This window comes from Fusibacter fontis, assembly GCF_055378735.1.
The window spans coordinates 115,343-230,685 of sequence record NZ_AP042445.1 but is presented as its reverse complement, the minus strand read 5'-3'; the positions used below and the strand labels follow the sequence as shown (position 1 = coordinate 230,685).

Sequence of the window (115,343 nt, the reverse complement as noted above, 5' to 3'; positions counted from 1 at the left end):
GTCTGCCGTTAAGGTTTTTGCTGCATTTTGTGGAATCGTAAAGGTTGAACTATCCACTGTTACTGCACCAATTGTAAAGGTCATGACACCATTTCCTGGTGCTGTCAATGTGCAGGTTAAATCTGTAAAGATTGCAGTTCCAGATGATGCCTCTTTGGTAGTTATTCCGCCAATTGTCCATGAACCCGTTCCAGCTTTTGCTGTTGCAACGACGTTTGCTGATGATGAAACGCCTGTTGTACAGTAGTTGCCGTATTGATCTTTAAGTTTTACTACAGGCTGTGGTAAAAAGGCTTCTCCGCTCGCTGCACCGGCTACGGGTTGCGTCGTTAATTCTAAAGTTGCGACAGCACCTGCTTGTATCGTTTGAGAAACAGTTGAGCTTCCATATCCTGTTGCTGTGATGACGATATTGCCTGTTCCAGGGGTTCTTAGGTATGCATTTCCATTCACACTTGGGTGTAAAGTCACTATGCCACTTCCCACGGTGTATTGATTTGCTGCCAATGTGTTTCCGTTATATGAAACGCCTGTAATGGCACTTTCAAAGGCACTATCTGCACCAAATACGATGTCTAAATTGTTATCCACGCTGTTTGATGAAGTGTCAGCAATTAAGGCTTTGCCTGAGTTAAGCGGAATCGTAAAGGTTGCGCTATCCACTGTTACTGCACCCGTTGTAAAAGTCATGGCTCCATTTCCAGGCGCTGTCAATGTACAGGTTAAATTCGTAAAGGTTGCAGTTCCGGAAACGGCTGCTCGAGTAGCTGTACCACCAATTGACCATGAGCCAGTTCCAGCTTTTGCTGTTGCAACGACGTTTGCTGATGATGAAACACCTGTTGTACAGTAGTTGCCGTATTGATCTTTAAGTTTTACTACAGGCTGTGGTGCAAATGCATTACCACTTACTGCTCCGGCTACGGGTTGCGTCGTTACTTCTAAAGTTGCGACAGCACCTGCGTTAATCGTTTGAGAAACGGCTGAATTACTGTAGCCTGTTGCTGTGATAATGATATTGCCCGTTCCAGGGGTTCTTAGGTAAGCGTTTCCATTCACACTTGGATGTAAGGTCACTTTGCCACTTCCCACGGTGTATTGATTTGCTGCCAATGTGTTTCCATTATAAGAAACACCTGTAATGGCACTTTCAAAGGCACCATCTGCATCAAATGTGATGTCTAAATCATTATCTACACTGTTTGATGTGGTGTCTGCTGTTAAGGTTTTGCCGCTCAATAAAGTAGAAATGATAGGCAAATTATTATTAACCCCATCTACATTTTTCCAGCTAAGACCACCACTATTCACAGCAAGCAACTCGCCAAATGATGCACTTTGCATTTGTAGTAGAGTTTTAGAAGACACAGTTCCTAATCCATCACCTATCCCGTTATTTGATGTTACGGACGCATCACTATTCCAATAACAATTAATAAATGGATTAGTAGATGCATCATCACCGTTTATTCCTATGAATCCACCAGAATTCGCACCTTCTGTACCAGTGACGTTACCAGTCGCATAGCAATTATCTATTTTATACGTATTTGCTCCATCACCAATAAAATATCCCGCTAAACCGCCAACGTTGCATAGCATCCCTTTTCCACTCACATTTCCAGTTGCAAAAGAATTTTCAACATTTGAATAGTTCAAAGCTCCAACCACTCCTCCTGCTGTACCGGTTTGAGTACCCGCACTTAGTTGAACGCTGACGTTGCAGTTTGAGTAACTTTTCTTAATTACACTCGGGACATAATAACAATTTGCAGCACCTACAAGTCCGCCTGCCGACGAATCAGTTCCACCATTTACTTGACCAGTGGAATAACAGTTTTCCACCGTTGTTTCTAAAATATATCCAGCCAATGCGCCGTTGTATCCAACAACAAATGATGAATTTATCGTTACGTTCAGTAATCCGACATTTTTAATGATTGCATTATCAGCATATCCAAATAATCCTGCATATTGAATATTACCCACTGATAAATTCGAAATCGTCTTATTATTGCCATCAAAATTACCTCTAAAACTGTTAGTTTCAGTTCCAATGGGTGTCCAAGGAAAATTTCCTAAATCAATATTTTCAGTTAAAATGTAGTATTGACTTTTATAATCGCCCTCACCTGCGTTCACTTTTTGAGCAAGAAATGCAAGTTGCTCTCCGGTTGCAATTTGGTAGGGTGACCCCGAACTTCCATCTCCGCCTGCGAATGCTGCAGCGGGTGCTCCAGACCATACAGCAGCGAATACTGGTTCAATAAATGGATTAACTTGAACCAACAGTGAAATAATTAATAAAAAAATAGCTACTTTCTTTAAAGGTTTATACCTCATTTGCTTTCATCCTCCAATAACTAATGTATTTTGTAATTGTATTAACAGTGCTAATATTTAACGCTTTTTAGAAGTCAATATTTTCGGTTGATCTGAATATGGCAGTTTAGAAACACTGATGCATCCGAATTTGCCGTCAGCTACTACGAAGGTTACTTTATAATCTAAGGTATCCTTAACGAGCGCGTTAGGACAAAGTGGCTTTCCATCAAAGCTTACCACTTGAGAATCTTTGCAATCAAAATCACCGGTTTTAACAGTCAAATCCATACTGATCATGCCATATTCTGGCGAATTGATTCTTTCATACTCATCTGTCAATGCATTGCCTGCAAAGTCAGTCAGTTTATATTTGCTTACATCGTCGAGAGTAATGGGGCTTGTACTGCATTTGAGCATGAGAACGTTATTCCCAAAATAGGTATTAGGAGAATCGATCATATTGGGTACAAGAATCTTTCCTGTTGCAGTCTCAAGTCTTCCAGGACTTTCATCTAAACTATTTGAAAAACTACAAGTCATATCCGATTCATAAGAAATGGATTCATATTGACAAGGTACAATTTGCTTACCGTTTTTATCAACTATCCCGTATTTCTCATCCTTTTTGACAATCGATGTTTGGTCTTCACCAACACCAAAATGTGTAGACCCGTCTACATCATTATAATCGAACTCATACACAAACGGAGTTAATTGCTTGCCATCACTCGCGCGAACAAGTCCGTATTTTCCTTCATTATTTCCAGCCCAAAATGTCCCAGCTGAACTCATCATTTCTGCAATAAAAGAAAATTTATAATTACTTTTTTTGCCCGAAGGAATTGACACAAGATACGCACTGATCTCAGGATCGTTCGGTGCAAATCGATTGTCTACTGCAATGTAACCTTTCATACTCGACTTAGCCATTGGGTCTACATATGCGCAATTCGGATACGTTTTCATGGTTCCATTTTTATAAAACACATACGTAACATTTTTCATAAAATCACTCGCAATGACGATATCATTTACAGCGTCATAACGGGCATTCAAGATATTCTTCATCACAGTACCATCAAACTTTACGATGCTATGAAGTCTCCCATAAGTTTCAAAATTCTGGCTATCATCTTTAGGGGCGTCATAAGTAACGACCATAGAAAACGCAGGGAATACCGTCATCCGTGAATAATTGACAAATTTATAGTCATTTGGATCACCCTTTGGATTAGGAACTTTATCAGAAAACGTCCCTAAAGAAGACAAATTTTCTGGAGTTGGTATACAACCGTGGTACTTTGCAGGTATGATTTCACCTTTTGAACCCACCAACCCACTGTTTAAATGTGCCGGTACGGCAACTTTGTAATGCTGATCCGAAATGATTGTTAAGCGTTCTGTCGAATACTTTTGAAAAACCAAGTAGGGTCCATTTTGTGGATAAGATTGTATATGCATACCTTCATCGATTCCTGATAAAGGTTCTACAAAGAATGGATATGGCTTAGGGAGTATTTCTTTCCCCGTTTTATCGATAATTTGACCATTGATACCAAGTTTCCCTGCATCACTTATTGGAACTAAGGCGTATCCGCCATTAAAGTCAAACCAAGCTGGATGAGTTTCAATTTTATTGCCATTTGCGCCAATTCGAACAATGGTTTGATACGTACGTGGAGATGACTCATCAAGCCACTCATATGAACTTATATTATATTTTGGCGCAACGATTTCTTTATTAGATTCAACGTTATAGTATCCTAATTTATTATCTTTGATGACACGACAAACGCCCTCAACAGGAAGCCATACCTCATCATATTTACAAGGAACAACTTCTTCTCCAAGTGTATTCATTAGTCCCATCTTATAATCACGTATCACTTGAACGTAGCCATCAACGAAAATGGATTCAGTTTGAGGAATTTCATAATAGTCATCTTTTGTGAATCTCACTTGAATTTCATCATAGATCGGTGGGGCGACAAATGTTCCTGATGTATCAACAAGTCCCCACTGATCTCCAACCATCACCCTTCTCAAGCCTTTGTCAAAAACAGATTCAAGCGTTTTTGAATAATCCGCACTCTTTCCCATCCAGGTGACATCTTCAGCTTTATAATTAGCGGTAGATACAGCAGTGGACGTAGCAAATGAAAGGTGTGGTGTAGTAAGCATCAATTGAGATACCAATAATAATGCAATGACCAAACTAAAAACTTTTTTCATCGAAACTCTCCTTCGTGTTTAAGAATATTTATATCGTATTTCATATACAATAAATATAGGTTTAAAATAAACATTGATACTCAATGATAATACTTTTTATTTTGATAAGCAAGTGAATAAATGACATGTTGATTCAAATGCAGTAAGAGCGCCTTATTTAAAAGAATTAGACGCTCTTATACTTGCATTTTATCTTATTTTTCTTACTTTTATCTTATGTCTATCAAGCTTGCTTTTTGTAGGAGTCGTAGTATGACAGCTGCGCTTTCAGCGCGGGATATGTGATCGTTTGGATGCAAGTTGCCACCGGATCCAACGATTAAACCACTGCCAACGCTCCACTTAACTGCCTCTTCTGCCCATGAACTAACGCGTTTGGCATCTGCAAAGCCGTTTAAATTCCCAGTTGTTCCAGTATAATTTGCCAATTTAGCTGCTTTTTGAAGCATCATCATCGCTTCTTGTCGTGTGATGAACGCATTGGGATCAAATCTATTTCCACCTTTTCCTGACACCAACCCATACTGAGCAGCGGTCGATACAGCACCTGAATACCAAGCAGTTATGGAAACATCACTAAAAGTACTTGCTTCATCACTCGATAACCCCAGTGCAAGTATGAGCATCGATGCAAATTCCGCTCTCGTTACACTTCGCTCTCCTCCAAAAATGTTTTTGCTTATGCCACTAATAATTTTACGACTTCCCATCTCTTCAGCAAAGTCTTCATACCATTTTCCAGTCGTGTCTGTAAAAATGGTTTGATTTTGAATCAGTGCATAAGTCGAATTTGTCATAGAATTAATTTTCACATATGTCTTTCCATTTTTTGAAAACACATCTGTTGGGACATGACGCTGTGAGCCATCCTTTTCCATTACAACAGCAGTGGTAATTGTTTTGGAACCTATTTCATTTGGAATCTCAATCACTCGTTGAACGAATTGTTCAAATTTATCCACAACAATATTTTTGCCATTGTAGTTGGCAGTAATGGTAAATTCAATAGGCGCCATCAACAGTGACCCATCCTTAATGTTGATTGCATTTTTAGAAAGTTTACTAATAGTAACATTTAGTGGCACCTTTGAAGAATCTGATGTGCCCAAATATTTAAGAATTGCACTCGTATCAATCGCACCAGTGGGGATTTCATAGCTGACACCATCAGTCTTAATTGTAAGTGTTATGCTGCGTTCAGCCATTTTCTCAATATTTTGTACAACAAGCTGAGCTGAAGCTGTATCAGTCTGCGATGTGATCGGGATTACCACACTATCTTTTGCATTTCTAAGCTGTTCACTCATCATATTTTGATCGACTTTAACCGTTGTTACACTGTCTTTAACCTCAACTGTCCCCATATCAACTATTTTGCCATCCACAATAACTGGCGCAGAAGATTTATTCGCACCACTAGAAGGATAGTAAATCGTCAAGGTTGCGATTTCACTGGTTGCTGACAGATAGTTTCCATTTTCAGCAATCGTCGCTTTTACATAATACGTCCCCGCATTTATAGGTGCACCTCCGGCAATTTTAGCACCTGATTGATGTGGAGTGGTCTTGTTTATCTCTTTGCACGTTTCTTCTGTGTAGTAGACATAGGTGATTGCACCGTTTGGTGTTGAGCCCCCTGTTACGCCGATTACAGTAGCTGGATCCATCTCAATTTTTTCTCGGGTATAAACTTCGTTCTTACTTTTAATGATGATTTTTGGCGTGGCTGCTGTAATTGTTGCCGTACTGATTACGGTATTATTTGGTACCAAGTAATATTGGCTGTCCTTTCCGTCTATCGCATACGTAAGAGTCAACAGCTTATTCGCAGAACCAACATTTGAGTTATCATAAGTTGCACTTTGTACCGAAAGATTGACCACATCAGAAGCCAATTTATTTGAGAGATTACCCATTGTTATCAAAGATTGATTGAAGTCGATTTTTCCATCATATCGTTTCGTCCATCCTCCTTTTGCAGAAGGAAGATCCACTGAAAGCAATCGCTTTTCTGGAATAAACGTATATGAATCTGTCACTGCACTTGTGTAATTTCCATCCGATGCTTTTGTGGCAGTAATCGTCGTTTCGCCAATACCCGTAATTGTGACTTCTCCGGTGTTTTCATTTACAATTGCCGAAGAACCTTTTGTTACAGCCCATGTAACAGCACCTGTACCACTGCCACCATGAGTTCCAAGCGTGAAAATGTCACCATACGTAACACGAGACGGTTTATTCGTAATCGCAAGTTGAGATTGAACCACCTTTGCAATGGTAAAATGCCAACTGCTATCTGTTACACCACTTATAGCTTCAAAATTATTTCCTTGTTCTACATCTATTTTTACAGTGTATGTCCCTGCATTGATTGGAACCGTTTTCTCACCATTCATAAAATAACTTACAGTAGCCGCACCCATCCCCGGAATACCGGCTTTCACATTGACCACTGCACTTTTGGCAGTTCCGTCAAATTCAAGCTTTTCTGGAGCTAGAAAAGAAAAATCTAATGCCGTAGGATTTGCGCGATTGACAGTGAGACTGATATTACGAGTAATGGTCACCTTCCCATCACTATCGATACTATAACCCTCAACACCTGAATAATCCACTACGTCTGCATCTGTTGGCGTATAGACGATGCCATATCCGCTATTTGTCACCGTTGGCACAATCTCAGGTGTCATCCATTTCCACCCATTGGGAAGCACGATATCTTTTAGCATGGCGCTCGGATTATAGGTTGGAAGAATGGTAATCGTCGGCAAGTCAAAACTTGAGTTTCCATCTGATTTTGTCTGAATTGTGGTCAAATAGTATTCCGATGCAAATGAAGAACTTCCGCAACTCACGGCTTTCACTCTAGCATATACTGCATAATCCGTACCGGCAGATAAATTGGTAAAATTGCCGCTATCTTGCCATGCACCGTTTCCAATTTTATATTCTTGACCAGGAACTGGCGTAATCGTAATCTTATTTTTCGTTTGACTGGAAGTAATGCCTGTAGGCGCTAAAGGCCGTTCAGGAACGAGTATGCTCACACTTTCACTTGCTGGAACTGCACCACTTACAGCTTTTCGAACGAAGTAAGTCGTTCCCGGCGTAATTGCGTCCCCACTTGTGATAAGGGGCGTTGTAAAGTCGGCACTGGTGCTGACCTCATAGAGATTTGTAAAGTTTATCGTTTCATTGACATAATGAATCGTGATGACACTTGGAAGTGGTGTTTCAGGTAGCGTATACTGTGCAACGCTACTAGAAGCCGATGGCATAGAAGTCTCTGTTTCAGCCACGCGGACATGGACATAATATTTTGTCGCTGGTGTTAGATCATCAAAATTGTGGATGCCATTTTCGGTTGCTTTAAAATAGCCATCTGGCGTTCCACTCCAATTAGCAGTAGGGCTCGTGGAAATATAGTACTCATTTCCTGCTACTTGATTTATTGTGATCCTGCTACTTGTCGGTTTATTTACACCATTCCCCACAGTTGGTGTTGTAGGAGCAACCGCTGGAGCTGTCTTTGTTTTAACTATTAAGGCTTTACTAGGTGCACTTGCAAATGTATTTGAACTTGCCTTTACACGTGTTATAACCTCATATTCGGTCCCTGCAGATAATCCCGTAACCTCAACTTTTCCGTCAACTGGAGAATACCAATTGCCATTAACCTGATACTCCTGACCAGCTACAGTATTTGTAATGATCATTGAAGATTGAGACTTAATAATATTTTCAGCGCTTACGACATTTGGCTTCTCAGGTCTTGAGGCAATCTTCAAACTCACACTTTCACTTGCTGGAACTGCACCACTTACAGCTTTTCGAACGAAGTAAGTCGTTCCCGGCGTAATTGCATCTCCGCTTGTGATAAGGGGCGTTGTAAAGTCGGCACTGGTGCTGACCTCATAGAGATTGGCGAAGTTTATCGTTTCATTGACATAATGAATCGTGATGACACTTGGAAGTGGTGTTTCAGGTAGCGTATACTGTTCAACGCTACTGGAAGCCGATGGCATAGAAGTCTCTGTTTCAGCCACGCGGACATGGACATAATATTTTGTCGCTGGTTTTAGATCATCAAAATTGTGGATGCCATTTTCGGTTGCTTTAAAATAGCCATCTGGAGTTCCACTCCAATTAGCAGTAGGGCTCGTGGAAATATAGTACTCATTTCCTGCTACTTGATTTATTGTGATCCTGCTACTTGTCGGTTTATTTACACCACTATCAATAGTTGGTACGACTGGCGCTGTCTGTTGCACTGTCTTAGTCGTCACAGTGAGTGGTGCAGATGCATCACTTGCTATCGCAACACTACCGGGCGCTTCAATTGGTGCATTTCGATAGATAAGAGAATAAGAGGTATTGGGTTTCAAACCTGTGAACGTATAACTGCCGGTTATACTACTGTACCAAGTTACACCGTTATCTAAACTATATTCATATCCAGTTTGTGTTGCTATGGTCATACTCACATCGGATTTTGCAGTTACAACAGATGCATGAAGTGCAGAATCCGGTTGATTTGCTTTCCAGTTGGCAATATAGGATTTATTGCCAGTACTACCTGTTGGAATGCTGACGTTTTTCTGAGCTGACATGCCATTACTGCCTGTCCAACCTAAGAATGTGTAGCCCGATCGAGTTGGCATTGTCAACGTTACATTCGCTGTTTCAATGGTGTAACTAACTGGATTTATCGGAGATACCACACCACTGTTCAGAGTATATTCGATGGTATATGAAATCGGCGTCGCAGTCGCAGTAAACGTGATCGCATCTGCTGGCACCACAATATTGGCAGACTTTGACATTTGATCTGGTAAAATTGCTGTATTGCTACTCGTCCATTTATTCCATGCATATCCCGCATTGACAGTTGTATCAATCGCCATAGTTTTACCTTTTAGGTAAATGCCACTACCTTTCGAAGCGCTTGTTCCTACACCATTTGCCACCGCCAATGTATAATAATTGACCGTTGCAGTTTGGGAATCGATTGTTACAGATTCACCTAAATAACTAGTTGTCGCACTTTGTTCCCAAACGTAGTACGTTGTCCCATCTTCAAGACCGGAAAAAGAATATTCTCCATTTAGAAGCGATCCATTGATTTCGTTTGTTAGTGAAGATGGAGAAGATGACAACTTAATGATCGGCGTATCCGTCGCCCAAGCATGATTGTCCTTTTTAACAATGACATTTGCACCAAAGGTTGAATTTGTTACATCGGAATAAATGTTAAGTCCTTGGGAAACAGAAAATACAGAACTCGTTGTGCCACTTATCGTTCCTATCTGTTTTTTATCATTTGCATATAGGACGTAACTCGCCATCGGCATGGTAAATGCAATGGATTTATATTCACCTTGAGGTTTATATGAAGTCACAGAAGAAAGACTCGCATCTTTCACATCTGTAGTTGTTGCATTTGTGACATTTGACTGATAGTTAATGACTAAAACATTCGCGACTGTGCCACTATCTGGTTGTATCACACCATCATTGTCATCTATGGATGGCTTTGTTCCTCTGGCAACTGCCACAACTTTTGCCGTATTCGAAATTTTAATCGTCCCAGCTGCGCCAGCGTATTGTGCGCCACCGTCAACATTCGCACCACCACCTATACCAGCTGCATTGCCACCACCTATAGCAGTTACATCTCCACCTGTAATAAAAGTGAATCCACCGGCGCCTCCTTTAGTAGAACCGCCACCACCAATGCCTGCACCACGCCAACTACCACCTTTTGCGATTACAGTACCACCTGTGATAATCACAGTTCCACCATTACCGCCAGATTTATAGGACTTATAGGAACCACCACCCCCTATGCCTGCACCATTACGGCTTCCATTTGCATAGACAGTTCCACTGATAATTGTGACTTTTCCGCAGCTCACACCATCGGTATTAATTCCATGCTCATAATCCATACTGAATAACCCACCGCTACCACCTATACCTGCAGCATCTTCATCTCCGCCTGTCGCATCAAGTGACCCACTTCCGCCTATTGTGACTTCTGCAATGCCAGAAGCAGTATTTTGAACTTGTAATCCAGCTGAGAGCAATCCGCTTTTTAAAATATTTGTCCCAATTAACGTTAATTCCACTACTGAAACATTCTGTATATCAAAAGCACAAGCATTTGAGAGTTGAATAACCACGTTTGTCAACGTGATTTTCACGATTATGTTGCTTGAAGTGTTGACGATTACTTTGTTACTTGAAGTCGTCCCTATAATGGAAATGGTTTGAGCATTTATATTGTCTTTGATTTGCGACGCACCATAGGATACTTTTACAGTTCCATTTGTCGTTCCATTTGTAATGGTGATGTCACCCTCTGAAATATCAAACGTGTTCGTACTTGGATTACTGGCTGCCAATGCTATCGGCTGAATCAACGGCAATATCATGCATACCGTCAGTAAAATCGTTAATAATCTCTTAATCATTTTGGTCTTCCTCCTGATTGATACTTATCGCAGCATATCTGCATACACCCTCTTGAGTAGGATGCTCCGTTAAGATTCCGAAATCTCCGTATTTGCAGTACCAGCACTCTCGTGCAGAAAATAATCGATCAGCATCTTGTTCAAAAGCTTCACAAAAGTCGCTTCTACCGATTATAATGTCGCAGTGTTTTCTCATAAAAATCACTTCCTCAAAATTCATTTTTCAATAAGGATTATATAAAAAAACCACGGTCAAAAATTGACCGTGGCGTAATTGTATCGTATTTGTCGTAAATGTCGTGATTGGAGTGAAACTTTATGCATGATGCACTAGATGGAGTAATACACGCGTCCTAAAAATGCCGTCTTGTGCAGCGAAGTCTGCCATGCCATTGTACTTTTCAGCAGCAAAAAAGATACTTTGTGTTCCGGTTCCGCCACCTGTTTTCTCAGATTTTGGGAACCCATTTTCAAAATGAATAGAATCCGAACATGAATTTTCAACAACGATGTGGAGTTTACCTGCACCGTTGTAAACAGTATATGCAATCTTTATGGTGATAAATTTTTCTCGATCGCTTGGGCATTTCAAACAGCCTTCCACCGCATTTTCAAATGAATTCGCGAGGATACAAACTAACGAGATGTCGTCCATCGGAAGATTGGCAGGAATATTCGCATCCATTTCTATTTTAATATCGTGTTCTTTTGCTCGAGCTTCCCATCTTGATAAAATCGCATTTGCAGCTGAATGTTCACAAATGCCTGCTAAAACATCATTTTCAGTTCTTTGCGTCTGAGCATTTAGATAAGCGATTGCGTCCTTTTCTTTACCACTTTCCAACATAGACAGTAATGTATCGTAGTGATGACGCAGATCATGTCGATCCCTACGAGCTGCATGGATTGCATGTTTCTGTGCATCAATCTGCTCTTCCCACATTTTATTTTGAATCGATAAAATATGTTCTCGATCCTGACTTTCATATTTTTTAACAATCGCGCTAATGGACTGATAGATTAACCAATAGACCCCTAAAAATACCAGATAAGAGGTTGCGACGAGATACCACCGCCTGTCTGCTTCATACCAATAAATCCGCGGAATATATAAAATCGCAAGTTCTAAAACACAAAAGAAAAAAGAGGCTAGCGTGATTAAATACCATTCAACTTTTAACATATTCACGAGTCTGCGAAAGCGAGGCCTTAAATATTTGAAATTGAAGAACAAGAGTGCACCAAAAAAAATCGTTCTGAATATCAAGTACTGAATCTGGTGAATTAGACCTGACGCTTCTGTGGTACAAACATACGCGAGATAACAAATCCCCATGTGCAAGTTAAATTGAGTAAACAAAATAAACAATGAAACAGTCCATTTATCTGCCGAACAGATGAGAATCAATATGAGACACAATCCAATTTCGATCGGAAGAATCAAACGTTCTGCCATTTCTTGACCATATTGGAATAGAAAACCGAAATATGTCACTGTAATCATCAAATATAATGCAATCGTTATCGTAATCCGTTTGGCTTTTGGCTTCTTAAATTTTATCAGTGAAAATAAATACAGAGCTATAAAAGCTGCTGTTTGTAAAAATCTCAAAAATACCAATCCACCTAGTACCAATCCCATTTAAGACCCCTTTCAGCAGCTACAGCTGTAATCCATGTATTTTTTTTTCAGTTCCATGTATTTTCTACTGAGAGTGGGAATGCTGGTACCTGTTGAAAAAGCAATATTTTTTGATGTTAGCTCAACAATATAGTCCATATTTAAAATATAGGTACTCCCGCATTTGTAAAAACGCGATTCTTTTTCAATCAATTCAAATAGTTCTGTTGAAGACTTTCGAACACTGATGATTCTACCATCTAATAAATGTATCTTTTGGTCATGATTAACCGTTTCTGCATAAACAAAGTGATTTAAGTCAATTCGGCAAAATCCATCCTTTGATTTGACCGTTATATTGGCAACTTCTTTATGTTTCATAGTATTCATCACCTTATCCATGGCTGAAAAAAATGACGTCTCTGAATACGGCTTCACCAGATAATGTGCCGCGTTTAATGAAAATGCATCCACCGCATGGTCACGTGATGTTGTCAGAAAAATAATCTGACACGCATCGCCTTCCGCTCTCAATTCACGCGCCACATCCGTTCCAAGTATACCATCCATATAAATATCGAGAAGCAACACATCAAATCTACCGTGTCTATTCACGTACGTCAGGAGTTCGATCGGCGCTGAAAAGCAATGTATCTCCATTTGATATTGTGGGTGTTCAAATATATATTGTTTCAGCAAATCATTCGCTCGTTCAATCTGCTGTTTTTCGTCGTCGCATATTGCTATACGAATCATTGGTACGCTCCTTCATCTTTTCGTTCTTTAATCATATACATTTGAGGAGCGTTTGTAAATAATTAAGACACTATGATGAGATAAAAAATGAAACTATGACTGTTCGTTTTTCAGTGCGAGTTTGTTTGCAACTAAATGCACCATAATCAATCCCAATCCTGATAATAAAAATATAAATTTCATCACTAATTTAGCATCTGTAAACAACACGTTTGATAATAACTGAAAGTTCCAAATTTCCATTTCTGAATCGCTCACATTGACCAATCGAAGTACCGCTTGAATCAATGTAAGCCACCTTCCACAATATAAGATAATGGTCGTGGAATGAATCGCGACTATTTTTCTCAATTCAAATTTGGGTTTTCTATGTAGGGATACTAAGCAGATGACACTTCCTAAAATTGCAGATCCTATAAATGCAACATCCCAAATACTAGAATAGATCATCGTTTTGACATTAAACGCTCTATTTCCTTTCATGTATTCAAAGATCGTGAGCATATTTCCACCCTTATCATAATAAATTCGATAAAGTCCAAGCAATATCACTAAAACAAAATAAACTCTTAATAAACTCGATGTAACTTTTCTTAGATTTCCAACACTTTGCTGTTTCTCTAACATGATGTCTCCTCTCAAAATAGAAGTGTCAAAGCGGCATATCAGAGACGCTTTGACAATGCATTTATCAGTATAACAGATAGGTTCAAGTGAAACATTAAAAATCTATGAAAAATAGTGTTTTATCAAACAATAATCACACCTCAAATGGATTACTAACCATTTGAGTAAAAAACAAAAGCCCTGACAAAAAAATCAAGGCTTTCGTTTAACATCGTTAAAACTTATTTAGATATACTTATTTCATATAATGCCTTTAAAACTAAAGATAAAAAAAGTAATATCAAAAATATCTTGCTTTTACCCTTTGCAGATTTTACATCATTAAAAAATTCAATGGCAAACTTAGTTCCAACGCAAAAAGTAATAAGTAAAAAACATACACCACCAAAAAATGGCAATAGTATCGTATAATCCGTTATTGTTTCATAAAACATTCCAACTAAAGCTAGTGAGATTGTCGCTAACGTAGCTAAAATTAATGGAACGAATAGCACCCAATTATCTTTCTTCATCTTTCCTCCAAAATTAATATTAAAACCACTTTTTTAATCAAATATTTTACTTGCAAATTCTATAATAGCATCCTTTGCACTATAATAACAACCTACAGCATCTTTGGTAATACTTATAACAAGTTCTTTATTAGTGTGATAATTGTTCATTTGTTCCATTGCATATATTGTATCTGTTGGTCCAAAGAAACCTCGCGTCCACTGCGGTTTCATAAGTTCTGGTACAGCTTTAGCAATTGCCTTAGCACTTGAATAAATATCAGCCACATAAAAAGCTGCAGCACCAGCTATTTCACCAATTTTTTCCCCTTTGGAACCATCACCAGGTAATCCTAGATCTACAACTTGACCAATTGCTTTACCCACTGGTTTATAAACATTATCTTTTAAATAATTTTCTTGGCCAACTTCTTCCCATTCACCATTAAATACATGACCAAAATCACTTATACCATTTCCAACAGAATTTACACCATGTGCAACACCCACTGTTCCACCTATAGCAGCGCCAAGGCCTCCAGTTTTAATCACATATAAAGCTGACACTATCGTAGTAGCAGCTCCAACAGCAACTTCGGACGTTGAATAAGCTACTTTACCTACTTTACCGAGTATACTCGTTTCTTTGACTTCATTTGAGTTTTTTACATTTTGCATCTGTTCTTTTGTTTTAATTAACTGCGTATTTTTATCCTGAGTAGCTTTCTTATTGGCTTCAATTTTCGCCCCGCCACTCTTATTTTTTGCTTTCGATACCTCAATATCTTTTATATCTTTTTTGATCTGTTCTTGTTTCGCTTTATCTTTCTTGTTTTGTGTACTGTCATTTGTGATGGTTACATTCTTGTTACTTTTGCTTGTGACTGATTTTGACTTCGCCGTTGTTGTGGTTTTGTCATTTCGACCACCATCTGCCATGTAACTCATGGTTGCGACATTCCCTGTTGGGTCTGTATACGCGATCGGATTGTTATGACAATACGAGTATCGGTTCAGCGACAATGGATCTTTGCGATCGCCGGTTACTGAGTCTTCGGTTAAGAATCTCGCGATTTTGGCGTCGTAGTAACGTGCATTGAGGTAGTACAGGTCGGTTTCTTCGTCGTATTGGTAGCCTGCGTAGCGGTATGGGTTGGTGATGGCTTCGCTTTCGTGTTTTTCTAAGGTGTTGCCCCATACGTCGTAGTAATAGCTGCCGACAATGTCGCCTGTTTCGCTGAGTAAAGCAGTTACGTCACCATGACCATTGTACATGTAGTATACCTTAGTTTCTGCCATTTCTCTAGAGAGAAGGTTGGTGCCAAAGGTATTTTTTGCTACTTGGTTGCCTGCTCCATCGAGTTCGAGGATGATTTTGTCGCCTTCGTAGAGGTATTTCGTCACTGTGGCTTCATCCTTGCCGCGCGTTTTGACGGATTTATCTGTACGCAGACCAAATCCATTGTAGCCATAAGTGGTCTTGTTGACTCCGTCGTCACTTGATTTTAGCTGGTTAAAGTTATTATAGGTGTAGATTGTGACGAGGTTTTCGCTCGCTTTTCCCTTTTCCAGTACAAATGTCGGCTTATTTCCGGCAGTTGCTGCTTTGATGGCCGTTTTTGATTGACTGGTCATATTGCCTACGGCGTCGTAGTTATAGACTGTTTTTACGGTATCATCTGTTGCAGCTGTGCGCGTTTCGGTTTGGGTGAGGCGATTATTGGCATCGTAGGTGTAGTGTGTGTCTTGTACGAATGCTTCGCCTGAGTATTTTTGTTCTCTGATGCGGTTGCCTGCTTTGTCGTACGTGTAGACTGTTTTGACGCCAGTTGGTTCTTGAACTTCTGATAGGCGGTTCAGCTTGTCGTAGACAAAGTTCGTGGTGCCTTTTGCATCGGTTTTAGATGTTTGATTGCCCGCTGCATCGTAGGTGTAGCTGTACTGGTCGATGAGGGTGCCATCGGCTCTAAGGTTGATGAGCGCCGTATTTTGACCAATTTTGTTATACGTGTAAAGTTCTTTTGAACCATCCGGATAGGTCACGCTTTTTCGGTTGCCATTGTCATAGTAATCAAAAGAAGTGGTTTGACCTGAGTCGATTACCCGAACAAGGCGATTCGCTTTGTCGTAGACTTTTTCTGTGACGCCACCTTTTGGATCGGTTGTTCTCTCTGCAAAATAACCAAGGGGACAAGGGTGGGTAAGTAATATTGGCTCTAGGTGAACCAGTCTCCGTAGCAAGAGTATACTCTATCAGAAACAGGTAACTTATGGAAAAAGGCTTAACTATCTCGAAGTCGTGTGTGTGATATTAACTCTGACTCAACTCGATTACAAGTCTAACTTTAAGGAAAATGTTAAAACATTATGATTCAAAAAATAATAACAGCAGAGAAAGAAAAGTATTAAAACCTTTTTCTTCTCTGCTGTTGATTGATAATTATGGTTTTAGTTCTGGTCAGTCCATCTAGGATTTTCGAGAAACCGTTGCCCCACCTTTAACCCCCCTGTCGCGTCCCAGTTTACCAGAAGCCAAAAAAAGCTATCAAGTAGGGGTTCACCATGAACCGAGAGGGTAGTTGAGAAAGACGATGTTTTTTTCCATAACTCATTGGAACTAATGGGATAAGAGATCATCTTGCCTTTGTGTGCCACGTGTTCGCCTGTGTCGCCTTTACTAGTCCTCAGTCGAGCAAGGATGCCACTAGGGATAATCAACGCCGATTTCAGAGCTAAGTGACCGATTGTTTCGCGAGTAGCCATTCAGCCATGTGACGGCTAAAGCATTGCCGTTAGTGGCGTCTGAGTTTATTCGCCCGCCTGTCTCACACGTTCGCACTGTGTGCCGTTTTCTCATCCCGAGTGGAGCAAAGATACCACTGACGATATGAAACGCCTGTTTGGAGCGAATTGGGCTAGCATTCCACTTCTCCTTTTAGGTCAAGACCACTTCCTGATCAAATATTATTTTGGTGTAGGATAAAGGAAGGTGGTCGCACGCTACCACCTTCCAGTGACTTTCGCCGGCAGTTACGACGATTCAAAGATTCTTGATACGGGGTCGAAATGACCCTTTGTGTGTCAAGTGGATGGTCAGCAAAACCGAGACCCTGCCAAATTCCGACCTTTGCTAGTTCACATAGAGGTAAACCCAGTTGATTCTCTAGATAATAAGCAGTACAGCACCATTAGATCCAATTGTTATAGCTAAAATCGATTAGGCTCATGTATATCCGTCACTATTTTAAATGATTCTACATCAGAAAGTAAGTACGACTCACCTACGAATATTTCTTCCCAAATCCAAACGAAAAAGTCTCTGGCATTTTCAGGTGCATCAAAAGGTGGAAGACATGACTCAAATATTCTTAGAAAATCAATTTCAGATTTCGTGAGATAATAGCTAAGAGCAATCTTTGATTTTTTCTTTTTAACTTCTCCTAGATTTTTAAACGGTTCTACCAAAGTTTCTCTAATTAAAAGTTTATATTGATTCTCATTGATCAACTCAACATTCTGATAATGCAAGACAGCTTCATCATCATCCCCAAGACCTGCTATTGGAATGAGAAACACATCTATAAAATATGGATTTACTGTTTTCATTGAACCTCCCTATTTGCTTTATTGTTATTTTATTGGCGTTAATTTAGGATACAGCGTGAGCAGCTCACCATTCTTAAACACTGCTTGGACATTTGTTGTTTGAATTAAGTCTCCTCCACCTTTAGCATAGCCTTCACCAATGACATTTCCTAAATTGAACGAAAAACTTGTTTGACCAGTTTGACGATAAATCGTCTCTGCACGCTGTACAGCATTAAATTCTACTTGATTACTCAAAAAACGTGAAGAATCAACAGCTCTACCTGCAAAGCCGTCAGGAGTTAAACCAGTTGTAGCACGAATATATTGTTCTTCAAGCGTTGTACCTGCGCCATGCCTTGAGAAATAGTGTGCACCTGGTGTTCCATTTTCCATTTTAGCCAGCTGCCTTGCTGCATTCTCTTCAATTTTTGCAGCGAGGTTCCCCCCACATTCAATGGTATTATCAACATTATTCGTAACTGATTTAAATACATCATCTCCAATGTCATCATAAACATTAGTAATGATAGTTTCATTATACATTGTAGTTAAACCGATTACAGTTGATGCACCAATTGTCATTACAGCGGCTTGAAGTTGATACTTTTGCATATCTCTTTCTCTTGTAAGATTTGCTTCATTAACAATACTTGGAATCATATCCACAGTATTTTGTATTGCATCCTTATAAACCATCTCAATAGAATCAGACATTGCATTGAAGTATGCTGTCTTTGATTCAGGACTTAAATTCGCAAATCCTAACTCCAAATTCTTCTGTAACTCTGCATCATCTACTATATTACCAAGTTGTATCATACCACTATTTGTTGATTTATTAGTTGAATTGTTTGGTTTAGTTTTACTCACATTATTAGAATTTTTCTCATCTTGCATTGATGTCTTTAAGGCATTTAAACCATTATTTTGAGCTTTAACAGCGTTCTTATTGGCTTCAATTCTCGCCCCACCACTCTTATTTTTTGCTTTCGATACCTCAATATCTTTTATATCTTTTTTGATCTGTTCTTTTTTCGCTTTATCTTTCTTGTTTTGCGTACTGTCATTTGTGATGGTTACATTTTTGTTACTTTTGCTTGTGACTGATTTTGACTTCGCTGTTGTTGTGGTTTTGTCATTTCGACCACCATCTGCCATGTAACTCATGGTTGCGACGTGTCCTGTCGGATCTGTATACGCAATCGGATTGTTATGACAATACGAGTATCGATTCAATGACAATGGGTCTTTGCGATCGCCGGTTACTGAGTCTTCGGTTAAGAATCTTGCGATTTTGGCGTCGTAGTAACGTGCGTTGAGGTAGTACAGGTCGGTTTCTTCGTCGTATTGGTAGCCTGCGTAGCGGTATGGGTTGGTGATGGCTTCGCTTTCGTGTTTTTCTAAGGTGTTGCCCCATACGTCGTAGTAATAGCTGCCGACAATGTCGCCTGTTTCACTGAGTAAAGCAGTTACGTCACCATGACCATTGTACATGTAGTATACCTTAGTTTCTGCCATTTCTCTAGAGAGAAGGTTGGTGCCAAAGGTATTTTTTGCTACTTGGTTGCCTGCTCCATCGAGTTCGAGGATGATTTTGTCGCCTTCGTAGAGGTATTTCGTCACTGTGGCTGCATCCTTGCCGCGCGTTTTGACGGATTTATCTGTACGGAGACCAAATCCATTGTAGCCATAAGTGGTCTTGTTGACACCGTCGTCACTTGATTTTAGTTGATTGAAGCTATTGTAAGTGTAGACTGTGACGAGGTTTTCGCTCGCTTTTCCCTTTTCCAGTACAAATGTCGGCTTATTTCCAGCAGTTGCTGCTTTGATCGCCGTTTTTGATTGACTGGTCATATTGCCTACGGCGTCGTAGTTATAGACTGTTTTTACAGTATCATCTGTTGCGGCTGTGCGCGTTTCTGTTTGGGTGAGGCGATTATTGGCATCGTAAGTGTAGTGGGTGTCTTGTACGAATGCTTCGCCTGCGTATTTTTGTTCTCTGATGCGGTTGCCTGCTTTGTCGTACGTGTAGACTGTTTTGACGCCAGTTGGTTCCTGAACTTCTGATAGGCGGTTCAGCTTGTCGTAGATAAAGTTTGTGGTGCCTTTTGCATCAGTTTTAGATGTTTGATTGCCCGCTGCATCGTAGGTGTAGCTGTACTGATCGATGAGGGTGCCATCGGCTCTAAGGTTGATGAGCATTGTGTTTTGACCAATTTTGTTATACGTGTAAAGTTCTTTTGAACCATCCGGATAGGTTACACTTTTTCGGTTACCATTGTCATAGTAATCAAAAGAAGTGGTTTTACCTGAGTCGATTACCCGAACAAGGCGATTCGCTTTATCGTAGACTTTTTCTGTGACGCCACCTTTTGGATCGGTTGTTCTCTCTGCAAAATAACCCGTTTCAAGTCCAGTGGTGAGGTCATATGCGTAGTTTGAAACGCCGATGTCTGGTACGGATTTGCTAAGTGCTCTACCTGCTTCGTCGTATGTCCACGTGGTCAGACCGGCTGCATCTTGCATGGTGATGAGATTGCCAATGGTGTCATAGGTGTTCTCGATTGCGTCGTTTGCATTGGTTAGCACGGATAGCGGTGTGCTACTGTTTGTTACGACTTCTTTTTTGATGACGCGACCAAGTGTGTCGTATTGTGTGTTTGTTAAGCGATTTAATTGGTCTTTTACTGCGATTAAGTTGCCATCGTAATCGTAGCTATAGGCGATTGTGTTCGATTCAGCTGACGATACGCTCGGCTGGATGGTGCGTTTTACTTTATTTCTTGCATTGTATTCATAGACAGTTGTGCGTCCATTGCCATCGGTTTGGGATAGGATGTTGCCATTTCCATCGTACGTGTAAAGTGTGCCCTCGCCAAGTGCATTTAAGACGGATTTCAATCGATTGGATGCGTCGTAATCGTATCTTGTTTTATTTCCAAGACCATCGATTTTTGCAGTGATGTTTCCTAGTACATCGTATTCTAGTTTTTCACTGTTTCCTTCTTCGTTGATGGTTTCGATTTTTCGTCCATTTGAATCATATTTGAATACCTTCACTTGATTCATGGCGTCGATGGACATGATTTGTGCATCGTTTAAGTTGTATTCGAGTTTTTCTGTACTTACGCCGTTTGCGTCGATTCTTTCCACCAATCGGTTCAGTGCGTCATATACGTTGGTTTGACGATTTCCGAGCCAGTTTGTGGCAGTGAGTTGATTGCTATTTAGGTCATAAGTGAAGGTAGATGTTCTTTGTGCGCCTCCGATTTCTGTGGTGGATGCGATGAGTCGGTCTAGTTTGTCGTAAGTGTTTACGGTTATATGACCGGATGGATCTTTTGTGGTTAAGACGTTGCCGTTAAAGTCATAGGTTTTTTCAGTGACTTGGACAGTTGCGCCTTTGCCGTCTTTTACAGTTGTTTTAATTGGATTGCTTTGATCATTATACTCTGTTAACACGGTTTTGTCATACTGACAATCGATTTCTAAGTTTGTGAAATCATATAAGTTACCGGTTACTTCTTTTGTGAGATTGCCAAGTTTATCGTATTGGTACGACGATATTTTGGATGCGATTGAGCTGTCCCCTAAATAGAATACATGACTGACTTGATTCATGTTATTGTATCTAAACTCAGTTGCATTGCCATTGGCATCTTGTGTTTTTATGACTCTACCCATTTGATCGTATGTGCTTTTTGATTGAACTGTACCGTTGAGTTTTGTACAAATCAGGTTGTTTGCATCGTCGTATTCATAGGATAGTTTATTCTTTTTGGCATTTGTTTCAAGAATTTTTCTGCCGAGTCCGTCGTAGGTATAGGTTACGGTTGCGTTGATAGCTGCTTTTTTTGTTTCTGCATCGCGAATGCTCGTCACCAAACCTGCGAGGTTATACGTCGTTTCAGTTCCATATCCAGATGTGATTTTATCTTGTATTGAGCTTCCTGTTCCTGATAAAAAGCCTTCTCCAGTTAACTCTTTAATAACTCTTGATGCATTGTCGTATTTATAGGCTTTTGCGACATATTCTGTCCACTGATGTTCCCACGTGCTATTTGACGTGTTGTAATGCATTTTTTCATATTTATGCGTCACTGCAATGACTTGATTCATCACGTCATAGGTATAGGAAGTATGTGCCATTTGGCTAATTTCTAGCCCTTCTTTATAGCTTTCAGGCAAGACGGCAATCGTTCTTCTGCCAGCTCTGTCGTAACTATAAAGATTAACTCCACCCATTGCGTCGGTTTGTTTGATGAGATTATTTTGTGCATCATAAACAAATGTCGTTTGATGACCTTCTGTATCCACTTCAGAGACAACATTTCCAGATAAGTCATATGATTTTGTTGCTGTTACTTTTTTTATGACGCCATTATGATCTTTTTGATCTTGAGTTACTTTTGTTGTTTGATCCATCACGTCATAGCTGTACTGAATGATACTGCCATCTGGTTTGATGGTTTGAATCATGTTGCCATTTAAGTCATAGACATATTGCGTTTTGATGACGCCATCGGTATATCCTTCCGATTTGAAAAGATCTTCCATTGAAACGGTATATGATTCTTCGGTTTTTCTGCCTGCATAGTCATATTTGAATGAAGTCGTTTGGCTGAGTGTATCGTTCACCTTTTGTGTTTGTGAACCAACGTTTCCATTTTCATCATATGCAAATGTTGTGACTTGATTTCCCTTACTTTGTTTTTTTACTTTTCCGTCAAGGTAGTATTCGTAAGTTTCTGTTACAAATGTGCTCGGAACGATACCTAAAGCAACTAATCCTTTACCAATACTTTTTTCAGTAACTCTTCCTGCTTTGTCATAAACATATTTTGTGCAGCTATAGAGTGTTCCGTTGTATTCTACAACCATCGGTTCATAGGTTTCTTTTAATCGACCGAATCCGTCATAGAAATACTTTGTTGTTGCGCCATTTTTTGCAGTTGAGTTTGATACAGTCCCATCTGGATTGTATTCAATTTTCTCTCTGGCTCCGTTGGGATATTGAACTTCTACTACACGTCCTTTAAAATCATAAACGGTTGTTGTTGTAGCAGTATCCGTGTCATTAAGGTATACAGTTTCAGAGTGTTGCCAATCTCCTGTATCTTTCTTCCCATAATAATGACTGTTCAATTTGACTTCTGGTGCGTTTGCATTTGCTTTATAATAAGTTTCTTTAACTCGATCAAGTGAGTCGTATACATATCTGTAAACAGACCCGTTTGTTTTGATTTCTTTTGTTATATTTCCATAAATATCATATTCAAATGCTGTAAATCCACCATTTGGGTACGTGATTTTTTCGAGATTACCGCTTGGATAATACGACAATTTTCTGCCTTCACTGCCCGTATAATTATCAGCTGAAAGATCCGATGCTACTTTGTATTCATTTGGTGAAATCTCTTTGATCTTTTGACCTACTTTGTCATAAACGATTCTGGTTATGCCACCATCTGCATTTTTCGTTTTGATAAGTAGACCATTTGAGTCATAGGTATACTCAGTTCGGTTCTTATTTGGTGCAATTTCTGCTGTTTTCCATCCAATTGTATTGTATTCATAAGCTGTTTTTCTGCCTTCTTCATCTGTTATGGATGCGATATTTCCATATTTATCATATGTGTATGTTACCGTGCTGTCCATTGGATTTTTGGTGCTTTTCAGCAGTCCAGCGACATTACAACCAAATAGCGATAATGCTTCTGCTTTTGTATAGTACGTCTTAGTCGAACGGATATAATCTGAACTTGGTGTGGTTGTAACATTATAATTCACACCCTTTTTAACGGTTGTTTCACTTAAAAGATTGACTTTATTTGCATCATAAGCATAATACGTGGTTATATTGTTGCCATTTGTTTTTTTGATGAGATTATTTTTATCATCATATGCGAATGTCTCAATGGTCGAATCAGGATAGATGATTTTCACGACATTTCCAGAACTATCTACGTCATAAAGAGTTACATTGCCGTACTTGTCTTTTCGCATACGAACATCACCATAAACATTTTGTCCGTTTGTCGACAGGTACTCTGTATATTCATTTAAACCTTCTGGATCTTGGACACGCACTGTGTACATCGACGTATCAAAAAAATACGTCCATTTTCTTCCGCCATTATCTGTAACAGTCGTCTTACGTTCTGTCATGTTATACGTGTATGTCCATGTTGCGCCATTTGCATCTTTTCCACTGATGACTTTATGTTGTGTATCACCCGCTGCATGGCTATACGTTAATTCTTGTATCGTGTTGAGGTAATGATCTTTTACCGAATTCAAATAACCGCTTGAATCATAACCGTAATTCATAACGGATCCGGCTGGATCTACTACTTTAATTAATCGTTTGTTTGAATCGTACTCGTATCGTATGATTCTATTTTGTGGATCTTTGATATTGTCAATTAGACCAGATGCATTGTACTGAACCGTGTATGTTCTTCCAACTGTATCTGTCACACTCAGTACTTTTCCATTTGAATCAACGGATATACTTAATGTGTTGCCATCTTTATCTTTCATGGCAGTCATATGGCCTGATGCATTAAATATATAACTGTATTGATCTTGCGTTTTAAGTACTGAAGTTCCATCTGCATTTTTTACAAAACTTGCACGAGTATCTTCAGGTTTGTAATAGCTGCCATCTTTTGTAAATCGATGTGTACTTCCGGTTGGAAGTTTGATTTCGATTAGATTGGTTCCCGTTAAACTTCCTTCAAAGCCAAAGGTCCAGCCCCGTCCAAGAAGTGATGTTTTCTCATCTCTTGAGTTATAAGTACGGCTAATGTTCACCTTAAAGCCCGGAGAAGAAATACTCATATCTGTAGCAGTAAATGAGAAGTTACCAGATGCTGGATTAATGCCACCTTCTCCATAGTGAAGTTTCTCTTTAAACCTTACAAGCTGATCTTGAGTATACCAAGTATCACCTTCACCTTCACCGTTATTTAACAGTGTATCATCTCCTGCATTTGGACCGTTGTAATCATCTTTAGCACTCACGGTTTGAGATAATGCCCCGAATGCATCCAGTCTACCGCCACTGGTCACTTTACTCGTTAAGGCATCACACGGTCTTGCAAAATTGATGATTCGATTTTTAATTTCACTTATGGTTATGTCTTTATTTTGATCCATCAAAAGAGCAGCTACACCCGAAACAAACGCCGCAGATACAGACGTTCCATTAAAATAATTATACCCTTTATCTGGAGTTGTACTTAATACGTTTGTTCCTGGAGCTGCAATATCTACAGAACTACCATAATTTGAGAAGTTTGATAAAACCCCCATCGTATCATGTGAGGTGACTGATATAATATTGGCTAAGTCAAATGCTGCTGGATATACGGGTAATTCTTTGACATCACCGCCTCTATTTCCTGCTGCTGAAATAAATAAAATCCCGCTATTTTCCATAGCGTCTTTTAACGCTTGGTTATTATCCGTTCCACCAAAGCTACAATTGATGACTGTTACGCCATTTGCCATGGCATATTCAATCGCTTCAATGGCATCGCAAGTATAACCCGTGCTACCACTTATAAATTTGAGTGGCATGATTTTTACTTTTGGCGCGACACCAACAACACCTAAATTATTTTCTGCTGCCGCAATGATACCAGCGACATACGTACCGTGAATATCCGCTTCTGCTGAGTCATAGACTTTCGCATTATCACCTGCAAAGTCCCATCCACTCACGTCATCGATATAACCATTTTGGTCATCATCGATGCCATTACCAGCGATTTCATCTGAATTTACATAGATATTGTTGACTAAATCAGGATGTGTAATGTCGATGCCTGTATCTAGTACTCCAATGACGATTTCTTCTGATCCTTTTGTAATATTCCAAGCGTTAAGAATATTAATATCTACGCCAGATCTTGGATTTTTACCTTGTACTTCTTGACCTTCATTTAATAGTCCCCATTGTTGAGTAAATTTCTCATCCGAGTATTCTGTGAGTACCTCTAACGGGTAATTAGGTTGTGCATAAGCAACATTTGGGTCTTTTTTGAGTTCAGCTAATACTTTGTTTACATCTGTTCCCTCTTTGACTTCGACTACGCTGATGTTATCTTCTGTTAACACGCGATTTGTTTCGTATTCCAAAGGTTTCTGTTTTGATTTTGTATTTGTCTTTGTGTTTGTCTTAGTGCTTGACTTTGTGCTTGATTTTGTGCTTGCACTTGCAGTTAACATCACGTTATCTGCTTTTAATTTCGTACTTGATGGCTTTATCTTCGTTTCGTCTTTGTACTTAACGATGATTTCATTATTGCCTCGAAGTTCATAATCCGAATTTTTCTTTCCTTGTTTCAGTTCGGTGTCTTTTTCTTCTGTACTGTTTACTTCAGAAGTCTTTGTTCCACTTCCAGTCTTGGTCTCGCCAAATGATATATGTTGAACAGCACCTAGTGATTGCGTCATGATTAACGACACTATCAGCACCACTGCCAATATCTTTTTGGTTATATTCATCTATTTATCCCCCTATTGGACACTGTATTTAATTTGAGTCTGACCACCTTTTAAGGCTTTAAATTTAAGTGCATTTATTAAACCTGACCATTCTTTTCCATATTGAATGGTTGTTTTCAGTTTGAAAACAATTTTCCCCGGTTCAATACTTAATACGATTAGATCCGTTCCTTTAATATTTCCAACACTTAACTCCATTCCTTCACTTAAACTATAACAATCCATTAATTCAAGAGATTCCTTGTCATATTCAATTGTGAATGTGTAATTTGTGAAGTCTGTTACGGCACTTCCTTTTAAAGAAATATCAAATATTTCATTTTCATCTGTTTGTACCGCTAATTCCAATGGTGCTGATTGTACTCTTAAGGATTCTGTCCAATCACTTTTGGCTTTTGAATCATTTTTCGCTCTGATTCTGACATTCGCTGCCATTCCTGGATCGATTTTATCAAGTACATACGTCAATTCTTTTGTCGTTCCAACAATAAAGCCATCAACTTCAATTTCATATTGTGTTGCTAAATTGACTGCGTTCCATTTTAGAACGACAGCTCCATTTTCTACACTATAAGTGACATCAGTAGGTTTCTCAATGCCTGTTGAGCATGAAATAACACCACTGTATGGACTTTCAATGTCATTTTTTACTGCACATACACTCATTGATATCAAGGTTGCTTCTGCAAGGTCATTGATGGTTATTTCTGGGATATCTACTGAAATCGGTACTTCTGAGTCACCAATTTTCACCAAATATGAGCTTGCTCCGTCTATTGGATCCCATTTGAAATTAACACTGGAATTTGTTGATGTTCCCACGATATTGAGCGGTACCCCCGGTACTCCTTCTTGAGTAAAGACTGTCTTCGCCTGTGACCATACACCTTTTATTCCATTACAAATAACGCGTATTTGGTAGGTATGTTCTGATAATGGTGCAAGACCGCCATCGATATAGCGCGTCTCCATGCCAACAGGTACAATTGAATTGTCAATCATGAGTTCATATCCTGTTACGCCATCCACTTTATTCCAAGCAAGATAGATTGCGTCATTTGATGCTGAAAATGCAATATTGACAAGTGTTTGAGGTTGTTTTGGTTCAGTACTAAAGTTGATTGCGTCGCTCCAATCGCTTACAATCGTTCTTCCTTCGTCATAGATGGTTCTAACTTCAATTGTGTATGAAGTGTTTTCTACAAGATTTTCAATTGTCACTAGTGGTTTATTCGTAAATTTTGGCTCTTGTCCATTTAATTTGTATTCGTATCCAAAAACATTTTTGCCGTCTGTGTTCAGGATATTTTCCCACGAAACAAGTGCACTCGTGCTATTCGCATCGACTCTGATATCACTTACTGTCGCGATTACTTGGTTAAACGGTTTTATTTCAAGATTAGAAGACCATTCACTATAGCCACCTTGATTATAAGCTCTTATTCTAAAAGTATTTGTTTCGTCGAGTTTTGATTGTTCATAGAAAAATTGATTTGTGTTTCCTATGTCATTTATCTCGCCATTGATTTCAATTTCATATCCGCTCGCACCTTCAACATCTTTCCAGTTTACAAATGTGCCGATTCTTTTTGCTTGCGATGAAAGCTCTTTTACAGATGAAGGCAAAGTTGTGACGAGTGTTGGGTTATTGTAAATGACCTTGTTATCTGCATAAATCGTCCCAATTTTAACGCTGTATGAATGTCCTGATATTAGATTTTCAAGCTTCACACTTGTTGTCGTGAGGTTATCAAAAATAAGTGTGTCATCAAGTTTCACCGTATAGCCTATTGCCTCTGGTATAGCTTGCCATTCTAAGTTAACTGATGTTTCCTCAGAACTTGTGCTGTTTATTTTTGTACTTCCTGATACTTCACTTAAAGTTAAAACGGTTGATTTGATACTCCAATCGCTTTGTTCGAAATTATTGGTTGCTTTAACTCGGATTTCATATATGGATGAAGAGGTTAAGTTTGCAATTTCATAAGAAGTTTCAACCGTTGTGCCTACTTCAGTACCATTGAGTTCAACTATATAGGAAGTAGCACTTGTTGAAGGATCCCATTTAGTTTCAATTTTATTTTCATATGGAATCAGAACTAAATTGGTTGGAACTGATGGAATTCCCATTTTAGTTTGTATCGTTTTTAGTTCGCTCCATTCACTTTTACCGCCTTCGTTTCTAGCACGAACCCTATACGAGTAATACGAACCCGGTTCAAGTCCATTCATGGTAAATTGATTGCTTAAACTTGCATTACTAATCTTTCCGTCAAACTCAACTTCGTATCCAGTGACGTTGTTAAGTTCGTCCCAAGTTAGACTAACTGAAGTTTTAGTCGCACTTGGCAGGATGTTCGTCGGTTTATCTGGCGCTTTTGGCAATGTTCTTTTCTTCATAACAAGGCTAGGCGCTCCTTCACCAGATTCATTGATTGCATATATTTGATAAGCGTACTCAGTATTCGCTTTCAGTGGAGATTCTGGCAAAATACCTTGATCTGCATAGGTCGTCTTATCTAGCGTTGCAATCGTTACTCCATCTCGCGTTATTCGATAAGATGTGGCATTTCGAACCGGATCCCATTTGAGCGTTATACTTGAATCTTTTGATGTTGAGATTAAGTTTATTGGGCTTTCGGGTTTTGGAATGAGTGTTTTGGCTATTTTATCTTGAGTAGCGTTAGAATTTGCTTCCACACTCTGACTATTTTTAGCCTTTACTCTAAATGCATATTCTGTATTTTCTTTTAAACCTGTAATTCTTGCAGATTTAGAATAGCTCCAATCCGTTGTTTTAAATGGAACAGTGCTTTTCACTTGATTGACAATCTCATATGCTTCCACTTTATACTGTACGGTGCTAGGGTTTGGATTTGTATTCCAGATTAAATCTAGCGAGTTGACGGTTATATTAGTGGCTTGAATTTCTGAAGAACTCACAGGTGATGGTAGTGAGTATATAGAAAAGCTTTTACCATAGCCCGTACTACGACCATTGACAATAGCACTCACTTTAATTTGATAATTCCTGTTATAATTGGCATTACAATTATAATTATAATGAAACATTCGCTTACCCGTTAATGAATCAATCTCAATAATTGAGCTTGCACTAACTGGATAATAGATGTCTGTTCCGTTAACATTAATATAATAGTAAGTTGCACCTGGAACTTCATCCCATACAATATCTAATTGCTTATCAATTGCACGGGCACGCACATTGGTTAAATCTGTCGATACCGCAGTTACAACGCTAGAATAATCATTGGTACCATAAGCATTTTTAGCTTTAACTTTTATAGAGTAGTTACTATTTGGAGTTGTTTTTAACGTATACTGATATCCAATATAGTTGGAATCAATATCAACTCCATTCACATTTATAATATATGCCGTCGCATAAGAAACCTGAGACCATGAAAAAGTAATTTTATCAGGTTCTACTTGATTTAAACTTACACTCGCGTATCCAACCGGTGGTGTATTGAGTGTAGTTACTTGAATTTCATCAGAGAATGGCGAAAAACCCTCTTCTTCTGCAGCATCTTGCTTAGCTCTCGCTTTAAGTGTATATGTTGTTGACGGCGAAAGAGTCCATAGTTTAATATTACTTTCATCAAATCGATTACTAGAAATTGTCGCAGAGGTCGACCCATCTAATTGTACATAATCATCATCCACTTTAATTTCATGCCAAAGAGTAGGATTTAAACCATTAATTGTAAATCCAAAAGGTTCAATGTTGGTCACATATAATTGTGGCGTATCCGGTAGAATATAACCACTTGTAATAATCTTTGTAACATTGCCGGCAACATCTCTAACCATTATTGTTATTCCTACTACTTCATTCGAAATAGGTAAGTAATTTGTTCGATATGAACTATCCGCATACCAAATCGATTGATATTCAATCCCTCGACAATTAATTGAGGATGCATATGGAGTGGTATTTAACCCTGATTCATCATCATATGCTTCTACCTCTAATAGACAACATTCAGTTCCAGGTATCACACTATAACCTTCGATTTTAGGTGGTGTATTATCTACATTTAAGTCCATAGTTACCATACTCATAAGCGACTTGCCATCAGAGACTTCAACTCTAAATCTATGCTTACCATCAGATAATCCTACGGTATTAAACCCTTTGTCGAATTTTAATTTTACAAAGGTACTTGTTCCAGTTATTTCTTTTGTTTCAACCGGTGTACGATTATAATCTATATAATACGAACATGTTAATTTGTCATTTTCATTATCTTGTACGTATATTTCAGGATAAATCCAACTCCTAACGTATTTTCCTTCCTTAGGAGAATCAATTCTGACAACCGGTGATGTAGATATTTCTTGAGCTCTCATTAACCCAGAACCCAGAATACCATTTTGAATTTGGGAATTCGGTAAAAATTCCTCGTTATCTATCATGCCAAACTGTCGTGCATTAAGTTTGTCAAAAGAGAGACGGGCGTTTAATATTAAAGTTTTCGAAAGTTCTTTACCTTCAGATTGTCTCCCATATAGCAATGATTTCAACTGATTTGCGCTTAACCTTGGGTCAGCACTTTTTAATAAAGCAGCGACTCCAGCCACTTCTTGAGCAGCGATTGATGTCCCTTCTGTCACAAAGCAATTTCCTTGTAAATCATAGGATGCAATATTCACACCTGGTGCAAGGATATCTAATCCATCTCCATAATTTGAAAATGTTGCAAGCTTATTATTTTCATCGCATGCTCCTACAGCTACAACTGACGGAATAGCTGCTGGATAATAAACGGATGATTTTCCTGCGTTCCCAGCAGATGCCACCACTAATATTCCATTTTGCTCAGCTTTTTTCACTGCAGCATGGATACTTTCAGAATATTCATCACTACCAAAACTCATGGTGATAATATCCATTTTATTATCAATCGCCCATTCAATCCCATTAATAACAGCACTGTAATTACCTACTCCGTCTTTGTCCAGTACCTTGACAGAATACAGTTCAACATCAGGGGCAAACCCCACTAGTCCGGTGTTATTGAGATTGGATGCCAATACACTTGCCATTTTAGTTCCGTGTCCATTGTCATCGGAATAATCAGAGCATCCATCCACAAATGAAACACCGCCAGCTAGGTCGATATCATGACTATTTGTATTGATACCCGTATCAAAAACGGCAACTTTTATGCCTTTTCCTGTAATGCCCATTTCATGTAGTTCATTCACTCCTGTACTGAGTAAATTCCAACCACTTTGCTCTTGATTTGAGTTACTTAAAGTGCAATCAAAATTGTTAATATTGCCATCATTTTCAAGCATGCTAAACTCATTGTCAATTTCAATTGATTTGATCTTAGGATTCTTTTGCAAAGCATTATATTCAGTTTGAGTAACTTCCATTAAGTATGTATTGTTACTTTCCAACTGTTTATAACTAATTACATTCTTTTTACGAACCTCCTTTCTTATCATGTCATCGATGTCTTTGAATTCATCATTAAACTGAATAATGACTTTTAACAAATCATCTTGTTGATCATTTTTGTAAGATTGACTTAAATTCGAAGTAAAACCCACACCTGGAAAAGATGAGAGTAAGACTAGAAAAACAAGAATCATACTAAACTGCTTTTTGAATCGTCGTTTCATAAATTTCCTCCATAATTATTTTTTTAAAAATTAAAATTAATTATAAAAATTAATTTTATAATTATTATATCAGAAACGTATCTATTTTCTTAATTTCAATATTATTCTGAATAATTACATTTTTGCAATAGATTATACAAACATTACTATCTCTATACTTCTATCAAGACAGCATTTTGACAATTTTTTACTCACCCTATTTAACACTGATAATTGCTTTACTCTTTCAAATAAAAAAGTGCTTTGAATGATTTTACAGACATAGTCTCAAATCAAACAAAACACTACTTGCCACTCATTTTTATTAAAATTTTCCCGAACGTTGCCATTTACATTTTTCCGTTCCATCATACTTACAATATTCCATTTACACATATGAATATCCATACGTTCTCACTTGGTCCTCGACATTGTCTGCAGCCACCAGCACATATGGATATTAGTACTCTCTCACTTAGTCCTCGACTATCGTCTGCGGAAGCGTTCGTGAGTACTAATATCTATATGTGCTGGTGGAATGTGGGAGATTAAGCGATGGAAGCGTTGAAAAGACGGATTTTAGCTCGTTCAATAATTCCTAAATCATCCACATTGAGTTCATACTTGCAGTTTAACATTCCCACAATATCAGCATCATTTAATTCTATTAATTCAGATAAAATTTCATCAAAGGTTCTCATTACTTTGGCTCATTTAGTTACGCATGGCAATAGACGTTGCGGATTAGCGTATACTCACGTACTACGAAGAACAAATATAGCTACATTCGCATAAAAAAAGCGCCATCAACCGATTCTATTGGCTCAGCCTGAATCAGTTAAAAGCACTTTGTTTTTTTACATCACATCATCCCCACATTCCTCTAACACATATGAATATCAGTATACTCGAACGCTTCCACTTCATGTCTTCCACATGTCTCACGGCATGTTGATAAACAAATACATTTGAACGCTTCCATCCGCTTCTCCCCACATTCCTCTCACACATATGAATATCCCATACGCTCGAACGCTTCCATCCGCTCCTCCTCACATTCCTCTCACACATATGAATATCCCATACGCTCGAACGCTTCCATCCGCTCCTCCTCACATTCCTCTCACACATATGAATATCCATACGCTCGAACGCTTCCATCCGCTTCTCCCCACATTCCTCTCACAGCTATGAATATCAGAACTCTTGAACGCTTCCGCAGACGCAGTCGAGGACTAAGTGAAAGAGTACTGATATTCATAGCTGTGAGAGGCCGCAGACGCAGTCGAGGACTAAGTGAGAACGTACGGATATTCATATGTGTGAGAGGCCGCAGACGCAGTCGAGGACTAAGTGAAAGAGTACTGATATTCATAGCTGTGAGAGGCCGCAGACGATAGTCGAGGACCAATCGAAAGCACACTAATATTCATATGCGTGAGAGGAATGCCCCTCTCTACATCGTATGCCACTTAAAGTTCTTAACCCCAACCGTTAGACATAACAGCATTGTAATTACGATTGCAGTTAATGGAATCTTTGTGCCTACCGAGATTAGTAACATGAGCTGCGAATAAAAAGCGATGGTCGAAAAAGTATTGTACTGTTCAAAGCTATTTGAATAACTTGTGAGCAAAATTACGAGCGCAAATTCGAATAAATTGAGAATCAAGAATGCCCCCAAGATGCGCGTCATGCTCGACAGAAAAAACACGCTTTGTGCAAGATAGATGGATACAATCATAAGTCCCATAACATATAAAATTTCAAAGACAAGTGTGCTGATGCAAATGCCTATCATGACTTGTAGCGGTTTAAATCCCATGAGCTGATACTTAATGAGAGAGCCACTTTGCTTATGTGATACAAAAGTGCCACCAAATTGGTAGAGCAACATTTGAATCGGTGCAATTGCCACAAATGAAATTAGCATATTTGTTGTTACGCCATAACGATAACTGTTATATACATATAATGCGATTGGAATCACGAACATAAATAACATGTGATTCAGATTTTTCCTTTGATTATTAAATAAATACACCGCTAATGCGAAACTTTTTTTCATTGTACTCCTCCAATTAATTTATGATGATGCTTGCATATGACACCTTACAAATAGAAAATGAACTTACTCTTGAAATACTAGTGATATTCTGTATCTGAACATAATAAATAATAAATTCTACCGTACCGGTTTTATTGTTGCGCACACTCACGCCTGATGATATTCAATATAGGTCTTTTCAAGATTTTCATGTGCCGCAACAGGGCGTGAATCCATGATTTCTCCCTTTTTTAGAATCATCACGCGATCGGCGTACTGATTGATTTCTTCAAGATCATGAGTCACCAAAAGAACCGTTATTTTCTTGCGCGCTTTTAGGGACTCAATCATCTCCCAGAGCGCTTGCTTGCTCATCACATCGACACCCGTCGTCATTTCATCTAATATCAATACTTCTGGCTCGTGTATCAGTGCAAGCGCCAAAGTGAATTTCTGTTTTTCTCCAAATGAAAGCTTATTCACTTCAGACTCAACGTGTTCACTTAGTCCAAAGATTTCTAAATAACTTTGAGGATCTATTTTTCTATTGGCAATGGTCTGATAAAGCTTGATGACATCTTTCACCTTGGCATTGGCTTCAAAATAATTGAGTTGCCTATGGACGCCAATTTTTTCATAGATGTTTGCCGAATCCAAATCCCATTGAATCATCCCAGAGTCGCATTTGAGCACTTTTGTAATGCAGTTTAAAAGAGTCGTTTTGCCAGCACCGTTGTGTCCAATGATCCCCAACGTTTCACCAGCAAACACCTCAAATTGAATATCCTTTAAAATGGACTTTTGTTTATATGTTTTATTCAGTCTCTTGACTGTTAAAATGGGTTTCATCATCTGTCTTCCTCCATCTCTCATTTCTTAATCTGTGACATCATCATAACGAATTTGAGCGTTCGCCACATGTGTCATTCGATAGAAAAATAAAAAAAAATACTGCCAAATGAGCAGTATTTATATGACTTTAGTCATGTATGATGAAATCTTTCGCTATTGAATTGATACTGACATTTCTAAAACTTCAACGACTTAAATGTCATGGCTATTTCCGTTCGATTCCCGAGTTCACACTTTAAAAGAATACTCGATACATGGTTTTTAACCGTTCCTTCTTTAATCTCGAGCTGTGCAGCAATCTCTTTATTGGTCTTGCCTTGACTGATCAGGCTTGCAACTTCTCTTTCTTTTGCGGTGAGTTGTTGAATCTGCTCAAGTCGTTCATCACTGACATCGGGCTTTTGAGCGGTCATACTCTTCACCAGTTCACTGGTAACTTCTGGCTGAAGCATAATATGCCCCGTCAGCACGGTATCAATCGCCTTGACGATTTCCTCGCTGCCAATATCTTTAAGCACATACCCATTTGCGCCATTTTGAAGGGCTTTCAGAATCAAATCTTGTTCGTTAAATGTCGTTAAAACCAGAATTTTCATATCCGGATATTGCTTTTTAATGCGATAAGTAGCGTCGATCCCGTTCATCTCTGGCATGCGCAAATCCATTAGAATCACATCAGGTAACGTCTTTTTTGCCAATGTAATGGCTTCGAATCCATTAGATGCTTCTCCAACAAATTCAAATCTATTATATTTTTCAAGGATCAGCTTCAAGCCTTCTCGCACCATTTTTTGATCGTCTACAATTAAAATGCGTATATTATCCATTTAATATCTCCTCTGACAGTTTCACTTCGATGCAAAAGCCTTTTTCGGCCGCATCGTACATGGCTACATCTCCTTCAATGGCTTCAAATCTTTCAAATATCCCTGTGGTTCCATGACTTTTTGTAAATGCGCCTGCACCTTTGCCAAAATCGCAAATGAATAATTTATAAAAGCCATTTTCACGTGTAAATTGGTACGTCAATCGATTGCTACCACTATATTTAATGGCATTGGTAACGGCCTCTCGAATCGTGGTAAAATACAATTTTTGAACATATTCAGGCAGTTCTAAAACCGTTTCAACACCGATTCCTTCTATCTGAAATCCATTTGCAAGTTTAACGCGATTTGAAAGTTGTTCTAGCGACTTCTTTAGCGAAAACACCTCTTGTGCTTCATTTTCCTTGAGCATATTCACCGCACGCTGGCATTCGTGCATAGCCTCTTCTGTCATGCTTTTCAGTTTGCCGAGTAATTCAAATGACTTCTGATGCTCATTTTCACCAAGCATCAATCCATATTCAAGATGCATATTCATCGAGACAAGTGAATGCCCAATTGAATCGTGAATTTCCTGTGCAATGCGTTGTCGCTCCACAATTTTAGCCGCTTCTTCTTTCATAGCTTGTGCAGCGATCAACTCTTGATTCACTCGTTGATAATACGTAAAAAACCAAAATCCCGCTAAAAAAACAACGAAGTTCACGCCAATATTGATCACAGAGACAAGATCAAACTGCTCCATATTCAGCTTAAATGGTGACAATGTATATGAAAATGGCAGACTAACCAGTAACATCACCGAAAATAACTCTAGCATGATCAATGGTTTGGTATTCTTGACAAAAAATGACGACGTCATCATGATTCCCGCATAAAAAAGGCCTTCGTCGTAGCCACCTTTATAGATCAAAACACCCATTATAAGACCTGCAATCAAGATCCACTCCGTACGCAATTTTCTCAAATAACCAAACCAATAATTACTAAAATAAAGTCCACCCATCATTACCAACACAGCCAGTAAAACAGTATTTGCAATAGGCGCAGACGCTCTATTTTTTATCAGTTCCATCGCAACTAATACATGTACGTATAGCGTTGCCCCAACATTTACCCAAAAGAACACTTTTTTCTCTTGCATCGAATCCTCTTTTATATTTTAGTTTAGACATATCTTGATTTGTTTTATAACTTATTTTGAATTGCTTCATATCGTTTACAATAACTTAAAATCATCAAAACTAGCTTACCACAAATATATCCAAAGTTCATTGGAATTTCATGAGGATTTTGTGTTGAATATCTGCAGCCTCATCACATATGCAACAATAATACATTTTCACTCGGTCCTCGACGTTGTCTGCGGAAGCGTTCAAATGTATTTTTGATGCATATGTGATGAGGAATGTATTGGGTCAGGCGATGGAAGCGTTCAAGCGTTCAGATGTTCATATGTGTGAGAAGAATGTGGCCATCGATGAAAATTGATCCATTCAAAATATAATCGTTTGCTCTGAATTTATATCTTTCAGCCTTATGTTCATTCTAAAAAGTGACTTTACAAGTAAATCAAATAAGACCACATAAGCATAAAAAAAGCGCTTTCAATTGATTCTCTGGACAAATCACCAATTAAAAACACTCATCATTCAATAATTTACTTTATATTTTTATTCTAGTTATACAACTTCTTATCTTTCTTCCAACAATTCATCCAGCACTTCACACATATGAATATCCGTACGCTTGAACGCTTCCATCAACTTCATCCACCACATTCCACTTACACATATGAATATCAGTACGCTCAACGCTTCCATCAACTTCTTCCCCACATTCCACCTACGCATATGAATATCCGTATGCTCTAACGCTTCCACAGCCTCTTCCCCACATTCCACCTACGCATATGAATATCAGCACTCGCGAACGCTTCCGCAGACGCAGTCGAGGACTAAGAGAGGGAGTACTGATATTCATATGCGTAGGTGGCCGCAGACGATAGTCGAGGACCGAGTGAAAGCGTACGGATATTCATATGTGCGAGAGGCCGCAGCTACTATGGTCTCTGAATCAACAATGTCGTTCCCATGCCTCCGCCAATACACAGCGTTGCAAGGCCTTTTTTGGCGTCTCTTTTCTCCATTTCATGTAGCAGTGTGGTGATGATGCGTGCACCGCTGGCGCCGATTGGATGTCCAAGGGCGATGGCACCCCCATTGACATTGACACGATTTTCATCAAATCCTAAGGCACGGGACACAGCTAAAGCTTGTGCTGCGAATGCTTCATTGGCTTCGATAAGATCGATTTCATCTACCGTCCATCCCGCTTTTTTCAGGGCAATCTCAGTCGCTGGTACAGGGCCGTATCCCATGATTGACGGTTCGACACCTGCTGTTCCATGCGCTATGATTTGTGCTTTTAATGAGATGCCAAGTGATTTCGCCTTTTCTTCACTCATTAAGACGAGCATCGAAGCACCATCGTTGATGCCAGATGCATTGCCTGCAGTCACTGTACCGTCTTTTTCAAAGGCGGGTTTCAGTTTGGATAATGCTTCTATCGTAAGACCTTTTCGGATAAATTCATCCTCGGAGATCCATTTAATTTCACCTTTTACTTTTATAGGAACAGGAATGATTTCAGCATCAAACCGTCCTGATTTTTGAGCGGCTTCCGCTTTATGTTGACTTGAAAGCGCAAGTGCATCTTGCATGTCACGTGACAGCTGAAATTGTCGAGCGAGGTTTTCTGCTGTGATGCCCATGTGCATTTTTCCAAAGGCATCGGTTAGACCATCTTTGATTAAATGATCTTCCATTTCGACAGCGCCCATTTTCTTACCAAACCGCATAAAATCGCTCAAATAAGGCGCTCTTGTCATGTTTTCAGTCCCACCACAAAGAACAATTTCCGCTTCACCTGAGGCGATTAATTGATATGCCAAACTCACCGAACGCATACCCGAACCGCAGAGGATGTTGATGCTCATCGCTGGTTTTTCAACTGGAATGCCTGAACCGATGGCGATTTGACGCGCGACATTTTGCCCAAGTCCTGCACTGAGGACATTGCCAATGTAGATTTCATCAATCGCATCTGGTGAAATGCCCGCTCTTTCAATGGCAGATTTTGCCGAGATGATGCCAAGTTCTACAGCACTCACGCTGGAAAATTGTCCTCCAAATGACCCGATAGGCGTTCGAACAGCTGATGCAATACCTACCTTTCTCATAGTCTTAATCCTCCGTTTACCGAAAGATTATGTCCTGTGATAAATGAACTTTCGTCACTTGCTAAAAATAGTACCGCATTGGCAATCTCTTCAGGTTCGCCCAATCTTCCGAGCATGGTTTTTTCACGAATTGGATTGAGTACTTTATCGGGAACAGTCTTCATCATATCCGTATTCACATAGCCTGGAGCCACTGAATTCACTCTCACGGCATCGCCTTTTCTCGCAAACTCTTTTGCCCATGTTTTTGACATGCCGATGACGCCAGCTTTCGTCGCCGCGTAATTGGACTGTCCCACGTTACCGTATTCGCCCACCACTGAAGCGATATTGATAATCGAACCCGATCCATTTGACATCATTACAGGACCGACGAGTTGAGTTAAGTTGAAAACGCCCTTTAAATTGATATTGATAACGAGATCCCACATGTCTTCTGTCATATTCTGAATCAATGCATCTCTTGTAACACCTGCATTGTTTACGAGGATATCAATTTTTCCAAATTGCGCTACAACCTCTTGAACAAACGTTGCTAAAAACTCTCGATCCATGACATTCCCTTGATAAAAATGAAGATTTTCAGTTGGTATAAACTGCTCATCCAATTTCATATCTAAGACGATGACTTGCGCACCCTCCTCAGCAAGTCGTGTAGCAATAGCCTTTCCAATTCCTTGTGATCCACCTGTTACGATGGCTACTTTTCCATTTACTCTCATGATCATTTTCTCCTTATACTATCAGCCTATTCTAGGTTACGTTTCTTTTTCTAGAATCTTTTTCTAGAATCTTTTTCTAGAATCTTTTTCTAGTTCTTTTTCTAGTATATTTTTCTAGTTCAAATTTAAATATATTTCTTATTCCAATTTCATTACTAATTCCAATTCAAATTTACGATTCAGACTAGAGTATCCGATTTAATATTTTAACTTCAGATCCAGACTATCATTCCGATTTAACAATTTTGCTTCATTTTTCAGACGATAGTTTTTAATTTTTAATGTTTCACCGTTTACCACAGCATCAGTTTCATGGCAGATGCCTCTAGTGATTCTCTAAATTCCGGATGTGCAATCTGGATGAGACGTTTGACGCGTTCTCTGATATTCGTCCCTCGTAATTCAGCTACGCCATACTCTGTCACGACATAATCCACATCGTTTCGAGAAAGTGAGACAGCCGCTCCGGGTTCAAGTGTCGGTACGATTTTCGATTTAATGATTTTTTCACCTGTCAGAGGATCCCTCACCTCTGCAGTTGAGTAAAGTGCAATAAACGATTTGCCATTTTTCGACCGTTGTGCACCAATAGCCGTATCCGCTTGTCCCCCCGTTCCACTAATCTGTCTGGTTCCTACCGATTCTGAACAGCACTGCCCCGTCAAATCCACCTCGATAGACGTATTAATCGAAATCATATGATCATTTTTCCCAATAATATATGGATCGTTGACATAATGCCCTCTCAAGATCTCAACACCCACATTATTATGGATAAAATCATAAAGTTTTTTCGAACCCAGTGCAAAGGTGCATACCATTTTATCTTTATGAAAATTCTTTCGAGCACCTGTTACGACGCCTTGCTCATAAAGTTCCATCATGCCGTCAGTGAGCATTTCTGTATGGATGCCAATATCTTTTTTGTCTTTCAGTGCTTTTGCCACGGCATTTGGAATGCCGCCTATCCCTAGCTGCAAAGTCGCACCGTCATCGATATAATCCGCGATGTAACGGCCAATTTTCATATCTTTTTCATTAGACGGAACGTCTGCAAGTACGGGAAGTTCATAACTTGTCTCAATAAAATAGTCCACTTTTGACACATGAACTTGTGTATCGCCAAATGTCCTTGGAACATTGGGATTCATCTCAAGTATCACGAGTTTTGCGCGTTCAATGATATCCTTTTCATAGACATTGCTAATCCCCAGTGACACGTATCCATGTTCGTCTACTTCACTGCAGTTGCCGATATACACGTCAGGCATTTGATACGCCATGCGTTTATATGAGGCTAAATGGAGATGGTTAGGGATAAATGACAGGTTGCCATTTGGATGTAACTTCCTCATGGGACCGCTATAAAACCAGCCTTCCATTAAAAATGACGATTTGTAATGGGGATCACTGAAAAAGTCGTAAACGCCCATGGGTAAGCACGTGATAATCGAGACGTCTTTGAGTCTGCTTGCCTGTGTATGCAATTGACTGAGGATTGCATGTGGCTCAGCAGCTGCCAGTCCAGATACGACGTGTTGACCGGATTGAATTAAGGCGAGTGCTTCTTCTACTCGAATCATTTTATTGGATATATTGGGTTTCATTCATTTACCTCCTTTCCCCACTTGATGACATTGGCTGCCCACACGTACCCGATTCCAGCGGCAATCATGGAGACAATATCTCCGTCTTTCAGCAATCCGAGTTCATTGGCAAGATGTATGGATAAGATCTGATCCACTTGTCCAATATGACCATATTCGCTTAAATAAATTGATTGTGATTCCGTTAAACCGAGTAAATCCAACATATTTTTATGCATAGAGTACTTAAAGTGCAGTACCGCCAAGTAATTTAATGATGACTTTTCCACTTTTGATTTTTCAAATGCACGATCAATACAGTGCATCCAATTCGTCATGGAAACTTCATTGAGACGATTTTTCATGTGCTCAGGATTCATAAGGCGTAGTGAGCGATAGGCTTCCTCGACATTGTCAGCAGTGATCGGATTGGCGATTCCACCGATTGCAACGCCTGCATCTCTTGCCATACTGCCATCTGACATGATGTGTGTTTCGAGAAGTAAATTTTCAGGATGATTGGCTTTGAGTAAAATAGCGCCTGCGCCTGCTCCTAAGTTGAACATCATGCTCATATTGGGATCTGCATAATCCACAAAATCGCCATTGCGATAGCCACCACAGATGAGGATCGTATCGATGGTTTCATCAGCTACCAACATGTCTTTTGCGATTTTCATGGCTGAAACCGTGGTACAACAACGGTTTTGAACGTCAATTCCCCATGCGTTAACCGCTCCGATTTGCTCTTGAATATAAACTGCTGAGGTCGTGAGCGGATATTCTTTCCATTCTTCCCCCATGCACAAGATCACATCGATGGATTCTGGTGCAATACCTGTGTTATTCAGACAATCCCTTGCTGCACAAACGGCCATTTCTTGCGTGCCATCTTGTGGACCTGGAACTGGTTTTTGTGTAAATCCTAGCTTATGAATAATGGCATCTTCACTCCAATGCCCATTGGTTGCCTTTGAAATTTCTTTTGCTGTCATATGTGTTTTAGGGATATAAATACCCGTTCCTACTATACCTACTATTCTCTTTTCCACTTTGTCCTCCAAAATTTGCATCTTTGTCTATATACTACGCAAATCTCGTGCCAACATGAAAACAGCGGATACAACTGGAAATTGAACAAATAGTGACTGAAAAACCGACAATTATATGTACAAAAAAAGAACAGTGTTCAAAATATAAACAACACTGTTCTTGCATCTTTTTATGAATTTATAAAGGTTCAATAGATTTTCAATAGCTGCTCACCAGATTCGCGTAAAAATACTTACAAGTCGATAATATGATACTTATCGATCTTTTCGTATAGGCTGGTACGGCTGATGCCGAGGATTTTGGCTGCTTTAAGTTTATTGTACTGAACGGCTTTTAAGCATTTGATAATCGTGGTCTTTTCTACTTCTTCTACAGCGTCTTTCAAGCTCGTGAGAATCGGCGCTGAGACAGGGATTGCCACTTGATCTTCAACTTGTTGTAAGATGATGTACTGTGGGAGATGGTGAATCTCGATACTGTCCGCATCCGCTAAGTTAATGGCGCGTTCGATGATGTTTTCAAGTTCTCTGATATTACCCGGCCAATGATAGTGTTTGAGATGTTCAAGTGCTTCCACCGTAATGGTGTTCACATAACGCCCCAGCTGTTTGGACAGTTTGTCCATGAGTTTAAATGTCAATCGTTCAATGTCGTCTTTTCGCTTTCTAAGGGGTGGAATTTCAAGATTGATGACATTGAGTCGGTAGTAAAGATCTTCTCTGAATTGTTGCTCTTCAATGGCTTTTTTAAGGTCGCGATTGGTTGCGGCGATGATTCGACAATCCACTTGAATGGTCTTCGTTCCACCGATGCGTTCAATTTCCTTTTCTTGAAGCACTCTGAGAATTTTTACTTGCATCTCAAGTGGCATATCGCCTATTTCATCTAAGAAAATTGTTCCACCAGACGCAAGTTCAAACTTACCGATTTTGCCCTGTTTTTTAGCGCCTGTAAATGCCCCTTCTTCGTAACCAAAAAGCTCAGACTCCAGCAAATCTTTTGGAATGGCAGCACAGTTAATCTTTACAAATGGACCATATGCCACGGCACTTTCATTGTGAATGGCGTGTGCAAAGAGTTCTTTACCCGTTCCACTTTCTCCTACGATTAAGACGTTGGATGTGGTTTTGGCTGCTTTCACTGCCATGCGCTTGGCATCTTGCATGGGCACGGAATCCCCCACGATGGTATCAAGCGAGTATTTTGCTCCTCGGATATGTCTAAGTTCATCTTTAAAAACAGAGAGTTGTCCCTCTAAAAGGCGGTTCTTATCCACAACTTCCCTGAGTGCTTGTAAATCATCAAAGACGACCATTCCAAATCCATAAGCGACTTCACCTTGGTCGTCTAACACCGGAATCCGGTGGACTAAAGCAGTATGTCCATTTGAGAATTTATGTTTAAAGTTAATTTCAGGTGTTTTTGTTTTGATGACATAAGGAAATCTCGTGTTTGGGTCGATTTCTGCAACTGGACGCCCGATAATTTTATCTCTAGGCATTTCCAAATACTGCGCGAAATATTCGTTGATCATCACGACTTCAGATGCGCGATTCACGATGATAAATGGAATGGAAATTGGGTCGAAGATTTGCTGTAAACGCTGAATAAACACGTCATCCATCAAGGTTTCTTGTTTGCCTTCATAAATGCTCATCGGATCCTCCTTAATAAAGTCTATGTAATGCGCTAAAACTCAAGCGAACAGTCGCGTCTGAATTGCCTATGTAAAAGGGCAACTGCAATATGATGCAATTGCCCTCTAAAATTATTTCGTCTATCAAAATTATACCTTGACCCTTGTCCAAATTCAACATAAGTCGGTTAAATCATAAAAGATTTAACGCTTCAACAATTTTCAGAGTCATTCGGTAACAGCATTCTCTTCATAAACGAACTGCTTATAAAATCTGAAAAGTTTTGTCGCCAAATGCGAGAAATCCATGAACCGCTCCAAAGAACAATTCGGGTTGCTCATACATCGAAGCGTGGCCACATTTTGGTAAAATACACATTTTGGATCCCTCGATGTGTTCGTGAAGCAGACGCTGCATTGGAATCGGTGTAATGAGATCTTCTTCTGACCCGATAATCATAACGGGACATTTAATCGCATTTAAAAGTGCTCTTGCATCGTAAGATTCGGCACTTTTCACAAGCCTGATAAACGCATCGTACCACTGTGTGTCCAGAACTCGAACAAATAATTTTTCTCGTTCTTTTAACCATTCGAGTTCTCGTTCATAGAACATCCAAGAGTAAATCGGAGGAATGGTCGCTTTGAAAAAAACGCTGCCATCATGTGTTTGCGCCGCTTGTATCCATTGTTCCCCCACTTCCCTTAACTGAGCATGTGTATAGGCAGTGGTATTGGCTAAAATAGCATGGCTGACACGTTCTGGGTATTTTACTGAAAACTGAATGGCGATTTCACCGCCGTAGGAGATGCCGAGTATCGCACATTTTTCCAAATGAAGCGCATCCATTACACTTCGAACAGCCTCTACCTGAAGATCTTGTGAATAAAACGCGTCCATTCGAGAGGACTGACCTTGATCGATAAAGTCCATTAAAATGACTTGATAGTGTGAACTTAATACTGTCATAAAAGGTTTCCAACTGGCTGTACTCATCATGATTCCGTTGAGAATCACCAGCGTCTGTGAACCTTCTCCATAACTTTCATAATGAATCTGTAGATCCATGTAATGTGCTTTTGGCATTGAATCACTCCTTGATAATCCGAACTACACTCATCATATCATCTACCATAGGATTGTGACCACAAGATTTCAGAATATGAAGTCTCGACTTTTCACCGAGAGCATCATGAATCCCCGTTGCCATATCCATTGGAACGACGATGTCACCTTCGCCTTGAATGATCTCCACAGGACACTGAATTCGGTGAACGGCCCCCGTGCCTTCTACAAGTCCATTGGACTCATCCGAAAGATTAAATCGCGTGAGCGCATAGTCGATATCTACGAGATTTTTTTGTTTGAGCGCTTCCATCATCTGTGCTTCGAAAATGGAACCATCAGGAAGATTGCCCTGTGTATAAATGGCCATTTTCCAGAGCATTTTATAAAAATTAATGTCCTGCTCTTCAATAGCTTTTAGCGCAGGCGCTACTTGTATCGGATCATTTGCAATACTTTCTTTTGTACGCAATAAGCTCGTCAAAATTGGCTGTCCACTTGCATCTTTTTCAAAAATCGGATACCCCTTAATGCCGACGCTATCTAATAAAATGAGGCGCTTCACTAGCTCAGGGTTGTCTGCGGCAAACTGCATGGCGATGCCACCACCTGTAGACCAACCGAGAATCTCCAAATCCTTTAATCTGAGCAGTTCGACAAATTGTTCTAAATCTTCGCTCAGGTCTTTTAAATCATCAAACCGATTTTGATAAGATGAAAAACCGAAGCCTCTTAAATCCACTGCGTAAATCTTGAATTGATCTGCGAGCGCTTCCATTAACGGCAGAAAAAAGAAAGATGATGACATGTTGCCATGGATGAGGAGCAGCGTACGAGCGCCACTCCCACCTTCTCTATATGCGAGAATTTCTTCTCCAATTTGTATCTTTTTAAGTTCAAAGTGTTCCATAGAACCTCCCAGAATTTCAATCGTTTTCGCTAAAGAAGTGCTTATTTTTGATTTAAGATTGAATCGATGCTTTGAAGTGGTTTGAATTCAACCCATGCGCCGTCTGGATTTGAAAAATCAACTTTTGAAAGGTTCATTTCCTGTGTACCAAGTCGTTTACCACCTGCATAGTCAATTACGCCACCAAATGGGTTGTTGATAGGTGATTCTTCTAGTGCATCCATATACTTATCCCAAGTAATTGTGCCATCCACGCGTTTGAGGCCTTCTACAAAGAAGTGAGCAGCAATCCAGCCAGTCATGGCAAATACGTTGTCTGCATATTCTGGTGTATATTTCACAAATTCTTCTAATGATTTTGCTCTTTCTCCTTCAAATGATACCCAACCATTGCCGTATACGTCAAATTGTCCAGCGACTTCATTGACAAATGCTTGAGCAATAACTGGAGATACGTTTACATAAGTTGTGATGACATCAACGCCTACATTTTGTGCTGCCAATTCTTTGATAATTGTAGGAATGGTTGCTTGGATCGCTGCACCGAGGATAAAATCTACATTTTCAGCTTTGATCGCAGTAACTGCAGATGATACGTCTGTTGCGCCCGGTGCGACTTGTTGACTCACGATGTCCACTTTGAGTTCTTTTGCCATAGCTTCAGCGCCCCATAAAAGATCGCGGCCCGCATCATCATTGGTATAGATCACGCCTAATTTTTTAGCGCCAAAGTCACCCACTGCTCTTGCTACCATGATTTTACCTTCTGTTTGATAGATCGGTTGAACAGGGAAAATATTTCTCGCATCTTCCGTTGCATTTTCTGAGTAAAGTTGACCAATACCTGTTGCAAAGTATACAGATGGAATTCCGTATGATTTTAAATCTTCAAGCGTCGCTGCAACAACTGGTGTTCCAAAATGACCAACGATTGCAAATACTTTTTCGTCTTCTACAAAGCTTGAAAGTGCCGCTTTTCCTTTAACTGGGTCAAATTCGTCGTCTACGTGTTTGAACACGAGTTGTCTACCTTGAATCCCGCCTTCTTCGTTGATTTTTTTGAAGTATGCTTCGATTCCAGCGTTAAATGGTACGCCTACTGGTGCAAATGCGCCTGATGTCGCTGCCGAGTTTGCTACGATGATTTCTTTATCCGTAATCCCTTGTGCCCATTCATTGCTTTCTTTTTTTGTCGTACCACATCCAACAAGTGATACCATCATAACAACTGTCAATAAAATTGCTAAAAATTTCTTCATAAAAATCCTCCCAAATTATTTTAAGTTTCATCTGTTGACGATCTGACAACGGCATGAGTCCGAAGTCAATTTATAATTGAGATACATCGGTATCTCGAACTATCTAAAAGGCTGCTATTGATATTTAACCATTCTCTTTTCCTAAATACGCTTCGAGCAACGCGGGATCTTTTAATAGCGCCGATGATTCCCCGTGCATTTTGATTTTTCCAACTTCTAAGACATAGGCGTAATCGGCAATTTTCAGTGTTTGAGCGGCATTTTGTTCGACGATTACCACTGTGGTGCCCGATTTTTTAATTTCTTGGACAATGTTTAAGATGTCTTTCACGATCAGTGGTGCGAGTCCAAGTGATGGTTCGTCTAAAAGAAGGACTTTCGGACGGCTCATAAGCGCTCTTCCGATGGCGAGCATTTGCTGTTCTCCACCCGATAATGTTGACGCCATCTGATTTTTACGTTCTTTTAAAACTGGAAAATAACCGAATACCCATTCCATGGATTCTTTCACTTTTCTTCGGTCTGATAAGGTAAATGCTCCAATTTCAAGATTTTCTTGAACGGTAAAGCCCTTAAAGACTTGTCTTCCCTCAGGAGATTGCGCCAACCCCATCTTTGCAATCTTCTCAGGTGATGAGTTTTGGATGTTTTGATTGAGAAATGTGACTTCCCCTTGAGTCGGTTTAACAAGTCCAGACAACGTTTTTAAAGTGGTGGTTTTACCAGCACCATTGGCACCAAGCAGTGCGACGATTGACCCTTCAGGCACTTCAATATCAATGCCCTTGAGCGCTTCTACACCTCCGTATGACACACATAAATCTTTTATACTTAATATCAGTGGACTGCTTGTTTGATCACATGCTTTATTCGTCGATTGATTCATCTGCTGCTTCTACCTCCATTCCTAGATAGGCTTCTTGAACTTTTGGATGTGCTTTGATGACGTCTTTTGTGCCTTCTGCGAGTTTCTTTCCAAAGGAAATGGCACAGATTCGGTCGCATACATCCATGACAAGTCGCATATCGTGTTCAACGAGCAAAATGGTGCAGTGATAGGTGTCTCGAATCATTCGAATACGCTTTGCCAGTTCAAGTGTTTCCGTATCGTTAAGTCCTGCTGCTGGTTCATCTAAAATAATGAGCTTTGGTTCGCCTATAAGTGTTCTTGCAAGCTCGACTTTTTTCAAGATTCCGTAAGGTTGACCAGCAACAAGCGATGTACTTAGGTGATGAATGCCAAGTGATTCTAAGATGGACATGGCTTTTTCTGTCATGCGTTTTTCTTCGTGACGCGCTCTCGGTAGTCGAAATGCCTGCTCAATTAAAGTGGCTTTCAGGCCACTGTGTGCCCCGATGAGCACATTGTCGAGAATCGACAGTTCCTGAATGAGCTCCACGTTCTGAAAGGTTCTAACAAGGCCGAGTTCAATGATTTCGTGTACTGGAAAGTTCATGAGATTCACGCGACCTTTATGCATACTTTCAAACCATACACTGCCGTGATCTGCCTTGTAAAATTGAGTGATGCAGTTGAAAACAGTTGTTTTTCCAGCACCGTTAGGTCCAATGAGGCCGTATATTTCTTTTTCGTTGATATGAAAGCTCAAGTCGTCGACTGCTTTCAGTCCGCCAAAGGCTATCGAAAGATTTTCAATGGATAATATTGCTTGTGAATTCATCTTTTTGAGCCTCCTTTAAACACTTTTGTCAGTTTAGCTTTAATATCCCGACCTGCAAACGCAAGGCCATTTGGATAAAAGATAATCACTAAGATAATGAGAAGTCCGTTTAGTACATAGGACATTTGATTTAAAAACGGAATTTGTTTTAAGAAAATATCCGGAACCGCAAAGACGATAAATGCACCTAATAACGTGCCATATATCGATCGCAATCCGCCGATGACAATCATCGCTAAAAAGTTCAGCGAGAGACCTAGATTCCAAATTGAAGGATAGGAGTATCTAATAAAGTGAACATATAAAACACCTGCGATACTTGCATATGCCGTGGCAAGTGCAAACGCAATGAGACGATGTCTCAGGAGATTTACGCCCATTGCCTGCGATGCTGCCTCGCTGCCTCTCATGGCGTTAAGAGCGCGACCGAGTTTCCCTTTCATGAGGTTGTACGTCATCATCATCACCCCGATGAGAACGATAACGACCAAATAATAAGTGGTCGTACGATCGAGTTGATAGAAGCCAAATAGTTTTGGATAGCTTGCCGTCTTACCACCAAATCCATTGGTAAAAAAGTTGAACTCTTCAAACGTTTTTCTAAGGATCTCACCCACTGCAAGTGTGGCTATAGCGAGATAAATCCCCTCGATTTTAAGTGAAACAAGTCCAATCAGAACGCCTATAAATGTCGATACGGCTATTGATACCAGTAAAGCCAGTTCGAATGGCAAGTTCATGTCCATGGTCATGTATGCAGAAATATACGCTGCAAGCCCCATAAAACCAGCCGTTCCCAAAGAAATCAATCCAGAATACCCCAATAAGATATTGAGTCCAAGTGCCGTTATGGCAAAGATCAATGTTCCTCCAAGTGTTGTGATCAATCCAATTTTGATCAATCCCATAGAGCTTAAAACAGGGACGAGTAACAGGACCAATCCAAGCAAAATAAATTGAATATATGGATTCTTAAACTTCATTTGCTCACCTATACTTTCTTAACGATTTTTTTGCCAATTAATCCATAAGGTCTGAAGACTAAAAAGACAAGAATGAGTAAGTAGAGAATTTGACCGCCCCAAACGGAAGAGACGTAAAATAAAAGTAAATTTCTCAAAATTCCGATTAAATAAGCGGCAATTACTGGGCCATAAAAAGTTTGAAATCCGCCTAATACAACTGCTACAAGTGCATTTACTTGTATTTCATCCATCAGATTTAAACTCACTGAAGTCATCGGTGCAGCCATGACACCTGAGATAACACCTAAGATTCCAGCAACTGCCCATGCCCCTAGTGTGACTTTGCTGGTAGATACGCCCATGAGCCTTGCGATATTTTCATTTTCAGCAGTTGCTCGAACTGCTAATCCAATTTTTGTTTTTTGTAGGACGTAGAACAATCCAAGCATGACCACAAATCCAAACACGATATTAAGTAGTCCGTTTAAAGAAATACTCGCGCCAAGTACTGCGATGTTATTTCCTTGAATGAGTTTAGGTAAATTAAGTGGGTCGACGCCAAATAACAAAGGCGTAATCCCTAAGATGATCATCACCAATCCCAGCGTAATAATTTGCTTGGCAACTGGTGCGACTTTTTTGGTTCGTCTGATGATGACAAAATCGATCACCAATCCCATGATAATGGCACTGACTATTCCGCCTAGTATGGCAAGAGGTAAAGACAGGCCTACCGATCTAAAGAGATACGTTACAACAAATGTATTAAACATCGCAACAACGCCCTGAGAAAAGTTTGTGATATTGGAAGTTCGCATAACGATGATAATGCCCAGTGCCGCTAAAGCGTAGATGCTTCCAGTTTCGAGACTTCGTAAGATAACTTGTATAAATGTACTCAACTTAACACCCCTTCTGTTTATATTTCAGCTAAACGATATCTTGTTTCTGTTGAATGCTTATATCTTTGATGTCATTCATTTTAGCTGCTATTAGATGCCTTCACTCTTATCTATGCAATATCGATGCCAACATGTGACGTTTTCGAAAAATCTTTCTGCTTTGCACCAAAATCAATGTCTCAATACTTTTTATCCCGATATTTGTCGCAGCAAAACGAAAATGGACTGTTCTCATTTTCGAACATGTCCATTATATTGACAGAAAAGTGTTCAGTATTTGTGCAATGTGTTCATTCACTAGACAGTTATGGAAATTGCATCATGACCTTTTAAGTGCCAAAATCATGTGTTATTAATTTTAAAATGGCTCAATCAACAAAGAATTCAGATGCTCAATCAGAGAAATTGATTCTAAGGCAGAAATTTGGATATCTATAGAAAAATAGCTATTTAGTCGTTTACATATACTTCTGTGTAGACATTGTTTCGCTTTTGATTTTTACATCGTTACCGAGTTTAATCCGATGAGCCAGTTGATTGATTTACGGAGGCAGTCTATGAGAAATAAATTCATACTTACCGTTGGAGTTCTGTTTGTAATCCTTATAATTCTTCAGATGACCATTCAGTATGCCTCGCCTGCATTTGAGCTTACAGAACCTACGGAAAGCGCTCGAAGCATCTTTACACCAGAAGAACGCGAATGGCTTGAAGCACATCCGATTATCTCAGTGGCGCCTGACCCAAACTACGCCCCTGTTGAGTTCTTTGAAGATGGCAACTTTGAGGGGCTGTCTGTGGACTATCTGAACTGGATTTCTAAGACTTACGAGATTCAGTTTGACTTCGTTTACTATGAGTCTTGGGCAGACATCATGATTGCTTTAAAAAATGGCGATGTCCTTTTACAAACAGGAATAATCAAGACACCAGAGCGTGATAAATACCTGAGCTTTACAGATCCTTACAGCGATATGCCGTCAGTTCTCATGATTCGAAAGGACTTTGACGTCCAACTAACAGAAAACACCTTATTTAACTACAAAGTCGGCGTTGTAAACGACTTCGCTGTTGAAGAATATATCCGTGCCAAATATCGCCCCAAAGAATTAACAGAGCTTGAAAATGTTAAATCGGCACTTGAAGCCCTTTCAACAGGAAAAGTGGATGTCCTCGTACTTGATATTGGTCAAGCGACCTACTATGTCGAAAAAATGGGCATTACAAATGTCCAAATTACAAACAGCCTTCAAATTGACTTTCCAATACAGCTTAGTTTTGCCTCAAGTAGTGACACAGCCATACTTGTCAGCATTTTAGATAAAGCACTCAAGAGCATGCCGATTGAGATTCAACAATCGTCTGCAAAAAAATGGCTGGGCATCGGAGAATATACCACATTTGATAAAAAATTATTTTTTACATTTTTAACGGTTATTGGGGTTATTACGGTTTTATTTGTCTTTGTTTTTATTTGGTTAATGACCATTCGAAAAAAAGATCAACAGCTCGCACAGGCGAATGATACACTCAATAGGCAGCTCATCGCTTTGAACTCAGCGCAAAAACAGTTAATCGAATCAGAAAAAATCAATGCACTAAGCCGTTTAGCCATCGGTGTTTCGCATGAAATCAATACACCACTAGGCAATAGTTTTACCATGACGTCTTTTATGGAATCCTTGATAGATGAGCTAGCTGAACTGCTAAACGCTTCTACTGCATCTACTGCATCTACTGCTTCTACTGCATCTACTTCAGAACTCATTCTGCAGATTAAAGAATCCAATCAACTGGCGCTTCGGTCTATTGAAAAAGCAGCTAAAATCATTCGCGACTTTCAGTCGGTTGCCAATTATCAAATTCATTCTGAAGAAGAGTACTTGGATTTATCCGAAGAACTTCGTGAAATCGCAACGATTTTATCAAAACACGAAAATATGCAGTGCGACTTACAATTTAATATCATGCCAAATCTGATGACTAAAATTTCATCGCAGATTATATTGCAGCTACTAAGCGCTTTGATGGAAAATACTTATGTGCATGCATATGGAAAAACGAAAGGCGTCGTTGAGCTTCATTTGTCACAAGATGGTGAGGATGTGCATTTGGATTTTATCGATCATGGCATTGAGATTTCAAATGAAGACATTCATCATATATTCGAACCATTTTATGCGTCAAAGCGTGGTTCTTCAGAGCGACTTGGACTTGGTCTATACAATGTATTTTTGATTATCACACATTCTTTAGGTGGAAATATATCGGTTCAATCATTTGAAAATACAGGCACTCAGTTTAATATGACGTTTCCTATTAAGCATAAATAAAATAATTCTGATATATGATGTTTTGAATGTTAAATATTTCGTCAGACAAAGATTTTATCTGGTTTGGCGATTTTTTTTATGATAAAATAAATCTATATGATTCTATTCTCGGAGGTCTTTATGCAATCTGTTTTTATTTCCAGCACATTTAGAGATATGCAATCAGAACGCGATATGATGCACACAGATGTCATTCCTGCTTTAAATGCACTTGCAGAAGCACACCATGATCATTTGCATTTCATCGACTTAAGATGGGGCGTTAACACAAACGACCTAGATTCAGACGAAAGCGCTATAAAAGTACTGAACGTTTGCCTTGATGAAATTGACAAAAGCCAACCTTACATGTTGATTTTTATCGGCGATCGATATGGCTGGATTCCAGATGCACATTACATACAAAAGGCAATTTCAGCTAAGACATTTGAAATAAAAGATCCCGTTAAAAGTGTAACTGCTCTTGAAATTGAATACGGTCTACTTTCAAGGATCGAAAATGCAGATCACTGTATCGTTTGTATGCGGCGACCAATTGACCTTAGCTTAATGCGACCTGAACTCAGAAAAGAATACGAAGTTGAAGGCGACGTACAGAAAATGAAACTCGATATTTTAAAATATCAACTTGAAACGCAATTTGGCGATCAAATTCTGTATTACGATGCGACATGGTCGGAAGAAAAACAGCAATTCATCGGACTTGAACCTTTGAGAGATCAACTTATTGAACGATTTAAACGTCTATTTGCTACAAAATGGGGTCAACACCTCGCGCTGTCGTGGCAAGAACACTTAAATCATTCATTTGAACAACAAATGAAGGAAAAAGCACAGAATTTCTGTGGGCATCACACGCTCCTTCTTAACTTGCAAGAACTTATTTTTGAAGACAATCACAACCTCCTTTTAATCAAAGGTGAGCCAGGCGTGGGCAAATCTAGTTTACTCTGTAAAATTGGAGATGTTTGCGCTGCAAATCAAGTACAAGTTATGCCATTTTTTGTTTCTCAAGATGCCAAAAGCACAACCATTCGGGATTTACTTTTCGAACTCATTTGGTGGACAGAACGTCAACTGCAAGTTGAATCTAAACCATTTCCAGATGACGTCAGCATACACGCGCTTCAATCTTATCTTTCTCAACTCTTGACGCCTTATACTGAAAAAACGCTCCTCTTTCTCTTAGATGACATCGATTTACTCAACACTGAAGGATTGCCTTTATTTGCTTTTCTGCCCGACTCTATCACTCAACATGCAAAATGGATTTTCACTGCAAATCAAGCCTTCAACTGTCCTATTATTCCAGAAACTGTTCACGAAGTGATCTTGTCAGGATTAAATGACAAAACGCACGCCCATGAGTTGATTGAGACTGAGCTTTCTATGCATCACAAATCCATTGATTCATCCGTTCTTGATACTTTGTTGGAGCAAGGACAATGGTCCAATCCACTTTATTTAAAATTTCTCGTGCAAAGACTCCTCATGATGAATTCCCACGATTTAAAATCAGCACAGACTGCTGCAGATCTGAATCGTCAAATGGTTGAACTTGTTTCCGCCTGTCCGTCAACATTAGCTGAACTATCTACTTATATTCTAGATGCCGCCGGACATCAAGTTGCACCTGCGATGTCTCATGCCATTTTTATGTGTCTGGCTATTTCTCCCTATGGGCTTCGTGAACGCGATATAGAGGCTCTTTTAACCATGAATCACATAGAGTGGTCAACACTTGACTTTACGAGACTTTCAAATTATCTTCGCACGCTACTCTGTCACAAAGAATCGGGATTTATAGATTTTCAACATCGCCTGATTCGGGAGCATTATTTATCTTTGTATGAAGAAGAAAAAGACACCTATCTGCGTGCACTACACACCTATATTTTAACGCTTGATTATACCGATCGCCTGAGACAGATGGTCGGACTCTACACTACGTTTGAGCGACAAGATTTTCAAACACTTAAGAGTGCTATGTATGATGCACGAATGCATGTAAAAGAAGGGTCATTAGTGGCCAGTCAAATGATGTCGTTACTTCGCCAACATGGCATCGAGCTACTTCTAACTGCTTTCAAGTCCATTGAATCCGATACAGAACTTGAAGTTATCATTGCATTTATCTGCGATTTGTTGTATCCATTTATCAATCAAACGGATGAAGATTTGGCACTTGGCGTATCAATTTTTGAGTCAATTTGCTTAGAACTGTCCGCTTCTCATCGACTCTCAAATAGCCCTATTACGCTTTCAGGGTTTTATAATCGCATGTCCGGACTTTATTTGACATCAAACTTACCACATGCGCCACAATGTCTTGCGAAGTGCACACATTATGCATATGAAGCCTATCGACAAAAAATGTCGGTGCAAACCATCGGCAATTACTTCATTGCATGTTATAAAGAAGCCTTTTATCACCATCATAATCAGGATTCAATCAAAGCACTCGAACTCCTTGAGTCTGCTTTTGAAATCTACGAATTTGCCAATGCACAGGCTTTTTCAAGTACACTACTTGCAGAATTAATTCCACTCGATATACTTGCATCGAAATGTCATCTAGATATTGGGAACGAACCAAATGCAGTCTTATTTTCGCAAATTGGTTTAAATCACGCTTTAGATCTCTACCGTACAAGCACAAGTGTCGAGACTTTGGAATTAGTGGTGTCTGCTCTTTCACATGTGACTCAGTTATTTCCCGTTATTCAGTTCAATGAAGAACAAAAATTATCTCATTTGAGCGAACTCATTCATCATCTTGAAGATCTATACCGACGCACCAATCACGTCAAGTGGCTTTCTGAATTATTAAAATACAAAGCCGCTCGATTAGAATATCAATTTGATGAGGCATGTGCTCTTGGCATTATTTCAACCTATGAGAAACTTTTAGAAAATCAATATGACCTTCATCACTTAAAACATCTGTATCAACTCAATTTTAAACTCGGAACTTTTTACTATCAAAACCAGCGTTTTAACGATGCTTATACACGAATACACGCTGCTATTGAGCAAGCCGAATACTATCTGAACTATCAAGAACAAGTGGAGACAGAGACCATCGTTCAAATTGCTGAGATGAATCGCCAAATGGGGACTTTTCTTAACGAACTTGATCACATGGAACCCTGTATTCAATATGCCAGTAGAGCCGTACAACTTCACGTGATGTTGTCAGATTCACTGGAAAATCATGCAAATGACAATTACGCATTATGCTTAGGATGTCTTGCAGAAGATTATGCTAAAATAAATGATTATGGCATCTCGAGAAATCTATTTATCAAGCAACTTTCCATCTTAGAATCGCTGTTCAATACCTTTTCCAATGGTCATTATAAAGAAAAACTAATACAATGCTTGAAAAATCTCTATGTCGTCCACATTAAACTAGATGAAGAATCACTCGCATGGGAATACCGAAGACGCGCTGAAGGACTCATTGCAGAACCTATTAGCCAGCATAGAAGAAATTAGAAGGAGGCACTATGATTCATACAATATCTTATGAAAAAATACGTAGTCAAACAAAAATTCTCGGCAACTATGATGTTCTCATTAACTATGATCAAGAGGTCCTGATCCATCTGACCTTCAAGGTTCCTGGAGAAGCAACTTCTCCTGTCTTCTATTATTCCGGTGGGAAACATGCCATTTTAGCTAAAAATGATCGCTGTTTGATTCTATGTGATTGCCTTCATGTAGAAACTCAACCAGTTTTGTCAAAATGTACGAAAGTCCTATTTGTTGAATCCGATCACGAAAATGAATTTCTAAGTGAATACGAAGCCGCGCTCGTGATGACACACGGCATAGATGAACTGGGCGAGCGCTTACTGAATGACAAATTGTAGTTGGGAGAAAGCTATGAAATACGCTAGTATTGAACACGGTAGACATTTAAAAGAAGCAGGACACTTAAATGCTGCGTGGAGTATTTTTTATAAAACTTTGCTCGAGGTAGAATATCAACTCAAAACAGCCGAACATACAGCACTTCGCAAAGAACAATTCGATTGCTTGCTCGAAATTGGCGACATACAACAATCAAAATTTCATCACGATGCAGCCAATCAAACATTTGAGACGGCAGAATATATTCGATCTACCTATTTATCATATCTCAATTTAGCACCGATTCAACAAGTCGGACTTCCAAAATGGAAACACGATCTCGATATAATCCATCAACTCGAACAAAACGAACAATTTTATGCACTGGTGGATGTGGGAAAACGCGTCATTGATGAAATTGAAGCGCTCGATTATAGCCAGCAATCGCGCGAACATTGGCGATTATTATGGGAAACATCTGAAACACTTAGTCGCGCTTTCACCCTAATCGACGAATCAGAAAAAGCGGATATGTATCATGAAAAAGCGGAAGATTTGGCATTTATACATGACTTCGATGATACCTCATCGTCAGAAAAATAAGGAGGGGCAACTTGGAACAACAGTATTATTACAACGAAATCATGTCGCTATATGGCCTTGATGACATGAAAACGGTCATCAAAAAGTGGCAAAATGTCTCAAAACATCTCAAATCTGCGAATGAACTTCCCATCGTACTTCCGAATCTCTTATGGTTAACCAAGCCGGGTGTTGGAAAGAGCCACTTTATCAATTTATTGTCCGAATATTTAAGCGCTGCAAAACTTATGTCCTTTTACGGCACCGTCAAATGTCTAGAGTTTTCGCTTGACTATTGCCCTGATGAACAAGATTTTTCTGAACTTAGAAGATTAATGCGTGAACTAGAAGCGGCTACAAGTTATCGCGGGGTATTTAAAGGCGTTCTTTCTGTGGAACTCAATCAGTGGATTGGACACTTTGAAAGCTTGCATTTTAAACGCTTGATGAACTACTTAGCTAGCATGGACAATAAACTCTGTATCCTATTCGTCCTTGAAAACGTGTCCGACGCTTCGACTGTTGAACTTGAACGCATTCTCGCTCAATATGTCCGCATCGAAAAAATCGTGACACCTTATCCCTCTGTAGATGATTTCATGGGATTTATAGTAACATGGCTTCAGAGATATGATTTTTCATTAATGGATGATGCAAAAGCACTCTTAAAGGACTCTGTTGCGTTTTTGCGCTCTAGCGATCATTTCGATGGATTTAAAACTTTGATTTTGATGTGTGAAGACATCGTGTTTGAAATCTGTGCTTCTGACACGTTAAATGATGCGCGCATTATTACAAGTGGAGATTTGACCGCATATGCCCAAGATGGCGTATTTATCAATCGATTAAAAGAAAACATGCAAAAAAGAGTCATCGGCTTTCAAGTTGAAAACGGAGGTGCTCAATGAATCAAGATCAATATAAACTCGCTCATTATAATACTGGTTTTCAAGAAACACGTTGGGCAACCAATGACGAAATTAAAAGTAGCGCTACAAAAGTTATGCTCGATGATGCTGCCTACTCAGGTTGCGGCCTGCCTCTCATAGGCAATTCTAAGCGATTATATCTAGACAACTCAGATACACATAGCTTGATTATCGGTTCAACAGGTTCAAAAAAAACACGTCTTTTTTGCATGCCGATGATCCATACGATGATACAAGCTGGTGAATCGTTTGTAGTCACTGATCCAAAAGGTGAAATTTACGATGCAACCTCTGGAAAGGCGCAAGAACTCGGATATGATGTGGTGGTCCTCAACTACCGTGACCTATCAAAAGGCGATATGTGGAATCCACTAAAAGAGCCTGCAATGTTATACAAACAAGGTCGGTTTGATGAAGCGACTGCTATGCTCAGTGACTTCGTCGATGCAATTTCCATGGAATCCGCTATTAGAGCCAATGATGTCTTTTGGGTCAACTCAGCTCGTATGCTAGCTCTAGCGGTTTTACTGGTCATGATGGACGTCTGTAGTTATGATGAAATCAATGTCAAAACATTTTCACGAATGTGTGTTGAGTTCGGTAAAGTAGAAGACCCGATTACCAATAACATGTTGGGGATTCCTGAAGAACAGTGGGAGCGCAATTTTTTAGACGAACTCATGAAATTGATTCCACAAGACAGTATCGCTGCGCTTAATTATTTTGCAATCAGCCGCTCACACGAAAAAACACGTGCAGATATGCAGTCGTCCCTGTTTGCTTTTGTGAAACCCTTCTTACTTCAAAGCGATCTCATTCGCAATCTCTCTGAGACGACATTTGATATGAGGCAAATCGGACGTAAAAAAACAGCTTTCTACATCATCGTTCCAGATGAGCGCAGTACGTATCATTTTATCGTCACATCATTTGTCAAACAATGTTACGAACTGCTCATCGCTGAAGCTCAAAAGGAAAGTACAAAATCACTACCTGTTCGCGTCAATTTTGTTCTAGATGAATTTTCCAATACGCCACCGATTTCAGATATGCCTGCAATGATTACAGCTGCGAGAAGCCGTAACATTCGGTTCTATCTAGTCGTTCAAAGTATGCATCAACTGGTTAAACGCTATGGAACAGATGCTGAAACCATAAAGGGAAACTGTGAAAACTGGGTGTTTCTTGCCAGCAAAGAGTTGAATTTACTAGAAGAAATCAGTCGTCTTTGTGGCAATACTCGAAATTACGACCCACATGAAATTCAACGGCCGCTCATCACCATTTCCGAGCTCCAGAAATTGAAAAAAGATCAAGGGGAAGCGTTGATTTTCTTTGCACGCCATTATCCTTATATCACTCAGTTGCCAGATATTTCACAGTATGGATTTAAAGTCTATCCACCAGCGAATATTCGAAATATTCGAGAAGACAAAATTCTTCATATTGGTCCAAAAGAACTTCACGAAGCAATCATCACCGGACAACGTCCTATCCCATTTTCAGATCTTATTTAGCGAGGTATTACATGGAAACTCTTTTTTTGGCACTCTCCGCGGCAACATTTGGCATTTTAGTCATTCATGCCTATTTTAGCGAAAAACCCATGAAGTCTCTCTTTGCAGGCACAAGCATGGGGTTGTTTTTCATTTTCATTTCATATAGAATCGTCGAGGGCTTTCATTTTAGCACCAGCATCACTGCCTCGTTATTCAACACATTTAGAGTGTTTTTATTTAATGAAGACATGAATTTTGTCCTTGAGGCATTTTCAGATGGCCGCATCCGACTTTATATTTCACTCCTCTATGTCGTAGCGCCAATTCTGCTGTTGACATCGATTCTTTCTTATATTGCAGAAGTTTCAACACAGTTAAAACTTGGACTTTACCGCTTTGGTAAAAAGGACTTTTATATTTTTTCGGAGCTCAATATTAAGTCTATCCTTCTTGCAGAAGATTTGGTTCGTCATAATTCGAAGGCGAGACTCATTTTTACAGATGACCAAAACAAGAGTGAAAGTATTCAATTTAACTTAGTTGAACGTGCAAAAACCCTTGGCGCACTCTTTATACATTCAGGACTGCTCGAAAGTAACTGGCTACAAAAATTAAAACGTCACCGGGTTCATTTTATGCTCCTATCTGAGAATCAGCATAACAATCTTGAGCTTGGAATTGCGTTAAATCAACGGTATCAATCCATTTTAAATGGCGGTCTATACATCTTGTCAGAAAGCGTTGAATCCGAGATGTTATTGGATTCTATGGAAAAGTCTGGATTAAAAATCCGTCGCATCAGCGAAATTCAAACCATCGTGCAAAATCTTTTCATCAATCATCCACTTTATGAATCCGCACAAAACGGTTATATAGAAGTGTTGGTCATCGGAGGTGGTTCAATTGGGACGGAAGTTGTGAAAACTGCCGCTTGGTGCGGTCAAATGGAACATCATACCCTCTCCATCACACTTGTTGATTATGATCAACTCGCATTTGAAAAATTGAAGTTAACCTGTCCAGAACTCGTCGATACATGCAACATTGAGTTCAAGTGCATCCACGTTGAAACACCTGAGTTATACGATCTTCTTAATGACCATCAAACTGCAACTTATGTCGTCATTGCACTTTCAGAAGATGATTTCAACTCTCGCACTGCAATAACCATAAGGTCTTATTTTGAACGAATTCGATTTGGACGAACGATGCCAAAGATTCTTACACATGTTGAAAGTTTCGAAAAATCTAGATTGCTTCAGAATTTAAAAAGTAGCCAAAATCAACCTTTTAGTATCATTCCATTTGGAAGTAAAGAGTCCATTTATCAATCCCATGCACTACTGCAAAACGAATTAGAAGCTAAGGCATTAAAACTTCACCTCTATCTTGGCTACAAGGAAAAAGAATTTGATGAAGCCGAGTACAACCGCAAAGCTTCAATTGCTACCGCCTTACATGCAGAATACAAAATCAGAAGTGTTGGTGGCACGGATTATAAAGATTATGCTCAATATTTATTAAATCCTGATCACATGGATCGTCAAAAACGAGTTGAACACGATCGTTGGAATGCTTATACGCGAGCAGATGGTTTTGTCAGCGCGAGTTTAGATGAAGCAAAAGAGTATATGGTACACATTAAACATCATAAAAACAACTTGGCGAAAAAACATGCCTGTTTGATTCCTTTTGACGACCTCGATCCTCTTACCGAACTTGTTCAACCTCTCCGTAAGATTGATTTCAAGGATCAAGACGTTAAAACGCTTCAGTGGATTGCCGCGGGCTATCCATCAAAAGGTGCTTCAAACGATTGAATCATTTACCATAACTGTGTATAATGATAGGCGTCAGAACAACCTTTAATACCTAAATACATTATATAAGGAGACAAATATGTTAAGTATGTTTATCAAATCCATCCATTTAGATGATGAAAAAAGAATTGTCGTAATGATACAAGATCATTTTTCGGAATATCTTGCGAAAGAAGACTCTAAAAAAATGTTAAAAGATATGGCTGTTAAGACTTTAGAAGGCGATTTCGTCAAGTTAGAAGTGGCAAAGACGAGTTTTCGCTTAACTGTTGCCGAAGGAACTGAAGAACAATCCAAGCAAAAAGTTGAAACAGAAATAAATAAAGCGATTGAGATGGCCATGCAGTTCATGTCACAAATGAATGCACAACCTGACGCAGAATAAAAAATAAGGTGTTTTAGCAAACTTGCTAAAACACCTTTTTCATTGAATTTGTACAGATCTAACAACTCTGATTCAAGTTGATTTGAGTTGATTTGTGTTGATTTGTGTTGATTTGTGTTGATTTGTGTTGATTTGATTTAATTTGAGTCTACTATTCTAAGTTGATTCGTCCTCGAAGCTTTGCATCTGTAATCTTCGTAATCATCGCGGCAATTTCTGCACGGGTGATATTGGAGCTTGGGTAGTACGTTCCCACTAAATCATTTCCTGTGACGATGCCTGCACGATAGAGTTTATAAACCGATTGTCCATAAAACATGTCTACGGTCACATCCGGAATTTTATTGTCATTCACGCGATTGATGACTTCGTATTCTTTTTCTGGCAAAATATTTGCAAAGATATTGGCAACATGTCCACGAGTCGCTTCTTTTGTCATATCATAATTGTAGTAGTAAGTATCAATCAACTTGTTTTGATATGCGAACTCTACATAGTAATGATACCAAGGTTTTTGATAAAATGTTTCATATGCCGTATTGCCAGTGTAATACAGATTGTAAAGGTTTACAGCTGCAGCAATCACCTCGCCCATCGTCACTTTTCCGTTCGGATCAAAATACGTGATATTTTTCTTTGAATCAAACTTACCTTTCATCAATCCGTATTCGTAAACAGATTCTACATAAGGTTTAAACCAATCTTTTACAGCAACATCTCTAAACATCCCATCCTGATACGTGTTATGTACAGGTAAATTCATACCAGTACTTGGAACGGTCACAGGTGATAAAGGATCTGCAAAAGCAGCTGAGAACGACGTGAGAACAATTAGACACATCAGTAGGCTGATCACTTGATACTTGGTTTTTTTCACATATGGTCGTTTTGTTTTCATAAAATAACCCCTTCTTATTTTATAAGATTCTGATTTATTTATTATATACAAAACCACCAAAGATTACCAGTGGTTGTCATTGACATACCAAAGGTTGTCTTTGACATACCAGTGGTTGTCATTGACAGCGTGAATTACTCAAGTACCATGTGGAGTGTCATGCCCTCTTCATAGACTGATTTTGGCGTAAAGCCTGCATCCATGTAGATTTTTTTAGCCGCATGGTTAAAGCGATTCACACCAATCTCAAGTTCTTTTGCGCCTTCTTTTTTAAGACGTTCAATTGCCCAGTTCAGCATGACTTTTCCATATCCTCGACCTTGAAACTTCTTATCGATCAAGATAATATCGATGTTATAATGATTTTTTTTATGATCCATCTCAAGAACAAGTAGTCCAATTGCGCGTGTTCCTTCTGTTAACACATACCCTTGTTTTGAGCGATACATCAGCGCCATTGCCACAGACGATTTTGCTTCAAGCACATAATTCAATTGTTCTTTCTCAACCGTTAAATTCAGTGCATCCCACAAATTTTTTTCGCTTAATTTTACCAGTTTAGGCTTCACAGGATACGTAAATGCCGATTCGATGATTTCTCGAGAAACGCGTCTGAAATAATACCACTGGCTGTCGATATTCACCATTTTTTGTTCTTCATTCACTAAGCTCGCAAAACCCGTTTGAGATTCGTGATTGATATAAAAGAAGAATCCACTATTCATAAAACCCATGTTGGAACAGTGATAGCCATTGGCATCCTCAAAAACCAGACCCATGCCCTCTTCATCGTAGTTAAACACTTGTTTCCACATTTTTTTAGACAACACTTTTCCCGTGGAAAGCGCTACGAGCAGTTTTTCCATATCCTCTGCAGTCACTGTCATCAACCCTTCATAAAGTTGATCTAAAGGCACTCTTAACCACTCTTGCTTTTTAAAGTACACATAATTTACGGTATCCGCTTCTTGACCGAGTGTCACGTTTGTCATCTGAAGGGGTTCAAACACATTCCTTGATAAAAACTCAAAGAGCGGTTGATTGGTAATGCGTCTAATAACTTCTGCAAGTAAGATCCAATTCGTCTGCGATTCAGACAATCCAATTGTACCAGGAACGTACTGTAAGTCTTTATCGCGAATAATCTCCATAACGGTTGTAAACTGAGCATTTTTGATATAAGCGAGTTCTTCTGCAATGCGTCTTTCTTTTTCTGAAGCTGCTTTTAAGGTTTCGTCATGTTCAAGTTCCACCATGACATGCTCATAAAAGAAATCCATGATCCCTGAACGCGAACGCAATATATCTTCTATAGTGATTTTATCTGCATGTTGAAATTCAGGGATAAACTGTGACAACTTGTCATCAAGTTTTAAGCGGCCTTGATCCATCAGAATAAAGCTACAAAGCCCCATAAAAAAAGGATTTTCTAAAATCATTCGATAGCGCGAGTCACGCTTTGTCTGAATCTTTAAATCTCGATCTGCATATCCATAAGATTGACTATGGATAATTTGACCTTTTTCGGTTACCATAAAGGCACCTGATACCTCCCACTCTTGGCATACGGTATCTATTTGTTTAGATAAGTTTTCTAAATTGACTTTCATAAGTCCTCCCATTGAACTGCTACTCGTTTCCGTGTCAGGGCATAAAAAAATGGTATATGCTCATAAGGCATATACCATCGACTTTACGACTTAGCTTAAATGGACGCATCCATTAACAAGCAATCATTTCCTTCGCACGGAGATATGTAACATTACGATTCATATTAATAGTGATATAAGATTGTACGTGATTATTTAATAATTTGAACATGTTCATCCTCCTTTCGATTTGATACACTTATCGTATCACTATTTAGAATTGTTTGTCAAATGCAAAACGCGCATTTTTCATGTCAGTTTGATGTCAACTGCATGACAATTTTATGACAATTTGAACGCAAATTTCACAAATTAGAATTATGCTATTTTCTAACCGCTTTTAGGTTATAATATAAGACAGAACAAAATAGAAATGGAGTCCCTATGAAATTTTATCTTGCCCCACTTGAGGGCGTTACCAATTATCTTTACAGAAATGCGTATCATCGATTTTTTGAGCCGATGGATAAATACTTTACACCGTTTATCTCGACCAATCAACATCTGAGTTTCAGCACAAAAGAATTAAAAGAACTCAATCCCGAGCACAACAAAGGGTTATATACGGTTCCTCAAATTCTCACGAACAAAGCAGAAGAGTTTATTAGAACGGCAGAATACATCCAAGCACTTGGCTACAATGAAATCAATCTCAATTTAGGCTGTCCGTCAAACACCGTCGTGGCAAAGAACAAAGGATCTGGTTTTCTCTATCATAAAGACGATCTCAATCGATTTTTAGAGACCATTTATAGCAAATCTACTGCAAAAATCTCCATCAAAACACGTCACGGTAAGTACGATCACGATGAGTTTTATGATTTACTTCAAATTTTTAAGCAGTATCCCATGGAAGAATTGATTATTCATCCGAGGATTCAAAAAGACATGTATAAAAACACGCCAAACCTCGAAGTATTTAGCGCTGCGCTCGATACGATTTCATGCCCGATTTGCTATAATGGGGATATTTTTTCAACAGGTGATTTTGAAAAAATGAAGGCTAGGTTTCCGCAGATTGACAGATGGATGCTCGGAAGAGGCGTTATTGGAAATCCAGGACTCGTGGGACAGATCAAGACGGGATCCATGAGCGATCAAGCGACTTTTAGAAAGTTTCACGATACCTTATATGCGGAGTATCAAACCATTATGTCTGGCGAACGGAATGTCCTTTTTAAAATGAAAGAACTTTGGTTTTACATGATGCCTCTATTTTCAGAGGATAAGAAATACTCAAAAAAGATCAAAAAATGCGAAAAGCTTCGCGATTACGAAGCTATCATTGACGCATTATTTGCTGAAGAACGTATATTACCGGATACTCCAGGTTATAGAAGTGTTGTCGAGTCCATGTGAGAAAACGACCTTCTTGATACTGTTACTGCTTTAGAATCTTTGATAAAGCCTCTAAAGCTGCATCCACATCATCAGACGTATTAAAATGTCCAAATGAAAACCGAATGGTTCCCGCTGGATACGTTCCTAATGCGCGATGTGCACATGGTGAACAATGGATTCCCACGCGCGTCATAATACCATAAGCCGAATCCAGTTGATGCGCGACACTAGCCATATCCATGGACTCAATGACAATCGAGACAGCTGCTGTTCTGTCTATCATCGTCTTGGGTCCTATTATTTTTACGCCTTCAATGGATTCGAGTCCCTGTATAAATTGCATGGTTAACGCCATCTCTTGTTGTCTAATATTGTCAACACCCACTTTTTCAATGTATCCGAGTGCGGCACTTAAACCCACAATTCCTGGGATGTTAGGTGTTCCGGCTTCAAAGCGATCTGGCAAAAACTCTGGCATCTCAAGTGCATGCGAAAGACTGCCTGTTCCTCCGCTTACCAATACATCTAGTTGAGAAGCGAGCGCATCGCTGATGAGAAAGCCACCAATTCCCTGTGGTCCCATCATACTTTTATGCCCCGTAAACGCCAATGCATCAATGTTCATGGCTTTCATATCAATATCGACGCATCCTGCAGTTTGTGCTGCATCGACGATAAAAATCAGCCCCATTTTAGCACAGATGTCTCCGACTGCATCTATCGGCTGAATGGTGCCACAGACATTGGACGCATGAATCATGATGATGGCTTTTGTATTTGGGCATACGAGCGAAGAAATCGCCGGCACATCGGTTCTTCCCTCTTCATCACAAGGGATCTGAGTGTAAGTAACTCCCAGTTTTTTCATCTGCTCTAGTGGTCGCATCACGGCATTATGTTCTAGACTGGATATCAAGACGTGATCGCCTTCTTTGAGTAACCCCTTAATGAGTTGATTTAAACTTTGGGTCACATTCATGGTAAAAAGCACGTTCTTAGAATCTTCTGCTCGAAATAACTTCTGAACCCTTTCTCTCGCCTCAAATACAAGGCTATCTGCTTGATAGGCCGATTGGTAAGCACCTCTACCGACATTCGTTCCAATAGACTCCATATATTCTAGCATCGCAGCTCCCACCTCTTTGGGCTTAGGAAAACTCGTTGCACTGTTATCTAGGTAAATTTTTTTCATAAGTGTTTACTCACCAACAGTCACTGCAACGCCATTTGTCAAAAATTCTATATTCACAGTACATGCAGTTTCACCGGTTTTATCAATGGCATAAAATGAAATCGTCGCGCCATCAATTGATTTAACTGCAATAAGCTCGTAAAATACACTGTCTTTTTTAACATCTTTTACTTCGTGTACGTATTCAATCAAACCATCCGCATATGCTGATAGATCATAAAAGTACGCATCTGAGCCAGATTTCTCTTTTGTCGGTTCCACAGTAATTGGATTGCGTTCATATGAAATATTAGGTGCCACGAGATAGTACATGTCAGTACCATCCATTGTAAATCCAAAACGATGCATTTTCATCACATTTGGCTGACCAGTAGTTGACATGTTAAATTCTGTTGTCGTGCCATCAGATCCCGTTTTAGCGCCACCTGTCCATTCAAAATCAAATCCACCTGCTAAATAAGGTCCAATATACCCTTTGAGTTGATTATCCGAAGTCGAATCTTCAGAAAAAGCCATTAAATACTCACTATTTGCATAATATGCGTCAAGTCTCAAATAGTCCTCAATAAAATCGGACTCTGCCATAGTTTCTTCACCTGAATTGCCCACATATTTCACATAATTATCTTCTGAATAAACATCTTGAACGATGATAAACTCTTCGGACCAAGCAAGTGTATCGTCATCGATCACTTCAAATGCATCAAACCAGGTCATGGTCGTGCCATCTTCTTGTACAAACTCCACACTAAATTTCTGTGTTTGTGGTGTCTGGTAATAGGTTAACGAATCCACCCTTACATGTATATCCATCTCAGCAAGCGCTTTGACGATTTTTACTGTTCTTTCAAATTCTGCTGAAATCTGACTATACGCTTTATCTTGATTCGCTTCTAAGTATTGAATCAACTGATCTGCATGGTATGCATCAAACTCCACATCGTTTACACTCCCCGACGTTTTCAAACTTTCAATTGCACTTTGAATGTTCGAGTCGATTTCTTTATCTTCAACAGATGACGCTTCAGTTGTTTCAACTTTTTTCGGATCATCTTGCTGATCGGATTCTTTGTCTTTTTTGCCACATCCCGATACAGTAAAAATAAGTGCAAATGATAAAATAATGACCAAAATCTTTCTGTTCATCTATGCCTCCGTCTAACACTAGAATAATTTTAGTATATCATAATTTACTAAGTTTCTCATGAGATTCATCACCTTTTAATCAAATATTAACGATTCGTATCATTTGCTTGTGACGGTTGATTTTGACACCTCATACCCCCTATGTCATAATGAGTTTAACAGGATACTTAGACGACGTCACAGGACGATTTCACAGATAGAAAGGATCTATTTTATGTTGCATTCACACCCTTCAAATACCCCTTTATGGACCCAACTCAATCAATGGAAAAATTCAGATGAGCTTCCAACATATGAACAATTTGAATCGATGATCGATACCCGTTGGCAGGCTATATACGAAACAAGTGACCCAAGCTTTATCCCTTCGCCTGAATCCTTCTTTGGCTATGAACTCAATGAAGTGTTTCTAGATCATACCTTACTCATTCAATCCATCGTCACCACGCACCGCCTTGAGTCGAACTTCGAGCTTTCAAATTTAATGAAACTTACGCATCATATGCGTGATCTATGTACCATAGCAACTGCAAAGCCAAAACGTGCACACGCGCTTTACTTAGTGGATGGATCTGATGAAACCTATGTTATTGGCGATCTTCACTCAGATATAGACAGCTTAAAAGCATTGTTGCAGCGCACATCTTTTTTTGAACGCACTAAAAATAACCTCCCTTTTCGACTTGTTTTTATGGGAGACTATGTGGATCGTGGCGCAGAACATCTTGCGATTTTGGATTGGATATTTTCCCTTAAATTTCTCTATTCTGAACACATTCTCTTGCTACGTGGCAACCATGATGGAGGATATATAGAAAACAACGGTTCGGTTATAACGCCTTACCGCGTACCTGAAGAAGATCATCCGCTTTGGTATTTTCCTCTATTCATTCGCGCGCTCGAACACGAGAATCCATCCGTTATAGAAGATATTTTACCGATGTATCTTTACTTTTTTGAATCGCTTGCTTATGGGGCAATTGTGACACATCCCGTTTCTAATCGAGTTGCATTTTGCTGTCATGGGGGTATTTTGAGACCTAACCTCACAACGCGTGCGTTAACGGAAAACGACCCACTGGAGGTTCTATTAAAGACAGAAGAATGGTCGTCTCCTTTATGGCAACCAATGCACCTTTGGTATCAATCTTTTAAGACGCTTGCCGCCATGACTGAGCAAGATGCTTTTGACGCTGCACACCGTTCGAATAGGCAACAGATGATGTGGTCAGACCCAACCGAGCAACTTGAAAATATGAGGTGGCATCAAGGGCGATTTAAATTTACCGAAGATCATTTTATTGCTTATAAAGACCACTTCGATTTTGATCTTTTATTTCGAGGTCATCAAGTTGCTCAATCAGGTGTCCAATCTTATTATCACGAACAATTATTCACTGTTTTCTCAACCGGTGGAAAGTTAAGCGTGCAGTCTAAAATCAACTTAAAAAGTGCTTATCAAGAAGTGACTCCAGCGATCGTCCACCTTGAAAATCAACTAAGCTCTGTCGGTGTCATTGACATTTGAAATTCAAGATAAAATCGTCGATTGTTTCGCTTTTTTTCGGGTAAGGATATACGTATTCAATAACCGAAGGAGGTCACTATGTCGGAAAAATTTGTTCCTATTCCTACCGGACAAATCGAACGTGAAACAACCATTTCAGACGAATCAAAGCTCTTAAGCGAAACATCTGGATATGATGATTCCAGTAGCGCACTCAACAAAGGATTTAACATGGCTTTTTTACCATTACTGGTAGAAGTCGTCGGGTTAAATTACAAAGCACTTGTTGGAAGGATGAAAAAAAATATTATTTGGATTGGACCACTTTTTATCATTTGGATGATTCTTTGGACCGTTCCTATGATGAAATGGTATACAATGCCCCCTGCACTCCATAAACTCGGTTCTCTCATCATTTTTTTGACAGCTACCTATAATGGTTTTATCGGTAAAGCTGTCTACCTCTCAACGATTAGTCGGAATTTTATCCCTTGGGGAAAAGACATAAAAAGCGGTCGTGGCGGAGCGCTTGCAAAACGACTCTCTCGTGGTATTGGCATCATCGTGAAATCCATTCAAGATGGCAAACAGCACGCTCTCGGTTTACTTGTTGCATCTGCTGGACTCGGACTTTTTGCATCCAATATCTTAACCCGTAATAATAAACCTGATAAATACCTCGTGTGTCTCATGCTCGCACTGGCAATTATAGATGATCTTTCAAAAGGACGAGGAAATGTTGTTTTGCAGATGATAACTGCAATCATCAAGGATTTTAGAAAACTCATCCAAAGTAAGACCGTTACAACTCTGCGCTCTGGATATATCGCAGGTGCTGGATTTGCTCTTGGACTGTCATTGGCATTCATTCCAGGTCAACTTGCGAATAGTTACTATTCAAAAGTCGGCATGGTTATGGGAACCATTGTCTTTGTAATTGGCATTGTTTTAATGGTTGTCTTTAAGTCAACAGGTGGAAATCATGAAACCACAAAATAATCCAATGACACGTATGACAAATACTTCGTTCCCCCTCTCATTGAATCAAACGCAAAAGAAAATTCCCGTTCCAGAAAAACAACAGATTTATAAAGTTCCCTCAAATTTTTCGACACATATCGATCCACTATTTCACTTTAAAAGCTATTTTGATGCAGAAAGTGGTGCATACTTAAGGATGGATGCGCCTGAGGGTGAACCGTTCATGTCGAGCTACCCCCAACTTCTCGATATCGGAATTATGGGACATTGTGCACATGGACTTGACGGACTCTGTTCAATGAGCGGTGGCAAATGCTACCAAAGTGGTGGTTATGTGTTTCAAAACAATATGACGCTGGATCACTATAAAAAAATCATCGATGAAAGCGCCGGTAGATGTTTTCAGGTCGCATTAGGCGGTCGAGGCGACCCTGATATGCACGAGGATTTTGAAGCCATCTTAAAATACACGCGTTCAAAGAACATCGTTCCTAATTTAACGACTTCCGGTTATCAGATGACTTCTGAAAAAGCCGCTTTAATTGCAGAATATTGTGGTGCTGCTGCCGTTAGCTGGTATCGAAACGATTACACATATTCAGCGATTAAGTTGTTAGTCGAAGCAGGTGTCAGAACGAACATTCATTTTGTTCTATCAGAAGAAACCTTAGATGAAGCCATTGATCTATTAAAACATCAAAAAATCCCAACTGAGATCAACCGAATCATATTCTTGCTTTTCAAACCAATTGGCGAAGGATCTGATACAGCAGTTCTCCCAATTAGTGAAAAGCTCCAGACCCTTTTTTCACTGTTTGAATCCAGTTATGGCATCGATAAAATTGGATATGATAGTTGCACCGTACCTGGTGTCTTACAATTTTCACCCAAAATTGACCCACAAGGATTTGATGCTTGCGAAGCTGGTAGGTTTTCAGCATATATCACACCTGATTGTCAAATTGTGCCTTGTAGCTTTGATCAAACCCTCTCATGGGCAGTGGATTTAAACCAATCAACAATAGAAGAAGCTTGGTTTTCAACTCCTTTTAATCAATTCAGGCAGCAGTTTAAATCCACTTGCGTCGGATGTACCAAGTGGTCAGACTGTATGGGAGGATGTCCAATTATCCCTGAAATAACACTTTGTAAAACCAAACAAATGGGAGGTATCCTATGAAATATAGAACTGATTTTGTAACCAACTCCAGTAGTACATCATTTGGAGGCTCTTTGCTAGAAAGTTTACTGGCAATACTTGCTCTATTTGATTGCAGCGGTGATGGAGGTGATGATGGTGACGATGACGGCGGAAAAGGTTCACCAATTTATATGGAAAAATCTATCATGCCGTCGGGTGGTCGCATAGAGGCAGGTAAAGACCCTGTTTATTTATATGCACGGCTCGTTCAAGAAACTGAAAAAGAAACACTGATTTTGGCGGATCCAACCTTGGAAATTCAATTTTCTATCACAGGTGAAGGGGCAAAATGGGCACGCATATCAGATACAAATATGGTGGAAGATTGGAAATATGCTGAAATCATCCCAATTGATAATCAAGAAGGCGGAACACCTCCTTCCAAAATTCAAATAAAAGCATCAGTTCGCTACCAAAAAAGAACTTACTCTGCTAAATACTCAGTGCCACTCGTAGCACCTCCTGCCCTTACGATTAAACCTGAGAAGTGTCAATTTTTAACGAAATCTGGCGAATCATTTACATTTAAAGTCAACGTTGCCAACGCAGGAACAGAAGCATGGCAACTCGACTACGAAATGGATAACTGGGCAGAAAATCTTTGTACAGTCTCACTTGAACCGCAAAACGACTTAAGTACAAAGGCGGATCTCGTCATCACAGAAGCCGATAGCGAAGAATCCTCACCTACAAATAATGCCGCACACTATTCAAAAGGCCGCGTTACCATTCACGGTTCATCTGGAGAATACGAACTCACGGATTACTGTGATGTCTACATTTGGCGTGAAGGACTCTTTCTCATTAAAACACTTGATTATGATCCTGAAACAGGCGAACTTCTCATCAAAGCGGATACTGATGAAGAAGGTAAAATGAAGACAACTGTATTCGATCTTCGATACATGAAATGGAATGCTGAGAAAAGAGAACTCGTCTGCGATACCTCAGTATTTGAAAGCGACAGTTTTTACTTTGATGATCCAGATCCACAAGACGAACGTGCAGAGAGCGTATTTGAAACCATTCAAGCGCCAATTGTATACGACGGGGCGCGTCCTTCTAATTTACCATCTGGCAAATTTGTCGTTTCAATGGAAAAGGCTATCCCTGGTAAGAAAGGTGAACGTTACCATTTTACTGTCGATGCGACTATTGACGATGGCGTGGATTACTATACCGTTACAATCCCATTTGCAATCCTACCAGCTTATATGAATGAAGGTAAAACAGATTGGCAAAAAGAATATGATTACGCCGTTAAAACCATTGAAAAATGGCTACCTTCTCCTGACAAAGAGAAGAAAAAAATCGAACTTGAAAATGGCAAATACTACATGGGAACTGAAGATATTAAAAAGTTCAGAAAAGAATGTTGGGAAATTGCTTACTATATTTTGATAAAACAAAAAGAAGATTATGATGATATTGCTAAATGGTATGACAATGCACTTTACTGTGCAGAATGGGTTCAGTGGTTAAATGACCGCGCATTTAGCATGGTTGTCAATTCACTTACCGGTCCAATAGGTGCAATGGCAGCGGGTCAAATCAAAGCGCTTTTACAAGACGCAATTGATAAGATTATCACCACAAAAGCCAGCGATACTTGGGGAGATATTGCTTATGATGTCATCTATAAACGGGCAAATGACATCTTAGGTGGCGTTATAGACAACAATTACTTCTCAAAACCTGAACTCAAACTAACTTGGGTAGGATCTTTTGTCTTTTACAAAATCATTTGGCACTGGGCTTGGGACTTTGAAGATGATGGCAAAACGAGAAAAGGACTTTTTGAAGCCTGCAAAGCAGGTTGTCTAGACTTAGTAGGTGTTGGTGGAGAAGAAAAACTCAAACCATTTGTGGAAGACCTTGCTAAAAAAGGTGGATTTGCACAAAGTACTGCATTTGACGAGTATGTTACAAAGACCATGGAAGCTCTTTTACCATATATTAAAGGCTTTATCGCCGATGAAAGTGGTAGCAAGCACTAGTTAAATTTAAAGCTCCTGATTAAGAAGACGTTCACATCCTTCTTAATCAGGAGCTTTTTTAAAATCATTATATTGAATGAATTTCAACAAGTTGAGTTTCAACTTGTTGATTCTCAACTTGTTGTGCTTATTCCTGATGTGAGCTCATTTGCTTCGCTAGAACAAACTCTTTGGCTTCTTTTCCAGTCAAATGCTCTATGTCAATCGCAACAATGGCAGCATGCATGCAGCCTTGAATTTCATTTTGTTTGTGATCTTCGGGTTGATCTCCAGAGTATTTCTCCACGAGCGCTTTAAAAGCTTCTAATTTTTCTTCACCGTCCACAACTCGCGCATTTCCAAATGCGATGACACTTCTAAAATAAGTGGTGTACTCGTTGCTGACAATTTGATCTTCATCCACAACGGTAAAAGAAACTTTCGACTGACTTGCAATGGCATCCATTTTATGTCCACTTTTAGCAGAATGAAAATAAATGCGATGATTGTCATACACATAACTCAAAGGAACGGCATAGGGATATCCATCGTCACCAAGACATGCGAGTATACCGTTGGTACATCGATTCAGCACTGCCACCGAATCCTCAAAAGTCAATAGTTGCTTCTCTCTTCTCATGGGTCTAAACATTTATAAATCCTCCTTTGCGTCCTTGATAAATGTATCTCATCACCATTTTCCGTTGATTCATCCGAATCTCTATTATTAGTTTAACACTTAGATTAGAAAATTGCATAATTCTAATTTATTAGAATCGAGTTCTAATTTATTAGAATCGAGTTCTAATTTGTGAGAATCTCAATTTTTGAAATGGCGTGATTGAGCCATTTTAATTTTATCAACACATGATTTTCACACCGAAAAGGTAATTATGCAATTTCCACAGGTAATTATGCAATTTCCACAGATGAATTTTGTCACTTGAAAGTATGCGAGAAATGATGTATTTCATGATATCTATACGAGTTTGTCTTCCTCTGTTCTAACGAGCATCGGATAGCCTGAAAAATAAATTGCATTTTCGCAACACGTATAGCTTACAGGTAGGACGTAAGGGCATTTTTTATCGCCTAAACAAACTGATTTCATCATATGATTTTACCTCTTTCTAAAATCGAATTCTAAGAATTCTTAAAAGTATTAGAAGTATTAGACTTCTAATAAGAGTAACTTCCTAAATTTCCAACTAAATCCACATGATCCTCATCATAATCGTCATCATGATCATCATCGCAATCTTCGTCATGCTCATCACAATCGTCATTGTATTCGTCATCATGAACAACTTGTACGGACTCTGATAATTCAGATGCGCCTTTAGCTTGAACAAGTCCAAAATTTGCTTTTATTTTCTTCAAAATCGCTCCATGAACTTCTTTACCACAACTTAAAACGCCATAATTCTCAATTTTATCAATTTTTAACGACACCATCTCTTCAGTAACCGAATCGTCAAAAGATAAAGCCCCATAATTTGCTAATTTTATGTTTTCTTGTGATTCTAAGTAAGCAGCGTCAATTTTCAGTGCTGAGTAGTTTTCGATAAGGTCTGGATCAATGACTTTAATTTTATCCGCTCTTTCAATTAAAGGTTTTATGCCTTCAACTGCTGTCTCTTGAATTTCAAGCGTTTTACAGATAATTCGCGAAACGACTGACTGTAATTGTTCAACAGTTACATCTATCACAAGTTTACCACCGACATGCAGTTTATCACTAGTAAGCGTTTGATAATTTGTTGAATCAATCGTTAACTTATCATAGTAGGCATACCCTTCTTCTACCACCGTTTTCGCAACTTCTATATAGTTTTCAACTTTAGGTGCAAGTATTTTTAGAAAGTCTTTTCTAACTATAAATGCATCGTTAATTCTAATTCTGGCTATAGATTCATTGAAAAGTGCGCCGTCAAATGCTTGTAATGCCACCATTCGATCGACTAACAAATTGGTATTGGCAGATAATCCATAAAGCGCATTGTCTTCAAGTGTATAGGTTCCATCCACTACTCGCTCATCTGCTCTATAAATCAACGATTTTCCATTAATTTGAATACGACCAGAAAGGATCCCCATATCTGTTTCAAGCACAATACACTTTCCATTTACCATCAATTGATAAATCTTGTCGAGTAATGTAGCATCTTGAATCGGCTCAAGTTTAAATTTGCCATTGATTACATACAAAGTCGGTTGTTGCATCGACTCAAGCATTGCACGTGTTAGTGTAAAACTCCCATTTTGAACGACAAACAACACATTTTCTGGCAATGAAAGGATTGCGCCGATATTCACTTGTTTAATATGTCCCATTTGTCCCAATTGCGCTTCGCGAACAACAACCGTTCCAATATTTTTTATACTTTGAATCTCACGCATTTCTTCTTCAGTTGTTTTTCTTAAATCCAGTACACCAATATTTTTAAATGATTTCATAAATTGCCTCCCGTTAACTCTTCTCTTAAAATTTTTAAAGCTTGACTCAGCCTTGATCGTACAGTTGAAGCGTTGATATTGAGTATTTGACTAATCTCAGTACTATTGTAGCCTTCAATATATCGCATATAAACCACTGCCCGACAATGTTCAGGTAATTGTTTTATGAGATCTTCGGTGATGATCTGTGAATCAATATTTGCATGAAATGGGATGTCTACCATATCATCCGTATAAATGACTCTTCTCTGTTTGCGATAAACATCGACAAATAAGCGCTTAATTGTCGTGAAAAGCCATCCTTTAATTTGAAGATCATGCATATTCTCAAAGAGCTCATATTGCTCCAATGCCTTTAAATAGGCTTGATGCACATAATCCTCCGCATCTTCATGCTGCCGGCACAGTGAAAATGCAAATTTTTCTAATTCAGTTTGATATGCGTCGTACACTTTAAAAAGTTTCATAATGACCACCTTATTTGTGCGTTACATCTATATAACGAATCACTTGACTCAAGTGTCCACGGTATTTTAAAAATTTTTTAAAAAATGAATCATAATTATAAAAAAAACTGATTGTAATTTGTAACAGCTGAGTAGGAGCTTATTTCAAATTGCAATCAGTTTTTAATTTCTAAAATTCCTCACCATTCATAATCAATATTCAATCACACCTACAATGATGGTTCCTCATTCACCAAAGCGATAAAAGGTGCGACTAAATTTGGATCAAACTGTGTTCCTGAACAACGCAATAGTTCCTTAATTGCTTCATCTTTTGTATTGCTTTTGCGATAGGTTCGGTCACTTGTGATGGCGTCATAAGCATCTGCGATGCTGATAATTCTCGCTTCTAACGGGATTTCTTCTCCAGAAAGTCCTTTTGGATATCCGTTTCCATCCCATCTTTCATGATGTGAAAGGATCATGTCAGAAATTTCAAGCATATCATTGACTGACCTTAGTATTCGGTATCCTATTTCAGGGTGACGTTTGATTTCTGTATATTCATCATCCGTTAATCGACCCACTTTATTGAGGATTTCCTCATTAATGGCAATCTTACCGATATCGTGTAAAAGTCCAGCTGTCCTGATTTCTTCAACTGCTTGCTCGGTAAACCCAAGTTTCTGAGCAAGCTTTTTGCTAAGTTCAGAAACGCGTTGTGAATGCTGTTCTTCTCGTTTGTTTTTTTCATTGAGGGTGTTAATAATCGCCCCAATGGTTTTACTTCTCATACTTGGACCTTCGAACAACTTGTTCTTGTACATGAAATTTTCAGCACGCTTAAAGATTTCTTGTACATCTTCATGCTCAATGGTCTTAATTTCCCAACCAAATGAAATAGACAGCTCTATAGAGCCTATACATTCAACTTCAGCAATCACTCGAGCACGTGTGATCATTTGCTCAATTTCTGACTCTGTAATCTGAGGCATCAAAATGACGAATTCATCGCCTCCAATTCTTGAGATCACCTCATTTTCGCGACAGCTTCTCGTCAAAACTTCAGCGACTTTAACAAGGAGCTTATCGCCCATTTTATGCCCAAACGAATCGTTGATAAGCTTTAATCCATTGACGTCAGCCATGACGATCCCAAATGGCAAGTTGCGCTCAACATCTAACCTTTTAAGTTCTTCTTCAAAAAATCGTCGATTATAAAGACCTGTTAACTGATCTCGATAACTCAGATACTCAATTTTATCTCGATAGCGCCTTTCAACACTGACATTTCGGCTTATGCCAATGACTTCATTCTCAGTCGACTTCACAAAGCGCATTTCAAAATGCTCAATGTTTTGCTTCACCTTGACATCGTATTCAAATCGCTGTATTTCTCCCGTATCAAAAACGCGCTGTATACATTCAACTCCTCTATCTGCAATTTCAATTGGCATCACATCTGAGATTTTTTTACCCAAAAATACCTCTCGCGGCATCATAAGCTCATCTTCATTTGATGCCTGACAGTCTTTAAAACATAGATTTCGATCAAAAGTAAAGACGATATCTGGAAGTGCATTGACGATCCCTCGGTTGCGTTTTTCGCTCTCCTTTAGTTTTGCTTCGTTTTCAAGTAAATGAGTAAATTGATCTCTTAGTTCCTCTTCCATCGCCATGAGTTCTTCATTACTTGCCTCAAGCGAACGATTTAAAGATTCTAGTTCTAGTTGGTCGTGATACAATTTGACATTCGCATCTCGTAATTCCCGCGTCCTTACGGATACCATTTTATTCAGAATTAAACTTATTCCCAAAAGAATGAGTATCAGCAATCCAATGCCAATCAAAATCCATCGATACTGATAAAACAGTTGACCAAATGTTTTCTCTTCGTAAACGCCTAGCCATTTTTCATAAATTGCATCGAATTCTCCTGTTGCCTTGATGATCTGCAATCCGCTATTTAATACTAATAGCATGTCCTCATTGCCTTTTTTAACCGCCATACAATAATCAGTTGGTGTAAGACTCAATCCTTGCGGTTTTATAGACTCAATCGACTCGGATTGAATCGTATAAAGACCTGGCAATTTAGATAATCCAGCGTAAGTGTACTCGCCCGACTCTACAAGGGCTAAAGCCTCTTTTACAGTAAATACTTCGTAAAACTCTATGCCAATATCGAGTGATTTTAAATATTCACCTACAATATCCCCTTTTTGAACCACTACTGTTTTTCCGCGAAGTGCTTCAACATCAGATAATGTTGCGCCATCCTTCATGAAGATATCGCCGCTTGCCAATGTATGTCGACTAGAAAAATCCACTTGTGCTTTTCGTTCTTCAGAATAAAACATCCCTGAAATCGCATCAATTTCCCCATTTTCAAGTGCCCAGCGAACTTTGCTCCATTCGTCTAGTTTAAAGACGACGTCATATCCCATGGCCTTTGCAACCGCTCGAATGAGATCAATATTATATCCTGTAGGCTGACCTTTTTCATCAAGGTAACTAAATGGAGGATAATTAATGTCATCTCCCACCAAAATTACAGGTTTTTCAAAGGTTGCTTCACTGGTTTCTGAAGCGGAGCTCATTGGTACTATCAGCGAACTTAAAAGTAATATCATCATTAATAGAGAAAAGCATTTTCTCATCATCTTCATAAGGTATCCTCATATCCTACAATTTTGTTGTTTATGTATTATTTTACCATTGATACCATCCCATACTCAATAAAAAGATATTGGCATTCATACCCGTTTCGTCGTAGGTTTCATCATATTAGTGACTCTCATATCGGAAAATATGTGTAATTCTCCATCCATGTGGATATAAATATTGATAGTATCAACGTGGAGGTTCTCATGAAACCTATTAAAATCAATCAATCTTCATCGATTATATTAAAATTCGTCATCACAATTGGCGTTATTGCCAGCGTTACAAATGTGTTTACGAATTTATTTTCATATAAAAAAATGCCCATGACTATTTCAAGCATTCTCATTGCAGGTATTTGCCTCGCACTCTATATAACTAGACGCAAATGGATGGACAATGGGGCACTTGTGACAATTGTGTTTGTTTTAATCAGCCTCGTAGTATTTCCCACAGCGTGGTTTTTCTCTCACGGAATTCAAGGATCTATTATTCTTTACTCTTTTTTCCTCCTCACCATCCTCACGTATGTCCTCAATGAATTTTGGGGAAAATTGATTCCCTTTCTCTTTATTTTGACAACTTGCTTTATGATTTGGCTTGAGTATGCTAATCCAGATATTTTTTCTCACTACAATAGTCGACAAGCCTTATTTACCAACATTATGACCAATTATATCATCGTGACACTGTTTATTTTTGCTCTGGTTTATGCCATACGAAAACATTATGAGTCCGTACAGAAGAAATTGATGCAACTCGCCAATACAGATGATCTTACCAAAGTTTATAACAGACGTTATCTCATTGAAGAACTCGAAAAAAACATCAATAAATCCAATCGTTATGGAAATGATTTTTCACTCGTTTTTATCGATATCAATAAATTCAAAGCCATAAATGATGCTTATGGTCATCAAATAGGCGACGAAATCTTAATTTTAGTTGGAAAGTGTATCAACGATCACATACGAAACTATGACACGGTCGCAAGATATGGCGGGGATGAATTTGTCATTTTATTACCCGACATCGCTGTTAACGAGGCTGAGTATATTGCAAATCGCATTCGCATCGAACTCGAACAAGCGACGATGAAGCTCATTGCTCAACCAGTGACCATCGCCGTTGGAATCATATCAGGAAAAGGTCTCAATATTGATGAAATCCTTAAAGTGGCAGATGAGAAGATGTATCAAGACAAGAAAAAACTTGCGCAGACACATCCATCCACTCCGTCAAACGAATTAGATCCATCAAACAAATTAAATTCGTCAAATGTATGATGAAGTCTCAATGAATTTCAAAAAAACCAGCCCACGGAGGTCCCATGAGCTGGCTTTTTTATTATAGAATGAAGTTATCGCGCTATTTTACTGTACTGTTTTAGGTTTAGATTTTGAGTAGACATCAAATGCAACAGCTGCTAAAAGAACAAGACCTTTAACGATTTGTTGCCAGAATACGCTGATCCCCATAATGGACATACCGTTATTGAGAATCCCCATGATAAAACCACCTGTGATTGCTCCCATAACAGTTCCGATGCCACCTGTTGCCGATGCACCACCGATAAAGCAAGCTGCAATGGCATCAAGTTCGAAGCCGTCCCCTGCAGTTGGGGAAGCTGAGTTGAGACGACCTGCGAACACGATCCCTGCTACAGCAGCGAGTAATCCCATGTTTGCATACACCCAAAATAGGATTTTTTTCGTTTTAACGCCTGAAAGCGCTGCTGCTTTTTGATTTCCGCCCATAGCGTAAATATGACGACCAACAATGGTTTTTTGTGTTAAAAATGCGTAGATTGCAATTAATGCGCCTAAGATAATGAGGATAATTGGCAATCCATTTGCTAAAGCTAACCAGTAGCTAAATAACAAAATGACAAATGATACAACGAGTTGTTTAACTAAAAACTGAGCGAATGGAGCAACTTCAAAGCCGTATTTCACTTTGTCTTTTCTGCTGATGAGAGAAAGTGTCATATATAAAACAACTCCAATAGCGCCGATGACAACCGTTGTAACATGTAAACCGCTACCGCCACCTAAGAAATCTGGAATAACGCCTGAAGCGATATTCGTATACATTTCTGGTAATAAAACGGTTTTACCATTTAATATAATGTTATTGACCCCTCTAAATAAGAGCATACCTGCCAATGTTACGATAAAAGGCGGTATTTTGACGTAAGCAATCCAAAAGCCTTGCCACATACCAGCAAGCAAACCTGCTAATAAGCCTAATACCATTGAAAGCCAAACTGGTAATCCAAAAGTCACGCTAAAAAGTGCCGAAAGTGCACTGACAAATGCGACAATTGAACCAACAGATAAGTCGATATTCCCACCGGTTAAGATACATAAAAGCATCCCAATTGCCAGTATTAATACATAGCTATTTTGAAAGATCAATCTTGAAACATTGATCGGTTTTAATAAGATGCCACCTGTTAAAATTTGAAACATCGCCATGATTACAACAAGTGCAATCAACATGGAATACTGCTTCATGTTATTCTTAAATTCCATTTTTAATCGTTCCATTTTTTCCCTCCACAACTTTAATGCAAGGATTTCAAAATACACGCCATAATGCTCTCTTGACTTGCATCTTTTCTATCCATTTCACCAACAATACGGCCTTCATTCATGACGTAAACTCTATCTGCAATTCCCAGAATTTCCGGTAATTCAGAAGAAATGACGATGACGGATTTTCCTTCATTGGCCATTTGCTGTATGATCGTATATATTTCATATTTTGCTCCAACGTCAATTCCACGAGTTGGTTCATCTAAAATCAATAAATCTGGTTCTGTAAAAATCCATTTACTTAAAACAACTTTTTGTTGGTTACCCCCAGACAAATTGCCTGTTTTTTGATGAACGCCTGCCGACTTGATGTTCAGTTTAGAACGGAAATCTTCAGAAATGATTTTTTCTTGATTTTCGTTAACGACCATATTTCGACTGATTTTTTTAAGATTCGATAAAGAAATATTGCGTTTTATATCGTCAATTAGTATCAAACCTGCTTGTTTACGATCTTCTGTTACATAAGCCAAACCGTGATCAATAGCTTGTTTGACATTCTTTAGTTCCAATTTTTGTCCATTTTTGATTAGTTCGCCTGTAACTTTTTTGCCATAGGCTCTACCAAATAAACTCATGGCAAATTCCGTTCTACCAGAACCCATAAGTCCTGCGATTCCAAGAATTTCACCGCGTTTTACATTTATATTGACATCATCAATTTTCTTTCTTGTTTCATCCAGAGGGTCATACACCGTCCAGTTTTTAACCTCAAATGTCACTTCACCGATTTTTGGATTTCGTTTCGGATAGCGATCTACAAGGTCTCTTCCTACCATACCTTTGATAATTCTATCTTCTGTGATATCATGCTGTCCTTTGGTTAACGTCTCAATAGTTGAGCCGTCTCTGATAACAGTAATTTGATCGGAAATTTTAGTAATTTCATTTAATTTATGAGAAATGATGATACACGTAATGCCTTTTTCTTTGTTGATTTTCATGAGTAAATTAAGTAGATGATCCGAATCTTCGTCGTTTAGCGCCGCAGTAGGTTCATCCAAAATGAGCACTTTAACATCTTTTGAAAGTGCCTTTGCAATTTCAACCAGTTGTTGTTTTCCAACGCCGATATCTTTTACAAGTGTTGCCGAATTTTCTTTTAGCCCCACCATTTGAATCAATTCATTTGCCTTTTGCGTGGTTAAATTCCAGTCAATCACACCGCGTTTTGCCTGTTCATTTCCAAGAAAAATATTTTCTGAAATACTCATAAAAGGGCTCAGTGCAAGTTCTTGATGGATAATAACAATTCCTTTACGTTCACTTTCTTTGATGTTCTTAAAGGCACATATTTCACCTTCAAACAAAATATCGCCCTCATATGTACCATGAGGATAAATGCCACTAAGTACGCTCATCAGTGTTGATTTCCCAGCGCCATTTTCGCCTACTAAAGCGTGTATTTCACCTTTTTTAACTTTTAAATTTACCGTGTCCAAAGCTTTTACACCTGGAAAAGTCTTTGTAATATTTACCATTTCTAATATGTGATTTGACATAGCACACTCCTAACAAAAGTCATGCTGTGACAGCCGAAGCTACCACAGCATGCATCCACTTTATTTAAGTTGATCTTCTGTATAGTAACCTGAGTCAATGAGAAGTTCTTTGTAGTTATTCACATCTGCAAATACAGGCTCGCACAGGAATGAAGGCACAACTTTAACGCCGTTATCATAAGTTTCTGTATCATTTACTGGTGGTTCAGTACCTTTCATAATCGCTTCAACCATTTCAACTACTTTAGTAGCTAATGTTCTCGTATCTTTAAATACTGACATAGATTGTTCGCCAGCGATTAACATTTTAACGTTTGTTGTATCACAGTCTTGACCTGTAAGGATTGGGAAAGGCATACTTGCTGAGCCGTAACCAGCAGCTTTTAATGAAGCTACAATACCTTGAGCTAAACTGTCATTTGGAGATAAAACAACATCTACTGGTTCATCTGCATAGAATGCTGTTAAAAGGTTATCCATTCTAGCTTGAGCGCCTTCAGATTTCCAACCTTGAATTGCGATTTGTTCCATATCAGTTTGACCTGATTTGATTGTTAAAACGCCACTTTCAATATAAGGAGCTAATGTATCCATTGCGCCGCCATTGAAGAAATAAGCATTGTTATCATCTGGTGATCCACCAAATACTTCCATTGTAAATGGACCTTTTTCGCCATTTGCAAGACCTAATTTTTCAATAATGTATTCGCCTTGGATAACGCCAACTAAGTAGTTATCAAATGTTGCATAGTAGTCAACATATTCGCTACCTTTAATTAAACGGTCATAAGCAATTACTTTGATTCCAGCTTTACCAGCTTCATCTAAAACGCCTTTTAATGCTTCGCCATCGATTGATGCAACTACAAGTACTTTACAACCTTTAGTGATCATGTTTTCAAGGTCTTTTACTTGTTGGTCAACAGAATCTTCTGCATAGAGTAATTCAACTTTGTAACCTTTCTTTTCAAGTTCAGCCTTCATGTTAGCACCATCTTGATTCCAACGTTGAAGAGATTTAGTTGGCATTGAAACACCAATGAGATTTTCTTCTTCTTTTGCACAGCCAACAAACATACTAGCCATCAACATAAGAACTAAAAATAGTAAACCCACTTTTTTCATGTGATTCCTCCCAATACTTTTATTTGCGTCGTTTGCTCCCTCTTGATTGAGGGGATACGCGCTAAATCGTAACCTTAGTTTACTGTATTGAAACTTAAACATGAATGGAGCCAATTATAATAATCTAGACAAAATTAAACTTTTTACACAAACCTTACAAAAAAACTAGATTTTTTTAACAATAAAAAAATCTAGTTCACATTGTTCACGTATTATTCATATAGTTAACTCAAACGTAACATAACTTTGGATACAACTTACGAGGTTTCTGTTTTATTGATCATGGTTTTACGGGCCATTCTTCCACCGGGATATTGCGATAGACCTCTTCCATTAAATGAAAACCGTCTTCTATAATCACTTCTACAATATTGTCTACATTGACAAGTGTTGGTTCGTATTTAACAAATGGCACATCGTATTCCCCGTCGTTGATCGTGGTATTTACCTTGATTTCATTGCCTTTTGCAAGTTCTACTGCCATTTCAGCAGCACCTTGTGCCAATTTTTGGATGGGCTTGTAAACCGTTAACGTCTGAGTGCCTTCAACAATTCGCTGACAAGCGGATAAATTGCCATCATGTCCAGATACATAGATTTCACCCGCGAGCTGTCTTTCTAGTAAAGCTCGAATGGCACCTTCTGCAAGGTTGTCATTGGCCCCTATAATGGCGTCAATGGTTTCCCCTTGATCGAGTAGTTCGTTGACTGTATCGTATGCAACGACTTCTCTCCAGTCATCTGCCCATACATTTGCGATGATCTTGATATCCCCTGAGTCAATATATGGCTGAAGTACAGACATGTAACCTTCATTAAACATGTAAGAATTATTGTCTTTTGGCGATCCATTGATGATGACATAATTGCCTGTAGGGGCTTTCTCAACAAGTCCTCTCCCCATGAGTTGCCCTACGAGAAAGTTGTCAAACGAAAGATATAAATCCACGTCTCCATTATGAACCAGTCGATCATACGCAATGACTTTGATGCCCTCGCGCTTTGCCTCTCTCAAAACAGGTGCAATGGAGATCCGATCATAGGGAATGATGACAATGACATCGACACCTAGGTCAATCAACTCTTCCACTTGTTCAATCTGAAGTTCTGCATCTTCATTGGCATTCTTTAAAATGACTTCTGCACCCAGTTCTTTTGCCTTTGCCATAAAAATATCGCGATCCTTTTGCCAACGTTCGATTACCAAAGAATCCACCAACAAACCAATTTGCAATCCGTCGTCCTTTTTTGGTTTTTCATGAAATTTAAAAAAATCCAGATATAGAAATCCTGCTATTAATATGATTAGAATCGATGCTATCATCAGCATTTTTTTCATGTTATCCCCCTATTTTAAGGCATTCTCTCTGACTCTAAATTGCCCAATGTACTCTGTTGGCATCAGCCCAGTCTGTTTTCTAAACAGTCGACTAAAATAATTTGGATCGCTATAGCCGACATCGTAACAGATTTCTTTGACGGATTTATCGGACTCTACCATGAGACGCTGCGCCATTTCCACTCGAAGACGCGTCAGGTATTCAATAAATGTAAAACGCGTTTCTTCCTTAAATACTTTACTCAAATACTGAGGACTGACGTTTTGTATTCTAGCTACCGCTTCTAAGGTAAGTTCCTCAGTAAAATGATGTCCCAGATACGACTTCGTTCGCTCAATCATGGCACTACACTTTTGATCTTTCTTCGTCTGAATTTGAGTGGCAATGTACTTCATACGCGCTGTAATCCAGTGATAAATCGCCTGTGAATCTGTGAGTTCTGTGATTTCTTTCAGATACGTACTATAGGAGATCAGCTGATTTTCTTCAATATCTTCATCATGTGCAATACTAAAAATCAAAACGACGAGTTCAAAGATATAATCCTGCTGGTCTCCGATCAATTCAAAAAGTGAATCGAGGTATTTCACTGCTTTTTCAAGTTTTCCCAATGTGAGCGCTTCGATTAATTTGCTTTGATATTTCATTTTTTCTCGACCTGAGTCGACATCTTCATATAAATCGGCAATGTGATAAATTTCATTGTCTGTCGTTTTATTGATGGCCTTATTCGCTTGACCATAGGCAAAATAGAGTTCAGAAAGACTCACAACACTGCTAATTCCAACGGCACAATTGATCTTCAACGTCTCTTCAATCTTTGACTGTATAGATTCAGCGAGACTTGTCGCCTCGACTCTGGCATCATAGTCATTTTCTGGTTCGCGACTTGGAACAAAAATCACCATTTTATTGATCATCAATGGACCCACGATGGCATTGCATTTATATTTAACAATTTCCCTCAGTTGATCCGCTTTTTCATGCAGGTTCATATGTGTGTCAAATGCGTCAATTTGAGCTGTTTGACGACCGTCTGTTTTTGACTCGGTTTTCGCCTGTTCATTCATTTGAAACTGTAAAATCATCAGATATCCAAATTCGCATTCTACATCTAAAAGTTGAATGACTTTTTTCATTTCACGTAATGCCGTACTATTGGAAATAATCGAGTAAATAAAGCCGTTTTCTAGAAAAGGCATCATATTTTGAAGTCGCTCCATGGTCTCCAAATCTCGATTTTTTTGAAACCGTTCATTTTCAAGTTCACTGATAATCTGATTGAGCACACTGTTGAGTTTTGCACGATTGATGGGTTTAAGAAGGTATTCTTTTACGCCAAGCTGCACCGCTTGCTTTGCAAATTCAAATTGCTCATAGGCAGAAATAATCACGAAACGAATCTCAGGATAATAGTGTTTGATCTCCTTGATGGCTTCAATGCCATTGATTCCCGGCATGCGAATATCCATAATAACGATATCGGGTATGAGAGATTTTGCCATTTCTATGGCTTCACGTCCACTCGAAGCCGTTCCACATACAACGACTTCATCCTCACGTTTATTGATCATGAACTTAATCGCGTCAATGACAATTTGTTCGTCATCCACTACTAAAACTCTATACACGGTTAGCCCTCCTTGTGAATGCTTGGAATAGTGATGGTGATTTCAGTGCCAACATCTAACTTGCTGTTTATAATCATCTTCGCCTCTTCTCCATAAGCGAGTCTCAACCGCTGCAGGACATTTCCTGCGCCGATTCCTGAAGAGTGGCTTTTTTTCGGTGGTTCAACAACTTGAGTCAACGCATTTTCTTTCACTAAAATTCGCTGAATCTGCTCTTCCGTCATACCAATTCCCGTATCTTTTACGCTAAACTGTATGCCTTCTGTATCCAGCCAAGCCTTAATGACCACTTTTCCACCCCACTCGCTCTTTCCAATTCCATGAATAAACGCATTTTCAACAATGGGTTGTAACACAAGTGGCATCATATTGAGATCGAGAACATCTGGATCAATCTCCATCTTATAGATGAGTTTATCTCCAAAACGCACTTTCATCATCTCGCAGTATGCACGGATGTTATTGATTTCGTCATTAACCGTTACTTCTTTATCAAGCGGCCGGATATTGTACCTAAAAATAGCTGCCATATTTTCCAAAAATTCGAGTGTCAAGTTCGCTTCTTCCATCATAGCGAGCTGAACCCCTGCATTGAGAGAATTAAATAGAAAATGTGGGTTGATTTGAGACTGAAGAGAACGCAATTCTGCGGCATTAAGTAGCGTCTGCATTTTCACCGTTTGAAGTTCTTTCTCGTAGAGTTTCGCTTCCATTTCATTGGCTTTCTTAAGTTCTGAAATGTATCGGCGGATACTAATTCTCATTTTATTAAATGCTTTTGCCATAGTCTGTATTTCGTCTTCATCGCTGACGATGACTTCCACCCCTTCAAAATGGCCGCTGGCAATTTCATTAGCAGAATGGGCCAGTTGGATAATCGGTGTGGTCATCTTAATCGTTATATTCAGTACAATGAGGATCGTCAATATAATGAGGTCAATGATCATCACCATGTTGATAATTTGCACATTTTTTCCGTTGGATGCTAAACTTTCATAGAGCACGATGTTTTTTTCAAGTTGAATGAGTTTAAGATCTTCTATGAGTTCTCGAATATTTTCAAGGATCTCTTCTGCCGCTTCATAATCCGTGCGACTGCCTTCGATATCTCGTCCGCGCTTAGCGACGACGGCATCGGCTGCAAATTGATTGTATTTTTTGACGAGATTATAGACGTTTTCAACAGACAGCATCCCCGTTTCACTCACATATCTCGAAGTGAGTTGCTCTGCGTTGAGCTCTAAATTTTCACTACTTTCAATAAAACTGTTGAGTGCGTCTGACGATTTTGTTTGAATGTAACTCGTCAAGGCGCTATGCGTATATTCCAGTTGCTTATCGATGTTGCTGAGTACAATAGATGAATCAAACAGTTCACTGACTTCATTTAATAACATCCTAGAATTTTGAGACACGTACAAACTGATGAGTCCAATCATCAGCGTCAATAAAATAAAATAGAGGAGCATTTTTTTGCGAATGCTATTTGGTTTGATTTTTCTGAGTATGCGCTTCATGGTGTACCTTCAATCAGTGTCTTAAAGGCAGCCACATTTTCTTTCGTGATGAGGTCAACAGGAATTTCAATATATGATTCACTCTCCGGTATCTTCAAAAGTGTTTCCATGGATTTCATGCCAATTTGTTTGGGATTGCGATACAGTGTTCCGTAGACAATCCCCTTTTCTATATATTCGATGATTTCTTTTGTCAGACCCGTTCCAATGATCGTCGTTTTTCCAACGCGATTGAGGTCGACAACCACTTGTGCAACGCCAATCGTGTCCGTTTCATTGGTACAAACAATGGTCGCCACTTCTTTTTCATTGATAAAAATATCTGATGCCAATCCTTCTGCACTTAATAATGTCGCCTGGGTTTGTTTGAGCAAAATATCTTCAGGTGGATAAACTCCCTCTAGTCCATCTAAAAATCCCAAGATTTGCATTTTACTAGCTGGGTTATCGTTGACGAATTCAGATGCTTGTGTCATAAATACGATTTTGCCTAGTTTCGGATGGGAGTTTAATACGAGTTCAGACGCTTTTGCGCCCATACTAAACGGATTGATTCCCACAAATGCGTCACGTTCCGCTGTCGATAGATCTGTGTACATAAGAACAATGGGGATTTTCGCTTCTGCAACTGATTTGAGTGCGACTAAAAAATCCTCATTGTTAATCCCTTGAGTGATGATACCATCAACCCCTGCTCTTACCAACAAATTGATCGTAGCTGTCGCTTCTTCCACGTCTTTTACCATATGAAACTCAATGTCGACATTCATGCGCTTTGCTTCATTCTCAATTCCCTCTTTGATCCCTGCGATGAAATTGGTTTCATTGCCTATAAATAGAGCGGAATAATGCATTTTTTGTTCTTTATTATATTTACTCGACTTGTTCATCGAACTAATTTTTGAAGAATAATAGATGGACATAATAAAGGTCACCACTAAAATTATGCTAGTGACAAACATGAGATATTTAATCACTTTAAGTTTGATTTTTTGCTTCTTCTGTGATTCCAATTGCTTTCCTCCTTACATCACGTCATCGTTAATTTTATTATACCTGAAACTGGGACAATCTCAATTAGCACATTCTTCACGTTAAAAATGTCTAGATAATAACTGTTAACTTCTTGAATAAAACGCGTAAAATTATGATAGAATGTAATCCATAAAACTAGGATAAACTTGCGATATTTGCCGTTAATATTCTCATCACATCACGGGAGGCATCATGGAATTTGAAACGATAGAACATCAACACGGACAACCTTATAAACTCTTTTTAGTCAGCATAGGCCAACGTACGCCACATTTCCATCGCGATCTTGAAATCATTTACGTCGTAAAAGGCAGTATTCGCATGCATGTTGGCAATAAACAGACTGACGTTCGTGAAGGCGAGCTATTTCTCATTAACCCTTTTGAAATACATAGTATTACGGACTTGGCAGGTGATATCAACGATGCCAATTTACTCCTCATCATCCAGATTGCCACACAATCTTTTAATACCCATACTTTTGACCTTTCACAAGTACGGTTTAATAATAATTTATTAGAAGATGCTACACCTTGGCTTCTACCCATGATGAAAACTCTCTACTTTAATGGTTTAGAGCCTACGATCGCTTCTGACTACAAACGCATGGGCATGCTATATACCATCGTCGGAACACTTATTGAAAAATGTCCTTATTCGATTGAAGATGCTCCGCCATCTAAAACAAAAGAAGAAGCATTTCGCCGAATTGTGTCTCTCATTGAATACGTCGAATCGCATTATGACGAACCCATCGCACTCGATGTCCTTGCAAGCAATTATCATATTAGCAAATATCACCTATCACACTCGGTTAAACAAACATTGGGAATTAGTTTTCAAACGTATCTCAATACGGTTCGTATGACAAAGGCAGTGCAACTGATATACAATACCAAGCACACGATTTTAGAGATCTCTGAAAGATCGGGTTTTTCCGATCAAAAGTACCTAAATCAAATGGTTCAACATCACTATGGCTGTTCAGCTAGCGCGCTTCGTAAAAAAGCGAAGGCATCTAATAACGCCATGCCTCAAGCCCCAATCGGTTCTATTCATTTGCCATTTGATCTGGATCTTGCCCACATAACACTTCAGGCAACCACTTGTTCATCTTTATAAAATGTCGCAACATCGTCATAGTTATTGAGCAAAACTGTCAATGTATTCCACCGTTATCTTTAGTACAATCAAATCAAGTTCAGAAATTGATTGGAATTTAAAATTTAGATATTTATAGGAGGCATTTCATGACTTATTTTAATTCAGTTGACAAAATCCCTTTTGAAGGAAGACATTCAAAAAATCCACTTGCATTTAAATACTATGACGCAGAAGCTGTGGTAGCAGGCAAAAAAATGAAAGACCATTTTAGATTTGCGTTAAGCTATTGGCATACTTTAACAGGTGGTGGTGCAGATATGTTTGGTCAAGCGACTTACCAAAGACCTTGGGACTCACTCACAGGTATGGATCTCGCTAAAGCAAGAGTCAGCGCTGCATTTGAGTTCATGCAAAAATTAGGCATTGAATACTTCTGTTTCCACGATTTAGACATTGCACCAGAAGGCAACTCACTCAAAGAAAAATTTGATAACCTCGATGAAATCGTAGCACATATTCAAGTTCTTATGAAAGAAACTGGCATTAAACTTCTTTGGGGTACAACAAATGCATTTTCTCACCCAAGATTTGTACACGGCGCTGCAACTTCATGTAACGCAGATGTGTATGCAATTGCAGCGGCTCAAGTTAAAAAAGCTATGGACATTACAAAACTTCTCGGTGGCGAAAACTATGTATTCTGGGGCGGTCGTGAAGGATACGAAAGCTTACTCAACACAGATATGGCCCTTGAAAATGACAATTATGCACGTTTCTTACAAATGGCTGTTGATTATAAAGAAAAAATTGGTTTTACTGGTCAATTACTCATTGAACCAAAACCAAAAGAGCCAACAAAACACCAATATGACTTTGACGCAGGTACTGTATTAGGATTCTTAAGAAAATACAACCTCCAAGATCACTTTAAACTCAATATTGAAGCAAATCACGCAACACTTGCTGGTCATACATTTGAGCACGAACTTTGCGTATCGAGAATCAACAACGCACTTGGTAGTATCGATGCGAACCAAGGTGATGATCACCTCGGTTGGGATACAGATCAATTCCCTACGAACATCTACAACGCAACTTTCTGTATGTTAGAAGTCCTTAAAAACGACGGTATTGCACCAGGTGGATTTAACTTTGATGCAAAACTTAGAAGAGGATCATTTGAACTTGAAGATTTATTTATTGGCTACATCGCTGGTATGGACACATATGCAAAAGGTTTACTCGCTGCACAAGCACTGATCGAAGATGGACGTGTGGATGCATTTGTAAAAGAACGTTATGCAAGCTACAACTCAGGTATTGGACAATCAATCCTCAATGGTACAGTTGGATTTGAAGAACTTTGCGATTACGCACTTAATAATGGTCCAGTGGTAAATAAATCAGCGAAACAAGAATGGCTTGAAGTGGTTGTAAACGAAGTTATTTACAACGTATAATTCTCCATTTAACAGTTAGACATTGATTCGGTTAAACATGATAAGGAGCCTTTATGTTATATTTAGGGATTGATTTAGGCACGTCATCGGTTAAAATCATCGCGATGAACGATGCGAGTGAGATTGTTGGAGAAGCAGGTGCTGAATATCCAATCGCCTACCCTCGTGAAGGTTGGGCAGAGCAGAATCCAGAAGACTGGTGGACAGGCACATTAAGCGCATTAAAAAAACTTCTCGCTTTACCAACTGTGGATCCGAAACAAGTACGCGGTATCGGTTTTTCAGGACAAATGCATGGTCTTGTGTCATTAGATGCAAATAATCATGTTCTCCATCCTGCTCTCCTTTGGTGCGATCAACGTACTGAAGATGAATGTCGCATCATCACAGAAGTATTTGGCCTCGAAGGACTTAAAAGTACCGTTGCAAATCAAGCGCTTACTGGCTTTACTGCACCAAAACTCCTGTGGATTAAACATCATTATAGTGATATCTATAAACAAATCAAACACGTTCTTTTACCAAAAGACTATATTCGCTTTAAGTTGAGTGGCGATTATGCAACGGATTATTCTGATGCGTCAGGCATGCTGTTGCTCGATATTCGCAATAAAACTTGGTCGAAAGAAATGTGTGACTTTTTAGATTTAGATCCATCTGTACTCCCTAAACTCTATCAGTCTTATGAAGTTACAGGTAAAGTTTCTCCTGAGATTTCAAAGGAACTTGGCTTTGATCATGAAGTACTCATCGTAGGTGGTGCTGGTGATCAAGCTGCCGGAGCTGTTGGTACAGGAACCGTAAAAGAAGGCGTTTTATCCGTTACACTTGGAACCTCTGGCGTTGTTTTTGCAGCACATGATGCGTTCGCAGTGGATGACTCTATGAGACTTCATGCCTTCTGCCATGCAAATGGCAAGTATCATTCAATGGGCGTTATGCTCTCAGCAGCAAACTCGCTCAAATGGTGGACCGATCAGATTCACCCAGAAACACCACTTGAAACACTCCTTGCTGAAGCTGAAAAAGCACCACAAGGATCACAAAATGTCGTTTTTCTTCCTTATCTTCAAGGTGAAAGAACGCCTTATGCCGATGCAAAGGCAAGAGGCACATTTGTCGGTATGACTTCTGCCACAACAAGAGGTTCTATGACACGTGCGATTCTCGAAGGCGTCTCTTTCGGCTTGAATGATTCTTTGAATATACTCAAAGCCAATCATGTTCCCATAACTGAAATTCGCATGATCGGTGGCGGGGCAAAAAGCCAATTCTGGCAACAAATGCTGGCAGATGTCTTTAATCTTCCAGTATGTAAAGTCAATACAGATCAAGGTGGTGCACTTGGTGCAGCAATCCTAGCTTCTGTAGGCTGTGGACTCTATCCAACAGTTGAAGACGCTTGTGAAAAAATCATCACAACAGCTAACACTCTTCTCCCCCGAGCTGAGGTTGTGAAAAAGTATCAAGCGATTCATGAAAGATATACAGCGCTTTATCATGCACTTGTCAACTGGTTTTAAACAAACACACGCAAATATCCTCTCGAATGTTCAGGCTGACGAGAGGATATTTGTTTTTTGTTGCTGGTAATTCTTTTGCAATTTGTGATATACTGAGGCTAATCAATCGACTTGGAGGTACTCTATGGAAGCTCTTATTCGCAAAACAAAAAAATCACTCGCCACTTCTGGAGGCTTTAGCATCGCTGTAGGTGCGACACTTATCGCGGTTGCCATTCCACTTGGCGTACTGAGCATCATCAATGGTGCAAAACTCATTCACCTTAGAAAACAATTATAAGAACTCACTTTATGACAGGTCTATCAATAAGTCATTGTAACTCTAATCTACATTAGAAATACAACGACTTATTTTTTTATGTTTTTTTATAATTATTAGAGCAAATAATCATTAAAAGTGATAAAATAGCATTGTATGAATTTTCAGAATATTGTTATGGAATTAAAATCATTTTTATCATTAGGGGGAAAGCATGAGTCACACTATTATCTATGTACTTGTTGTCATCATTATCATTGAAGGCATTCTTCTCTTTTATAAAAGAAAGCCTCAAACCGTCGAAAATCCTCAGCTTTCGATTGATTTTACACCTATGGATTACCTCGCTGATCAAGGATTAGCAACCGAAGGACATATTGCCATGGCAGTTGAAACCATGCGCAATGAGATGCAAGATATCGTCAATCGAATCAGCACCATGACGGGCAACTCCGAGGAACAATCGGCTACTATCAGTGCACTGTTAAACTTTTTAACAACGGTGCTTTCAACTTTTGAGGATCTATCCACACAAGTTAAACGCTCTAAAAGTTTGAGCGAATCGTCATATGAATCAGTCGATCTCAAACTTAGGGAGCTGAAAGAAACTGTCATCGAGTTTGGGCACCTCTCCGAAGTTGTCAACAAAGCCAGCGACAGTATCAAACGCCTCTCGGATCAAACGCATCAAGCCGAAACACTTATTAAGGTTATTTCTTCCATATCCAGTCAAACTAGTTTACTGAGCTTAAATGCATCCATTGAATCTGCAAGAGCAGGTGAAGCCGGAAGAGGATTTGCAGTCGTCGCTGGAGAAATTCGTAAGCTTGCCGATGAAACAGAGTCTGTAACCGCTCAGACAACTGCGTTCTTAAATGACATTGTCGAAATCGCCAACGCCGCAATTCACGATATGACACTGACTCAAACGGGCATTTTAGAACAGTCAAAAACTTTAAATGACGCAATGAATGAACTTGAAGTGATTAAATCCACCTCAAAATCGATTGCTGAAACCAGTGCTACTTTAAGCATTCAAGCAGACGAATCCCTTGATTCCTTTAAAGAGGCAGTTGGAATGGTGAAAGATATCGACTCAGCTGTTGAAGAAATATCAAAATCTACTCAGGATATTAATGATGCGGTTGCGTCTCAGTCAGAAGCTGTGAATAGTTTATCGTCTTCACTCGCGACGATGGAGCAAATTCATTTCAATATCAAAAGCACACTTAAATCTTGGAACTGCTGCGATGGCAAACAAATCGTTGTTGCGACATCACCTTATGAACCTTATATTATTGAAAAAAATGAGACTGTCAGCGGTATGGATGTTGATTTACTCAAAGCACTTTACGAGCCCCTTGGTTATACCCTTAACTTTAAAATCGTCACTTGGGACATGTCTCTAAAAATGGCACAAGAAAAAATTTCAGATATTCTCCCTTCCATCACCAAGACGAAAGAAAGAGAGAAGTTCTTAAAATTTGCAATGCCTTATCGAAATTCTATCGAGTATGCGTTTTATAGCTTGAAAAATCGCCATTTGAAAGTGCATCAGCTTGAGGATTTGACCCATCTAAAAGTCGGAACATTAGAAGGTTACACCTACTTTGATGCATTCGATCGCAACCAACGTATTTATAAAGAGTCCAGCATCAATGAAGCACTATTATTTCAAAAACTAGAACGCAATCAAATCGATTGTATTATCATGGAAGTCGATACAGGGGATTACTATTTAAAACATCACGTTAAACAATTCGCGGTTGAAAAACTTCCGTATCAATACGTAGATCGTCATGCAGAACCCACTTGCATGGGCTTTGTTCATGGTGAAAAATCCGCCGAACTCATCCAAATTTTTAATTCTCAATTTACAGCATTGAATGGTGAAGCGCTCATGAAGAGCATTCGACAAAAATATATGTAAGATCATCCATCAAAGTAAGTAACAAAATCAATAGCCACTATCACTCATACTTTTATGAATGTTAGTGGCTATAATTATTGGGGGTCTGTCATCATCGATAATAATACGAAAGCTTAGATTTCATAAAATTCGAAAGCATATCCGCATAAACGCCCCTTACGGTATACTCTTGCATGACATCTTCAAAGCTAGAAATCAATGAAACATATTCATTGATTGAACTAATTTGCTTGTTCATTTTCATCAAATTTCCAAACTTGACTAATCTTTCAGCATCTTTAGGTCTGTCTTTTATCAACTCGACAGCATCTTCAGACAGATTGAGAACATCATTTAACGCGATTGATCCTAGTGCACTAAACGCTTGTTTTAAGCGGTCCAAACGCTCAGCCCAAAATCCTTTTTCTCCATAACCATACGTATACATAGCGGATTCGAATTTTTTGTACATAGACAGAATATTGCAATATCCCGGTTTGGAAAATGCGAACTTATTATAAGCAGAGACTGTTTTGTTCGCTTCTTGATAGCCAAAGATGGCTTTGCCATTTGAATTAAATTTAAATGCATAGTACTTATCAATCTCAAGTAATTCTTTTTTAGACTGAGTATACTCAAAATACATTTCGGCAAAATTAAGTGTGTCAAGTATACCAATCAAATCGTTGACGTCCGATGCATCAATCTCTTCCTCTAAACTAATCGTACTATAAAGATCATCTAAATAATCGTCGATGACACCTTTTGGTGTAGAATTTGTCAGCGTTTTAAACGCTAGGTTGATACCTTCTGAAAAAAGGGATTCACCAATCGACATCATCGCCCCACCTTTAATCGATGCATCTGCGGCTTTCGCCAAGCTTAAAAAAGATTGGGAGTCCTTTATCAATCCCGAGTGATACATATCTTCTGCGGTCTTGACAATTGCAAGTTTTTGTAAAATAGAAGCATTCGTTACTGTTTTTTTGTCAAAAGTTGTATAACTCACTTTACCATTTGAATCCACTTGATAGAAATAGACACTTTTAATCAGCGAATTATAAACTTCTTTTGTGACCGATTTCCCTTGCATGGTTTTAAATGTCACTGTTTTTCCGTCATAGTAAGCACGATAGGATTCATTGCCAAGGTAGCAAATACCTTTATTCAAGCCCTTAAGATTGAACTTCTTAACATCGTAGGTCGCAATGACTTTTTTTATCTCATAAATATTGGTCGCTTTCACTTGCGCATTTGACGAAGAGTTGTTTGATGTGACAGTTGGAACTAAATTGAGCTTAATCCCTTGATGAATATTATTATTTTTAGAATCGTAAATACTAAAGTAAGCACTTGTTGGACTCGTAAATGCTAGATTGAAAACACCCAAATCATCAGGAAGTGTTTTTTGACCATTTACATTCATCATGATTTTCCCAGGATCTACAAATGAAATATTTTGTGGATTTCCTAGCTTAATCCCGTTAATGATTAATTGTTTTTCTGCTCGAATATTTCCGTTTACAGTACTCCCAGTTTTTAATACAGTGCCATTTGAATCAAACAATAAAAGTTCATAACCATATTTTAACGGTTTTGAACCATTTGCATACTGATGAATGAGGTACTCCTTTTCTTCAAGTGATGCATTAGAACTGGCTGGATTTAACAGTGAATACGCCTGAAAAATACATTCGTTGAGATATTGGTCAAACGTATCATCAATGCCTAAATTGTATTGAAATAAGTGAGGATTGTTTCGATTTAATTTAACCAGATTCGTTCTGACGATTCTATTGCCAACACCTGGCAACTGGATGTATTTCACAGCCATTTGTTCAAGCGTTTTCAGATCATTTGCAGTACTGCTTTCTTTCACTTGAAACAATTGGAATAATTTCTTTTTTTCACTTAAAAAGTACGAATCACTTTCATTGTTGATTGCCAAATCGTAAGTCAATAAAGTAGGATAATGCGCTTTGATTTGCATCATAAAAGTTCTCATTTTAAGGATGGAATCATCCGATATCGGTTGTGGTGCTGGCTGTGGTGCTGGCTGTGGTGCTGGCTGTGGTGCTGGCTGTATAGGTTGTGTTGGTTGTGGTGTCGGTTGTGGCGCTGGATTAACGGATGTTCCTCCATCGACGACAACTTCAACATCAACTGACACACCATCATAACTACAGGTTAAAATATAGGTTCCGCCTTGTGTAGCTATCCATTTTGATTCTGTTGAAGCCTGTTTCATACTTTCAGAATTGCTTTGGTAAACCAGTCCTTGCTTGGCATTGATGCTAAAAGGAGCACATCCTTCATAATACACTTTTGCTTTGAGTAATTTATCCGGTGTAAATTCAGTTAAAGAACTCACTTGAATTTTTTGGGTTGCCAATTCAATTTTACTTGGCTGCTTACTGGCATCCACAGTATAGAAAACATGTCCCGAATTTTGTTTTACCACTTGTCCTTGCTTATACAACTTCGAGTAAATCGTATACTTTCCAGGCGGAAGAATGGAAGTATCAATTTTCCCCATATACTCCACACCATTATCATAAGCGTCCATTTTCATCAGTTCTATAAGTCCCATATGAATGATCACTTGATTATTCGATACCACTTCTAGTTTCAAATCATCATAATCGCCTCTTGCATAAACATAGACGTCTATTTTTGGTCCATAGTCTACAACCGGGTTACATCCAAGCCATACATCTGTTGTATAAGATGCTGCATAGTTGATACCACTCAACATAAAGAGCAGTATACATAAGGAAATGACACTTTTACTTAATTTTTTCATTGAATCCCCCCATTGAAATCAATTGATTCCTTTAGTTATTTGTTTCATCAAACTCCTCTAATATAGAAGCCTTTTCTGCCTGATCAAACTCACCAGAATCCTTTTTCACTTTAAACTCAGATTGAGCTTCCTTGAAAATCTTCTTAATTTCATCTTTGCTCATAGAATTCTTAATGGCATCTTGAAGTTCCTCTTCTGATAAATCTGAAACATTTTTTCCAGTGGCAACTAGGCTTACAATCATCGTTTTAAAAATCATGGCCGATACATTGATATTCGCATAAGCAACAGATGCAGCTAAAGCGGAAGCAGCCACACTACCGACTCCTGGTATAAATGAAAGGGCTGTTCCTGCAGCGATGTTGAGAGCGGCAAGGGATAGTACCGATATTGTAGATGTTCCCAGCACCTTCAGTTTATTTTTAGAAAATTCAATCCCTAAATAATTTGACATTCTCGCATACATTGAGACGATAAACCCCATCCCTGCTGCAACAGCAACCGCACTTCCCGCCCCAGGAATCCATCCCGATGCTAATCCTGCAGATGCAGCACCAAACGCATGCGTCATAATGATATTTTTGAATCCTTCTTCATTCATTTTTGCTTGAATTTCACTTAACTCATATAAAGGCTGTTGTTTCGATTTTTTATCGCTGACAAATTTCTTATACTCGCTGATGTAACCCTCATCTAGTTTTTGACCACACTCTGTGCAGAACTTCGTGTCTTCTTGAAGTAAATTTCCACAATTATAACAAAACATATCGGCTCCTTGTATAATGGATTATTTTCTCATATTTCACGTTCAAACTGTGATGCGCCTTCCACATTCCATACACATTGGCGTTCCAACCTCAACAACAGCTCCACAAACACATTCTGTATACGCTTTTGTTTCTGGTTCTTGAGCCATCAACTCTTCAAGTGCAACTTTTTTCCCACAAGCCATGCAATAGTTCATATCTTCGTGAAGTTTTGCACCACATTCACAAATCAGAACACTTTGAGCTTCTGTATGTTCAAGAGCAGCGATTTCTTGATTGATCCCAGCTATTTTATGACAAAAAGGTAAAATCGCGTCAATTTGTAGTTGTCCGGATTCATATAAGTCATAGATTTCCATACCAATAAATTCATACATTTTTGCCTTTTCAGCAATCAGTGGCTTCTTTCTTACACTCGTTAAAAACTGATTCATCGCCATCTTCAAACCACCTTTTCTATTATTGGTTCACTTGATCTATTAAAGATTTGAATTTCATAAAATGAATTTGATTCATTTCGTTTAGATGAGACTTTAACAAAGTTTCATAATGACTTTTAATGGTCTCTTTCTCAGATGCAAACCGTTGTAGTAAACCATCTATTGACTTTTCAAGTTGACGATGCATTTGACGTTTTGCTAAAAATGCAATCATCATATAATACAACATCCACACAGCTACAATGACGAGGATCACCACAGCGATTAAAAGTACGGATGATAAGTTTCCAACAGTTTCCGGAATTTTGATGAGTCCTTCTAGCTTTTCCTGAATCTGATTTGTCAATTGCGTTGCAAAGTCCTCACTTATTCCCGTCTGAACAAGCGCAGACTCTGTTTGAGACGAAACAGACTCCTTTGCGTCTTCCATGTCCTTTAGAAATCCATATGTGATCAGCCCTAAAAGCAGTACTGGCACGAGAATTCCCAGAACGAACTTTTTAACTTTTGACCACTGAATGATTTTTCTCGATTTTGATGCCACTTTTTCTTTGAATTGATTGAGCATCGGGAGTTCGAGTTTTAGTTGACTACTTTTGGCAGTCATTACCGCATCCTCATCCAAAGATTCATACGATGTAAACCATGCCTTTTCAGAAATTCCAGCTTCTAAAAACAACCGCTTAAACCGTTTATCATAATCTTTATACGTTTCATTGACTTCCTTTGTAAAATCAGTTGTATACTTACTAAAACCAGCCTGAAGCCTTGATTCTCCCGCTATGAAGAACTGATTAAGACGACCTGGTTCTTTAAATTCTTCAAGTCTCGCACGTGTATATCTGAGTTCATCTAACTCCTTGAACAATCCATTTACCACTGAAACGGCATCTTCTTTATATCTCTCTGCAATCAAATAATTGGTTTGATTCGAGGATTCTACTACTTGCATAAATTGCTTTTGAAATTCACTCATAGACATCCTACCTCACTTTTAATGGCTTCAAATTTTGCCACTAATAATGGCATTTTATCTTCATCTAAATACGTTGTTTTTCTAAATTCTAAAAACGTGCGATCTAATGACCTCAATTCATTATCAAAAATCAAGCGGATGCTCTCTGTAATATGACGCTGCATCGCATACTTAGAATTTTGGATTTCTAATTTGAATTCCTCCACACAACGAGCGACTTCTTTTTCAAGGTTCCCTGAGTGCATCGCCGAACTCAGTTTGAACGCAACATTTGAAATAAAGATGCCACTGATTACAAGCGCTGCAATTCCAGCAATTATCGGCATTGAAGATGCCGTAATGCCAGCCATAATCGTTCCTCCAACAGTGGTTGCAGTAGCTGCTCCTGCTGTGGTTGCGGCTGTTGCTGCTCCGACTGTTGCGGCTCCGGCGGCTCCGGCGGCTCCAGCGGCTGTAGCGACTCCCGTAGTGGCTGCTGCAGCTGAAGCAGCTGCTGTGGTTGCGACATTAAATGCGACTGTCGCTGTTACAGCGGCAGAAATTCCACCAGCTCCTAAAACTGTAGCAGCAGTAGTTGTGGCATATCGTTTCGCATCATACTTTCTTCTTGCTGCCCAAATGCCATTAAAAAGTTCTTCTGATGCCTCGTAGAGACTTTTATTGTAAACCACCATCTCTTGAATGTTATTTCGAATTTCCCGCGTAATCAGCTGTTTGCTACTGGATAACGAACCATAAAAATGATCTTCTGTCGCGAGAACCACCTCTCGATTCGCTAAATACTGAGTCGTCTCTTCAAAAACAGTTTCAACATCCATTAAATAGCTTCGAATCGTACTTTGTGTTTTTCGATCGACCGACTTCTCCATATCGCGTTTATAACTGTCGTTGAGTGTATTTAACCACAGTTCAAAATCCTCTTTTTTATGAAAACGTTCTTTTATCGTCTTCGCATCCAATCTTCTTATAATTTCATCCGAATAGCGCGTTACCGCCTCGTCAATATCCTGCATCAATGAACTTAGTAATCCTTGGATTTTGAGTTCATGTTCTGATCGGAATCGGTCAATTTTCGTATTGATCTGTTTGACGATTTCACTATCCGTTAAAAGTTGCTTTTGCCTCATATGAAAGGACTCAGAAAGAGAAGTCACAGTTTCTTTGACAAAAAGCACTTCACTTTGATTCTCATTGGCATTTTTTAAAGTGTTAACCTCTTTAAGTTTATAATCAATTTTACGTTTAACATCTGTACGATCTGAATCATTCAGTACCTCTTTTAATCCAAATAGCATGGATTCCAATGACTTATTATCCACTCAATACTCCCCCAACTTATAGATTTAATTCCCCTCTTAGTACTTGTGAATGATTTCATAATGATAACTTATTTTAACATTTGATGTGTTTTCTGACAACTTTAATGAAGATGAACACCTTCGCATTGACAAAAGCATTGTATCATACTAAAAAATAATTTTGATTGAGCACGCGCAAAATACATGTTATTATATAACCAATTGCATCTATGTATGGTCAGACATTTCGAAAGATTTAATCAAACCTTTATATAAGGTTAGAAAGGAATAATTATGAATTTCACTAAAAAAATAGCTTTGTGGTCCCTTTTACTCACACTTATTTTTACTTCTGCATTCTCGTCATTTACATTTGCGGCTCCAAAAGTCATCAGTCAAGAACAAGCGATGGCAAAATATTTGATTAAGAAAGGTAAAATTTCTTATCAAGGAAAGAATTACTCAGTTTATATTCATGGCGAAAAATTAAATCCAGAAAAAAATATGTATTATGAAGTGTATTTTGACAGCAAAGGAAACTTAGTCTCTGATAAAACAATTGCACTAAACCTCAAAAAACTCTACATAATGGCTTTGAATAAAGACAGTATGCAAGTTTATAAACAATGGAATGGTACTTTGATTCCATGCCTCATTTTTGGAAAAACAGTGACTGCATCCGCAGGTAAAATCGCCATTATTGGAGCTGTCACAAAATCTAAAAAAGAAATTGTCAATGCATTTAAGGACGAAGTAAAAGATGGCGTATTAAGTATAAAATTTGCTAGTATTCTCTGGGTTTCAGGTGAGTGGTTTGGCAGTTCAAAATACGAAGGCATTCAAACAAAACTCAATAAACTTTATGAATCAAAAACTGGTATAACGAGCTCTCGCAATAAATCAGGTTTATATGAAATCAGCGATAATTATAGTAAGCATAAAGAGTTGTCGGTTACACAGATGTTTAACAACTGGGTGAATACACATTATCAGTATGCTGCTTTCCTTGACATACTTGACAATCTTGGCTTAACAATGGCCGATTCAAGTTTTACAACTATTGCAAATGAAACAAAAGATGTATTTTTAAATGCATTCAATGCCCTAGTACCACTTGAAAATGAAGACGTGTTCGACCAATTAGATTTAGCAAGCGAATATGAAAAAATCTCCAAATATCTTGATTTAACTGGAATTGGTTTTTCATGGAGTGACAAAACTGGAATTAGCATCAGTTCATCAAAAGTAGATATTGCGCTCGAACTTAAAAACTTTTTTACTTCAACGTTTAACTATGAGCAAATATCTAATGAAAAAACAATTAAAACCCTTCAGGATATTGAATTTGCTGCAGATACAACTTTCTTAAACAGACAAGACATCAGCTCAGCAGAAGCATATATTCAAAACAATATCGATCCACAATTTAAGATGCCAGGCTATATTAAATAAATACAGGAACCGTTCGTCTAAGTAATAAAATATGATAAATAACCAGCAGATTTTTGCAGTCATTGTAACGAATCTGCTGATTTTTTTGCTTATATTTAATTGGGTTTCAACATCTTCTTAATCTTCTCGACATTTAAGCGGATTTCCACTAATATAGTAAATGACTATAGCAATTAGAAAATTTTCAACTTAACTGTTGTATTGAATAGAAAGGAATCAAACATGATTGAAATAAAAGAGGTTTCATTTGGATTTCCTCAAAAAGATTTATTTAACAAAGTCTCATTTACCATCGAGCAAGGGCAACACGCAGCTTTTATCGGCTCAAGCGGTTCTGGAAAATCCACCCTTGTAGAAATGATGATGGATCCTGAAAAATTGATGTTCGATGGAAAAATCATCATCGATCCACAGTATCGATTAGGTCATGTGAGTCAATTTTATAAAAAACCCATTCATGCCACTCAGACAGTCTATGATTATCTGTGCGAGCCATTTCACACACTGCAAGCAGAGATCGATGCACTTTGTGCCAAGATGGAACATGCAGAAGACTTAGAGTCTATATTAGAAGCCTATCAAACAGCACTAGATGCCTTTGAAGCGATAGGTGGTCATGATTTTGAGACAGATATCCTCAAAAAACTCAATCTCGCTGAGCTGAGCAAACTTAAGGATTTACCGGTAGAAAACATTAGCGGTGGTGAGTTCAAACTCGTTCAAGTCATCAAAGAAATGGCGCTTCATCCACACCTTCTTATTATGGACGAACCCGATGTCTTTTTAGATTTTGAGAATCTGAATTCTCTAAAAAATCTCATCAATGCCCACAAGGGAACCATGCTTGTCATCACGCATAATCGCTACCTACTCAATCATTGTTTCAACGCGATTATTCACCTGGAAAATCAAGAAATTCAGTCATTTGATGGCAATTTCATGGAATACAAATTCGAACTTTTACAAAATAAAATTGAGCAACTTGAACTCTCACTCAAAGACGATGAAGCGCTTGCAAGAAACGAAGCACTTATTGATCAATTGAGATTTCACGCTTCTTATAATGCCGATGCTTCAAGGGGACGTGCGCTTAAAGCCAGAGTCAAATTTAAAGAGCGCCTTGAGGCAAGACGCATCAAAGCACCATTTGTTGCCATCACTCAGCCAAAGATTCAATTTGAGCTTGCACAACCAGACGTAGAAACAACGATTCTAACGGTTGATGATTTAACGCTTCGTTTTGAACACGATTTAATCAATCACGCTTCATTTACCATAGAGCCCGGTGAAAAAGTTGCGCTCATCGGTGCCAATGGAACAGGTAAAACGACATTATTCAAAGCAATTCATGAAAATAAAAATCCTGCTATTCAGCTTACAGAAGGCGTTATAGTCGGATATCAATCTCAAAATGTATCGGATATTCAATATGATTCCCTTTCCGTACTCGATGCTTTCTTTGAGCTTGGCATGCCTTCACCAGATGCCATTCGATCCCATTTAAATCAATTTGGGTTCCCAAGTGATATCCTCAAACAGAAACTCTCTGCACTTTCTGGTGGAGAGAAAAATCTCATACAGATGGCCATGCTGATGCTAAAACCGTCTCACCTGCTTTTACTAGATGAACCAACTAGTCACTTAGATACCTATGCACAAATTGCACTTGAACGTGCCATTGAATCCTACAAAGGTGCCTTACTCATGATTTCGCATGATTACTATATGATCGCCAATTGTATGGATTATGTGCTTCTTATCGAAGATCATAGCATTCGAAAAATGAGCATTCGCAAGTTTAGAAAAATGATTTATGAGAACCACTTTACACATGAGTATTTAGAACTTGAACAGAAGAAAAAAGACTTAGAAGTACAAATTGAAACAGCGCTTGATGAGAGTTATTTTGAGACAGCACAGTCACTCGCTGAGACTTTAGAAGAAATCATTGAAAAGATGAAAGAAACTAAATAGATAAGGCAACACCGTAATATCAACTTAATCCATATGCACGTACAATCAAAAAGCGCCCTTAAGGCGCTTTTATTTGATTTGTTTGTTTGATTTGTTTATTTGCTTTGTCTATGTGATTGTTTTTATTCTCCTCGAATCAGTTCGATGGCCTTTCGCATATCGACATCGACTAAATTCATAACTTCTTCTAAACTTGGCGAGGTCATATAATCCGGCATAATGCCACGACCTTCTGTCAACCCTTCAACAGCTACTTGATAAATTCTGGTTGAATACCGAAAACTAAGTTGTGTATGCTCTAACGTCGTTGAAGATGATGCGTCTGTACAGGCAAACGAACCCCCACTTTCTTCTCCAATCATCGTGCCAATCTGATGGTACTTCATGAGTGCGAGAAAATGTCCTGTTGTGGAAAAGCAATTTCCATTTATAAGAACGTACACGTTTCCCGTATATGGCTGTTCTGCCATTGGAATCGGATTTCTTAGAGAAGGGTAACCCTTCGCAAAATCATTCGCAAAATAAGGAACTGGTTCTTTTTCAAGATAAGAAAATAAGTGTGACGCAACATTGGGATCACCACCAAAATCATCTCGTACATCTATGATGATGTTCGTTAGTTGCTTTTCATCCACTTTCTTGAAAAAATCGTCTATAAAAGCATTATAGCTCGCTACTGAATCGCTCCCTTCGGGGTAAAAACTTGCCATTTGAAGCACTGCATAGTCTTCTTCAAACAGCATGCTATTTTCTCTTGCTAAATTCATATCTTGATCCCAAAATGCATCGCCCGCTTCTTCAATGGCTGTTTTAGTCGCCATAGGGACTTCCATCTCTTTTACTTGTGTTGTTTCAGGGAGCAGATAACTCACCATCACGGTTTCTTGGCTTGGATGATCAATGGCATAATGATATCTAAATCCCGCATTCACAGCACGCGCTTTCATGGTTTCATTGGTCCCATCAGAGGCAAAATTTTCGTAGATTCCAGCGATGATGTCTTTCATCGGAATCCCCTCTATACTGACGATTTCAGCACCAATTGGAATGTCGGGAATCAAACTATTTTGTCTCAACCAAGCGTGTTCATCTTGCCAATAAATGCTAAAAGGCAAGAATTTACCTTGTTCAATCAACTGGTTATAATCGGATTCTGATAGCCCTAAGTAAGTATGCCCACATCTGAGCGTTGTGACGATCGGCGCAACCAATCGATAAAATTCAAGTGTCGTCATGCCATCTGTAATCTGCTCATAGGTTGCATCTAAAAGTTGTGTTACTTCTTCTCTGTCGGCATAGAGCATTGGATGAAAGTTTTCAACATATCTCCTAAATGTCGCAAAATCTTCTTGCAGCGCAGTGAGCTCAAACCGACTCCCCACTATCCCTTCGTTAGTCGCTTCGTCTGTCGTTTCGTCACTCGTTTCACTTGCGGTGACAGTTAATGCGTCATTTGAAACGGAATTCTTCTGACTTTCACACGAACATGCAATGACACTCCAACTCATGATTAGCAATACCAAAATCCATCTTGATGATTTCATCTAATTCCCTCCTTTTACTATAAAAGTCGCTTAACACCATATTGAGTTTGAATAAATTGAACCCATGATAACCAAAACTCAGAAGCAGTCTGATGAAAATGTACCTGATAATCAGAAGGTTTCTTAATGTATTCTACGAGAGTTGTATATCCAAATGTTTCAATGATGTATTCGACAACTGTATAAGCAATTTCATAACCCCCACGCTCTTTAAACTTTTCAAAACTCGATTCAAAAGTTGCAAAATCTAGCGGATGAATCTGTTCGGTGTAGCGTTCAAGCGCATGGGTGATGCGATTCCGTTCCAACCACTGTGCCTCATATGCAGAAACGCCATGCATCAACCAATACGGAAGTGACTCGCTGAGTTGGCTGACCATCACTTGTGCCAATAGGTGAATCGCTACCTTTTCCGCTGAAAGATCATCAAAGCACGGCTCAGGCGCAATATGCATCACATCCCATGTAAGTCCACCCCTCAACCATTTAGGACCGTTGACAATACCTAGCGCTGAATGTAACCTTTCCTGCGAATCGTGTATGTAGACAATTCTGCGTTCCTCAAAATCACATTGTAAATGTGATCCAATCCTCAAGTAATGCATTTCTAAGGTGTCTGCTATTTTAGCAGCATATAAAACATCTCCACCACCGTATAGATTAAAATGTTCCGTCTGATAAAGTAAAGGCCCGCCATAGATTTTATGAATAAAGCCTTTCATTTCATTTTGAATGCACTCTCTTTCAGTCAATCTCACTTGATAAGTATATTTTCTGCCATTGGCTTCATAAGAAAGCACTTCTTTTTTAACCAATCGAGATAAGAGTGTTTTTACTGTTGTGGGTTCCCAATTCATATCACTAGACTGCTTCAAAGCGCTCATAATGTCACTTGCTGTGTTCGCTTTACCCGACCATAAAATACGCATTACTTGCCATTCTGCATCTGATATTTGTACCGCTTTCATCTGATGATCCTCCAATTATGTATGACTACAACTATTGACGACTACATCTGTAGACAACATTTGTTTATAGTTAGTCTACACTTGTAGTCAAACAATGTCAAGAAAAATCCCCATCACTTATTTGTATCGCCGTCTATCGGTTGCTACAACTAGGTTATGAGGATTTAAATATTGGTATAGCTTCAACTACAGTTTTAAATTGACTTCGATAATCTGAGGTGGGGCTAAAAACCGTGCATGAATTCTTGAGGTTCCCAGACCGTTACTGACAATCAACGTCGTCTTGTTGGCTGTATCCAACGTGTAGAGCCCTGAAAGATAAGGCTCATCGATGTTCATGAGCTCTCTCACAAAACCGATGCCAACCTGTCCGCCATGCGTATGTCCGGATAAGATCAAATCGACATTGGGCAGTTGATTCTGTTTAAAGGAATTCGCTAATTTCGAACTGACAGATGCTTCACCTTCAGTTGGTTCATGTGCCAAGAGGATTCGGTAATCGACATCAAACAGTCCATTAACTACATGTGAGTTGGTTGTATTAGAAAAAACCATGCTATTGGAAAAAACCGCGCTGTAATCAGGCTCGCCCATTTGAGCATCGTCTAATCCGCCGATGGCAATGGTCTTGTCATCTGTCAACACAATCACGCAGCTTGAATTTTTAAGCACTTCAAATCCGGAATCCGTCATGATGGATTCGTAGACTCTTACACCGCCTCCACCATAGTCGTTATTTCCCCAAATGGCAAATTTTCCATACTTTGATCGAATCTTCGAAAGCGATTCAACCACTTCATGTGCAGGACCATATAAGTAATAACTTTCAAATAAATCCCCTGTAAATACCACGATATCAGGTTCCATCGCATTAACTTTCAGGACGATTTTATCAAGCTCTTCCACGGTATACTCAGGGCTGATCTCAATATCTGAAAGCTGCACGATCTTTAGGGGTACCTCTGAAACTTGACCCGTCAGTGCATAGGACTTAACCTGAATCAAATAGGGTTCAATTTTCACAGAATAAATGCCGATGGCGACTGCAAGTACACACAATCCCAAACATAAGAGCATGACGTACTTTATTCGCTTATGTGAACTCGTTTGTGAATTCATTTGTGAATTCGAATTAAAATTAGCTTGTTGAGTTGATTTTTTATAAGAAGGCTCATGGCCTTTATGACTGGCGTTGTTCAATGGACACCTCGATACGATATGATTTACAAGGGTTTTCTAAAAACCTAGAAAATTAGTATATCGTATTTAAAGGTGAAAGTCATCGACATAAATGTGAACATTCTCCGGAACCATAAGCACAATATACCTGATATTGTACGAAATGGTCGCAATATTTTAGAAAATCCGATTGACAAGCTAATGTTTATTAGCTTATACTGTAGCTAATAAACATTAGCTATTTTGTTGGAGGTAAAATGAACACTAAAGATCGTATCAGGCTAGAGTCGCTTAAGCTGTTTTCCGAAAAAGGCTATGATGCAGTTAGCGTAGCTGAAATTGCCGCAGCTATAGGCATAAAAGCTCCCTCTCTGTATAAACACTACTCAAGTAAACAGAGTATATTTGATTCAATTCTCGATGAAATGGACAAACGCTATGAAATACTCATATCATCGTTAAATCTTGATGGGACAAATGCTCAAAATGATTTATCCACTTTTCAATTGATTTCTGAAGAACATCTCGTTCAGATGGGAAAAGAACTTTTTCTCCATAACTTAAACGATGAGTATAGTTGCCTTTTTAGAAGACTCTTGACTCGGGAACTCCATAGATCTGCTGAGTTAGCAGAACTCTATGTGAACCAATTCATTTTGGCTCCTCTTAAGTACCAAAGTGCTTTATTTATGGGACTTATGTCTTCTGGTTGCTTTGTACAGAAAAGTCCTGAAACTGCTGCTTTACAATTTTACTCCCCCGTTCCACTACTGCTGTCGATGTGCGATGGCCAACCTCACAAAATTCCTGAAGCGCTTGTATTACTTGAAAATCATATTAGAAGCTTTGACCAAATGCACAGAGTGCAGAAAGGAGAATAAACAATGACATTGATGCATAGAAAAAGACCTTTAATTCAATGGATGGGTTTACTGGGTGTGATTAGTTTGATTTCCTATACTGCGGGAGTGGTATTTTCACCAATTGCTTATCCAGGTTATAATTGGATGTCGCAAGCAGTAAGCGATCTTAGTGCGGTTAATGCACCTTCTAGAATGCTATGGAATCAACTGACAAGTCTTTATGGTGTTTGTGGTGTCGTTTCAATTACTATAGTTTGCATTTTTATCCAAAATAAACTGAATTCTTGGCTTCGCCATGGCTTGTACTTATTTGCCTTAATGAATTGGGTATCAAATGTTGGATATACCATGTTTCCATTATCTGAAAGTGGTACACCAAATTCGTTTCAAGACTTGATGCACATATACGCAGTGACACTTCCAATCGTGTTGCTATCTATCGTCTCACTCATATTGATTATCGTCGGTGGTTTTAAAGAAAAGAAATATCATTCATTAGCAATTTACGCACTATTTGCCCTAGCGCTGATGTTCATTGGTGCAATCGGCGTAGGTCTTGTACCTAAAGCATACTTCGGTATATTTGAACGCTTTAGTGTGTTTTCTGCAACAGGATTTAACGCAATCTTGGGATTCTATTTATTTATGGGGTTTGATTTTACTTAAGAAAAGAAGCTACTTTCATTATAACTTATTGGGAATAATGAAAGTAGCTTCTTTGTATTGATTTTACTGTCCTGTGACTTAGTTAAAAAACTATTCTAAACGTGAACAGCCTCTGGCACAGGTTGATACCCAGCAGGCTCATATGAAATAACGCCTTTTCCACTGGTGTAATCCGCGAGTTCAGTTTGATAATATTGACTGGTCGCTTGCGGCAATATCCCCTTGAGAATTGCAGAATCCCCCTCAATGATGGGATTTTCAAATGTTCCACGCATCTTCAAGACGTCTGAAATGGCTTTTCCGACGAGTAACTGTGGAATCACCAGATCAAAATGATAAATCGGTTCAATTTTGCAGATATCCACTGCATGAAGCGCTTTTGTGACTGCCAGTTCTGATACTTTTCTATAATCCGATGGCGTGCTATTGACACTATCATACTCCGAATATACAAATCGGATGCGAACATCCATCACTTCCATGCCATCGATGCCCTTTTTCAGTCCAAGAAGACTCCCTTCTCGAACGGCGTTTTGAAATGTCTTTTTGAGATCTCCAAATGACACTTCAGTGACATACTCAATTCCAGCACCAGCTTCCAAAGGCTCAATCACAACACCTACAGTCGCTGGGAGTAAATTGCCGTTTTGGTAAATCAACAAACACGCTTCAGTCTGTGATTTGATGGCCGCTTTGTAGACGATTTCTGGTTCAAGAATCTGAGTTTCAATGTCAAATCTCTCTTTGAGAAGCTGCTCAATGATTTCCCTTTGAACCATTCCAAAGAGTTTCAACGAAATCTCTTCTGTTTCAGGATGGATTTCGAACTCTAAAAAAGGATCTTCATCCGTTAATGCCACAAGCGCGTCGCATATTTTTCTTCTTTCTGCTAAATCGCTTGCTAATACCTGCGCTTTCAGCGTCGGTGATGAAATGTGGACCCATTTTTTATGGATTGGGGGTTCACCCAAAATACTTCCCACAGCCAACTCATCCGTGTATAAAATCACCACATCTCCAGCCGTGACAACATCTTTGCGAATGGTTTTGATTCCATTTAATGCTTCCATTTTCAAAATTTTAGTCGTTCTATCTTCAGCATATATTGGATAGGTTTCTCGCAAAACCAGTGCGCCTCCGAAAAGTCTCGTAAAACACCTTCTCGCCCCGTGTTCATCTCGATCCACTTTGTAAACTACAGCGGAAAGGGGCTCTTGTGTTTGGGGTTCCACCCACTCTGTGATGAGAGATAAAAGTGGTGAAATACCCAGTCCATGTAAAGCTGAGCCATTTAACACGGGCATGAGCTTGCATTCATTAAATAATCGCTTTGCCACCGCGTTCATTTGCGCATCGGTTACGTCCATTTCGCCAGCCCACGCTTCAAACATGGCGTCATCTAATAGGGACAGCGTTTCAAGATTCATGTGTTTTTCCTCTGAGTGAATCACTCTGAGCTCTGCTGATCGCTCGCCCGCATGCTCAACTCCGTTGATTTGATACACGCAGTCTGATAATTCCGAGTGAATTTGGTGCATCACGGACTCTAAATTCACGCCCATTCGATCGACTTTGTTGATCATCAGCACCACAGGGATTCCCGCACGTTTCAGTGCATGAAAAATCACCTTGGTCTGAGTTTGAACCCCTTCTCTCGCCGATATCGCGAGTATGGCTGCATCAAGCACACTGAGTGACCGCTCGACTTCTGCGATAAAATCCACATGTCCAGGGGTATCGAGTAAATTGATTTCATGATCATGATAATTCATTGTGACGGTCGTTTGTCTGATGGTAATGCCACGCGACTTTTCCAGCGACATCCCATCTGTTATGGTATTGCCATTGTCCACGCGTCCCACTTCTTTTATTGCACCACATGCGTAAAGCATGTGCTCTGTAATTGTTGTTTTTCCTGCATCTACATGGGCTAATATGCCGATGTTCATCTTTTTAGATTGCTTAATTGTTGTCTCTGCGATTGCCTCCGGTAATGTTTCATAGGTTAAAGTTGTATTTGTGATTGTATCTTTAATTGTATTTGTATTCATATCGATTGTTCTCCATTTTCTTATAAAGTCTCAGTAAACTTGACGTTTTCATTTGATTGAGCCTAATTTTGAGCACAAAAAAACCACAGCTTATGACTGTGGATAAACTCAATAGAAAAGTCTCATAATAAAGTTCACTAAAAACCATTTATAAGAAAAATCGGTTAGCAATCACCATTGGCCATAAAACATGCTTTGATTAAATTTGCGAATAGTGTCTTGTTCATCATATTTATGACCTCCTTATATTTTGCTGGCGAAGTCAAGATTTTCATCATCTTGCACTTTGAACTCGCGCTTACTCACTTATTAAAACACGTTTCATCTAAAATTACAATCCCAAATACAAATTGTCATATGATTATCATGAATTTGTCATAGAGTTGTCATACTCAGATCAAAAGAAGGGAGTAACTACCTGAGGTTCAACATCAAATTGCGTCTAAACAGATCATACCACCCGTCAAATCCATAGGCTTTAAGCGCGTCTTGAGTATTCAAAGGCAGATTTTCAAACAGATCATGTTGGGTGATCTCTTCAACTTCAGACCGATTAAGCGTTGCAAGTACTTCCACTGGCTGATGATCAAAATAGTGATTCATCGGGCAGCAATCTTGACACAAAGTACAACCAATCAAAGACTCAATTTTGTGTGATCCGCTCCACTCTGGAATCGGGTCCATTAAGTCCAAATAGAACGAGACGCATTTATTGGGATCAAGAAGAAACTCATTTTCAGGAATGGCACCATATGGACAGGCACTAACACAAGCCCCACAACTGTTACAAATATCCATCTCGAAGCCTTCCGCATCATCAACCGGGCGATGATGCCCATAAGTACGATAATCCCCATAACTCCCGGACTTCTCAATTGTTTCATCCACACGCAAGTCCGTATAATACGCCACAAGACGATGCTGACTGCCATAGGTTTCAACATAACTGATATTATTTTTGCCGTATTTCGTCAATCCCGACCACGCACCTAAAAGTTTGTAAGGTAAATGCACTTCTTTCAGCTTCAGACCAGCAGATTCAAACACCTCACAAATTTTTTGATGTTTTTCACTCGCCCATTTTGAGTGGTGATATCCCGAAGGAATCGTCGCATATTGGATGCCTGACTCGGTTTCGTAAGCCACTTTTGCATGCGGCTGAGGATAGGATGCAATCAAAATTGATTGAAACCCCTCTGGAGTCTCAAAGTCGTAATGCATGTAGTTTTCATAGATAAACGCGCCGACTTTGCCTTGATGATGTTTGGATTCAATCGCCTGTTTTAATTCTGACAGGATCTCAATCGGCAAAATCCGATATTGGACCTCTATGCTTTTAAGCGATTCCGACAGCTGTTCTGTCAACTGATTGAGTGTCGTTATAGATGTCTTATCCACATCAATTTCATCACCTGTTTTTTCGATATATTCCACTAAACACTTTGCAAATGACTCATAAGATTGACCTTGTGCGGTAATCACCGTTCCAA

General features: G+C 39.0%; 79 protein-coding genes (2 of these 79 running past the window's edge). 23 read left to right on the top strand and 56 right to left on the bottom strand.

Annotated features, from left to right (window positions below; translation table 11 throughout):
* The 30 genes from ACZ41W_RS00895 to ACZ41W_RS00750 form a co-directional block, all read right to left on the bottom strand.
* Positions 1-2,343 carry the beginning of a hemoblobin-interacting domain-containing protein gene (locus ACZ41W_RS00895; RefSeq protein ID WP_464313010.1) on the bottom strand. The gene continues 3,762 nt to the left of window position 1, outside the view, so only the first 2,343 of its 6,105 coding nucleotides appear in the window; the start codon lies at positions 2,341-2,343; its stop codon lies beyond the left edge, outside the window.
* Positions 2,344-2,400: 57 nt separating this feature from the next.
* Positions 2,401-4,557 carry a WG repeat-containing protein gene (locus tag ACZ41W_RS00890; protein WP_464313009.1) on the bottom strand — a complete coding sequence of 719 codons (2,157 nt, stop codon included), beginning with the start codon at positions 4,555-4,557 and terminating at the stop codon, positions 2,401-2,403.
* A 209-nt stretch (positions 4,558-4,766) separates the two neighbouring features.
* Entirely contained in the window at positions 4,767-11,030 is a 6,264-nt protein-coding gene (locus ACZ41W_RS00885; RefSeq protein ID WP_464313008.1) for an S-layer homology domain-containing protein, read from the bottom strand.
* Positions 11,023-11,226, bottom strand: coding sequence for a hypothetical protein (locus ACZ41W_RS00880; RefSeq protein WP_464313007.1), 204 nt, complete (start codon positions 11,224-11,226; stop codon positions 11,023-11,025). Before ACZ41W_RS00880 ends, ACZ41W_RS00885 begins: the two co-directional genes overlap by 8 nt.
* 120 nt (positions 11,227-11,346) lie before the next feature.
* Entirely contained in the window at positions 11,347-12,672 is a 1,326-nt protein-coding gene (locus tag ACZ41W_RS00875; protein ID WP_464313006.1) for a sensor histidine kinase, read from the bottom strand.
* A gap of 12 nt (positions 12,673-12,684) precedes the next feature.
* Positions 12,685-13,407, bottom strand: coding sequence for a LytR/AlgR family response regulator transcription factor (locus ACZ41W_RS00870; protein ID WP_464313005.1), 723 nt, complete (start codon positions 13,405-13,407; stop codon positions 12,685-12,687).
* A 93-nt stretch (positions 13,408-13,500) separates the two neighbouring features.
* Entirely contained in the window at positions 13,501-14,034 is a 534-nt protein-coding gene (locus tag ACZ41W_RS00865) for a hypothetical protein (protein WP_464313004.1), read from the bottom strand.
* 221 nt (positions 14,035-14,255) lie between these two features.
* Positions 14,256-14,546, bottom strand: a complete 291-nt coding sequence (locus ACZ41W_RS00860; protein ID WP_464313003.1) for a hypothetical protein — start codon at positions 14,544-14,546, stop codon at positions 14,256-14,258.
* Positions 14,547-14,579: 33 nt separating this feature from the next.
* A complete protein-coding gene (locus ACZ41W_RS00855; protein ID WP_464313002.1) occupies positions 14,580-16,766 on the bottom strand; it encodes an RHS repeat domain-containing protein in 2,187 nt (728 codons plus the stop codon).
* A gap of 966 nt (positions 16,767-17,732) precedes the next feature.
* Positions 17,733-18,131, bottom strand: a complete 399-nt coding sequence (locus ACZ41W_RS00850; RefSeq protein WP_464313001.1) for a hypothetical protein — start codon at positions 18,129-18,131, stop codon at positions 17,733-17,735.
* Between the two features lie 24 nt (positions 18,132-18,155).
* Positions 18,156-26,627 (bottom strand): S8 family serine peptidase, encoded by an 8,472-nt coding sequence (locus ACZ41W_RS00845; RefSeq protein ID WP_464313000.1) that lies wholly within the window; start codon positions 26,625-26,627, stop codon positions 18,156-18,158.
* 12 nt (positions 26,628-26,639) lie between these two features.
* Positions 26,640-32,282, bottom strand: a complete 5,643-nt coding sequence (locus ACZ41W_RS00840) for a S8 family serine peptidase (RefSeq protein ID WP_464312999.1) — start codon at positions 32,280-32,282, stop codon at positions 26,640-26,642.
* Between the two features lie 527 nt (positions 32,283-32,809).
* Positions 32,810-32,962: a hypothetical protein gene (locus ACZ41W_RS00835; protein ID WP_464312998.1), complete on the bottom strand. Its 153-nt coding sequence runs from the start codon at positions 32,960-32,962 to the stop codon at positions 32,810-32,812.
* A 755-nt stretch (positions 32,963-33,717) separates the two neighbouring features.
* A complete protein-coding gene (locus tag ACZ41W_RS00830; RefSeq protein ID WP_464312997.1) occupies positions 33,718-34,329 on the bottom strand; it encodes a hypothetical protein in 612 nt (203 codons plus the stop codon).
* 147 nt (positions 34,330-34,476) lie between these two features.
* Positions 34,477-35,160 (bottom strand): ABC transporter ATP-binding protein, encoded by a 684-nt coding sequence (locus tag ACZ41W_RS00825; protein WP_464312996.1) that lies wholly within the window; start codon positions 35,158-35,160, stop codon positions 34,477-34,479.
* Positions 35,161-35,336: 176 nt separating this feature from the next.
* Positions 35,337-35,987, bottom strand: coding sequence for a response regulator (locus ACZ41W_RS00820; RefSeq protein ID WP_464312995.1), 651 nt, complete (start codon positions 35,985-35,987; stop codon positions 35,337-35,339).
* Entirely contained in the window at positions 35,980-37,131 is a 1,152-nt protein-coding gene (locus tag ACZ41W_RS00815; protein WP_464312994.1) for a sensor histidine kinase, read from the bottom strand. The genes ACZ41W_RS00820 and ACZ41W_RS00815 overlap by 8 nt, the downstream gene beginning before the upstream one ends.
* Positions 37,132-37,681: 550 nt before the next feature.
* Complete coding sequence (locus tag ACZ41W_RS00810) at positions 37,682-37,870, bottom strand: hypothetical protein (protein ID WP_464312993.1); 189 nt, start codon at positions 37,868-37,870, stop codon at positions 37,682-37,684.
* A gap of 179 nt (positions 37,871-38,049) precedes the next feature.
* Positions 38,050-39,228, bottom strand: a complete 1,179-nt coding sequence (locus ACZ41W_RS00805; RefSeq protein WP_464312992.1) for an acetyl-CoA C-acetyltransferase — start codon at positions 39,226-39,228, stop codon at positions 38,050-38,052.
* The gene (locus ACZ41W_RS00800; RefSeq protein WP_464312991.1) at positions 39,225-39,950 is read right to left on the bottom strand and encodes a beta-ketoacyl-ACP reductase; all 726 of its coding nucleotides are present in this window, start codon (positions 39,948-39,950) and stop codon (positions 39,225-39,227) included. The genes ACZ41W_RS00805 and ACZ41W_RS00800 overlap by 4 nt, the downstream gene beginning before the upstream one ends.
* Before the next feature lie 293 nt (positions 39,951-40,243).
* Positions 40,244-41,557 carry an acetyl-CoA hydrolase/transferase family protein gene (locus tag ACZ41W_RS00795; RefSeq protein ID WP_464312990.1) on the bottom strand — a complete coding sequence of 438 codons (1,314 nt, stop codon included), beginning with the start codon at positions 41,555-41,557 and terminating at the stop codon, positions 40,244-40,246.
* Positions 41,554-42,588, bottom strand: a complete 1,035-nt coding sequence (locus tag ACZ41W_RS00790) for a 3-oxoacyl-ACP synthase (protein ID WP_464312989.1) — start codon at positions 42,586-42,588, stop codon at positions 41,554-41,556. The genes ACZ41W_RS00795 and ACZ41W_RS00790 overlap by 4 nt, the downstream gene beginning before the upstream one ends.
* A gap of 233 nt (positions 42,589-42,821) precedes the next feature.
* A complete protein-coding gene (locus tag ACZ41W_RS00785) occupies positions 42,822-44,246 on the bottom strand; it encodes a sigma-54 interaction domain-containing protein (protein ID WP_464312988.1) in 1,425 nt (474 codons plus the stop codon).
* Between the two features lie 244 nt (positions 44,247-44,490).
* Positions 44,491-45,312, bottom strand: a complete 822-nt coding sequence (locus ACZ41W_RS00780) for an alpha/beta fold hydrolase (protein WP_464312987.1) — start codon at positions 45,310-45,312, stop codon at positions 44,491-44,493.
* A gap of 4 nt (positions 45,313-45,316) precedes the next feature.
* On the bottom strand, positions 45,317-46,201 hold the full coding sequence (phaZ, locus tag ACZ41W_RS00775) for an intracellular short-chain-length polyhydroxyalkanoate depolymerase (RefSeq protein ID WP_464312986.1): 885 nt from the start codon (positions 46,199-46,201) through the stop codon (positions 45,317-45,319).
* A 41-nt stretch (positions 46,202-46,242) separates the two neighbouring features.
* Positions 46,243-47,460, bottom strand: coding sequence for an ABC transporter substrate-binding protein (locus ACZ41W_RS00770; RefSeq protein WP_464312985.1), 1,218 nt, complete (start codon positions 47,458-47,460; stop codon positions 46,243-46,245).
* A 124-nt stretch (positions 47,461-47,584) separates the two neighbouring features.
* Positions 47,585-48,346: an ABC transporter ATP-binding protein gene (locus ACZ41W_RS00765; RefSeq protein WP_464312984.1), complete on the bottom strand. Its 762-nt coding sequence runs from the start codon at positions 48,344-48,346 to the stop codon at positions 47,585-47,587.
* Positions 48,327-49,142, bottom strand: a complete 816-nt coding sequence (locus tag ACZ41W_RS00760; RefSeq protein WP_464312983.1) for an ABC transporter ATP-binding protein — start codon at positions 49,140-49,142, stop codon at positions 48,327-48,329. Before ACZ41W_RS00760 ends, ACZ41W_RS00765 begins: the two co-directional genes overlap by 20 nt.
* Positions 49,139-50,125: a branched-chain amino acid ABC transporter permease gene (locus ACZ41W_RS00755; protein WP_464312982.1), complete on the bottom strand. Its 987-nt coding sequence runs from the start codon at positions 50,123-50,125 to the stop codon at positions 49,139-49,141. Before ACZ41W_RS00755 ends, ACZ41W_RS00760 begins: the two co-directional genes overlap by 4 nt.
* An 8-nt stretch (positions 50,126-50,133) precedes the next feature.
* The gene (locus tag ACZ41W_RS00750) at positions 50,134-51,009 is read right to left on the bottom strand and encodes a branched-chain amino acid ABC transporter permease (RefSeq protein ID WP_464312981.1); all 876 of its coding nucleotides are present in this window, start codon (positions 51,007-51,009) and stop codon (positions 50,134-50,136) included.
* 557 nt (positions 51,010-51,566) lie between these two features.
* On the opposite strand from ACZ41W_RS00750, the gene ACZ41W_RS00745 reads away from it, so the two are divergent.
* The 8 genes from ACZ41W_RS00745 (at position 51,567) to ACZ41W_RS00710 (ending at position 62,412) form a co-directional block, all read left to right on the top strand.
* Positions 51,567-53,342 carry a transporter substrate-binding domain-containing protein gene (locus ACZ41W_RS00745; RefSeq protein ID WP_464312980.1) on the top strand — a complete coding sequence of 592 codons (1,776 nt, stop codon included), beginning with the start codon at positions 51,567-51,569 and terminating at the stop codon, positions 53,340-53,342.
* A 120-nt stretch (positions 53,343-53,462) separates the two neighbouring features.
* Positions 53,463-56,840 (top strand): DUF4062 domain-containing protein, encoded by a 3,378-nt coding sequence (locus ACZ41W_RS00740; protein WP_464312979.1) that lies wholly within the window; start codon positions 53,463-53,465, stop codon positions 56,838-56,840.
* 11 nt (positions 56,841-56,851) lie between these two features.
* Positions 56,852-57,217: a hypothetical protein gene (locus tag ACZ41W_RS00735; protein ID WP_464312978.1), complete on the top strand. Its 366-nt coding sequence runs from the start codon at positions 56,852-56,854 to the stop codon at positions 57,215-57,217.
* A 13-nt stretch (positions 57,218-57,230) separates the two neighbouring features.
* Positions 57,231-57,800, top strand: a complete 570-nt coding sequence (locus ACZ41W_RS00730) for a hypothetical protein (RefSeq protein WP_464312977.1) — start codon at positions 57,231-57,233, stop codon at positions 57,798-57,800.
* Positions 57,801-57,811: 11 nt separating this feature from the next.
* On the top strand, positions 57,812-58,687 hold the full coding sequence (locus ACZ41W_RS00725; RefSeq protein ID WP_464312976.1) for a hypothetical protein: 876 nt from the start codon (positions 57,812-57,814) through the stop codon (positions 58,685-58,687).
* A complete protein-coding gene (locus tag ACZ41W_RS00720; RefSeq protein WP_464312975.1) occupies positions 58,684-60,225 on the top strand; it encodes a VirD4-like conjugal transfer protein, CD1115 family in 1,542 nt (513 codons plus the stop codon). The genes ACZ41W_RS00725 and ACZ41W_RS00720 overlap by 4 nt, the downstream gene beginning before the upstream one ends.
* An 11-nt stretch (positions 60,226-60,236) precedes the next feature.
* On the top strand, positions 60,237-62,027 hold the full coding sequence (locus ACZ41W_RS00715) for a hypothetical protein (protein WP_464312974.1): 1,791 nt from the start codon (positions 60,237-60,239) through the stop codon (positions 62,025-62,027).
* A 79-nt stretch (positions 62,028-62,106) separates the two neighbouring features.
* Positions 62,107-62,412 (top strand): hypothetical protein, encoded by a 306-nt coding sequence (locus ACZ41W_RS00710; protein WP_464312973.1) that lies wholly within the window; start codon positions 62,107-62,109, stop codon positions 62,410-62,412.
* A gap of 151 nt (positions 62,413-62,563) precedes the next feature.
* Here the strand turns inward: ACZ41W_RS00710 and ACZ41W_RS00705 are convergent, their stop codons facing one another.
* The gene (locus ACZ41W_RS00705; protein ID WP_464312972.1) at positions 62,564-63,310 is read right to left on the bottom strand and encodes an S-layer homology domain-containing protein; all 747 of its coding nucleotides are present in this window, start codon (positions 63,308-63,310) and stop codon (positions 62,564-62,566) included.
* 134 nt (positions 63,311-63,444) lie between these two features.
* On the bottom strand, positions 63,445-64,920 hold the full coding sequence (locus ACZ41W_RS00700) for a GNAT family N-acetyltransferase (protein WP_464312971.1): 1,476 nt from the start codon (positions 64,918-64,920) through the stop codon (positions 63,445-63,447).
* A 423-nt stretch (positions 64,921-65,343) separates the two neighbouring features.
* Here ACZ41W_RS00700 and ACZ41W_RS00695 point away from each other — a divergent pair, with 423 nt between their 5' ends.
* Positions 65,344-66,318, top strand: a complete 975-nt coding sequence (locus ACZ41W_RS00695; RefSeq protein ID WP_464312970.1) for a tRNA dihydrouridine synthase — start codon at positions 65,344-65,346, stop codon at positions 66,316-66,318.
* Positions 66,319-66,340: 22 nt separating this feature from the next.
* On the opposite strand, the gene ACZ41W_RS00690 is transcribed toward ACZ41W_RS00695, so the two are convergent.
* Together ACZ41W_RS00690 and ACZ41W_RS00685 are read right to left on the bottom strand one after the other, a co-directional pair.
* Positions 66,341-67,492, bottom strand: coding sequence for an aminotransferase class V-fold PLP-dependent enzyme (locus ACZ41W_RS00690; protein ID WP_464312969.1), 1,152 nt, complete (start codon positions 67,490-67,492; stop codon positions 66,341-66,343).
* Positions 67,493-67,498: 6 nt separating this feature from the next.
* Complete coding sequence (locus tag ACZ41W_RS00685; protein ID WP_464312968.1) at positions 67,499-68,638, bottom strand: hypothetical protein; 1,140 nt, start codon at positions 68,636-68,638, stop codon at positions 67,499-67,501.
* A 214-nt stretch (positions 68,639-68,852) separates the two neighbouring features.
* Here ACZ41W_RS00685 and ACZ41W_RS00680 point away from each other — a divergent pair, with 214 nt between their 5' ends.
* The 4 genes from ACZ41W_RS00680 to ACZ41W_RS00665 all read left to right on the top strand — a co-directional run bounded on the left by ACZ41W_RS00680 (position 68,853) and on the right by ACZ41W_RS00665 (position 74,324).
* Complete coding sequence (locus ACZ41W_RS00680; protein ID WP_464312967.1) at positions 68,853-70,166, top strand: metallophosphoesterase family protein; 1,314 nt, start codon at positions 68,853-68,855, stop codon at positions 70,164-70,166.
* A 78-nt stretch (positions 70,167-70,244) separates the two neighbouring features.
* Positions 70,245-71,144 (top strand): hypothetical protein, encoded by a 900-nt coding sequence (locus ACZ41W_RS00675; protein WP_464312966.1) that lies wholly within the window; start codon positions 70,245-70,247, stop codon positions 71,142-71,144.
* Positions 71,128-72,306 carry a radical SAM protein gene (locus ACZ41W_RS00670; RefSeq protein ID WP_464312965.1) on the top strand — a complete coding sequence of 393 codons (1,179 nt, stop codon included), beginning with the start codon at positions 71,128-71,130 and terminating at the stop codon, positions 72,304-72,306. The genes ACZ41W_RS00675 and ACZ41W_RS00670 overlap by 17 nt, the downstream gene beginning before the upstream one ends.
* The gene (locus ACZ41W_RS00665; RefSeq protein WP_464312964.1) at positions 72,303-74,324 is read left to right on the top strand and encodes a hypothetical protein; all 2,022 of its coding nucleotides are present in this window, start codon (positions 72,303-72,305) and stop codon (positions 74,322-74,324) included. The genes ACZ41W_RS00670 and ACZ41W_RS00665 overlap by 4 nt, the downstream gene beginning before the upstream one ends.
* 127 nt (positions 74,325-74,451) lie before the next feature.
* Here ACZ41W_RS00665 and ACZ41W_RS00660 read toward each other — a convergent pair whose 3' ends face one another.
* The 5 genes from ACZ41W_RS00660 to ACZ41W_RS00640 all read right to left on the bottom strand — a co-directional run bounded on the left by ACZ41W_RS00660 (position 74,452) and on the right by ACZ41W_RS00640 (position 79,875).
* Positions 74,452-74,955, bottom strand: a complete 504-nt coding sequence (locus tag ACZ41W_RS00660; protein ID WP_464312963.1) for a pyridoxamine 5'-phosphate oxidase family protein — start codon at positions 74,953-74,955, stop codon at positions 74,452-74,454.
* Positions 74,956-75,282: 327 nt separating this feature from the next.
* A complete protein-coding gene (locus tag ACZ41W_RS00655; protein WP_464312962.1) occupies positions 75,283-75,417 on the bottom strand; it encodes a hypothetical protein in 135 nt (44 codons plus the stop codon).
* Between the two features lie 65 nt (positions 75,418-75,482).
* Positions 75,483-76,760 (bottom strand): hypothetical protein, encoded by a 1,278-nt coding sequence (locus tag ACZ41W_RS00650; RefSeq protein WP_464312961.1) that lies wholly within the window; start codon positions 76,758-76,760, stop codon positions 75,483-75,485.
* Positions 76,757-77,227, bottom strand: coding sequence for an RNA polymerase sigma factor (locus ACZ41W_RS00645; RefSeq protein WP_464312960.1), 471 nt, complete (start codon positions 77,225-77,227; stop codon positions 76,757-76,759). The genes ACZ41W_RS00650 and ACZ41W_RS00645 overlap by 4 nt, the downstream gene beginning before the upstream one ends.
* Before the next feature lie 209 nt (positions 77,228-77,436).
* Positions 77,437-79,875, bottom strand: coding sequence for an HD domain-containing phosphohydrolase (locus ACZ41W_RS00640; RefSeq protein WP_464312959.1), 2,439 nt, complete (start codon positions 79,873-79,875; stop codon positions 77,437-77,439).
* A gap of 201 nt (positions 79,876-80,076) precedes the next feature.
* Here ACZ41W_RS00640 and ACZ41W_RS00635 point away from each other — a divergent pair, with 201 nt between their 5' ends.
* Positions 80,077-81,156 (top strand): GGDEF domain-containing protein, encoded by a 1,080-nt coding sequence (locus tag ACZ41W_RS00635; RefSeq protein WP_464312958.1) that lies wholly within the window; start codon positions 80,077-80,079, stop codon positions 81,154-81,156.
* Between the two features lie 87 nt (positions 81,157-81,243).
* Here the strand turns inward: ACZ41W_RS00635 and mmsB are convergent, their stop codons facing one another.
* The 7 genes from mmsB to ACZ41W_RS00600 all read right to left on the bottom strand — a co-directional run bounded on the left by mmsB (position 81,244) and on the right by ACZ41W_RS00600 (position 90,595).
* On the bottom strand, positions 81,244-82,419 hold the full coding sequence (gene mmsB, locus ACZ41W_RS00630; RefSeq protein ID WP_464312957.1) for a multiple monosaccharide ABC transporter permease: 1,176 nt from the start codon (positions 82,417-82,419) through the stop codon (positions 81,244-81,246).
* A 17-nt stretch (positions 82,420-82,436) separates the two neighbouring features.
* Complete coding sequence (mmsA, locus tag ACZ41W_RS00625; protein ID WP_464312956.1) at positions 82,437-83,969, bottom strand: multiple monosaccharide ABC transporter ATP-binding protein; 1,533 nt, start codon at positions 83,967-83,969, stop codon at positions 82,437-82,439.
* 60 nt (positions 83,970-84,029) lie between these two features.
* Complete coding sequence (chvE, locus tag ACZ41W_RS00620) at positions 84,030-85,094, bottom strand: multiple monosaccharide ABC transporter substrate-binding protein (RefSeq protein WP_464312955.1); 1,065 nt, start codon at positions 85,092-85,094, stop codon at positions 84,030-84,032.
* 280 nt (positions 85,095-85,374) lie between these two features.
* Positions 85,375-86,433, bottom strand: a complete 1,059-nt coding sequence (locus tag ACZ41W_RS00615; RefSeq protein ID WP_464312954.1) for a D-xylose ABC transporter substrate-binding protein — start codon at positions 86,431-86,433, stop codon at positions 85,375-85,377.
* 9 nt (positions 86,434-86,442) lie between these two features.
* Entirely contained in the window at positions 86,443-88,065 is a 1,623-nt protein-coding gene (locus tag ACZ41W_RS00610; RefSeq protein ID WP_464312953.1) for a response regulator transcription factor, read from the bottom strand.
* Between the two features lie 2 nt (positions 88,066-88,067).
* The gene (locus ACZ41W_RS00605; protein WP_464312952.1) at positions 88,068-89,582 is read right to left on the bottom strand and encodes a sensor histidine kinase; all 1,515 of its coding nucleotides are present in this window, start codon (positions 89,580-89,582) and stop codon (positions 88,068-88,070) included.
* Positions 89,579-90,595: a sugar ABC transporter substrate-binding protein gene (locus ACZ41W_RS00600; RefSeq protein ID WP_464312951.1), complete on the bottom strand. Its 1,017-nt coding sequence runs from the start codon at positions 90,593-90,595 to the stop codon at positions 89,579-89,581. The genes ACZ41W_RS00605 and ACZ41W_RS00600 overlap by 4 nt, the downstream gene beginning before the upstream one ends.
* 214 nt (positions 90,596-90,809) lie before the next feature.
* On the opposite strand from ACZ41W_RS00600, the gene ACZ41W_RS00595 reads away from it, so the two are divergent.
* The 5 genes from ACZ41W_RS00595 to ACZ41W_RS00575 all read left to right on the top strand — a co-directional run bounded on the left by ACZ41W_RS00595 (position 90,810) and on the right by ACZ41W_RS00575 (position 96,893).
* The gene (locus ACZ41W_RS00595; protein WP_464312950.1) at positions 90,810-91,739 is read left to right on the top strand and encodes a helix-turn-helix domain-containing protein; all 930 of its coding nucleotides are present in this window, start codon (positions 90,810-90,812) and stop codon (positions 91,737-91,739) included.
* Between the two features lie 128 nt (positions 91,740-91,867).
* Positions 91,868-93,181 (top strand): xylose isomerase, encoded by a 1,314-nt coding sequence (xylA, locus tag ACZ41W_RS00590; protein WP_464312949.1) that lies wholly within the window; start codon positions 91,868-91,870, stop codon positions 93,179-93,181.
* Between the two features lie 53 nt (positions 93,182-93,234).
* Entirely contained in the window at positions 93,235-94,704 is a 1,470-nt protein-coding gene (gene xylB, locus ACZ41W_RS00585; RefSeq protein ID WP_464312948.1) for a xylulokinase, read from the top strand.
* 124 nt (positions 94,705-94,828) lie between these two features.
* On the top strand, positions 94,829-94,984 hold the full coding sequence (locus ACZ41W_RS00580) for a hypothetical protein (protein WP_464312947.1): 156 nt from the start codon (positions 94,829-94,831) through the stop codon (positions 94,982-94,984).
* Positions 94,985-95,177: 193 nt separating this feature from the next.
* On the top strand, positions 95,178-96,893 hold the full coding sequence (locus ACZ41W_RS00575; protein ID WP_464312946.1) for a methyl-accepting chemotaxis protein: 1,716 nt from the start codon (positions 95,178-95,180) through the stop codon (positions 96,891-96,893).
* A gap of 91 nt (positions 96,894-96,984) precedes the next feature.
* Here ACZ41W_RS00575 and ACZ41W_RS00570 read toward each other — a convergent pair whose 3' ends face one another.
* The 5 genes from ACZ41W_RS00570 to ACZ41W_RS00550 are packed head-to-tail and all read right to left on the bottom strand — an operon-like array spanning position 96,985 to position 103,177.
* On the bottom strand, positions 96,985-99,675 hold the full coding sequence (locus tag ACZ41W_RS00570) for a hypothetical protein (protein WP_464312945.1): 2,691 nt from the start codon (positions 99,673-99,675) through the stop codon (positions 96,985-96,987).
* A gap of 31 nt (positions 99,676-99,706) precedes the next feature.
* A complete protein-coding gene (locus tag ACZ41W_RS00565; protein ID WP_464312944.1) occupies positions 99,707-100,441 on the bottom strand; it encodes a zinc ribbon domain-containing protein in 735 nt (244 codons plus the stop codon).
* A 42-nt stretch (positions 100,442-100,483) separates the two neighbouring features.
* On the bottom strand, positions 100,484-100,882 hold the full coding sequence (locus ACZ41W_RS00560; protein ID WP_464312943.1) for a hypothetical protein: 399 nt from the start codon (positions 100,880-100,882) through the stop codon (positions 100,484-100,486).
* A 19-nt stretch (positions 100,883-100,901) separates the two neighbouring features.
* Positions 100,902-101,858, bottom strand: a complete 957-nt coding sequence (locus ACZ41W_RS00555) for a hypothetical protein (RefSeq protein ID WP_464312942.1) — start codon at positions 101,856-101,858, stop codon at positions 100,902-100,904.
* Positions 101,855-103,177 carry a hypothetical protein gene (locus tag ACZ41W_RS00550; RefSeq protein ID WP_464312941.1) on the bottom strand — a complete coding sequence of 441 codons (1,323 nt, stop codon included), beginning with the start codon at positions 103,175-103,177 and terminating at the stop codon, positions 101,855-101,857. The genes ACZ41W_RS00555 and ACZ41W_RS00550 overlap by 4 nt, the downstream gene beginning before the upstream one ends.
* A gap of 273 nt (positions 103,178-103,450) precedes the next feature.
* On the opposite strand from ACZ41W_RS00550, the gene ACZ41W_RS00545 reads away from it, so the two are divergent.
* Both ACZ41W_RS00545 and ACZ41W_RS00540 read left to right on the top strand, forming a co-directional pair.
* Positions 103,451-104,608, top strand: coding sequence for a hypothetical protein (locus ACZ41W_RS00545; RefSeq protein ID WP_464312940.1), 1,158 nt, complete (start codon positions 103,451-103,453; stop codon positions 104,606-104,608).
* A 222-nt stretch (positions 104,609-104,830) separates the two neighbouring features.
* Positions 104,831-106,582, top strand: a complete 1,752-nt coding sequence (locus ACZ41W_RS00540) for an ABC-F family ATP-binding cassette domain-containing protein (protein ID WP_464312939.1) — start codon at positions 104,831-104,833, stop codon at positions 106,580-106,582.
* Between the two features lie 122 nt (positions 106,583-106,704).
* Here the strand turns inward: ACZ41W_RS00540 and ACZ41W_RS00535 are convergent, their stop codons facing one another.
* From ACZ41W_RS00535 to ACZ41W_RS00525, 3 genes are all read right to left on the bottom strand, one after another.
* Complete coding sequence (locus tag ACZ41W_RS00535) at positions 106,705-108,126, bottom strand: S41 family peptidase (RefSeq protein WP_464312938.1); 1,422 nt, start codon at positions 108,124-108,126, stop codon at positions 106,705-106,707.
* Positions 108,127-108,143: 17 nt separating this feature from the next.
* A complete protein-coding gene (locus tag ACZ41W_RS00530; protein WP_464312937.1) occupies positions 108,144-109,094 on the bottom strand; it encodes a BlaI/MecI/CopY family transcriptional regulator in 951 nt (316 codons plus the stop codon).
* A gap of 186 nt (positions 109,095-109,280) precedes the next feature.
* The gene (locus tag ACZ41W_RS00525; RefSeq protein ID WP_464312936.1) at positions 109,281-110,294 is read right to left on the bottom strand and encodes a metallophosphoesterase; all 1,014 of its coding nucleotides are present in this window, start codon (positions 110,292-110,294) and stop codon (positions 109,281-109,283) included.
* Between the two features lie 236 nt (positions 110,295-110,530).
* Between ACZ41W_RS00525 and ACZ41W_RS00520 the strand changes: the two genes are divergently transcribed.
* Positions 110,531-111,154 (top strand): TetR/AcrR family transcriptional regulator, encoded by a 624-nt coding sequence (locus ACZ41W_RS00520; protein WP_464312935.1) that lies wholly within the window; start codon positions 110,531-110,533, stop codon positions 111,152-111,154.
* A 3-nt stretch (positions 111,155-111,157) separates the two neighbouring features.
* Positions 111,158-111,802, top strand: coding sequence for a DUF998 domain-containing protein (locus ACZ41W_RS00515; protein ID WP_464312934.1), 645 nt, complete (start codon positions 111,158-111,160; stop codon positions 111,800-111,802).
* 95 nt (positions 111,803-111,897) lie between these two features.
* Here the strand turns inward: ACZ41W_RS00515 and ACZ41W_RS00510 are convergent, their stop codons facing one another.
* Entirely contained in the window at positions 111,898-113,853 is a 1,956-nt protein-coding gene (locus ACZ41W_RS00510) for a GTP-binding protein (RefSeq protein ID WP_464312933.1), read from the bottom strand.
* A 414-nt stretch (positions 113,854-114,267) separates the two neighbouring features.
* Positions 114,268-115,343 carry the 3' portion of a DJ-1/PfpI family protein gene (locus ACZ41W_RS00505; protein ID WP_464312932.1) on the bottom strand. 442 nt of this gene lie beyond the right edge of the window, so only the last 1,076 of its 1,518 coding nucleotides appear in the window; its start codon lies beyond the right edge, outside the window — the gene reads right to left on this strand; it ends in the stop codon at positions 114,268-114,270.

Coding starts and splice junctions, on each gene's coding strand:
- ACZ41W_RS00695 (WP_464312970.1), top strand. CDS start 65,344: ATGAAATTTTATCTTGCCCCACTTGAGGGCGTTACCAATTATCTTTAC.
- ACZ41W_RS00730 (WP_464312977.1), top strand. CDS start 57,231: ATGAAATACGCTAGTATTGAACACGGTAGACATTTAAAAGAAGCAGGA.
- ACZ41W_RS00510 (WP_464312933.1), bottom strand. CDS start 113,853: ATGAATACAAATACAATTAAAGATACAATCACAAATACAACTTTAACC.
- ACZ41W_RS00705 (WP_464312972.1), bottom strand. CDS start 63,310: ATGAAAACAAAACGACCATATGTGAAAAAAACCAAGTATCAAGTGATC.
- ACZ41W_RS00745 (WP_464312980.1), top strand. CDS start 51,567: ATGAGAAATAAATTCATACTTACCGTTGGAGTTCTGTTTGTAATCCTT.
- ACZ41W_RS00640 (WP_464312959.1), bottom strand. CDS start 79,875: ATGAAGATGATGAGAAAATGCTTTTCTCTATTAATGATGATATTACTT.
- ACZ41W_RS00660 (WP_464312963.1), bottom strand. CDS start 74,955: ATGTTTAGACCCATGAGAAGAGAGAAGCAACTATTGACTTTTGAGGAT.
- ACZ41W_RS00765 (WP_464312984.1), bottom strand. CDS start 48,346: ATGAATCAATCGACGAATAAAGCATGTGATCAAACAAGCAGTCCACTG.
- ACZ41W_RS00860 (WP_464313003.1), bottom strand. CDS start 14,546: ATGAAGAAAGATAATTGGGTGCTATTCGTTCCATTAATTTTAGCTACG.
- ACZ41W_RS00735 (WP_464312978.1), top strand. CDS start 56,852: ATGATTCATACAATATCTTATGAAAAAATACGTAGTCAAACAAAAATT.
- ACZ41W_RS00665 (WP_464312964.1), top strand. CDS start 72,303: ATGAAATATAGAACTGATTTTGTAACCAACTCCAGTAGTACATCATTT.
- ACZ41W_RS00845 (WP_464313000.1), bottom strand. CDS start 26,627: ATGAATATAACCAAAAAGATATTGGCAGTGGTGCTGATAGTGTCGTTA.
- ACZ41W_RS00815 (WP_464312994.1), bottom strand. CDS start 37,131: ATGCAAGAGAAAAAAGTGTTCTTTTGGGTAAATGTTGGGGCAACGCTA.
- ACZ41W_RS00685 (WP_464312968.1), bottom strand. CDS start 68,638: ATGAACAGAAAGATTTTGGTCATTATTTTATCATTTGCACTTATTTTT.
- ACZ41W_RS00530 (WP_464312937.1), bottom strand. CDS start 109,094: ATGAAAGCGGTACAAATATCAGATGCAGAATGGCAAGTAATGCGTATT.
- ACZ41W_RS00570 (WP_464312945.1), bottom strand. CDS start 99,675: ATGAAAAAATTAAGTAAAAGTGTCATTTCCTTATGTATACTGCTCTTT.
- mmsB (WP_464312957.1), bottom strand. CDS start 82,419: ATGGAACGATTAAAAATGGAATTTAAGAATAACATGAAGCAGTATTCC.
- ACZ41W_RS00515 (WP_464312934.1), top strand. CDS start 111,158: ATGACATTGATGCATAGAAAAAGACCTTTAATTCAATGGATGGGTTTA.
- xylA (WP_464312949.1), top strand. CDS start 91,868: ATGACTTATTTTAATTCAGTTGACAAAATCCCTTTTGAAGGAAGACAT.
- ACZ41W_RS00785 (WP_464312988.1), bottom strand. CDS start 44,246: ATGAGCATTTATGAAGGCAAACAAGAAACCTTGATGGATGACGTGTTT.
- ACZ41W_RS00780 (WP_464312987.1), bottom strand. CDS start 45,312: ATGCCAAAAGCACATTACATGGATCTACAGATTCATTATGAAAGTTAT.
- xylB (WP_464312948.1), top strand. CDS start 93,235: ATGTTATATTTAGGGATTGATTTAGGCACGTCATCGGTTAAAATCATC.
- ACZ41W_RS00880 (WP_464313007.1), bottom strand. CDS start 11,226: ATGAGAAAACACTGCGACATTATAATCGGTAGAAGCGACTTTTGTGAA.
- ACZ41W_RS00885 (WP_464313008.1), bottom strand. CDS start 11,030: ATGATTAAGAGATTATTAACGATTTTACTGACGGTATGCATGATATTG.
- ACZ41W_RS00710 (WP_464312973.1), top strand. CDS start 62,107: ATGTTAAGTATGTTTATCAAATCCATCCATTTAGATGATGAAAAAAGA.
- ACZ41W_RS00830 (WP_464312997.1), bottom strand. CDS start 34,329: ATGAAAAAAAGTTTCGCATTAGCGGTGTATTTATTTAATAATCAAAGG.
- ACZ41W_RS00715 (WP_464312974.1), top strand. CDS start 60,237: ATGGAAACTCTTTTTTTGGCACTCTCCGCGGCAACATTTGGCATTTTA.
- ACZ41W_RS00575 (WP_464312946.1), top strand. CDS start 95,178: ATGAGTCACACTATTATCTATGTACTTGTTGTCATCATTATCATTGAA.
- ACZ41W_RS00680 (WP_464312967.1), top strand. CDS start 68,853: ATGTTGCATTCACACCCTTCAAATACCCCTTTATGGACCCAACTCAAT.
- ACZ41W_RS00595 (WP_464312950.1), top strand. CDS start 90,810: ATGGAATTTGAAACGATAGAACATCAACACGGACAACCTTATAAACTC.
- ACZ41W_RS00755 (WP_464312982.1), bottom strand. CDS start 50,125: ATGAAGTTTAAGAATCCATATATTCAATTTATTTTGCTTGGATTGGTC.
- ACZ41W_RS00865 (WP_464313004.1), bottom strand. CDS start 14,034: ATGTTAGAGAAACAGCAAAGTGTTGGAAATCTAAGAAAAGTTACATCG.
- ACZ41W_RS00675 (WP_464312966.1), top strand. CDS start 70,245: ATGTCGGAAAAATTTGTTCCTATTCCTACCGGACAAATCGAACGTGAA.
- ACZ41W_RS00635 (WP_464312958.1), top strand. CDS start 80,077: ATGAAACCTATTAAAATCAATCAATCTTCATCGATTATATTAAAATTC.
- ACZ41W_RS00645 (WP_464312960.1), bottom strand. CDS start 77,227: ATGAAACTTTTTAAAGTGTACGACGCATATCAAACTGAATTAGAAAAA.
- ACZ41W_RS00795 (WP_464312990.1), bottom strand. CDS start 41,557: ATGAAACCCAATATATCCAATAAAATGATTCGAGTAGAAGAAGCACTC.
- ACZ41W_RS00555 (WP_464312942.1), bottom strand. CDS start 101,858: ATGAGTGAATTTCAAAAGCAATTTATGCAAGTAGTAGAATCCTCGAAT.
- ACZ41W_RS00545 (WP_464312940.1), top strand. CDS start 103,451: ATGAATTTCACTAAAAAAATAGCTTTGTGGTCCCTTTTACTCACACTT.
- ACZ41W_RS00615 (WP_464312954.1), bottom strand. CDS start 86,433: ATGAAAAAAATGCTGATGATAGCATCGATTCTAATCATATTAATAGCA.
- ACZ41W_RS00820 (WP_464312995.1), bottom strand. CDS start 35,987: ATGGATAATATACGCATTTTAATTGTAGACGATCAAAAAATGGTGCGA.
- ACZ41W_RS00760 (WP_464312983.1), bottom strand. CDS start 49,142: ATGAATTCACAAGCAATATTATCCATTGAAAATCTTTCGATAGCCTTT.
- ACZ41W_RS00825 (WP_464312996.1), bottom strand. CDS start 35,160: ATGATGAAACCCATTTTAACAGTCAAGAGACTGAATAAAACATATAAA.
- ACZ41W_RS00655 (WP_464312962.1), bottom strand. CDS start 75,417: ATGATGAAATCAGTTTGTTTAGGCGATAAAAAATGCCCTTACGTCCTA.
- ACZ41W_RS00870 (WP_464313005.1), bottom strand. CDS start 13,407: ATGATTCGTATAGCAATATGCGACGACGAAAAACAGCAGATTGAACGA.
- ACZ41W_RS00740 (WP_464312979.1), top strand. CDS start 53,463: ATGCAATCTGTTTTTATTTCCAGCACATTTAGAGATATGCAATCAGAA.
- ACZ41W_RS00560 (WP_464312943.1), bottom strand. CDS start 100,882: ATGGCGATGAATCAGTTTTTAACGAGTGTAAGAAAGAAGCCACTGATT.
- ACZ41W_RS00875 (WP_464313006.1), bottom strand. CDS start 12,672: ATGGGATTGGTACTAGGTGGATTGGTATTTTTGAGATTTTTACAAACA.
- ACZ41W_RS00835 (WP_464312998.1), bottom strand. CDS start 32,962: ATGAGAACCTTTGATGAAATTTTATCTGAATTAATAGAATTAAATGAT.
- ACZ41W_RS00805 (WP_464312992.1), bottom strand. CDS start 39,228: ATGAGAAAGGTAGGTATTGCATCAGCTGTTCGAACGCCTATCGGGTCA.
- ACZ41W_RS00800 (WP_464312991.1), bottom strand. CDS start 39,950: ATGAGAGTAAATGGAAAAGTAGCCATCGTAACAGGTGGATCACAAGGA.
- mmsA (WP_464312956.1), bottom strand. CDS start 83,969: ATGTCAAATCACATATTAGAAATGGTAAATATTACAAAGACTTTTCCA.
- ACZ41W_RS00840 (WP_464312999.1), bottom strand. CDS start 32,282: ATGAAACGACGATTCAAAAAGCAGTTTAGTATGATTCTTGTTTTTCTA.
- ACZ41W_RS00670 (WP_464312965.1), top strand. CDS start 71,128: ATGAAACCACAAAATAATCCAATGACACGTATGACAAATACTTCGTTC.
- ACZ41W_RS00850 (WP_464313001.1), bottom strand. CDS start 18,131: ATGAAAACAGTAAATCCATATTTTATAGATGTGTTTCTCATTCCAATA.
- ACZ41W_RS00580 (WP_464312947.1), top strand. CDS start 94,829: ATGGAAGCTCTTATTCGCAAAACAAAAAAATCACTCGCCACTTCTGGA.
- ACZ41W_RS00535 (WP_464312938.1), bottom strand. CDS start 108,126: ATGAAATCATCAAGATGGATTTTGGTATTGCTAATCATGAGTTGGAGT.
- ACZ41W_RS00520 (WP_464312935.1), top strand. CDS start 110,531: ATGAACACTAAAGATCGTATCAGGCTAGAGTCGCTTAAGCTGTTTTCC.
- ACZ41W_RS00770 (WP_464312985.1), bottom strand. CDS start 47,460: ATGAAGAAATTTTTAGCAATTTTATTGACAGTTGTTATGATGGTATCA.
- ACZ41W_RS00605 (WP_464312952.1), bottom strand. CDS start 89,582: ATGAAGCGCATACTCAGAAAAATCAAACCAAATAGCATTCGCAAAAAA.
- ACZ41W_RS00890 (WP_464313009.1), bottom strand. CDS start 4,557: ATGAAAAAAGTTTTTAGTTTGGTCATTGCATTATTATTGGTATCTCAA.
- chvE (WP_464312955.1), bottom strand. CDS start 85,094: ATGAAAAAAGTGGGTTTACTATTTTTAGTTCTTATGTTGATGGCTAGT.
- phaZ (WP_464312986.1), bottom strand. CDS start 46,201: ATGGAACACTTTGAACTTAAAAAGATACAAATTGGAGAAGAAATTCTC.
- ACZ41W_RS00700 (WP_464312971.1), bottom strand. CDS start 64,920: ATGAAAGTCAATTTAGAAAACTTATCTAAACAAATAGATACCGTATGC.
- ACZ41W_RS00565 (WP_464312944.1), bottom strand. CDS start 100,441: ATGTTTTGTTATAATTGTGGAAATTTACTTCAAGAAGACACGAAGTTC.
- ACZ41W_RS00540 (WP_464312939.1), top strand. CDS start 104,831: ATGATTGAAATAAAAGAGGTTTCATTTGGATTTCCTCAAAAAGATTTA.
- ACZ41W_RS00650 (WP_464312961.1), bottom strand. CDS start 76,760: ATGAAATCATTTAAAAATATTGGTGTACTGGATTTAAGAAAAACAACT.
- ACZ41W_RS00720 (WP_464312975.1), top strand. CDS start 58,684: ATGAATCAAGATCAATATAAACTCGCTCATTATAATACTGGTTTTCAA.
- ACZ41W_RS00690 (WP_464312969.1), bottom strand. CDS start 67,492: ATGAAAAAAATTTACCTAGATAACAGTGCAACGAGTTTTCCTAAGCCC.